The following is a 115,343-nucleotide window of genomic DNA, read 5'->3' as shown; positions in this document are numbered from 1 at the left end:
CCGGATTGGAGCGGCCCGAGGAGCGGGTCGATGTGCTTCCACAGGACGACGGTGGCCGCCCCCGCCACGATCCCGGCCATCGCCCCGGCCCGGGTCATCCGCGGCCAGTAGAGCGACAGCAGGATCACCGGGCCGAAGGCCGCACCGAAGCCCGCCCAGGCATACGCGACGATGTCCAGCACCGCGCCGCCGCTGAGCGCGATGACGTAGGCCACCAGGGCGACCACGACCACCGTCGCGCGGGCCGCCAGCACCATGGACGCGTCCGACGCCTGCCGCTTGACGAACGCCCGGTAGAAGTCCTCGGTGAGGGCCATCGCGGAGACCAGCAGCTGGCTGTCCGCGGTGGACTTGATCGCGGCCAGCACACCGACCAGCAGGATGCCGGCGACCCAGGGATTGACCAACTGGGCGCAGAGCGCGATAAAGACGGTCTCCGGGTTGTCCGGCGTCTGGTCGAGCGCGGCGATTCCCACCAGTCCCACGAGCGAGGCGCCCGCCAGACAGACGACCACCCAGCCCGTGCCGATCCGGCGGGCCCGGGGTATCTCGCTGGTGCTGCGGATGCTCATGAAGCGGGCCAGGATGTGCGGCTGGCCGAAGTAGCCCAGCCCCCAGGCGAGCAGGGAGATGACCGCCACCGCACCGAGCGGTCCACCGGACGTCCACCGGCTGCCGTCGAAGCCGGCCTTCGCCCCCATGTCCAGCAGGGCGGGGCTCTCGCGGGTGAGCGCTCCGCGCAGCGCGCCGAAGCCGCCCAGCGCCGCGATGCCGATCGCGGGGAGTGCCACCGCCGCGCAGAACATCACCGTGGCCTGGATCGAGTGCGTCACACTCACCGCCCGGAAGCCGCCGAGGACGGTGTAGACGACGATCACCACGGCGAAGACGGTGAGCGCGAACTCGAAGCCGCCGCCGAAGATGCCCTCGAACAGCACGCCCCCGGCCAGGAGTCCGCTCGCGACGTAGACGGTGAAGAACACCACGGTGACGGTCGCCGAGACCAGGCGCAGCATTCTGCTGCCGTCCTCGAACCGTTCCTCCAGATACGCCGAGAGCGTCTTCGCGTCGCCGGCCAGCTCGGTGTACGTGCGCAGCCGCGGCGCGACCAGCAGCCAGTTGAGGTAGGTGCCGATGGCCAGGCCGACGGCGATCCAGGAGGCCCCGATCCCGGCCGCGTACACCGCGCCGGGCAGTCCCAGGAACAGCCAGCCGGACATGTCACTCGCGCCCGCGGACAGCGCCGCCAGCGGTGCGCTCAACCGGCGCCCGCCCAGAGCGAAGTCGGAGAAGGTTACGGTGTCCTGATACGTCCAGATGCCCACGGTCACCATGGCGAGCAGGAATATCCCGAATGTGATCATGACGGGTACGATCAGGGGTGTCACCATTGCTCCCTAGCTGCTGGCACTGCCATCCATGGCACGGGCGCCCGGGGGGGGATCCCGCGAGGAGATCCCGGGGCGAGAAGGCTCCGGCGCGAGCAGACGATACGGATCTGCCACCGGGAGCGGCACCCTTTTGACAGATGTCCTTGGCGGCCGCAAGCCCCCGCCGCCCCCGGTCCCGGCAGGCCCGGGGCGGGACCGGCGCCAGGACCTTATCGCGGGGCCGGGGCCCCGGCGGCAGTCAACACCCCTTCTCCGTACGGGACTTGGCGCAATCCGATGGGGTGGGGACCGCTCGCCGGGGTCGGTGCGGCAGGGTCAGGCGGTCCGGCGGCGGAGCTTCACGGTGTTGTCGGTGCGGGGGTCCGGCTTTCCGTCGTGGCCGGTCCGGAAGCTCGGGTGTTCCTCGCAGCGCAGCAGATCCCACCGGCCGTCCGCGAGCCCGAGGCCCGCGATGACTTCCTCCGGAGTGGGCAGGTGCACCTCGCAGTCGGGCTCCCAGGCGGGCAGTCCCGCATGGCCCACGATGAGCAGCACGCCGCCGGGTGCGACCGCGCGGGCGGCCTTCCGCAGGATGTCCTCGCGCGGCATGGCGTCGCTGGGGGAGTGCAGGAACTGGGCGGTGACGAGATCGAAGGTGCCCGCCGGGAACGTCGCGCTGAGGTCGTGCTGTTGCCAGGTGATGCGGTCGGTGACTCCGGCTTCCGCCGCGTGCCCGGCCGCCCGGCCGAGGGCGATCCCGGAGATGTCGACGGCGGTGACCTGCCATCCCCGCTCGGCGAGCCAGATCGCGTCTGCGCCTTCCCCGCACCCCAGGTCCAGTGCGCTGCCCGGGGCGAGCTCGCCGGTCTCCCGCATCAGGGCGGAGTTGGGGCGGCCGCTCCAACTCCGGCCGCTCTGCGCGTAGCGGGCGTCCCAGTACTCCTCGTCCGGGACGGTGACGTCATGGGCCATGAGAGTCCTCCTCGGTCCGTGCTCCTCGGTGAGGTGCGGTAGCGCCGTTTCCGTGGCCTGCCGCCCTTGCCGGGATGGTCCGCCCGAGGCGGCGAAAATGACAAGCTTCGTTGCTGTATCGGCAAATGAGGAAGGTGTCGGGCTGTGGGGCTCGCGGCCGTTTTCGGGAGGCAGCGTCACCCGAACGGCCATAGCGTGAAGTGAGGGCCGAAGACTTCCCCTCGATGGAGTACTGGGGTGATGCGCAATGACCGAGTTCGCAGAGCGCGGGTCGCGGAACACCGGGAGCCTGGGGCGGACGACGATCGCCGATGGTGTGGTCGCGAAGATCGCCTATCTGGCGGCCGGTGATGTGGCCGGAGTCCATGCCCTGGGCAGCGGGCTCTCGCGGTCGGTGGGAGCGCTGCGCAAACGCGTACCCGGGGGCGGCACGACCACCACGCACGGTGTCAAGGTCGAAGTCGGCGAGAAACAGGCGGCGGTGGACCTCGACATCGTCGTCGAGTACGGCGAGGTCATCCCCGATGTGGGACAGGCGGTGCGGGAGAACGTGATCTCCGCGGTGGAGCGGATGACCGGCCTCGAAGTCGTGGAGGTCAATGTCGCGGTCAGCGATGTGCGGCTCCCCGAGGAGGAGGAAGCCGAGGCGGAACGGGTGGTGTAGCCGCACGGGACGGCACGGCACAGTACGGTTCGTGCACGCGGGCGCCGTGCGTCCGGCGGGTCAGCGCGCGGGGGACGCGCCGTCCGGGCCGGGCAACGCGCAGACGGCGATACCGCGTTCCGCGACGCTGCCCAGGGCCAGGAGATGCGCCGTCCGGCAGACACTGGTAACCATCCGGTACGGAGACCGCACGGCGCGCAGGTCCCAGGCCGGGCCGCCGTCGGGGCGGACCGCCAGCACCCGCGCCGTCGGGTGCGGAGGCAGCGAGAGCCGCAGCCGCTTCATCACCTCCCAGGCCGTCCGCCGCGCCCCGCGCGGCATGCCGTGCAGCAACGCCACACCGGCTGACCGCGGTCGTGCCAGGGCCACCCAGAACGCGCCGTCGGGACCGGGGGAGATGTTGTCGGGGTAGCCGGGCAGCCCATCGGCCAGGGTGTCGGCGGTGCCGGCCCGGGGGCCGCTGAGCCAATAGCGGCTGAGGCGGCAGGCCCCGGTCTCTGCCACCACCAGGAAGGACTCGTCCGGGGCCAGGGCCACGCCATTGGCGAACTGGAGCCCGTCCAGCAGGACTTCGGGGGAGCCGCCGGGCCGCAGACGCAGCAGCTGTCCGGTTCCGGTGTGCTCCAGGAAGTCGCCCAGCCACTCGTCGAGGCCGTAGCGACGGCTGGAGACGGTGAAGTAGACCGTGCCGTCCGCCGCGGTGGTGACATTGCTGGCGAACCGCAGGGGCGCGCCGGCCACCTCGTCGGCGAGCACCCGGACGGTTCCGTGCCGTGGGTCGACACACAGCAGACCGCGCCGGGCGTCACAGACCAGCAGCTCACCGCCGGGGAGCGGTTGCAGGCCGAGCGGTCTGCCACCCGTGTGTGCCACGGCCGTTGCCTCCTCCGCCGCGCCCGGCGCCGAGAGGCGCAGCCGCCAGATCGCACCGTCCGCGGCGCCCGCGAAGAGGGTGCCGTCGGCATCGGCCACCACGTCCTCGGGGCCCTCGATCTCGGGCGCGACGATACGGAGCGGCGGCAGTGTCTGCGGGCCGCCCTGTCCGGCGCGGGCCGTGAGCTGCCCGCTCACCGTGTCCCGCGACGCCGGGCGGCCTTGAGGCACCGGGTCATCTCCTCGGCGTACGGCAGCGCCACACACACGGTGAGCCCGAGTCCGATGCCGGCCAAATAGCGGGCCGCCATCATCAGCGCATGCACCGCCGATTCCCGGACACCGCTGGTCCATCTCTCGCCTCCGGAATCCTGTGGTCGACGGCTCGCGGACACCGCCCGTACACGCCGCACGGATGATGCACCGGCCAGCCAAGCAGAACCCTCCGTATCCGGCATCCGGGGAGGGCCGGCCGGCCCGGCTCTCAGGAGGTGCGGCCCACCCGGGCCACTTCGGGGGTTTCGGTGTCCAGCGGCACCGACCAGGAGCGGACCAGTCCCAGCTGGACGGCCTGCCGCGGCAGCACCGCGTCCAGCAGCCAGTCGGTGGCCACCCGGATGCGGTTGCCCGGCATCGCCAGGAGGTGGTAGCCGCGGGTGACCACCCCCGCGAGCGGGCCGGACAGCGGGACGTGCAGCGGGTTCGCGGCGGCCTGGATGCCGCCCAGGTCCACCATGAAGCCCAGGTCACGGTGCTCGTAGGCCCGCGGGGTGCCTTGCCCGCAGGACGCCGCCACGTTGTGCGCCGCGACCTTGCCCTGCCGCTGGGCGTGCTGGGCGGTCATCGGCGTGGTCTCGCCGGGGCGGGTCAGGTCGGGTACGGCCGCGGCGTCACCACACGCGAACACCTCCGGCCGGCCGGGCACTCCCAGGAACTCGTCGACGCACAGCCGCCCCTTGTCGGTGGGCAGCCCGCAGGACTCGACCAGGGGGTCCGGCCGTACGCCCACACACCAGATCAGGGAGCGGCTGCTGACGAACTCGCCGTCGTCGAGCAGGACCCCGTCCGGGGTCGCCTCCTTGACGGAGGTGCGGGTGCGGACCTCGACGCCGCGGGCGCGCAGGACCCGGTCGGCGGTGCGGGACAGCCGCTCGTCGAGCTCGGGCAGCAGCCGGTCGGCGAGGTCCAGCAGCAACCAGCGGGGGCGCGGGCCGTCCCGCAGGCCGGTGTTCTGCCGGACCAGGGAGTCGGTGAACCGCACACCCTGGGCGGTGACTTCGGTCCCGGTGTAGCCGGCGCCCACCACGACGAAGGTGGTCCTGGCGGCCCGCTCGGCGGGGTCCTCGGCCGCGGCGGCCAGCTCCATCTGCCGGGTGATGTGATCGCGCAAGTACAACGCCTCGGGCATCCCGCGGAAGCCGTGGGCGTGCTCGGCGACGCCCGGGATGGGCAACAGTTTGTTGACGCTGCCGACGGTCAGCACCAGCCGGTCGTAGGTCAGCGAGCCATCCCGGTCCTCGGGGTCGGTGTAGGCCACCCGGCGGGCATCGAAGTCCAGGTCATGGACCTCGCCGAGGACGAGCCGGACGCCCGGCAGGGTCCCGGTGAGCGAGACCGAGATCCGGCGGGGCTCCAGGATTCCGGCCGCCACCTCCGGCAGCAGTGGCACATACAGAAAGTAGTCATGGGGGTTGATGAGCACGATCTCGGCGGCCCCCTTGGCCTGCCGGGAGAGCGTGCGGGCACATTCGTAACCGGCGAAGCCGGCTCCGACGATCACGATCCGAGGGCGACGTCGCTTCACGTGGACTCCTGCGGTCGAGGGTGGTGCGGGAGCGCCGGGCCGAACAGGGCCACCGTCCGGTGCGGGCCGACGGCCGGCGCGGGCACACCGTGGTGCCTTGTCCGCCTAACCGGTGTACGGCCGGGTACACATGGGTCCCCTGTCATTCTGCGGGCGGCAGCCACTGGGCGGCACGTTGAGGCGGCACTGGAGGACGGCCATGTCTCCTTCTGGCTCGACGGCAGCAAGCTCCACGGCGGCTATGCGCTGACCCGGTTCCTTACCGGTGAGGGCCCCGGGAAGCGGGAGTCCTGGCAATGACAATTCCTGAAAGCACGGCACTCGGTTTTTCTTTGAAACGCGTTCTTTGAAACGCCGCTGGAATATCCGCCGGGGCAGCCCAGCATCGACACGATCGTGCGCTGTGGCCAGGTGACCGAACAATGCGTGCGCTATTCGGCGCCCGACGCGCATATCCGGAATATGCGAGGGCGCTTGGAATCCTCCTAGCCCTCCCTGTCCCCGTCCCCCGCGTCATCCCGGGCGATATGCACCGCCGCCTCCTCCGCCGACGCGGCGCCGCCGTCGATCCCGACGTCCCGGGCCGCGATGTCATTGCTGCCGCCGCGCCAGAACCCCTCGTCGGAGCCCACCAGCCGGCCGGCCCGCTCGTCGCCGCATTCGAGGTCGGTCGGTTCCCCCACGCCGTCCGGGAGATCGCCGATCCCGTCGCCGTCGGGTGCGCAGACCTCCGGTACCTCCACCGACAGCCGGTGCTCCAGCGATTCACGGTCGTGCAGCTCGCGCGCGGTGGTCCCCTCGTGGTTCACCACGAAGGGCCGCTCGGGCGGCGAATAGCCGGTGTCCAGCGTCTCGTCGAGGTCCGGCTCGTCGAGGGCGTCCTCCATGTCGAGGGCGTTGGGGTTGTCCCGGGGATCGGATCTGGGCGGCTGGTAGACCTCGTCGCCCATCGCGTCGTCGGACATAACCGCCCTCCCTCTTCCCGTCCATCCGCCCGGCCGCGGGGTGCGGCAGGTGCGCTACGACCAATTGTCCGCCTCCTGGTGGCTCCCGGCAGCGCCAGGATGCGCGGACCGGGCCCGGCCTCAGGCGCGCCGGTGTTCCGTCGCGATCCCGACGGCCTCGGCGATGCTCTGCACATTGCCGAACCGCTCGTGTGCGGGCAGCCGCTCGGCCATGGCGATCAGCCGGTCCGGTGCGTTGTTGCGGCGCAGGGTCTCGATGATCGTGTACTTGTCGGCCGGGTACAGGCTGCGCCCGAGGTGCTGGGCGAGTTCGGAGCGCAGTCCCACGTCCTCCTCGGTCATGCCGCTCGGTGTGCCGCCCCGGAATTCGCTCTCGGGTGACCACGCCGCCACCGGCTGGTCCTCGCCCGCCGGCTGGAGTTCATGCTCCTCGTCCGTTCGCAGAGCGCGCTCCGCCGTCAATTGCCCCCGTAGTTGCTTCTTCATCATCTCGTCCCGGGCGGGGCCGGTCTTGTCCGTTCCGTGTTCCATGACCATGGGTGCCTCCGGCTCCACGAGTCATACAGACCCGTCGCGTTACTCCCAGTTTCCCTGGTCCCCCAGCCCTAACAACCCGGCAGCACTGTTTCCACCATGCCCACGGAAATCACGCGGCCAGGTACGGAACGTAACGACAGATGCATATGCCCTGGATGCATACGCCTTTCGGGAACGGGAATTCGTAAGGCAGCCCACCGATGACGGCTCACGTACCACAGGAGAATCCACGGAATCCGAGGAAGCCAAGGAGGCAGCGCCATGCGAATCTCGCTCCTGCAACCGGTCATCGACCGGCCAGGCCCCTGGGCATCCGTCTATGCCGATATCTCGCCCAGCACCGAGGACGCCGCGAAACAGCAAGAGTTGACGGCGAGCGCCACCACGGCGCAGTTGTTCGCGCTCGGCGCGGACGAGGCCACCTGCGGTGCGGTGCACGAAGCACTGCTCACACGGCACGAAGGCGAGTCCGGGGAGCACTCCGGGCGGGTGCTGTTCGCCGCCCATGGTGAGATCGTGCTCGACACCCCGCTTCCCGGGCCTCCTGCCACCCCGTTCGCGGCCTGGGGGCCGGTGCCCAGAGTCACTCCCTTCCTGGCGGCGGTCGGCGACGACCCGGTCTGCCTGGTCGTCCGTCTGGACCGTGCGGGAGCGGACTTCGCCGTCCTCGGCGAACGGGGCACCGAGGACGCCGGTCAGGTCAGCGGCGCCGACTGGCCCCTGCACCGCACCGCCTCGGGCGACTGGTCCGAAGGCCACTTCCGGGCCAAGGTGGAGAACACCTGGGAGCACACCGCGGGAGAGATCGCCGATGCGGTGCGCAAGGCGTTCGAGGAGTGCGCCGCCGAGGCCATCGTCCTGATCGGCGAGGCCCGCGAACGCCACCTGGTGCACGACAAGCTGCCCGAACCGCTGCGCGCCCTCACCTACGAGAGCGAACACGGCGGGCGGGCCCCCGGCGCCGAGAGTACGCTGGTGGACCGGGACATCGCCCAGGTCAGGGCAGTTCAGGAGCGTGAGCACATCGCGCAGGTGGCGGACCGCTTCCGCACCGGTGCGGGGCCGGGAGGCAAGAGCGCCCCGCACGCCGCGGCCGGCATCCCCGCCCTGGTCGAGGCGGCCCGGGAACACCGGATCGACACCCTGCTCGTCAGCCCGCACGGCTCGGACATCGCCCGGCAGGTCTGGGTGGGCTCCGAAGCCGATCAACTCGGCGTACGGGGAACGGAGTTGCCGTACCTCGGCGAGACGCGTCCGGCCGCCGCACGGGCGGACGACGCACTGGTGCGGTCGGCGGCGGCGAGCGGCGCCGACATCGTGGTGGTCCGTGACCCCGAGCGGGCACCGTCCGGCGGGCTCGGCGCCATCCTGCGCTGGACGGAGGACGCGACAACCGGGTGATCTGCCGCCCGGCAGGCGCTCCCGGACCATCGACCCCGGCCCATCGACCCGGCCGGCGGCGGCACTTCAGGTGCGCCGGACGGTCATGACGGAGGTGCACTCATGTTGCATGCGATCGCCGACGTTCTCCGGTCGATCGGTGGTGCCGTCGCCACCGTCGTCACCCTGCCGTTCCGCGCCGTGGCCCGGCTCTTCGGCGGGGCCGCGGACACTGCACGCGGACACCACTGAGTCGGACAGCACTGACGGCGGATACCACTGGCGTCGGATACCACTGGCGGCGGACACCGCAACGGGCCGCCCGCCGACCGGATTTCGCGGTCGGCGGGCGGCCCGTGGTGTCCGGCCTGCGCCTCAGTCCTGCGCTTCAGTCCTGCGCTTCAGTCCTGCGTCTCAGCCCTGTGCTTCGGCCGCCACCGGCTTCGGGATCAGGAAGGACGTCGCGATGGCCGCCGCGAGGATGACCACGCCCGCGATCATGCCGGCGGTGTAGCCGCCGGAGGACGACGGGTCCGCCGGTGACGCGGCGGTCTTGACCGCGTACAGGAGCGCGAAGCTGAGCCCCGCGCCGAGGTTGAAGGCGCCCGCGTTCAGACCCGGCAGGAAGCCCGGGTTCTCGCTGGGGGAGAGGACGATGCCCAGCCCGTTGAGGACGATGTTCGCCACGCCCGCGTAGGCGATGCCCACCAGGACGGACGTCACCAGCAGCAGGATCTGCGACTGGCTGGGCATCGTGAACAGCATCAGCGCCACGGTCGCCACCGACCCGATCAGGCCGCACCGCAGGACCCGGCCGTAGCCGAAGGTGGCGGCCAGGCGGCCGGCCAGCGGGCCCATGGCGAGTCCGGCGAGCGCGTACGGCGACAGCGTCCACCACGCGGACTGTTCGGCGCTCATGCCGAGTCCGGCCTCGGCGTCCTGCGCGAAGGCCGGGATCAGTCCGTTCATGACGGCGAACACCCCGGTCATGGTGAGCACGGTGGTCAGCAGGGTCGCCCAGGTCGCCCGCTGCTTGAGGTGCCGGGTGGCGACCAGGGGGTGCCCGCTGCGGTTCTCGGTCCGCCAGAACAGTGCGAAGGCGGCCGCGGACAGGACCAGCAGGACGGCGATCAGCGGCCAGTTGGCGGCGGCCAGCTTGCCCGCCTCGTTGAGCGCGATCAGCAGCGAGCCGACCGAGACCACGAGCAGCGCGACCCCGGGCCAGTCCATCCGGGTCGCGGCGGGCGCCTTCGACTCGCGGGTCAGGGTGGCGACCAGGACGGCGGCCAGGGCGGCGACGACCGCCATCGCCCAGAACACCGACTGGAAGCCGTGGCTGTCGGCCAGGTAGCCGCCCGCGAGGGAGTCGACACCGGCGATCCCGCCGTTGACGGCGGTGATCACGCCCAGCAGGGTGCCGTACCGCTTCGGCTCCTGCACCTCCACCCGCAGCATGATCAGACACAGCGGGACGACCGGACCGGAGACACCCTGGATGACCCGGCCGGCGAACAGCATCGGCACGCTGGTCGCCAGCGCGGCGACGAGACAGCCGGCGACCATCAGGCCGAGCATTCCGGCCAGCACCCGGCGGCGCCCGAGAACATCGCCGAGCCGCGGGAGGAAGAGCGAGAACAGCGCCGCGGAGGTGAAGAACGCGGTCTGGGTGAGGCCGATCTCCGCGGAGCTGGCGCCGAGGGTGTCCTCGATGTTCTTCAGCGCGGGGCTGAGCATGCTGGCGTTGAGCTGGAAGGCGAAACAGGCCGCGAGCAGCGCGGTGACCAGCACGCCTATACGGACCCCGGATCCGCCGCCGGTCCCCTCGGCGGGGCGCCGGGTGGTGGCGGTGCTCATCGCGGTGACGGTGCTCTTCTCGGTGGCGGTGCTCATCTCGTCGGGAGCGTTCATCTCGGTGGGAGCGTTCATGCCTCGACGTCGCCGATCCGCTCGAGCGCGTCCACGACGAGGTTCCAGAACCGCTCGTGGTCGAGCGTGACCGCGACCTGGGTGGTGCAGTCCTCGGGGGCGGGCGCACGGAAGTCCGTCACGGTCATCCCGACCGTCAGCGCACCGCGCAGCTCGATGTCCACCGGGGCCTTGCGCACGGTCATCACGTCCGGGTCGATCACATACGCCACCGCGCACGGGTCGTGCACCGGCGGGTGGTCGAAGCCCTGGTTCTCGCGGTATGCCTCGCGGAAGAAGTCCAGCAGCTCACCGACGAACTTGGCGGGGCGGGTGCCGACCGCGGCGATCTTCGCATCGACCTCGGGGGTCGCCAGTGCCTGGTGCGTCAGATCCAGGCCGACCATGGTGACCGGCCAGCGCTCGTTGAAGACGATGTGCGCGGCCTCGGGGTCGATGATGATGTTGAACTCGGCGACCGCGCTCCAGTTGCCCTCGTGGTAGCCGCCGCCCATCAGGACGACCTCGCGGACCCGCTCCGCGATCCGCGGCTCCTTGCGCACGGCCAGCGCGATGTTCGTCAGCCCCGCGGTCGGCACGATGGTGATCTCGCCGGGCTCGTGCGACATCACGGTGTCGATGATCAGGTCCACCGCGTGCCGGCGGTCCAGCTCGATGGCCGGCTCGGGCAGCTCCGGGCCGTCCAGACCGGTCTCGCCGTGGATGTCCGGCGCCGTCTCGATGGCCCGGACCAGCGGACGCGGGCAGCCGGCGGCGAAGGGCACGCCCGTGATCCCGGCGATCCGCGCCACGGACAGCGCGTTGCGGGTCACCTTCTCCAGCGTCTGGTTCCCGACCACGGTCGTCACGGCGACCAGCTCGACATCGGGATTGCCATGTGCCAGGAGTATGGCGATCGCATCGTCATGCCCCGGATCGCAGTCGAGGATGATCTTTCTGGCCAACGGAAGAGCCCCTTTGCTCTGCTGCTCGGAAGTGTCGTGCGGAGTGGTGGTGCGGGGCCGGCATGGGCTCCGGTGCACAGCGCGCCCGGCGGTCACCCATGGCGAGCCCGGGCGGGAAGTCAGCCACGAGCGAGCAACACGGGAAAACGTTCTCCGGAAACTTGACCCATGGACTGGCCGGTTGTCAACGGTTCAATCTCTGCTCTACCGGGCGCTATCGGGACAAAGTGCTGCCGGTGTGGCGAGGAGAACCACCTCGCGTGGGACAACGTTTGCCAGGCGGACACGGGAGCGTATGCTCCCCCCGGTTCAAGCGGGCCGAGCGAAGGGAGCCGGGAGACGGTGGCCGAAGTCACGCTGAAAGACGTCGCGCTGGCGTCGGGCTGCTCGATCGCCACGGTTTCCCGTGTGCTGGCCGGCACCCGTCCGGTCGGCGTCGAGACCGCCCGCACGGTACGCGAGGCGGCCGAGCGGCTGGGCTACCGCCCCAACCATGTGGCCCGCGCCCTGCGCAGCCGCTCCACCGGCACCGTCGGTCTCGTCCTGCCGCAGATCACCAACCCGTTCTTCCCCTCCCTCGTCCGGGAGCTGGAGCATGCGCTGCACGCCGAGGGGCGGGCCGTGCTGCTCGCCGACTGCGACGACGACCCGGTCACCGAGGCGGCCCGGATCGGCGCGCTCCTGGGACGGCAGGTCGATGCGCTGCTGCTGATACCCGTCGATGAGCGGCGCAGCCGGGAGGCGGTGGCGAGCGCGGCCGCGCAGGTGCCGCTGGTGCTGCTCGACCGCGGCTGCGGCCCCGGCGTCGCCGACTCCGTCGCCGTCGACAACGCCGCCGGGATGGCCCTCGTACTCGATCACCTGGCCGCCACCGGCCGCCGCCGCCCATGCTTCGTGGGAGCCGCCGGGACCGCGTCGGCCGCGGTCGAACGGCGTGCAGCGTACGAGGCGGGGGCCGCGGCGCTGGACCCCACGGCCCCCGGGCGCGTCGAGCTCGGCGACTTCTCGGTGGAGTGGGGACGGGCCGCCGTCGACCGTGTCTGGCCCTCCCGGCCGGACGCCCTGATCTGCGCCAACGACCTCATCGCCGCCGGTGCCCTTCAGCGTCTGCGCCAGCTCGGCGCGGACGTACCGGGCGAGGTCGCCGTCACCGGCTTCGACGACATCCCGCTCGCCGGCCTCGCCGACCCGGCGCTGACCACCGTCCGCCAGCCGGTCGGCGAACTGGCCGCCGAGGCCGCCCGTCTGCTGAGCCGCCGGCCGTCCGCCGCGGAGCCCGGCCCACGCCGCACGGTCCGGCTGGCACCGCGGCTGGTGGTCCGGGCCTCCAGCGCGCCGGCCGGGGTCGCTGCGGCCCACTGACCAGGGGCGCCTTGCAGTCCTGACGTCACGTCAGGAAGTCTGCAGACAAGGTCAGTTGAGCACCTGAAGGTCCGGCACGTGCCACTTCCCGCACGGCCTGCCGCCGCCCTGGCAACGCAGTGCCGCGCCTCTTGACCGTACGCGGTCAGGGAGTAAAGTCTAGACCAATTGGTGTGCACCTTCGCGTCATTCACCCTCCTCAACGAGGCTTCCCGGGGCGGACGTGCGGCGCCGCGGCGGCGTCGGGTCCGCCGCTCTCGTGTGGCGGCCTCTCTCGCGAAAGGTTTGACATGCGCAGAAAAAGAAAGCTGGCCCTCGCGCTCGGTGCGGGAATCGCCCCGCTGCTCGTCGTCACCCTGCCGGCCGGTCCGGCGAGTGCGCACGGCTATGTGTCCTCGCCGCCCAGCAGGCAGGCGCAGTGCGCCGCGGGCAGTATTGACTGCGGTCCGATCAAGTGGGAGCCGCAGAGCGTCGAGGGCCCGAAGGGGCTGACCAGCTGTAGTGGCGGCAACAGCCGATTCGCCGAGCTCGACGATGACAGCAGGGGCTGGAAGGTCACCCCGATCGGCAGCTCACAGACCTTCAACTGGCGGCTGACCGCCCGGCATTCCACCAGCACCTGGCAGTACTTCGTCGGCGGGAAGAAGGTCGCCGAGTTCAACGACGGCGGGGCGCAGCCACCGGCGACGGTCTCGCACACCGTCAACTTCGGCGGCATCACCGGCAAGCAGAAGATCCTCGCGGTCTGGAACATCTCCGATACCGCGAATGCCTTCTACGCCTGTATCGACGTCACGATCGGCGGCTGAGGGCCGACCCGTCTCCTCCTCCCTCCGGTCCCCGCCGCCCCGTCTCCCTGCGCCGGTCACCTCCGTGAACGGCGGCGAGCAGAGCGACGAGGCCGGCGGGGCACCCGTTACGATCGGCCCATTCATGGCCGTTGTGCGTGGCCGCTGCCGGGAGGAAGAGATGGGCCTGTTCCGCCGAGGACCGAAGCGGGATTCCCGCGACCTGGCACGCGACGGGGAGTTCAGCTTCTTCTCCGAGCGCGAGGGCGGGGTCTTCAGATCACAGGTCCGGCAGGCCTTCGCGGAAAAGGGGCTCGAAGTCACCGCGTACGCGGGCGTGGTCACCGACTCCGCGGGCCGGCAGTTCGGCCTCGGCAACCTCGCCGCGGTGTGTCACCGCGACCGGCGCGGGGAGCGCAGCTGGCCCGCGCTGATCCGGGATCATGTCGGCAAGGTGCTCCGTACGATGGACGGCCCGCAGCCGCTGGAGATCCTCAGCGAGGATGAGATCCGGGCCTGTCTGTACCCCCGTGTGGTCGCCCAGGAGACGCTGCCCGCCTCGGACTCCTTCCGCTACGGCCGCGCGCCGGCGCCGGGGCTGCGGGAGGTGCTCGCCCTCGACCTCCCGGAGGCGGTGCAGATGCTCAGCGAGGACTCGCTGACCGATCTCGGGGACGTGGCCGAGCTGCGGATCCGGGCGATGAACAATCTGCGGGCGCTGCCGGTCGAAGGGCATGAGACGGTGCGGCGCGGTGACGGCTCGGCGTTCGAGGTGCTGCTCGGCGACTCGTTCTTCACCGCGAGCCGGGTGCTGGTCCTGGACGAGCTGGTGCAGCGGCTCATGGGCACCGAGCTCACGCCGGACGGTGCGCTGGTCGCCCTGCCCTTCCGGCACCAGCTGGCGTTCCACCGTATCCACGACGCGCAGGTCATCCCGGCGCTTCAGGCCATGGCGCAGTTCGCGGCGGCCGGTCACGAGGACGCGGCGGGCGCGATCAGCCCCAGGGTGTTCTGGTGGCGCCGGGGTGTAATGACCCCGCTGAGCGAGCCGGACGGGGACGGGCTGCGGGTGGTGGCGGACGCGGACTTCCAGAAGATGCTGGAACGGCTGGTGCAGGGCGAGGCCTGAGGGGCGAGGCGGACCGGCACCGCGCGGTCCGTACAAGATTTTCTCGCGAAATCTTCACCGTGCGGGAACCTGAACCGCCCGCCACCCGTTTCTACAAGTGAGGCCCCACGCTCTCCCCCGTGCGTGGGGCCTCACTCTGTGCCCGCCCGGCGTCTCCCGGCGGCCCGCGAGCGCCCCTTCAGTCGCCGAGACCCGCGCGTTCCTCCTCGGTGAACAACCGCGAGCGGATCAGAAAGCGCACCCCCTCCGGCGCCTCCAGCGAGAACCCACTGCCCCGCCCCGGTACGACGTCCACCGTCAGGTGCGTGTGCTGCCAGCGCGCGAACTGGTCGGCCGACATCCAGAAGTCCACCGGCTCCCGCACGCCCTCCACACCCAGCCGGGCCAGCAGCACATCCGACGATCCCGTACGGAATTCCCCCGCCGGGTAGCACATGGGGGCACTGCCGTCGCAGCAGCCGCCGGACTGGTGGAACATCAGCGGGCCGTGCTCCTTCCGCAGCAGCCGCAGCAGTTCGGTCGCCGCCGCGGTGAGCCCGATCCGCGCCGGGCCCTCCGGGGCCTCGGGGTCCGGAGCGGCCGTCTCGCACCCGTCGCCGCCGGCCATCAGAACCGGCCCGGCTGCGTCGCGGGGCGGCTGACCGGCAGATTCTTGGTCCCCGGTGGGTACATGTGTCGTCCTCTCCTGGGCATTCCGCTCCTGACCGGCGGAAACGGATGTCGAGCGGCGGGCCGGGGCAGCCGCCCGGGCCCGCCTGTGCGTGCCCGGACCGTGCCCGCCGAGCCGTCCCGGCGGCGGTCCAGTTAACTCCGTGCAAGGTTGCGACATGGTTGCACGCGTCGCCGGGATGTAAGGGCAGGTTCCGGCTGTGGGCGGACATCTGGCGACCGGCTCAGGCAACCGCGGTCCTCATCGGAACGTCTCGAAAACAGACGAGAACGACGAGAGTTGAGCAACTGGTGACGTTCGCACATTCCCGTGACGCGTGCGGTGACGACTGGCCGTTGGTGGGGCGCGAACGCGAACTCGCTGCCATGGACGCCGTGGCCGCCGACGTGTTGTCCGGCCGTACTCGCGTCGTACAGCTCGAAGGGTCGGCCGGCATCGGCAAATCGGCCCTGCTGAGCACCTGGTGGGACCGTAACGGGCAGTTCCGAGTGCTGCGGGCCCGCTGCCACCCCTTGGAGCGCGCCTTCGCCTTCGGTGCCGTCCGGCAGCTGTTCAAACCGCTGCTGGCCGCGGTCTCCGACAGCGAGCGGGCACACCTGCTGGCAGGGCCGGCGGCGGCCACGCTGCGGGCCCTGGACGACGCCGCCACGGATCCGCTGCCGGAGAACGCGAATGTGACGGCCTCGACGCTGCGTGAACTGGACGCACTGGTCGCCCGGCTGGCCCGCCGGCAGCCCCTGCTCCTGGCCGTGGACGCCCTCCAGTGGATCGATCAGCCGTCCCTGCGCTGGCTGGTCCACTTCATCGGGCGGGCGGACAGTCACCCCGTGCTGATCGCCGTCACCACCCGTAGCGCCGAGGGCCGACGGCTTGATCCGCTGTTCGCCGAGCTCGTCCGGCCCGCGAACTGCCGCACCCTCGTCGTGGAGCCGCTCGACGTGGACGGCGTCGGGCAGTTGGTGCGGACGCTCTGGGGAGCCGAGGAGCCCGACGCGGCGTTCTGCGCCGCCTGTCACGCCGCCACCGGCGGGCATCCGCTGTTCGTCCGCGCCCTGCTCCACCAGGCACAACGCAGCGGTGTGAAGCCCACGACGGAATTCCGGGACCGGATCCCCACGGTCACCCTCTCCACCCTCGGCGGGGAGATCTCGCACCGGCTCTGCCAGGCGTCCGACGAGGTCGTGGCGCTGGCGCGGGCACTGGCCTTCCTGGGCGACCGCAAGCCCCCGGAACTGCTCGCCGCGCACTGCGGGACCGGGCGGGCCGTGGTGCAGTCCGCCGCCGAGGAACTGCGGTCGCTCGGCCTGCTCCGGGCGGACGGCGACCCCCGCTTCACCCACCCCGTCGTCCGCGACACCGTGCTGGCCACGCTGTCCCCCGAGGAACTCGGCGTCGGGCATGCGCGGGCGGCCCAGGTGTCCTGTCTGAGCGGGCGCCCCGACGAGGAGGTCGCGGCCCATCTGCTGGCGGCCGGCCCCGTCCACGGTTCCTGGGTCCTGCCGGCGCTGCGCCGGGCGGCCACCGAGGCACTGCGCCGCGGGGCACCGGAGACCGCCGTGACCTATCTGCGCTCCGCGCTGCACCAGCCGCTGGACGAGCCCGAGCGCGCCCGGGTGCTCCTGGAACTGGGCACCGCGGCCAGCCATTACGATGCCGCGCTGGCCATCTCCTGCGTCACCGGCGCGCTGGAAGGGCTGACCGACGAGGCGGCCCGCAGCGACGCCCTGGGGGTGCTGGCCTACTCCCTGCTCCTCTCCCGCGGGTCGCGGACGGACCTGTCGAGCGTGGACCGGAAGATCGCGGCATTAAGCGAACGGCTCAGCTCGGGCCCCGGTGCCGCCGACCGCGAGCTGGCACTGCGGATGGGCGCGCTGCGCTCATGGATGGAGTTCGAGCGGCCGTCCGTCACCGGCCCGGCCGCGGCGCCGTCCCCCGGCGGGGACGAGGACCCGGCCGACCGCACCGCGGGCGAACGCCAACTGCTCGCCATCCGCGCCTTCCACGCCCTGCGGGCGGCCCTGCCCGCCCCGTACGTCACCGCTCTCATCGAGCGGGCGTCCGTCAACCTGCCGGCGTTCTCCCATGATCTGTTCCCGCTGCACTACTTCGTCGCCCAGACACTGCTGTACCTCGACGAGCTCGAAACCGCCGACCGGCTCAACCGCCATCTGACCCGGGAGATCTCGGGCCGCGGCATGGAACTGCTGGTCTCCTCCCTGACGGTCTACCGCGCCGTGCTGGCACTGCGCCGCGGAAATATCGCCGAGGCCCTCGCCGCGGCGCAGGACGCCGCCGACCACGCGTCCCCCACCGGGCGGCTGCCGTACGCCCTGACCCTGGACACGATCAGGATCGACGCACTGCTCGCCCAGGGCCGGGTCGAGGCCGCCGAGCGGGTCGCGGTCTCGCATGCCGTGGCGGGGCAGACGGAAGTGGCTTGGGAGCGGCCCCGGTTCCTGATGAGCCTGGCCGCCCTGCGGATCGCCCAGGGCGAGCTGCGGTCCGGGCTCTCCCTGCTCCGCGAGTGCGGTCACCACTGCGAGGCGCTGGGGACGGTCAGCCCGGCGATGTCCCCGTGGCGCTCCCGCGCGGTCCCCGTCCATCTCGCCCTGGGGGAAGCCGAGTCGGCCCAGGCGCTGGCCGAGCAGGAGCTGGACCTCGCCCGGCGCTGCCGGCTCCCGCGGGCCCTGGGGGTGGCGCTGCGGGCGGCGGGCGCGGCGGCCGCGGGCTCCCGGGGGCTCGACATGCTGGCCGAGGCCGTGACCGTCCTCAGACCCACCCCCGCACGCCTCGAACTCGCCCGCGCCTGCCACGATTTCGGTGTCGCTCTGCTCCGCCGGGACGACAAACGCGGCGCCCGCAGAACCTTGCGCGAGGGCCTGGACCTCGCCGTCGGGTGCGGCGCCACGGCGCTCGCCACGCGGCTGGAGGAGGGGCTGCACCTCGCCGGCGGCCGGGTCGCCCGCTCCGGGAGCCAGGGAATCCGGGGGCTGACGGCAGGGGAGGAACGCGTCGGCACCCTGGCCGCCCAGGGATACAGCAACAAGCAGATCGCCGAACTCCTCGTCGTCTCCCTGCGGACGGTGGAAACCCATCTCACCGGCGCCTACCGCAAGCTGGGGATCACCGGGCGCCCACACCTGGCGGCGGCGATGGCCGAAGCGGGCAGGCACCGCGGGGGGAGCGACCCGGCGGACGCCTGAGTGCGGCAGCACGGTCAATGGCCCCGCACCCACAGTCGGAAGCCGCCCCTCCGAAGCCCCTCAGAAGACCTCAGAGGCCCCTCACCTTCCCTCGGGTGAGGGGCTTTCGGTATGGCCGTGGGCGGCCGGCGCTCCCGTGGTCCGCCGGCCGCGGGAACCGTGGTTCCTCGTGGTCCGAAGCCGTGGTTCCCGTCTTCCCGTGGCATTTCTCGTGGTTGCCCCGCAAAGGAATCTCCGGGTACCGAAGTCTTAGCCGGATCCAATTGATTCGGCAGCTCCCTCATGACTTACTCATCGCACGGCGTCGAATTTCCCCGGCGCCCCGGACAGTGCAAGAGGGAGTAACTACCGTGCAGATCAAGCATCGGGCTGTATTCGGTCTTCTCGCGGTGGGGGCCGCGTGCTTCTCCACCGTACTCTCCGCGCCCGCCGCTTACGCGGGTTCCCAGAACTACATCCAGATCACCAACCACGCCGGCATCCTCGCCAATACCTGCTACAAGTGGCGTGATGCCGAGGGCAAGAACTACTGCCACAACGTGCGGCCGGTGAATGACACCTGGAAGGCTTATTTCCCCGAGGAAGCGACCGGCGCAAAGATCGATCTCAGCACCAGCATCGTCGACTACGCCACGGTGGACACCGCCGCGGTGACCGACACCAACAAAAACCACTGCTTCGAGATCACCGGCCTCGTCGACCGGCCGAAGCTCCAGGAAACCGGCTGCTGAACCACCCGGAAATGCAGGAAGCGCCGCCGTCACGCCTTCCTGCACAGCGGAATGACCCAGAACAGAGCGAGGAAACGTTGATCCCCACATCCACCACCGCATCCCGCATGGCGCTCACCCTCGGCGCCGTCGCCGCCGCGCTCGCCCTGGCGGCGCCCGCGGCCTCCGCCGCCCAGGGCTCCGCCCTCCCCGACGTCAATGGCCATACCGACAAGTGGGTGGAGGAAGGCAGCCCCTCCGTCACCTACGATAACGGTTACCAGGTGAATTCCGCGGAAGAGGTCAAGCGCGCACTGGAACAGTGCAATGACAGCAAGGTGTCCTGCTCCTCGACGACCCTGGAATCCAAGCAGGTGACCAAGTGGTTCGACGTGGACAACGCCGGTATGGGCATCGGTCCCATTCAGAACTGTAGTCCCGGCGCCGCGGAAATAAACCAGACGCTCAGCGGCACCCGCACCTTCAGCTGGGGCTGGAATGTCGGTGCCAGCGTCGATATCACCCTGGTCAAGGACAAGCTGGGCGTGGGCGCCTCCGCGCAGTACAGCGAGACCAACACCGAGTCGAAGAGCGGCGACATCAGGATCACCATCAAGCCGGGGCAGAAGGGGATGCTCCTGCTGGGCCATGACATGGAACAGCGGGTCTCCGATGTGACCATCCAGGGCGGCGAGTTCGGCGGCGCGAAGATTTCCGGACTGCGCACCGAAATCCCGCTCAACACCACGGCACGCGCCGACACCGACGTGGTCGCATGCGGCGCCGCCCTCAAGAACGGGCGCTGAGCCGCCGCTCCCACGCGCGTCACTCTCACGAAGGGTCATCCTGTGCGGAACATCAAGAAGTCGGCGGCCTACGGGGTCGCCGCACTGGGGATCGCGCTGGTCGGCGGCGCGATGACAGCACCGCCGGCCGCGGCCGCGGGCTCGGGCAAGTACATCAGTTTCTCCAACAAAGGCTGGTTCATCGCCGAGACCTGCTACCACTGGGCGTCCTCGACCACCCCGGACTCCTGCGACAAGGGGAAGGCCATCGGCACGGACTGGCGGGTGGAAATCCCCGATGACGCCAAGGGCGTCAAGGTCGAGGTGACGGTGGACGGGCAAATAGCGGGTGACAATGTGTCGCCGCAGATCACCGACCTGAGCCGCAGCTACTGCTACGAGCTGAGTGGCTACACCTGGGGTCCGAAGAGAACCGACAAGACCTGCTAGGGCGTGCCCGGACCAATGAAGCGAGAGGTGAACTCCAGCATGCGAAGCAAGAAGCGTTCCCTGGCATACGGTGCTGCCGCCCTGGGCCTCGCCCTGGCCGGCGCGGTACTGACGGCGCCCTCCGCCACTGCCGCCTCGGACAACTACCTCCAGTTCGACCACCAGGCGGCGTCGCTCATCGACACCTGCTATGAGTGGAAGGGCCCGGACGGAATAGAGAAGAAGAACTACTGCCACAACGTCCGGCCGGTGGGCGACAGCTGGAAGGCGTATTTCCCCGCGGAAGCAACCGGGGTCACGGTCCAGGTGCACTGGTCGGGTGGCTCCACGCCGCTGTACATCAACGAGCCCGACAAGAACCACTGTTACCGGATCGAGGGAATACTCCCCAACATCCACGTCCTCGATCTGAAGTGCTGACCGGCTGACCCCGGGGCCCGTCGGTGTCTCCTGCCGGCGGGCCCTGCGCATTCCACCGGGCGGCACTGCCCGGCCGAACTGCTTGCCCGCCTGATACCTGGACAGGCCACCCCCGCCTCCATAAGGTCCTCACCATGGTCCACAAAATCGAACCCGCCGCTGAGCCTCCGGTGACTCTCACCAGCCCCTACGACCTGCTGACCGGCTATCTCGATTTCTACCGGAACACCGTGCTGCGCAAGCTGGAGGGAATGTCCGACGCGGAGCTGAGGGCCAGCCGCCTGCCCACCGGATGGTCGCCCCTAGGATTGTTCAGGCACCTGGCCTGTGTGGAATTGCGGTGGCTGCAATGGGGGTTCGAGGGCGAACACATCGAAGAACCCTGGGCCGACTTCAAGAACGGCTCCGGACCGTGGCATGTGGGCCCCGAAGAATCATTCGAGGACATCAAAGAATTCTTCCAGGAGCAGTGCACCCGCTCCCGCGCCATCGTCGCGGCGGCCCACCTGGAGGACCGGGCAGCCACCCTCGGCGGAACCATCCCGCCCGACGAGGACCGCCCCACCCTGATCTGGATCCTCTTCCACCTCCTCCAGGAGTACGCCCGCCACGCAGGCCACCTCGACATCGCCCGCGAGCTGGCCGATGGGGCGGTGGGGGAGTAGGGGGACGTTTCCCGCGACCACACGACGCCACCCCGGGCGCCCGGCCCGCACCTCGCCGCGCCCGGGTGAGCCGCGTCTCACCCCCGCGGCGCCTCTTGTCTATGCAACTCGTTGCATAGAAGGATCGGGGCATGGCGCTCGAGCACGCGATTCTTGTCTCCCTGCTGGAGAAGCCGGGCTCCGGCTATGAGCTGGCCCGGCGGTTCGAGCGGTCCATCGGATACTTCTGGACCGCTACCCACCAGCAGATCTATCGCGTCCTCAAGCGGATGGAGAGCGACGGCTGGATCGATGTCCGCGAGGTGTCGCAGCAGGCCCGGCCGGACAAGAAGGAGTACTCCGTCGCCGCTCTCGGCCGGACGGCGCTCGCCGAGTGGCTGCACGAGCCGATCGAACCGGAGAGCGTCCGGCACGACCTCGCGGTGAAGATCCGTGGTGCGGCCTTCGACGATCCCGCCGCGCTGATCCGTGAGGTCGAGCGGCACCAGCAGATCCACCGCGAGCGACTCACGCACTATCTGGCGGGGGAGCGCCGCGACTTCACCGGCCCCGAGGCGCCTGCCACGCCCGACGCGGGCCAGGAACTCCAGCACGTCGTACTGCGCGGCGGAATCGCCTACGAGCGCATGACGCTCGACTGGCTGGACGACGTGCTCGCCACCCTCCACCGCCTCCGACCCGAGCGCTGAACCGGCGCCCGGGTGCGCCACACCGCTGCCCGGCCGCCGTGCTCGGGTCCGCCACCGAGCTGTCCCGTCCACCACCCGCACACCACAACCTGAGCCGGAAAGGCGAACCTCCATGGCCGACCCGCTGCTGTTCAACCCCCGCACCTACGACCCGGCGCACTTCGACCCCGAGACCCGCCGGCTGCTGCGCGCCACCGTCGACTGGTTCGAGAACCGCGGCAAGCGCAAGCTGATCGAGGACTACCGCTCCCGCGCCTGGCTGTCGGAGTTCCTTGAGTTCTCCAGCAAGGAAGGGCTGTTCGCGACCTTCCTCACCCCGGCCTCCGCCGCCGACGGCCACCAGGACAAGCGCTGGGACACCGCCCGGATAGCCGCCCTCAACGAGATCTTCGGCTTCTACGGCCTCGACTACTGGTACGCCTGGCAGGTCACCATCCTCGGCCTCGGCCCGGTCTGGCAGAGCGACAACGCCGCCGTCCGCGCCCGCGCCGCCGAACTCCTCTCCCAGGGCGAGGTGTTCGCCTTCGGCCTGTCCGAGAAGGCGCACGGCGCCGACATCTACTCCACCGACATGCTGCTGGAGCCCGACGGTGACCGCGGCTTCCGCGCCAGCGGATCCAAGTACTACATCGGCAACGGCAATGCCGCCGGACTCGTCTCCGTCTTCGGCCGCCGCACCGACGTCGAGGGCCCGGACGGCTATGTCTTCTTCGCCGCCGACAGCCGCCACGAGGCGTACCACGTGGTGAAGAACGTCGTCGACTCCTCGAAGTACGTCAGCGAGTTCCGCCTCGAGGAATACCCGGTCACCGCCGCCGACATCCTGCACACCGGCCGCGCCGCCTTCGACGCCGCCCTCAACACCGTCAACGTCGGCAAGTTCAACCTCTGCACCGGCGCGATCGGCATCTGCGAGCACGCGATGTACGAGGCCGTCACCCATGCGCAGAACCGCATCCTCTACGGCCGCCCCGTCACCGCCTTCCCGCACGTCCGCCGCGAGCTGACCGACGCCTACGTCCGCCTCGTCGGGATGAAGCTGTTCAGCGACCGCGCCGTCGACTACTTCCGCTCGGCCGGCCCCGACGACCGCCGCTACCTCCTCTTCAACCCGATGACGAAGATGAAGGTGACCACCGAGGGCGAGAAGGTCATCGACCTGATGTGGGACGTGATCGCCGCCAAGGGCTTCGAGAAGGACACCTACTTCGCCCAGGCCGCCACCGAGATCCGCGGCCTGCCGAAGCTGGAGGGCACGGTCCACGTCAACCTCGCCCTGATCCTCAAGTTCATGGGCAACCACCTGCTGAACCCGGCCGAGTACGCGCCCGTGCCGACGCGCCTCGACGCGGCCGATGACGCGTTCCTCTTCCGGCAGGGACCGGCCCGCGGTCTGGGCGCCGTACGCTTCCACGACTGGCGCACCGCCTACGACGCCTTCGCCGGGGTGCCGAACGTCGCCCGTTTCCGCGAACAGGCCGACGCCCTCTGCGAGTTCGTCACCACCGCCGCCCCCGACGAGGAGCAGAGCCGCGACCTCGATCTGCTGCTCGCCATCGGCCAGCTGTTCGCGCTGGTCGTCCACGGCCAGCTGATCCTGGAGCAGGCGCAGCTGACCGGCCTCGACGAGGACGTGCTCGACGAGCTGTTCGCCGTCCTCGTCCGGGACTTCTCCGCACACGCCGTCGAGCTGCACGGCAAGGACTCCGCCACCGAGGCGCAGCAGAACTGGGCACTGGGCGCGGTCCGCCGCCCGGTCGTCGACGACGCCCGTTCGACGCGCGTCTGGCAGCGGGTGGAGGCCCTGTCCGGGGCGTACGAGATGGCCCCGTAACCACCCCGCAATCCGCCGCCGGCGCCCCGGTCCGGCAGGCTCAGCCCCGTCCGCCCAGGTCGGCTGAGCCCGCCGCGCCGGGGCGCCGCCGCGCGAGCGGCACGAGGATTCCCCGGCGTCCGCGGCACCTGACCCCGCCGGCTTCACCGGATAGCGGCCGGATACTCACCTTTCGGGCATATCGGATATCTCCGGCTGTGTGGTAAGACGCAGCGACTATGATCCGGACAGGCCCAGCCCGCACCACGACTGGAAGAGATGTGCCTCTGCTCCGCTCCTTGCCTTCCCCGGGGCCGGTACGGATGACGTCGCTCGCACTTGCGGCGACGGGCATTGTGGCGCTGTTGGGCGGCTGCGCGGGGAGCGGGGAGCCGCGGAGCGCCGGCCCTACCTCGGCCGCGTCCGCCCCGGTGCGGCTGTGGCCGGATCGCAGGCCCGCGCCGCAGCCCGAGCGGGGCAGGGGCGAGAACCTCCCCGCCGCCGTTCCCGGGGTGCCCCGGGTGCCGTCCGGGGACATCCGCAAGGCGCCGCTGCTCACCGTCGTCAAGGCACAGATGGACGCGGGCTCCGCCCTCGACGGCGGACCGCAGTTCGACTCCGCCACCGAGAGCCGGATCGATGCCTGCGCCGAGGCACCGGAGCACTGCCCGGTGCGGAAACCGCAGTACCAGGACCTGACCGGTGACGGGAAGCCCGAATTGATCGTGGGCATCGAGGCGCCGGACCGGTCCCTGGCCCTGTGGGTCTTCCGGCTGCGCCACGGGGTGGTGACCCGGATCATGGACGCCGCCGCGACTCCGCTGTCGGTGGAGATCGCGAACGGCGAGCTGATCCTGCGGGAGCCCACGGGCACCCCCGGGTACGCCACCCGCACGGTCTACGAGTGGGACCCCCGGACGCAGGCCATGACGCTGCGGGCCATGGAGTTCGATGAAGCGGACACCGCCACCCCCGCACCGAAGAGGACGCCATGAGCGCCGGCCGGCCTTGTGCGCGGCTGCGGCTGCCCGCATGGACGGCGACGCTGTATTGGAAGTTCGCCGTCTTCGTCATCGTCATGTGCTGTGTGCTCGCCACGGTGGTCGGCGTGCTGGTGCACGTCCTGGTCGGCCGGCAGACCGACGAGCAGGCCCGCAGTGCCGCCCTGGCCGAGCTCGACACCGTCGCGGCGGCGTATGTCGCCGGGGAGCCGCTCGGCCGCAACGCCGCGGTGAACCCCGCCGACCTCCCCGCCCCGCTCCGCGCCATGGCGCGGCAGGGCGAGCGCGGCACCCAGCTCGGCGAACACCGGGGCCGCCCGGTGATGTGGGCCGTCACCCCCGCCGACGGCCGGGCGCTGGCCGTCCACCTCGACCACACCCAGCGGGCGGCCGCGCTCCGCGGGCTGGACCGGGCCATCATCGGCTCCTCGGCCTTCGCGATCGCCCTCACCCTCCTCGTCGGGCTGTTCGCCGTCTCCCGTATCACCCGTCGGCTGCACCGCACGGCCCAGGTCGCCCGCAGGATCAGCACCGGCGATCTCGACGCCCGGGTGGACGATCCCCGGGTCCTGCACCCCGATCAGGCCCAGGACGAGGCCGCCGCGGTGGCGGCCGCACTCGACGCGATGGCCGCCGCACTCCAGGCCAAGCTGAACAGCGAGCAGCGTTTCACCGCCGACGTGGCACATGAGCTGCGCACCCCGCTGACCGGGCTGCGGGTGGCGGCCGAACTGCTGCCGCCCGGCCGTCCGACCGAGATGGTGCAGGACCGGATCGGGACCATGAGCCGGCTGACCGAGGACCTGCTGGAGATCTCCCGTCTCGACGCGGAGGTGGAGCAGGCCGATATCGACCTGCATCAGCTGGGGCCGCTGGCCGAGCGTGCGGTGCGGGCCACCGGGCTGGCGGCCGAGGTCCGCATCGAGCGGGACGCCCTGGTGGAGACCGACCAGCGCAGACTCCAGCGCGTGCTCGGCAACCTCGTCGCCAACTCCCACAAGCACGGCCGCCCGCCGGTGATCCTGACCGTCGACGGCCTGACCATCACCGTGCGGGACCACGGCGACGGCTACCCCGGCCAACTCCTCGACCACGGACCCCAGCGCTTCAGCAGCCACTCCGGAAGCGGCAAAAAAACCGGGCACGGCCTCGGCCTGACCATCGCCGTCGGCCAGGCCCGGGTCCTCGGCGCCACCCTGCACTTCTCCAACGCCCCCGACGGCGGAGCCGTCGCCGAACTCGTCCTCCCCCCATCACCCCCGGACCGGGGCCTCCAACAGCCGATGGGCGGGGACGACTCCTAGGGCGTGTCTGCTGGCACCCGCCATCGCTTCGCGCTCGCCGCCGGCGCCGTGCTCACCTACGCATCGGTGTCATTCCCGGCCCGCCCCGAGTCCGGCGCCCCCTGCGGGACGACCAGCCCACTCCCACCCCCGTCACACCTCCGACCGCAACAGGTCCAGTTCGCTGCCGATGGCCTCCCGCAGGGCATCGTGCTGAGGGCCGAGCCGGAACTGGGTGTCGCTCCACCGGTCGCGTGGATAGAGCCACACCGGCGCACCCACCAGATCGGCCGGTTCCCAGTCGAACCGCGGCCAGACATGCGCATGCAGGAAGGGATCCGTGTTGCCCAGGATCTCCAGATTGACCCGCCGGAAAGCCGGGTCCAGCCGACGGCAGGTCCGCTCGACCGCTTCGCCGAGCCGGTCCATGTCCGACAGGAACGAAAGCCGCTTGCTCTTCGGGAGGTCCGACAGCCGCTGCACCTGCGGTCCGTCCACCAGCAGAACCGAGTACCCCGGCAGAAACTGCACATCACCGATCGCCGCGAACCCGGAATCCAGCCGCCGCAGCACCGTCGGGTTCTCACCCCGCAGCGCCGCCCCGATCCGGTCCGCCCGCCACTCACCAGTCATGGTCAGAACCTATCGGCAGGTGAGCCGGGTGTTCAGCGCGGAGGCCCGGCCGGCAGTCGCAGCTGCCGGCCGGGCCCCGTGCAGCTCGGGCGCGTCACAGGTGTCTTAGAAGAGACCCTGCGTCAACGCGACCGAGTCGGGTACCGCGATCTCCTCGGGGGCGGTCAGGGGCATGATGCCCAGGATCTGATGGATGACGTAGTGGGCCGACATCATGGCGCCTTCCTGCCAGCCGGGCAGGGGGGAGATCTGGTCGCCGGTGACGAAGAAGGCGCCGGTGCCCTCGGGTTGGAGCAGTTGTTTGTATGCCTTCTTGTGGGAGGCCTGTTGTGGTTTCCAGGCCGCCCAGCCGCCCAGTTGGTAGGGCACCTTGTGCCAGGCGATGGAGATGCCCTGCTTGTCGGGGACGAGGTCCTTGTTCTTGAATTCCGGGTGCAGTTGGACGGCGCCTTCGCGGGCCAGTTGCAGGCGTTTCTCCGGGGTGAGCTTGCCGAGGGTCTCGGCCGCGGTCCCGAAGTTGTAGGCGCCGGTCAGGGTTCCCTTGGTGGAGAAGTAGTCGTTGGACGGGTACCACATCTGGGTGATGTTGTGACCGGTCCAGCTGATCCCGCCGTAGATGCCCTCGGTGTCGTCGGTGCCGCCGAGGTCGCCCTCCCAGAAGCGGCGGTTCGCCTGCCAGCCGACCTTGCAGGTCTTCTCGAACTCCACGACGCGGAGCGCCTGCTGGAAGGGGTCCGAGAAGTGGGTGAGTTTGATTTTGCGGAGCACCGGGACGGGGATGTTGCTGACGCAGTAGCGGGCGTCGGCCTGGAGCTCGTCGTCGCCCTTGCGGTATTTGAGGCTGACGCCGAGACCGCGCGGACCGATCTCGATTTCGCGGACCTCGGCGCCGAGCACGATCTTCGCCCCGGCTCGTTTGGCCTCCCGTGCCAGTGCCTTGACGATGTGGTCCATGCCGCCGACCGGCTGGAACATCGTCGCCTGCCACAGATAGTCGACCGGCTGGTAGAAGCGGGTCTTCCAGAAGCCCGAGTGCACCAGATCCTCGAAGGACAGCGGCGGGGCCGGGACCGGCCACTCCGCGATCTCGGGGCTGTCCAGATAGCCGGAGCGGGTCGAGCCCCGGTACTTACCGTTGGCGTCGAGCGCGCCGAACACCCGGAGCAGATCGCGGAGTTCACCCGTGAAGGCGTCGTGGCCCTCCAGTGTCTCGGCGAGCTTGGCCGCGAGGTGGCCACGGGTGTCGTTCGCCACCCGCCGGTTGGGCCAGGTCACCTCGGCATGGGGCGGACGGACCCGGTTCGCCGTGGTCTCCATGACGTACGGCTCCAGGGCCACACCGAAGTCCCGGCAGTACTTGAGCACCCGCCGGTGGTGGTACGGGATACGGCCGGGCCCGAGGTTGAGGTACAGGCCCTCGTCGAACTCGCAGCGGTGGGTCGGGGTGGGGGTGCCGTGCTCATCGAGTTCGTAGAGCTGGTCGCCGTGGCGGGCGGTGCGGTTGCGTCCGCCGATGCGGTCCTGCGCTTCGAGGACGGTGACCTGGTAGCCGAGCATGCTCAGCTCGTACGCCGCTGTCAGGCCCGCCACACCGGCGCCCAGGACCAGCACCTTCGCGCCTGCTCCCGGCTTTCCGGCGGGCCGTACGGTGCCGGTCCACCCGGTCGCCTCCGGCCCGGACAGCCCGCTCATGGCGTGCCGCAGCACCTTCGCCGAGTCGTCCACGGGGGCGTCCGCCGCGGGCCGCCGGGTGCTCCGGCCGGTCATCGCCTGCTCCGTTCCGACGCCGCACCGGCGGGCTGCGGACAGTTCTCGGCGATCTTGTACTGGAGCGCCTCGGGATAGTCGTGCCGGTCCAGCTGTACCCGCACCACGATCGGGCCCTGGTTGATCGCGTCGCTGGGTTCGGCGATCCGCGCCAGCAGGGTGGTGAGTTCGTCGTGCCGGCGGACCGCGAAGCCGTGCATCGGGTGCTTGGTGGAGCCGAAGACGTCCGCGAGCTTCTCGTACCGCCAGGGGTGCAGTTCGTTGTAGAACTCGGCGCCGTCGGAGCGCGGGGTGCCCTCCTGGTAGTAGCAGGGGTGCACCAGCATCTGCTCGATGCCGTAGAACGCCTCGTTGTCCAGGACGAACACCACCGGGCGCAGACCGTGCCGCACATGGGTGGACATCTCCTGGCACGTCTCCTGGAACGAGCCGTCGCCGACGAAGACCATCGGCCGCTTCTTCGCCTGGCTCCGGCCGAGCGCCACCCCGGTGGCCGCGCCGACCGAGTAGCCGATGGACAGCCAGCTGTTCTGCGCCACGTACGAGGCGCGCTCGGCCATCCGCAGATTCATCGAGCCGATCAGCGCGAACGCGGCGTCACACACCACCGTGAACGGGTTGCTGCGCTCCTCCGGCGGCTCGCTGGTCTGCGCTTCGAGGAAGGCGTTGAGGTGTCGGAAGAGGCTGTCGTACGTCAGGTTCTCCGGGTACGGTCCGCCGGTCTGGGAGGCCAGGTAGGCGGCGGTGCTGTCGGGGACCGCGAGGCCCGCCTTGTGGGCACGGGCGAAGTAGTCCGCGGCGAAGGCACCGTCCCCGAACTCGGCCACCAGGCGTTCCCGCAGCGCGGGGAGGAACCCGGCGAGCTGCACATCGGGGAAGTACGAGGCGCCGACATGCACGCCGTCGTGGGCGGCGACCGCCCAGTCGTCCCCGATCGACTGCACCCCGCCGAGGTTCTTCGAGGTCGCCCACGAGCCCAGTCCGATACGGCAGCCCGCGTTGTTGAAGACCTCGGCGACCTTCGGGTTGCTGGCCTTGCCGTTGTAGACGCCGGAGAAGCCCGGGGTGTACTCGGACACCACGGATTTGGCGCCGACGGTGGTGCAGAACGGGATGCGGGTCTCGTGCACCAGCTTCTCGAACTCGTCGGACAGCCGGAAGCGGTCGATCTCCTCGCCGGCCCACAGGATCGGGTTGCCGTACTGCCGGATCAGCTCCACACATGCCTCGACCGCGCGGTCGAGCATCTGCTGCTTCTTCACCGTGACGGGCCGCTCGCGCCGCGTCAGCCGGCCCTGCGGTGCGGGACACCGCGCTCCCCAGACGTCATCCATCACCTCCAGATAGACCGGCCGGCGGTGCGAGAGGCAGGCGGTGATCGCGCTGTCGATCTGGGTGGGGGCCAGCCCCGGGTTGGAGATGGCCTGGGCGTCCACGGTCACCTGGCGGTAGACCTCCAGGTTGCTCTCCGGGCGCTGTGACATGTGCGAGGTGAGCAGGCCGATCGCCTGCTGGTTGAGCCACTGCTCGTAGGAGGGCGCGGCGTTGATCGCGATCAGCGGTACGTACTCGGCGAAGGCCCCGCCGATCGCGTTGAGCAGGTTGAACGCGCCCACGCTGTAGGTGACCGCGACCGCGCCGATGCCCTGCTCGCCGAGCATGATCTCCGCGTCGGCGGACTTCACCCGGGCATAGGCGTCCGCGGCCTGGCCCGCGCCGCCCTCGGTGGGGGTGCCCACCCAGCGGACCGTGGTCTTCTCGTGCAGGGTCGACAGGAACGGGCCCAGGTGGTCGCCCGGAACGCCGAACAGATGGGTGATGCCGAGCTGTTCCAGCCGGCGGGCCAGATACTCGGCCACCGTGCAGGTCGGTGAGCTGGTCATGACGTCAGCACCCCCTCGCGCGGCTGGTCCGACGACCCGGCGGCGGCCCGGCGCTCGCGGGGCGCCGCGGCCCGTGCGCCCATGGCGCTCTCGTCCGCCGCGGGCCCCTCGTTGACGGCGAGGGCGGCCCGTACGGCCGTCTCCACCGCACCCTCGATCCAGGCGTGCTTGAGCGACACATGCTCACCGGCGAAGTGCACCGGCCCCTCGGGCCGCACCACATCGAGGTGGAAGCTGGTCATCTGATGCGGGGTGTACACCGCGGCCTCTCCGCAGGCGTACGGGTCCCGCAGCCAGCTCTGGGTCTGGCCGGCGCCGGTGTAGAAGACCTCGATCCGGCGGCCGTGCACCGACTGGAGGTTGAGCAGGGCGTAGCTGTAGCGCTCGGCGTCCTCGAAGGAGTCCCAGCGCGCGGCGTCGTCCGACCAGGAGTAGCCCGCCAGCACCACGCCGCCCTGACTGCCGGGGACGGGGTGCGAGGGGTAGTACATGAAGCGGTTGGGGTTGTCGGTGGTGGAACCGCCGCCGTAGGCATGGGTGGCCGGGCGGACCCCGCCGCGCAGCGGGGAGTTGCGGTAGTACTCCACCTGCTGTGCGCTGATGTTCTTCTCGTCCACGCTCGGATGGGCGCCGAGCAGCCCCGTGGGCAGGTCCCGCAGACTCTGCGGAACGGCCAGCGCGGCCTCGGCCTCGTCCTCGCCCCGCTGCTGGTAGTAGTCGTACAGCCCCGGCGCGATCGCGTCGAGCTCCCGCTTCCAGTCCTCCTCGGTGAACTCCCACCAGCGGCGGGAGAATTCCAGCAGGACCTTGGTCGCCTGGTCGTAGTGCGTCTCGATGACGGCCCGGCGCTTCTTGTACGAGAACGGCGGGGTCACGGCGGTGAACCGCAGGCTGGAGAACGGGATGGTGACGATCGCCAGGTCCCCGGTCCAGGTCTCGACCGGGCCGGACGGGTCGCCCTCGGGCACGGTCTGGATGGCGACGGCGGGGCCGCCCGGTCCGGCGAGTCCGCCGTGATGGCCGTTGCGGCCCGGATCGTAGTACTCCAGCCGGACCATCCGCTGGCCCATCACGATCTGGTCGCGCAGATCCTTGGCGAGCGCCTCCGGGAGCTTCCGGCTGCCGCCCTCGATCTCCCAGTAGGTGGCGGTGGGGTCGATGTCGCTGCGGCCCAGGAAGCTGTGGAAGAAGGCGAGGTGCAGCCGCGAGGTCATGTTCTCGATCGTGCCGATCGCCTCGATGGCCTCATCGCTGAACCCGGCGTACTCGCGCAGGAAGCGGCCCATGGAGAAGCCGTCGAAGTCGCGGACGACCCCGGCCCAGCCGTCCAGCCACTCCTTGAAGGGCTTGTTGACGCGCTTTCCGTCGCTCTGTAGCACGGAGTAGTAGTCGCGCACCGGCTCCAGCGCCTGGTTGACCATGTCGGACACGGTCAGCCGCGATTCGCAGCCGGTGAGGTGGAAGCCCTCGTTGATCTGGGACGGGTCCTTGGCGTAGTGGGCGCGGCGCACCTGGGCGCGGTTGGTGCGGATCCAGGTCTGGTTGCGCTTGTCCGGCTCCCGGAACTCGGGGCTGGGGTCGCCGTACGTCCAGATCTTGCCGTCCTTGAACGACTTGTAGATCACCGGCGGGACCGGGGCGGTCTGATTGCCCGTCGACGGATCGATGTCGACGTTGAAGAACAGCCGCCGCTTCAGGCCGAGTTTGTCGATCAGCGCCAGGGTCAGCGGGTGGAAGCTGGGCAGGCGCATCGCCCCGGCCTCCGCGTACTGCGCCGGGTCGGTGAAGGGTGGCGGCTCGCCCTTCTTGGCGTGGAAGGTCTTGATGCGGCCGCCGACCCGGTTGGCGTTGGCCTCCAGGATCGTCACATCGTGACCGGCACGGGTCAGCAGATCGCCGGCCACCAGACCGGCGACGCCCGCGCCGACGATCAGGATGCGCTTGGGGACGGCGGGGCGCTCCAGCCCCTTGTCGATCAGTACTTCGAGGTAGCGCAGCTTGAGGTCCTCGTTGGCCGGCTCGGGGCCGACCAGCAGCAGTTCGCGGGCGAGCTGCTGATAGGTCTTCTCGTTGGCGCGCTCGGCTCCGGTGTACTCACGGCGGATGTCATTCATCGGGGGCTCAGCCCTTCCCGTCCAGGGGCTCGTTCGCGGCGAGCCGCCGCAGCGTGCTGATGGACGGGGTGAAGGCGTACACCGCGCCGGTGGTCTGCACGAACCGGTTCATCGAGACGGTGCCTTCCTCGCCGTCGGCCAGCACGATGTGGGCATCCGGGCTGCCCGAACCGCCCTGCCTGATCGTGCCGGTCACCTTGTCGATGCCGTTGGGAGAACCGGGGTCGCCCGGCAGGAAGTTGGGGTTGTTCGACCAGGCGCGCTGGAGGAACTCGAACTGCCGCTCCAGCGAGGTGCCATAGCACACGAACATCAGGCCGCGGTCCGCGTCCGCCTTGCCGGCCGCGTACGCGGGGCCGTAGGGAATGCCGCGGCGCATGACGCGGTGCTTCTGAGTGGCCTCGAAGTGCCGGGGATTCGACCTGCGGATGTGCGCGGCGCACGGGGTCTGCTTCCCCTTGCCGTCGTTCTCGTAGGTGAAGTCGTTGCGCTCCGGACCGACCCCGGTCACCGGGTTCTCGCCCTGCGCGAGCGGTGTGCCGTCCTTCTTACGGCCGACCAGACACGCGCCCAGCAGCTCGGGGGAGATGGCGTGCGGCCGGAACTTGCCCGCTTCACGTTCCACCGCCTCGTTCCAGCCGGGGACGTCCTGCCGCAGTCGGCGCACCACCTGGAGAGAACCGTTGTCCAGCCACTTGGGAGCCTCGGGCGGCGCTCCGCTCTCACTCGTGTGACCGAAGACGAACTCGCCGGGCTCGACCAGGGTCGACCCCGGGCGGTTGTCCCGGGCACCGGGATTCTCCCGGTCCTCACGGTGGAAATCCTTGACGCCGGGCTGCGAAATGGCGTCCTTGTACCCGAAGTGCTCATGCCCCCGCAGATCTCCGGTCAGGGTGCGGCCGTCGTCCTGATGGACCAGGGTCACCCCGTGCGCCGAATCAGCGGCGGCAATATTCCGGAGCTTTTCGTTCAGCGCCTCTTCCGTGTCCGCGGCGACGATCAGCACGGCGTGTACGCCGGTCCGGTCCGAGCCGAAATGCCAGTGCTCGGGCGCGCTGGTCCCGTCGTCGCCGAGGTCCGGAGCCCGTCCGGCCGCACCCTTCACAAACGACTCGAACGGCGCCAGATCCTTCTTCACCTTCTCGGGTTCCCGGGCCACCTGGAGCAGGCCCTGGAACGTCAGGGACACTCCGACCCAGGTCGCGACGAGGAACGGATCCTGGCCGTAAGCCCGGCGGGAAAGCGAGAACTCCTCGTTGAAGTCCTCGACCGTGGCGGTCACCGAGACCGTATTCAGCATGACGGACAGCCAGCCACGGCCACTCGCACCGTCGGGGAAGCGGACATAGCGGAACGCCATATAGTCCTTGTTGAAACCGGAAAGAATGTTGCCCTGGATTTCCATGGATCTGCGCAGCGGCGGCTCCGGAAGCTGTTCGATTTCCGGGGCACCGGTCGGGCGCAACGACGTAGTGGTCACTTCTCTCCTTCGGGCGAGCTGCGGGTGCTCCGGGGGCATCGGGAAATTCGCATGCAGGCGAAGACGGCTCCCGGCACGCAGAGGCGGAGGTCGATACGGAAAGGGCACAAGGGCACACCAAGGAAGCCGGTGCACGGCTTGCGTCGCCAGCCCAGCACCGACCCTGCCACTTCGCAGGACCACCGACGCCAAACGGAGCAACCGGCCACCCGTACCGGTGACGGACCGTGCCCACCGGGGCGCAGCGAATCGGAGAATCTACCCCTCTGGACGGTGCCCTCATCCCCACAGCTGTTCCGCACGGATGCACCGGTCCGCCGGGGCTGCCGCGGGCGGTCGGACCGCGCTCGGGGCGTGCGCCATACAAGGCCGGGGGCACCGCGAATGCGCCCCTCTTCGCGCCCCTGGATCACTACGTTTGCGCTGTTCACCACCCGTACCGAGGGTCGGTGCCGGGCCCGGTTCGGGCGTGGGTGCGGGGCTTCACACCTTCTGTTGAAGGCCCTGATGTGCGGCCTCGGAACGACGGGAATTCAGCAGATCCTGCTCCGTGGTCGGGCGCACTGCGCGCCCACGACGGAAGGACACGGCTATGCGACGCACCATCGTCGGCACCTGCGCTGCTCTCGCGGCACTGGCCTTCGGGCTGGCCGGCCCCGCCACCGCCGCTCCGGTTCCGGTGACGGCGCTCAACTGCGATGGCGACACCTATCAGTGCACGGCCGGCCTCCGCTTCGGTGACAACAATTGGAAGGCGAGCTGGGGCGCGAACATCTTCCACCAGACACCCCGGTCCGCCTCTCTCGCGCCGGTACCGGTGACCGCGCTGAATTGTGACGGCGACACCGGAAAGTGCATCGCCAACCTGCAATTCGGTGACGGATACTGGCGGGCGAGCTGGTCCGCCACCATCTTCCACCAGGGGCTCCGCTCCGCCGACGGCACCCGGCTGGCGGCTCCGGTCCCGGCGAACAGCCTGAACTGTGACGGCAACATCGGCAGGTGTTCCGTCAATCTCCAGTACGGCGACGGCAATTGGAAAGCAAACTGGGCCGCCACCATCTACCACCTGTAAGCGGTCCTCCCCTCGGTGAGGGGGCGAGCAGCAGGATGGGAACGGGCCCGGGACGCGTGCGCTATCCGCCCCCGGGCCCGTGCGCGTACTTCAGCGGGTGGCCGTCCGTAAGGACTGTTCCGTACGCAGCGGCAGCAGCCGTATCCCCGCACGCCCGTCGCCCGCACCCACGGCGTGGAAAAAGGGGCGGCGGAATACCCGCGTACGCCGGACAAAGCTACGGGTGTGACGCTCATCTACGTATCGTAATTTTGATCGCCGAACGCATCATTGCCATCGCTTACACGCCTTCTTCCGATCCGTCGGGAACCCTACCGTCGCAGGCACCCGAACATTCGACGGCGGCAACCTCCGCTCCGCGAGGACCCGTTCACGAATCGACTCGTGAAAGGGGGACGGAGTGGCGGCTGCCCAGGGAGAAGTCATGTCCGACGTCATACAGCAGCAAGGAAATCCGCAGGCCCCGGGCTCCTGGCCCGGGGGGAACGGGGGAGCGGGGGACTGGCCCAGATATCCCAGACTCCACGACGCCATTCCGGACTCCGGACCGGCCGCCGGGGGAAACACCGTCCTGCTGACCGGGTCCGGCCTCCAGGGCACGAGTCTGGTCACCTTCGGCGGCGTCCCCGCCACCATCGTCACCCTGGACCCCTACGGCAACTCGGTCACCGTCCTCGCACCGGCACACCCCGCGGGCACCGTCCAGGTCGTCGCCACCACACCCAGGGGCACCTCCAACCCGGTGAGCTACACCTACACGGTCACCACACCGAGCGGCCCGACGGTCACCTCCCTCGTGCCCAACACCGGGTCCACCGCGGGCGGCACCGCGTTCGCCATCGTCGGCAGCAACCTCACCGGCGCGACGGTCACCTTCAACGGCGTCGCGGCCCTCGGCGTCTCCATCAACGCCGCGGGCACCGTGCTCACCGGCACCACACCGCCCGGCCCGGCCGGCAACGTCCCGGTCGTGGTCACCACACCGGCCGGGACCACCACCGTCGCCGGCGGATTCACCTACACGGCACCGCCGCCCGTCGCCGCATCGCTGTCGCCGTCGTCGGGCAGTGCCGCGGGTGGTACGGCGTTCGTGATCACGGGGAGCAATCTGAGCGGGGCGTCGGTGACGTTCAACGGGGTTGCGGCGACGGGGGTTTCGGTCAATGCGTCGGGTACGGCGCTGGTCGGCTTCACCCCGGCCGGCCCGCTCGGCAACGTCCCTGTCGTGGTCACCACGCCGGCGGGCAGCGCCACGGTCGCGGGCGGGTACACCTACACCCCGCCGCCCCCGCCCGTCGTCACGTCGCTGTTGCCGCCGTCGGGCAGTGCCGCGGGGGGTGCGACGTTCGTGATCACGGGGAGCGATCTGAGCGGGGCGTCGGTGACGTTCAACGGGGTTGCGGCGACGGGGGTTTCGGTCAATGCGTCGGGTACGGCGCTGGTCGGCTTCACCCCGGCCGGCCCGCTCGGCAACGTCCCCGTCGTGGTCACCACCCTGGGCGGCAGCACGCTCGTCGCCGGCGGCTACACCTACGTGTGAGCAGCCGCTTCCCCGGCGACGCCCAGGGAGCACCCGGGGCCCGGGGGAGTCCGCTGCCGCGATGACCCGGCGGGCAGTGCCACCGCGCCCGCGCCTCAGCAGGGATCGTCCCCTTCCGTCCCTGGCGAACCGCGGCCCGGGCGTGTTCCTCCGGCGTGTGGGTGACGGGTGACACGCCCGGGGTGGCACTCCGACGAGGTGAGGGCCTTCTGGCTCGGTGCGGATGACGGCATCCGCACCGGTGCCGGGAGGCCCTTGCGCGTGTGCGGGCGGCCGACGGCGGGCGGCGTGCGGCTGACGGGTGGCCGGCGCAGCTGCCCGCACCACCCGCACCGGAGTGTGATCCGCGCCACTTCCGCCACCGGTAATCCGTCAACGCCGCAGGTCAGAAGCTCAACGTGAGCGGGCGACTGCGGATGGTCATTTTTGGTCCACGGATCTGATTAACAATCACGGCTTCGCGAGCGGTCTAGGGGCAAGAGATGCGGTCTTCTCCGGCGTCATCCGGACGCTGGGGAGTTCACCGCGAACAGCGAAAGGAGAGGCAGTGGACCACCAGTGGCCCTGGGGCACGCCAGCCATGGGCGGCGCGGCCAGGACGATCCCGGCTGTGCTCCGCGCCCGTGCGCGCGAGAGCACCCACACCGCCTCGCGGACCTGCGGCCCGTCGGCCGGCAGCACGTTGTGTGACCCGGACCGTGGAAGCCGGTGCGGTGCGGAACGGGACCTTCAGGCGCAGGTCCACCCTGGTGCCGTCCGCCCGCCCGCGGCGGGACGAGGGATGGCCGCCCGGTGAGCGACTACGGAGACGGACAGCAGTTGCGCCCCGACCCGATGGACGGCCTCCGGGGCGACTTCACCGCCTTCTTCAAGGAGGCGCAGTACGGCTACCTCGGCTATGCGTACCAGCTGCTGCGCCACCGTCAGGACGCCGAGGACGTGGTGCAGATAGCCGGGATGAAGATCCATGCGAAATGGGACGAGTTCCAGTCGCACCCCAACTTCCGGGCCCTGTGCCTGCGCGTCCTGCGGGACGCCATCAAGGACTTCGTCCGCTCGCGTAACCGGGCGACCCGCCGCGAACGGGCCGCCGCCGTGGAAGCCGGGCTCCACCAGTCCTGCGTCGACCAGATTCTGCATCTGGGCACCTATGACGCCCTGGACCGCGCCATGGACGAACTGGCCCGGCGCGAGCCGGTGCAGGCGGACTGCGTCCGGCTCCGCGTGGCGCAGCTGAGCTATGAGGAGATCGCCGAGACCCTCGGCATCACCCCGGGCACGGCGCGCACCTACTACTCCCGCGGCCGCCAGCTCGCCAAGGAACTCGCGGCCTCCTATCTCCGGAACGATCAGGAAGGAGAACCGTCGTGACCATCGAAGACATTCTGCGGGCCGAAGCCGATGAGGTGGGAAGCGTACTGGCCGACCACGACCCGGAAGCCTTCACGCGCAGACTGGCCGAGCGGATCGCCGAGGCCGAGCGGCAGACACCCCCGGCGCGCCCGGTGCCCGAAGGGCGGCACGACCGCGGCCCGGCCCCGGCGCACCCCGGCCGGGCCCGGCCGCTGCCCAGACGTCCGCGGCCCCGGCCCGTCCCGAGCGCCACGGCGGGCCCGGAGGAGCTGCGCCGGCATCTGCACACCCTGTGCGAGTCGGTGCTGCGCGGCGGGCACATGGGGCGGCTGGAGAAGTTCGCCCGGGACTACGACGCGGCCGGCGCCCGTACCTTCGCGTGCCTGCTCTACTCCATCAACCGGCGTGAGGCGGCGGTCTTCTGGTGGCGGTTCGCCGCCGGCGCCGAGGACCAGCTCTCCGCCCACTGCCTGGCGATCCACCACGCGGCCGACGACAACCTCATCGACGCGCGCCTGTGGCGCACCATCGCCACCGCCCTGGGCTACTCACCGCGCCGGCATCTGCCCAACCCGGCCCCCGGCGCCCCGCTCCCGGACCCCGGCTGGCTGCTGTCGCGTTCCGGGCCCGAGCTCCAGCAGTTCGCCGAGCCGCAGGCCCCGCTGTCCGTGGGGTGTGCGGGGCACTGACCAGGCCGGCCGGACGAACCGGGCCCCGGCGGCGCGCCGCTGCCCGGAAGGGGCCGACACGTACCACCCACCACCGATCAAGGAGACGCCCATGAAGGATCATGCGGAGGCGCAGCAACCCCCGCCGCGTGTTCCCGCCGAGCCACCGCGCCCGTGGCTCAGGAAGTACGCCCGCTTCACCGCCGCCCATGCCATCGAGGGGGTGGCCGGGGCCGTCATCTCCGCTCTGCTGTTGTACCTCACCCAGCGGTAGACGGGACCGGACCTGGACGCCGCGTCTGCCGCCGGCCCAAGTGGGGCGGCGGCAGCCGCAGCCGCGGTTAGTGGCCCCGCCGCCGGGGATGGTTCCCCCGTACCCAGTCGTCCCGGGGCAAGGCCACGACGGACAGGAGGGCCGGATGACAACCGAACCGATGGAGACCGTTGAACTGGCGGCAATGGGCGAGGACTTCGTCCGCGACCCCTTCGAGGTGTACGCGCGGCTGCGCGAGCGAGGCCCGGTGCATCGGGTACGCCTCCCGGAGGGCACGGTCGTCTGGCTGGTCGTCGGCTACGAGGAGGTACGCGCGACGCTCAGCGACCCCCGGCTGTCGAAGGAGTGGCGGCATGCCTCGTCCGCGCAGCCGATGCAGCCGGTGTCCAGCGGCGTGTCGATGCTCCGCTCCAACGCGCCGCAACACACCCGGCTGCGCGGCCTGGTGGCCCGTGCCTTCACCGCGCGCCGGGTGGCGTCCCTCGCGCCGCGCGTCCAGGAGCTGACCGATGAACTTCTGACGGCGATGCTCGCCGCCCCCGACGGCCGCGCCGATCTCGTCGAGGCGCTCGCCTTCCCGCTCCCGATCACCGTCATCTGCGAGTTACTGGGTGTGCCCTTCCTGGAGCGGGACACCTTCCGTACCTGGACCGACATCCTGATGGTCGGCGCCCCCACGCAGCGGACCAAGGACGTCCTGACGGCCATGACCGGCTACCTCGACGACCTGGTGGAGACCAAGCGCGCCCACCCCGGCGACGACCTGCTGAGCGATCTGATCGCGGTGAGCGACGAGGGCGACCGGCTCAGCCATGAAGAACTCCTGGGCATGGCCCAGCTGTTACTGATCGCCGGCTACGAGACCACCGGCAATCTCATCGCCAACGGCGTGCTGGCGCTGCTCACCCACCCGGAGCAACTCGCCACGCTACGCGCCGATCTGTCGCTCATCGACGGCGCGGTCGAGGAGATGCTGCGCTACGACGGGCCGCTGGAGACCGCCACCTTCCGCTTCACCCTCGACCCGGTCGACATCGCGGGCACGGTGATCCCCGGCGGTGGCGAGGTCGTGCTCCCCGTGATCGCCGACTCCGGACGCGACCCGCTCCGCTTCGACGACCCCGGCCGGTTCGACATCACCCGCGACGCCCGCGGCCATGTCGCCTTCGGCCATGGCATCCACTTCTGCCTGGGCGCCCCGCTCGCCCGCCTGGAGGCCCGGATCGCGGTGCGCACCCTCCTGGAACGCTGCCCGAAGCTGGAGTTGGACGCCCACCCGGCCGATCTGCGCTGGCGGCTGGGCGCATTGCTCCGCGGCCCACGGCACCTCCCGGTCCGCTGGTCGTGACGGCCCGGCCCGGTCCGTCGACCGGGCCGCGTGTCGCACCCGCCCGACCCGCCGGACCACACCGGGGAGCCTTGGCCTGACAACCGCGGGTCAGGGCTCCGCCACGGCCGGGGAGTCGTGGCCGGGAGCCAAATGGCCCAGCCCCTGATCCGCCGGACGGGCGGCCGTCACCCTCCCGCGAGCCTGACTGCCGTCGTACCGGGGGAAACGCACAAGGTGATCCCGGAGAACCCCTACGGCGCGCTGCCCGCCGGATACCCGATGTTCTCCCGTTCCGTATCACTGACCCGCGTGCGAGGGAGAAACGTATGACCAAGGCTCAGCCCGCAAGGGACGGAACCACGGCGGCCGGGGTGGCCGGTGGCCCGGACCGGATGCGGGAATACCGTCCCGGAGCGACGGCCGACCTTCGGCGTACGGGAATCCATCCGAATTTCTGGTATCCGGTCGCGGTATCCGGAAGCGTGCCGAAGAACAAGACCTTTGCCACCGCGTTCGCGGGGGAGCGGATCGTGCTTTATCGCGGTGCGAGCGGCGCGGTCTTCGCGCTGGAGGACCGGTGCGCGCACCGTCAGGTGCCGCTGAGCCTGGGCGTCGTGGAAGGCGAGACGCTGCGCTGCTGCTATCACGCGTGGGCCTATCGCGGGAACGGCCGGATCTCGCAGATCCCGTACCTTCCCAAGGGGGTCGACCGGCCGCCGCGCGGGGTGCGTTCCTATCCGGTCCGCGAAGTGTACGGCCTGGTGTTCGTCTTCCCGGGCGATCCGGAGAAAGCGGCCACGACCCCGCTGCCCGAGCTGCCGGAATACGATTCCGCGAAGCACAGGACCATGGTGTTCTCGCGCACGGTGCACTGCCACTACTCGTTCATGCACGAAAACCTGCTGGATATGAACCACCAGTTCCTGCACCGCGGTGTCCTCGGCAAGATCCAGCCCAAGCTCCTCGGGTACGACACCGGTCCGGAATTCGTGGAGGCCCGTTATCTGTTCACTTCCGCCGGTGGGAAGAAGGACCGCGGCGCCGGTCTGCTGTCCGGCGAGGGCTTCGGCGGTGGCGAGTCGCCCGACGTGATCACCGTCCGCACCGCGTACCCGTATCAGACCCTCCAAGCGGTTCCCGAGAAGTCCGACCTCCCGTCCTTCTCCCTCTGGGCGGCCTACGTCCCGGAGGACGTGGAGCAGCGCACCAACCACGCCTATGGCCTGCTCATGATCGCCAAGCCGCCGATCCCGGGCGCCCTCCATCTCGCCTGGCCGCTCATCCGGCGCTTCACCGAGCGGGTGTTCGCCGAGGACCGGATGGCGGTCGAGGCCGAGCAGCGGGCCTGGGACGAGCAGGGCGAGGACTGGAACCAGGAGGTCTTCCCGCTGATCCTCGATGTCCGGGACGTGTTGCGCACCAACGGGGTCCCGATCCGTCCCGAGTCCGCCCTCTGCGGCGCCGCCGCCCTGTGCGACGGCTCGCCGCGGACCGGCGCCACCTCGGAGGCCGGCTCGCACCAGCTGGGGTGACCGGCCCGGCTCGTGGTGCCGGTGCGCCGGCTCGCGCAGCTGGCTGTCTGACCGGCATCACCGCAGGTCAGACGGCCCCAGTGGTGACGTTCGGTGGGTGCGCGGGTGCAGCCGGTGGTGGTCCGACGGTGGGCGGGGGATCGTGGCAAGGTGGTGGGTGAGGTGCCTCCCTCGCCCATCCCCCGATCCGATGTGGAGGCTCGCATGGACGACAAGGAGTTCTTCCGGGCAGTGGCGGACCGCGCGAGGCTCTCGCGGCAGGAAGGGGCCGATCTCACCCGCGCCACCCTCGAAACGCTCGCCCTGCGTCTGAGCGACGGCGAAGCCCGCGATCTGGCCCTCGAACTTCCCGAGCCGCTGCGTGTCTCGCTCAAGCGGGAGCGGCGGGAGATGGAGATCTTCGGGCCGGAGGAGTCGATCCGCAGGGTGCGAGCGCGCACCGGCCTGTCCGCGTCGGAGGCCGACCGTGGTGTACGGGCGGTCCTCGGCACGCTCCAAGAGGCCATCTCCCGCAAGGAGTTCGAGCACGCCATGTCGCAACTCGGCAAGGAGTACGCGGAGTTGGTGGGGACCACGCGCTGAGGCGGACGGCCACCCGTTCGGCGCAGCTCTCAAGGGGGTGAACCGGGCCGGTCCGGCCTGGTCCGCCTGCCCCGCCGTTCCGCTTGAAGGTCCTTCGCGCCCACACCTTGTGGCTCACGTCACTGTCTGGCTAAGCTCCGGCACGATTCAGGCACATTTCCTCCGCAAGTTGACCTATTGGTGAGGCGATCTTCACGATCTGCCCACACACGTGAGGTGGCTTCGCATGGAACGGTCAGCGGCATCCCCGGCAGACGGCGCACCGTACGACTTACCGCGCGTTGCCTCCTGGGCCGGGACGGCGGACGGCCCGACACGCGTCCGCACCGGCGGCCGCACGCACCGCCCGGCACGGACCCCGCACGGCGATGCCCACCGCGGCACCGCGAGACCGTCCCCGGGCCGTCCCTGATGACCGGGACCGCGCCGGCGGTGGCAACGGCCGCTCCGCTGCCCCACGTCCGCCGCGACATCCGGCTCTTCTGGTGGGCGGGCACCTGCGACGCCCTGGGCAGCCAGACATCCGGGCTGGTCCTGCCGCTGCTGCTGCTCACCCTCGGCCGGTCACCCGCCGAGGTCGGTGCCCTCGCCGGACTCTCCGCGGTCGCGACGCTGCTGCTCGGCCCGTTCGCCGCCGTCCCCGCCGACCGCGGGGCGCGCAAGCAGCTGATGGTGGGCTCCGCGCTGGTCTCCGCCGCCGCGATGGCCGGCGTCACCGTCGCCGTCGCGGCGGGCCCGGTCCCGCTGGCCGTGCTCATCGCCGCCGTGCTCGTCGAGCGGTGCGCGACCTCCTGTTACGAGGCCGCGGCGCTCGGCACCGTCGCCCTGGTGAGCCCGCCCGCGGAGCACCGGCGCGTCCTGTCCCGATTACAGGCGGGGGAGAGCGGCGCCCTGGTGCTCGGGCCCGCACTGGGCGGGCTCCTCTTTCAGGCCGAACGCTGGCTCCCGTTCCTCGTGGATGCCCTCTCCTACGCCGTCGCGGCAGGTTGTATCGGCGCCATCCGCGCGCCCCTCGCTCCGCCCCGTGAGCAGCAGTCCCCGGCCGCAGCGGTGCGCCCCGACCGGCGGTCCCGGGCCGCCGAAGCCGCAGCCGGACTGGCGCTGATCCGCCGCGAACCCTTCCTGCGGCTGGCGCTCCTGTGGATCTCGGCCGTCAACGCCCTGCTCGTCGCGCTGTATTACACGACGGTGTTCGCCCTTCAGCACGACGGCCGCGGCGCGGCACCGCTGGGCCTGGTCCTCGCGCTCGCCGGGGCGGCCGGCCTGGCCGGAGCGCTCGCCGCACCCCGGATTGCCGGCCGGCGCTCCGCGAGCCGGGTGCTGGTGGCGGTCTCCTGGCTGATGGTGCCGCCCGCCGCGGCCCTGGCGATGGCCCGCGACGCCTGGCACTTCGGCCTGCTCTTCGGTCTGCTGTGTCTGCTGACGCCGGTTGCCACGGTGGCGCTCCAGGCCCGGATCATCCAGGTCACCCCACCCGGACTCCAGGCCCGCACCGGGACCGTGCTGGCCACCGTGTCCGGCGCGACCGCGGCCGTGGCACCCGCCCTGGCCGGGCTGTCGGCCGACCGGGCCGGGGCCGCCGGCACCCTCATGGGCTGCGCCGCGCTGCTGGCCGTACTCGCGCTCCACACCACGTGCGTGGCACCGGCCCGCACCCGCCGCACCGGTTCGGAGCCCGCATGACCACGACCACGGCACACCTCACCGCACAGCCGCCGGCCGGCACCGGCTTCCGGGTCTACCACCCGGCGCTGCCCGAGGTCTGTCCGCGCGATCCGGCGCGGATGGCGCTGGCCGCGGACGCCGACGGCCGCTGCGAGATCTTCACCTGGAACGCCGCCACCGGCACCGCGCGCCAGGTCACCGACAGCCCGCACGGCACCCTGCACTGCGCCCTCGACGCCGACGCCCGGGTGTGGTGGTTCGCGGAGGACCGCCACGGCCAAGGACTGTGGTACTTCCAGGACTTCGAGGGCGGAGCGCGGCAGCCCGGCCTGACCGGCCTGCCGCCGGGCCGCCCGCACGGCCTCGCCGTCAGCGACGCCGGAACCGTGGCCCTCGGCCTCGGGGACGGCAGCGGAATGACCGTCCACGTCGGGAGGCCGGGCGGCCCGGCCCGGCAGGTGTGGACCGTCGACGGGCCTACGCTCCTGACGGGCATCTCGCCGTCGGGAGGGCTGCTGGCCCTGTCCGGGGCGGCCGGCTCCGACCGCGCGGTCACGCTCGTGACCTGCTCCGGGGCGGTGCTCGACCAGCTCTCCGGACACCACGGACGGCTCTGGGCGCTCGGCTTCGCACCGTCCCCGGCAGGCACCGAGCTGCTGCTGGTCCAGGAGCACGACGACCGCTACCGGCTGGCGACCTGGCGCCCCGGCAGCGGACTGCTGCCCCAGGATTGGTGCCGCTTCGACACCGAGATCACCGCGCGCTGGTACCCCGCGGGGCGCCGCGTCCTCATCCGCCAGGACCGCCACGGTCGTTCCACCCTCGCCGCGGCCGACCTCGACCGGCGCACCCTGACCCCGATACCGTCCCCGCCCGGCACCCTGCTCGACGCCGCCCCGCACCCGGGCGGCGATGTGCACTACCTCTGGACCGACAGCGCCACCCCGCCCCGGATGTGCTCCACCGCCGGCACCCGGCTCCCGGAGCTCGCCACCCTGCCCACCCCCGCGCCCGGCCGGCACCGCGAACTGTGGACCCCCGGCCCGGACGGGCCCGTGCACACCCTGCTCAGCGAACCGGAACCGGTCACCGGCCGCCGGCCCCCGCTGGTCTTCCTGGTGCACGGCGGCCCCGCCGACCACGACCGGGACGCCTACGACCCCGAGGTGCACTCCCTGGTCGCCTCCGGGTTCGCCGTCGCCCGGGTCAACTACCGCGGCTCCACCGGCTACGGCCCCCGCTGGCGCGCCGCGTACGGCGCGGGCGTCGGGCTCACTCAGGTCGCCGACCTCGTCGCGGTCCGCGCCGACCTGCTCCGCCGCGGCCTGGCCCGCGCGGACGCGATCGGCCTGTGGGGCACCTCCTGGGGCGGCTACTTGGCCCTGCTCGCCCTCGGCACCCGGCCCGACCTCTGGCAGTCGGGCGTCGCCGTCAAACCCGTCGCCGACTGCGCGGCGGCGTACCGCACCGGCACCCCCGCCCTGCGGGCCCTGGACGAGCGGCTGTTCGGCGGCTCGCCGGACACCGTGCCCGAGCGCTACGCGCGGAGCTCCCCCCTCCACTACGCCGCCGACGTCCGTGCGCCGCTGCTGGTGATCGCCGCCACCCTCGACACCAAATGCCCGCCCGGCCAGGTACGCAGCTACCTCGGCGCACTGCGGCGGGCCGGGGCGGCAGCCGAGTCGATGTGGCTGGAGACCGGCCACGACGGCTACACCGGCGCCCACCACGTGGCCGTACTGCACCGTGCGCTGGGCTTCCTGGACCAGCATCTGCGCCGCGTCCCCGCGGCCCACCGAACCCCCCGTCCCCCGGTGGACGGGGTCTCCGGAGACACCGGCCCGTCCGGGGCCCCCGGAGCGTAAGAACCGTTCCGCAACCGGCAGAAGAGGAGAAGCAGCCATGCAGAAGGACATCATCCACAACGACCCGCTCGCGGGCGACGAGGAGAACCGCAGACCGAGCATCGGCGTCACGGTGACCGTCCCGTTCCGTAACGCCGAGGACACCGAGGAGGACTGACCCTCCCCGGCCGGCCCGGTGGCACACCGGGCCGGCCGGACCGCCGTACCGCACCGGCCGGCCGCCGGCCACCTCCCACCCCACCCGCCGTACGAGGAGCCGCCATGCGCGTCCTGCTGGTCAACATGCCCTGGTCCCCGATCGACCTGCCGTCCCTCGCCCTCGGCATCCTGAGACGAAGCGTCGACGAGCGCACCTCCGGCCGGGCCGATGTCCTGCACGCGAACCTGGAGTTCACCGACTGGATCACCCGGCGGACCGACTTCACCGCGGACGACTACCAGTACTACGCGCTCTCCTCGTACTTCATGGGATGCGGCGACTGGGTGTTCTCCTCGGCCCTGTACGACGACCCCGAGTGGCGGGTGAAGGAGTTCAGCGTCTCGATGCGCGGCAAACTGCGCGAGGAGCGGCTGGAGATGTCCAAGCAACTGCACCGCGTGGTACCGGAGTTCGTACAGGAGATCGCCGAGCGGATCGTCGCGGCCGCCCCCGACGTCGTCGGCTTCACCTCCACCTTCCAGCAGAACACCGCCGCGCTCGCCGCCGCCAAGTACGTCAAACGCCTCGCCCCGCACATCAGAACCGTCATGGGCGGCGCCAACTGCGACGCCGAGCAGGGCCACGCCACCCACCGCAACTTCCCGTTCGTGGACTTCGTGGTCCGCGGCGAGGGCGAGGCCGCCTTCCCCCAGCTGCTCACCGCGCTCGACGAGGGCGGCGACCTCTCCGCCGTCCCCGGGCTGTGCCACCGCGCCGCCGACGGCGAAAGCATCGCGAATCCGATGAGCACCAGACCGCTGCCGCCCGCGACCATCCTGCCGCCCGACTACACCGGCTACTTCGAGCGACTGGCGTCCTCCGTCGCCCGCAACTGGGTGGAGCCCAAACTCGTCGTCGAGGGGGCCCGCGGCTGCTGGTGGGGGGAGAAGCACCACTGCACCTTCTGCGGTCTCAACGGCTCCTTCATGGAGTTCCGCAGCAAGAGCCCCGACACCTTCTACGAAGAGATCACGGAGCTGGCCCGCCGGCACCGGGTGCTGGACATGTACCTCGTCGACAACATCCTCGACATGGGCTACCTCACCACCGTCCTGCCCCGCATCATCGACAGCGGCTACGACCTGCGGATGCACATCGAGATCAAGGCGAACATGCGCCGGCCCCAGCTCCGGCTCCTCGCCGAAGCCGGAATGATCTACGTCCAGCCCGGCATCGAGAGCCTCAACAGCCGGGTGCTCGACCTGATGGACAAGGGCGTCAGCGGCTGCCAGAACGTCCGCATGCTCCGGGACGGAGCCGAGACCGGGCTCTCCGTCTCCTGGAACTACCTCCACGGCTTCCCCGGCGAGAGCGCCGCCGACTACGAGCCCGTCATCGGCCAGATACCGGCCCTGGAACACCTCGACCCGCCCGTCGACCTGTCCGCCCGTATCGCCATCGAACGCTTCAGCCCGTACTTCAACCGGCCCGAACTCGGCTTCACCGGACTGCGCCCCGAGGAGCACTACCGCTTCACCTACGACCTGCCCGAGTCCGAACTCCTCGACATGGCCTATGTCTTCGAGGCCCCGGAACGCGGCATCACCAAGCCCACCGTCACCGCGCTCAACGACGCCCTCGCCGCCTGGAAGAAGCGCCACACGGACAGCAGACTCACCCACGCCGACCTCGGTGACCGCATCGTGCTCGTCAGCCGCCGGCACGCCTTCGACTGGGGAGCCCTGGAACTCACCGCACCCACCGAGATCGCCGCCTTCCGCCTGCTCGACCAGCCGCACGCCCCCGCCGCCCTGACCCGCAAGCTCGCCGCCCGGCTTCCCGGGCACACCGTCGACGAGGCCGCCGTGCACGCCCTCCTCCAGCACTGGGTGACGCTCGGGCTGGTCTTCACCGACGGCGGCCAGTATGTCCACCTGGCACCGGCCGCCGTCAACGAGGACCTGCTGCGCCTCGACTTCATGCGCCACACCCACGCCGCGGCAGCCCCGCCGGAGCGGCCCGACGACACCGCCCGAGCCCTCGCCGCGCACGTCTGACCCCGCCCGGCCCGCCGCAGCACTCTCATGCCCCGCAGGAGAACGCCATGACCACCACCGCCGCCCCCGACTCCCGAGCACTGACCCTCCACGCCTGGCGGGACTACGACGACGCCGCCTGCACCCTGCCGGGCATGAGCCTGGGCGCCGTCGACCTGACCGGCCCGCCGGACGATCAAGCCTCCCAGCTGTGGGAACTCGGGGCCCGCCGGGTGGAGTTCACCGGAGAGATCGACCTGACCGCGGTCGACGACCCCGCCGACGCCGACCGGGCCGTCCGGAGCCTGTGCCTGATCCGCGATCTGACCGCCCGTGCCGTACTGGTGCAGTGGCAGCTGCGGCTGCCCCCGGAGCCCGGCGACGGCTGGCGCGACCTCAGCCACCTCCAGCCGCCCGGCACCCTCACCGGCCCCGTCGACCCCGCGGCCGCGCTGGCCGAGTGGCGGGGCGGGCACTACCTCTGCAAGTGCCTGTGGCGCCAGGGCCCCGGCTTCGTCCAGATCCGCGACCGCCGCTGGGGCGAACTGTGCCGCTTCACCGCCGAGGAGCCCGAATACCAGCAGGCCATCGCCCAGCTCTCCTACGGCGCACCGCTCCGGGACGTCCCCCCGGCCATCGCCGCCGACTTCCTGGCGGAGCGCCTGGTCTCCCGCACCGGCCCGCTGCTGTGGTGGCTCCCGTACCGGGTGAACCGGTGGATCCAGGAGGCCATGGCCGTCTGAGGACCGCGGGGGAGCGCCGGCGCCTGCGAACTGATCCACCGCGACCTCAAACCGGCCAATATCCTCCTCGCCGAGGACGGCCCCCGCGTCATCGACTTCGGCATCGCCCACGCCGCCGACGCCACCACGCTCACCAGCACCCATATCCGCGTCGGCACACCTGCGTTCATGGCCCCCGAACAGATCCGGGGGCGCTCCGCCACCCCGGCCACGGATGTCTTCGCGCTCGGCAACCTCGCGGTGTTCGCCGCCACCGGACGCACCGCCTTCGGCGAGGGCAACCCGGACGCCCTCTTCTACCGGATCCTCAACGAGCCCCCGGAGCTGGACGCTTGTCCGCCCGCGCTGCGCACGATCGTCAAGCGGTGCCTCGCCAGGGACCCCGCGGAACGGCCCGCCGTCAGCGAGATCATGGAGTACGCCAGAAAGCAGACGGCCGGTCAGACGCTGGCCCTCGCCGGCTCCTGGCTCCCCGAGGCCGTGGAGAGGTCCCTGGCCGGGTACGACACCAGGGCGTATGTGCCGCCGCCCCGGACGAAGAAGGCCGGCGGCCTGGGCGCAACGGCACCCCTCACCGCCGAGACCGAGAAGAAGGGCACGGCCGGGGGCACAGCCGGGGACAGGGCCGGTGCCAAGACGGTAGACAGAGCCGGTGCCAAAACCGTGGGCGCGGCCGGGGGGAAGCCACCGGCCGGTGGCGGAGGGAACTCGTCCGGCGGCAGTGGAAGCTCGTCCGGCGGCGCGCTCGCCGTGATCGGGCTGCTCGCCGTGGTGGCGTTCTTCGCCATCGGCCCGGACAAGGTCGTCGGCGCCATCAGCGACGGGCTCAAGGAATCACCGTCCCCCTCATCCACGTACTCCACTCCGTCGTACACCTCGTCGCCGGACGTGAATGCGCAGGGAACCGGCCTGACCGGCGGCAGCGACACCTCGACCCCGGAGCCGACGGAGGAAGCGACCCCCGACGGCTGCGCGCGGGGCAATCAGGTGTTCAGCAGCAACCTCGGCACGTACGACAAGGCAAGCGCCGCCTCCCTGAGCTCGCTGGCCTCCAGCCTTGACTCGGCGGCGAGCGACGCGGGCGACTCGGAGGTGGCCTCCGCGCTCCGCGACCTCGCCGATGACGCGCGGGCGCTGAGTGACGCGGCATCACAGTTCGACGCCGCGCTCAACCGCCGCGACAGCGCGCAGGCCGAGACCTACAAGAACGCGTTCAGCTCGGCGCGCCAGGAGTGGGAGGACGACGCCGAGACCTTCAAGTCCGTGTGTTCGTAGGCAGCTGCGGCTTCAGGAAGGGCCCGCACGACCCGTGCGGGCCCACCTTCTGGATCAGCTGTTGCAGGTCGTGAAGTCCGGGCTGGTCTGCGCCAGATAGATGCTGGACCGGCCCTGGTCATCGCTGCGCAGCGGCACGGTGACGGTGTCCTGCGCCTTCCAGGGGAAGCCGTTCGCGTCGAAGGTCCACTCACCGGTGACCTTCGTCGCCAGCTCCGACAGCGCCACCCAGCCGTACTGATGCGACGGCACGGTGATCACCAGGCTGTTGCCGAGATCCGTCCGCAGATCGTAGGTGACCTGGCCGGAGAGGGTGAGGCTGACGCTGGTCTGCACCGGGCTCGCCATTCCGGTGCCGAGGGTGGAGGTAAAGGAGACCCCGAGCTGGCTCGACCAGCCGGAGGAGGTGTTCAGCGAGAACGTCCAGGGCACCGGCGCCTCGGTGCCGTTGTACCAGACGGGAGAGACGCACTGCTTGGGAAGGGGCTCGGCGGGGGCCTGCGAACCCTTCGTCCATGAGCAGGTCGTGGCGTCCTTCTGGCAGCGCTTCGACGCATAGGTCACCGCGGCCTTGAACGCGGCGCCGGTCGCCGAGGAGGGGATCTTCCACTGCTGCGCCTTGCTGCCGTTGCAGCCGTAAGTCTGGGTCCACGCGTCGTCGTACTGGGCGCCCAGCACGACGTCAACGCAGTTGTTGTCACCGGCGTTGCGGATCATGAAGGTGTCGCGGCTGCCGTTCACCGGCTGGAAGTACCAGCGCAGGCCGGACGATCCGGAGCAGGACTGCTGCTTGAGCGGGTGGCCCGCTCCGACGCACTTGCCCGTGGCGTCATTGACAAGGGTGAACGACCCATCGGCCTGAAGGCCGGCGTTCCACTTCTGGTGGTAGCCAGGCGCGGAGTTGGTGACGATGAAGACACCGTCCCCGGTGTTGCCGTTCTGCACATCCAGGTTCCGGCCGTTGTTGACCGATGTGAACGTCAGGCCGTTGAGGCCCGAGCCGTCATCGGCCTGGGCCGTGCCGGTCTGCGTGCCCAGGCCGAGGGCGACGGCGAGCACGGCGATGAAGACGGTGAGTGTTCTGCGTAAACCGCTGTGTCCGGTCGGTTTCATGCCAGAACAACCCCCTTATCTTTTCGGAGTGTTGGTGGTGCAGTCCACCGTGTTCCGCACGCTATCGCCCCCGATGCCCCGGCGGCAGTGCTCAGCCGGAGGTGCTCAGCCGGCAGTCCGCTGAGCGGCGGACTCCGCCTCCGCCGACCCCTCGGGCCGCGCGCCCGCACGACTCCCTGGTGCCTCCTCCGGAACCGTCGCCTGCGCCTTCCCCTTCCCCCGCATCCGCGACACCGCCACCCCGGACAGACAGAGCAGACCACCCAGCATCGTCAGCCAGCCCGGTATCTCGCCGAGGAACAGCCAGGACAGGAAGACGACCAGCACCGGCACCGCGTACGTCGTGGCACCCATCTTCCCGACGGTCGTACGGGACGCCGCATAGGCCCAGGTGGTGAACGCGAGAGCCGTCGGGAACACCCCCAGGTACACCATCTGCAACGTCGCCGAGACCGGGGCCCGGCTCACCTGCGACACCAGCTGGCCGGCGAACGGCAGACAGGCCACCGCTCCGGCCAGCGCACCGAACGTCGTCACCTGCATCGGTGTGGCGTGCTTCAGGGTCGGCTTCTGAAGCACCACACCCACCGCGTACGCCAGCGCCGCGAACAGACACAGCAGGACGCCGACGAGCGACGACGTGCCACCGCCGGACATGGACAGCCCGACCACCACGGCCCCGGCGAACGACACCGCCATGCCCGCCATCAGCTTCGGCGGGAAGCCCTCCTTCAGCAGCCACCCGCCCAGCAGCGCCATCAGGATCGGCCCGACATTGACGACCAGGGAAGCCGTTCCGGCATCCACATGCCGCTCACCCCAGTTCAACGCGACCATGTACGCGCCGAACCACAGGACTCCGGACGCGAGAATGCCCGGCCAGGCCTCGCGCGGCGGGAATCCACCACGCCGGGCCAGCAGGAGGACACTCATGACGACGGACGCCACCACCAGTCGGCCCAGCGCGAGCGCGCCCGGCCCGAAATCCGCAGCGGAACTACGGATCGCGATGAACGACGACGCCCACAGCACCACGGTGACGGAGGCCGCGGCGACCGCGCGCCCGTCCGCCCGGCGCACGGACCCGCCATCCCCATCCACCACTGTTGCTCCCACCCGCCGGCTCACTCCCGCGTCCCCCCCCAAGATCGTTGCGTACGCCCTGCACCCCTGCACTCGTGCACGCGCACCTGAGCCGCCAGCTTGTAAGAGACCGCACCGCACTGACAAGCGAATAGTGGGGCCGCAGGGCCCGTGCCGAACCACGCGGCCGCCCCGGACTGCCCCAAGGCGTCCCAGCCGCCCTAGCCGGCCTGGTCGTCCTAGGCGTCCTTGGCGTTGCCCGATGGGCGCGGCTCGCGTCGCATCGCCCACAGGGTCGGTCCGCCGCCCGGCAGCTGGAGCTCCTGCTGCACGGTGAACCCGAAGTGCTCGTAGAACGGGAGGTTGGTCCGCTTCGACGACTCCAGGGCGACGGGCAGCCCCGCCGCGTCGGCCTTGGCCAGCCCCGCGCGCAGCAGGGCCGCCCCGTGCCCCTGGCCCTGGGCGGCGGGGTCGGTGCCGAGCACCGCCAGATGCCACTGCGGTTTCTGCGGCGTGTGCTCGGCCGCCGCTTCGACGGCCTCCCGGAACAGGGCAGCCCGGTCGCCAAGGATCTCCTGGAGCTCCGCAACGGTCTCCGCGTCGGGCACGGCCTTGGCCAGCGCCTCCGGTGGCACCCAGAACGCGGCCGCCGCCCCGGTGCGCTCACACACGCCGTGCTGCCCGTACTGCCGGGTGAAAAGGGTGCTGAAGTAACGGACGAGCCCCGCCGGACGGGTGGCACCGTCGGGGAAGAACCAGCGCATCATCGGGTCGTCGTCGAAGGCGTCGGCGAGGATACGGCTGATGAGCGGAGCGTCGTCGATCGCGGCCGTCATCGGGGTATTTGTGGGGTGGTTCCGGTTCGCTATCGGCATACAGGTCATTCTGCACGCCCGATGATCTTGAGCAGCAAGGGGATCCGGGTTCGGCGTGGCCCGTGGGGGAGGGGGCGGAAGGGGGTGGCGAGGCCGTGGGGGTCGGAGTTCGCGTAGGCCGACGTCCGGAGGCCATCAGGAAGGCCCTGACCCGCTACTGGCCTCCGATCGCGGAAACATGCTGGAGGGAGAAGGCCGCTGTATAACCCGCGCCGCTTTCCACGCTCGCCCACGCGACCGAGGCCAGGGCGCTGTACGGGGCGATCTGACGGTACGGCAGACCAAGGACGCCGGCCAGGTGTGGGGCAACGGTCCGCATCACAGGCACGAAGCGGAATACCAGGAGGGTGGGGCCGCCGCGCTTGGCCATGAGGGTTTCGGCTCGCTGCCACGCCGAGGCAGGGATGCGGCGGCCGAGCCTTCCGGTACGCAGGCGCTTGCCCATCAGGTGACCGGTGCGATGGCCAAGAGCGTCCCCGGCCATGACGGCGACGGCGGCGATTGCGATGACCCACAGCAGGTTCAAGCTGCCGGCGCGGGCCAGGGCTCCGGCGGTGAGCATGAAAGCGAGAGTGGGAATGACCGCACCCACCAGCAAAACGGATTCGGCAATGATTGCTGTGCCCAGCACCGTGTAGGCGGCGGTGGGGGGAACCTTGCTGAGCAGACTGGCGAGGGTATTCATCGCGATATGCCCAGCCGGGCATTCGGCGCGCCGGAGAGGTTGACAGCATCGATGGGCCGGCGCAGTTGCCACACCTGCGCGGGTGGCAGATTTCCCCACACGGTCCAACAGCCGGTCGCGTACTGGTGGTGATATTCGTTCAACAGATCTTTGACGCTGCGTTGACGGCGGGCCTCCGACCGGGATGTCAGGAAGGTGCGCACCCAGCGGCTGCCGCAATAGGAGAAGTAGGTGAGCGTGCCCCCGGGGCGCAGGAGATCGAAGTAGCGGCCCATGATGTCCGCGACCTGGCCCGGGGAGAAGTTGGAGAACGGCAGGCCGGAGACGATCACGTCATAGCGGCGGTCAGTGCTGAGCTGTTCGACAAAGGTGTTATGCACGCGGACTTGCTCCTGCTTTTGCAGCAGGTTTGGTTGGCCGCTCACCAGGCGACGCAGATGTGCGGAAAAGTGGGCGTTGGCCTCGACGATGTCCAGTCGGCTTCCCCGAGACATCCGGGGCAAGAGGACTCGTGTGACCGAGCCGGTACCCGCGCCTACTTCCAGGACATTCGAACTCCGCGTCGCTCGTTCCAGCAACGGGTCGGTCAGCAGGTTGGCCAGCGACTTGCTGCTGGGAGCGATGGAACCGACCGTGCGATGATTCCGTATCGATTCAACTAAGAAGGCCCATCCCTCGGTTGCACGCTGAGTCCGGGCATGACTTTGAGCAGTGTTTTCATTCATGAAGAAGAGGCATTCCTGGGAGGGTGCGAAGCGGCTGAGGATTCGATGACCCATCCTCGAACGCACACGTCAGCGCCGTCCTCCCCCACAGGGACCCAAAGCCGGACGGTCCTGAAGTGCCACCACAGCTCCCGGCGTCATCCTCTGGACGGACGGCCACCCGACCTGGGACCTAAGGGCTGTCCCCTAACCCCTGGTGGATCAGCGCACGACGACAGCTGCGGCAACTCCACGGCTAGCGCCGGGAGGTCGAGTACTCCAAGTGGAGTCCGCCGCTCCCAGGACGGACCCGGACACTCCCGGACGAGTTCCGGCCATTGGGCGGCGGAGTCGTCCCGACCGGCCACGGGTGCGGTAGGAAAGGGGCCGGTCCGTGGAAAATTCCCATCCAGGGAGGTTGGGGGAGTTCTCGGTATGTCGCGGACGGATGCGTGGCGTGCCCCGGGTGGTGCGGGGAGGGGAAACCGCTCCGTGCGGCCGTGAGATGGGGTGACGACCGGCCTCCGGCTCTCCCGCGAGCGCACCGAACGAACACTGCACTCCGGCGTTGCCGGGTGTCGTTCACCGGCTCATTCCGGTGCCGACGGGGGCCATTCCCGTGTTCTCGGAAACGGAGACCATGATGCGAAGACCTGTCCGTGCCGCGGTAGCGGTGGTCGCGACCGCGTTCCTCATACCCCTGCTGACGGCGAGTCCGGCGCCTGCCTCGTCGGGGCGGCCCACCGACGGTGCCCGTAAGCCCGCGGACTGCCGGCCCGCCCTCCAGGTCCTGGCCTCGCTGCCGGGTTCGGGCGACAGCCAGGTCAAGGGGCTCGGGCCGAAAGCCCTGGCGGTGGGGGCGTCCCGCGGGCTGCCCGTGTACTGGACGGGGGCCCGGGTCCACCGCGTGCCGCTGCCCGCCGGATTCACCGGCGGTGAGGTCGCGGCCGTCAACGCCAAGGGGCTGATGGCCGGTTCGCTGCACGGCGCGGGCCGTACCGCCGCCTTCAGCTTCCGCGCCGGCGCCCGCGCGGTGACCCTGCTGCCGGAAGGGGCACACGCGGCGGACGTCAACGACCAGGGGCTGATCGTCGGTGACACGGTCAAGGGCGGCGCGCTCGTCGGCCTCGAATGGGAGGGCACGCGGATCCGGCGTCGGCTCGCGCCGCCGGCCGGATACTCGCTGACCTCGGTGACCGCCCTCAACAACGCCGGTCAGATCGCCGGTTCCGGTGAGGCCGTCAAGGACGACGAGTCGTGGTCGGCGGGCCTCGTCTGGCCCGCCAGGAGGGGCGCCGCGGCCGTACCGCTCCAGCGGTTCTGGCCCGCGGGAGTGCCCTACGACTACTGGTACCCCCGCGACATCGACCGCGCCGGACGCATCGTGGGCACCCACGACTTCACCCGCCTCGACACCCGGACTCCCACTCAGTGGCTGCCCCCGTACACGACCGAGAGCGAGCCGGGGCTGCTCGGTGAGCGCACCAGCGGCACCTTCGAAGCCATCAGCCCCACCACCAACGTGAGTGTGGGCACCGCCTCGGACAGCCACATGGTCGGACCCTTCCCGCCGGAGACGGCGCCCCCGGAGCAGGCCCAGATATGGCCGGGCACCGGCCCCCTGCTGGCGCTGCCCCGGCTCTCCCCCGAGGGCGCCTCCCAGGCGTACGCCGTCAGCGACGACCAGCGCGTCGGCGGCTCCGCGGCCGACGCCACATCGACCGTCCGCGCCGTCATCTGGACCTGCGCCTTGCGACAGGCATACCGGCCCTGACGGCGGTGCCGCTCACGACCGTCCGGCGCCGTACGTGCCACCGGGTCGCCCGGCGAGCAAGCCCGACGCCGGGCGACCCGGCCCCTTCAACCACGGCGCGATATCGCGTTCTTGCCCGGCCCGCGCTCTTCGCTGAGCAGCCGGCCGCCGTGTGAGCAGCGCCGGGCCGTGGTGAGCAGCGCCTGGAGCTGGACGCTGAATTGATCGGCGTCGGTGAGCGTCTTGTGGAAGGGCAGTCGTACGTCGTGATGGCCGACCGGGTACTCCACGCGGAGGCTGATGCCGTAGCGATCGATGGCCAGCGGCACCACACGTTCCATGAGTTGCAGGAAGCGGGGCTCCACCAGTCGCAGCAGAAGCGGGATGTAGTGACTGTGCTCCTCGACCAGGTGGGTGAGGATGTCGGCTTCATAGGTGGCCAAGGGGTCGGCGGGCGCGGCCATCAGGTCGTCAAGACCGATGCCGGCCTTGCACGTTGCGGTTTCGAGCACCGCCGTGGCGAACTCCATGCAGTCGCCGGCGGGCGAGGCCGCCTTGTCCCGTGAGGTCAGCCACCCCATCACGGTGACGCGGGCACGCACCCGGTCGCGCACGGGGAGCGGGGCGATATCCGTGAACTTCAGGGTGGCGGGCACCCGTTCACCCGCCCCGGCCGCGCCGGTGAGACCGGCGTCCGCGGGGGACGGGTGGAGGTGGACGTGCTGTGTTGCTCCTGGACCGGTCCCGCGGGACACCTCGATGCTGCGGCCATCGGTCTCCATCGTCATCGAGTGTGCCGAGGCCAGGATCGTCCGGACTCTTTCGGCGCTGGTCGGCTGCTGCTCCGTGCCACCGAAGATACGCATAAAGACTCCCGAGAGTTAGGTAAGGCTTACCTTACCAGCCTCTCGACTCTCCGGCCCTCAAGCGATCTGCTCGGCGAGGGGCCGGGCGAGCGGGTGCAGCGCCGCGTACTCCAGAGGTGCCGACGGGTCGATCGAGACATCGAGCGGCGCGGGTTCGGCGCCCGCCCGGACCAGGAGATCCCCGATGGCGGCGATCATCCCGCCATTGTCGGTGCACAGCTTCAGCGGCGGGACGCGCAGAGTGAGGCCGGCCGCCGCGCACCGTTCCTCCGCCAGTGCCCGGACCCGGGAGTTGGCGGCGACCCCGCCGACCACGACGAGGCTGGAGACGCCGTGTGCGGTGCACGCAGCCACCGCCTTGCGGGTCAGCACATCGGCGACCGCCTCCTGAAGCGCGGCAGCGCCGTCGGCCACCGGCAGGGCCTGCCCTCGATGCCGCTCCGCCCACCGTGCCGCGGCGGTCTTCAGCCCGGAGAACGAGAAGGCGTACGGATCGTCATGTGGCCCGGTGAGCGGCCGGGGGAACGTGACCGCACGGGCGTCGCCCTTGCGCGCCGCCCGGTCGATGGCCGGCCCGCCCGGATAGGGCAGCCCGAAGACCCGTGCCACCTTGTCGAAGCACTCACCCGCCGCGTCGTCGAGCGTGTCGCCGAGGTGCACGATCGGATCGCGGGCCAGATCGCGGACGAGTAGCAGCGAGGTGTGGCCGCCGGAAACGATCAGCACCACGCAGGGGTCGGGCAGCGGCCCGTGCGCCAAGGTGTCGGCGGCGACATGCCCCGCCAAGTGGTGCACGCCGTACAGCGGAACGCCCAGCGCATACGCCAGCCCCTTCGCACCGGCCAGTCCGACCTGAAGCGCACCGGAGAGTCCCGGCCCGGTCGTCACCGCGACCGCCCCGATGTCGGACATCCCCAACCCGGCCTCCGCCAGCGCCCGGTGGACGACCGGAGTGAACGCGTGGACATGGGCACGGGCCGCGATCTCCGGCACCACCCCGCCGAACCGGGCGTGCTCGTCCATGCTCGACGCCACCGCATGCCCCAACAGCCGGCCGCTCCGCACCAGTCCCACGCCGGTCTCGTCACAGGACGACTCGATGCCCAGCACTACGGGCGTTCCCTGCATGCCGTTCCCTTCTCGCGCACCGCGGACCGCGACTAATGTCGCGGTTCAGTTATTGCGAAGGCTACGCAATAAGGGTCTTCCGGGCCCGTGGACCTGGCAGCGCGCGGGGTCCACGGGAATCGGGTCGCCGGGCTGGCCTCGCTCGGTGGCGGAGAGTTGCTGCCGCAGGCCCTGGCTTCGCACCCTGGCCGAGGCCGCGGAACCTGGCCCAATAGGCGTTTCACGGCAGACCTTTCACGAGACGCCGAGACTTCGAGACGCCAAGGCGGCGTCACCTCAATCAGGTGACGCCGCCTCGAGAGCCCCACGGCCCGCCCTCATGCGCTACGGCCGTTTTGCGTGCCCCGGCCCCGGCGGGGTGGCCTCAGACGGACGCCATGGAGCGGGCGTCGTCGGGGGTGCCGGTGGGGGCCGGGTCTTCGACGGGGGTCGGAGCGCTGGTCAGGCCGCGTTCGTGGGCCTTGACCCCGGAGTGGACGGCCCAGAAGTAGAAGAGCGGGGCGGTGACCGCGATCAGGGCGGTGCCGAGTACGCCGGGGAGGACGCCCCGGCCGCCGAACTCCTCGCCGCCCAGCGCGGACACCGCGGCCGTCCACACCAGGAAGGCGATCATCCACCAGGCCGGCGCGAACTGCCGCAGCAGCCGCCGCTCGCCCCGGCGCCACAGCACCACGGCCGCGACCGGTGCGGCCACCAGCGTCAGCACGGTGATCTTTCCGGTCTCCGGCCACTTCGACCAGTACAGCGCGCAGGCGGCGAAGGCGAAGGTGACCGGGCACAGCACCCCGGCGGCCGGCAGCCGGAACGGACGGGGCAGCTCCGGGCGGGTCCGCCGCAGCACCCCCACCGCGATCGGGCCGATCAGATACGAGATGACCATGGCCGCCGACACCACACCGGCGAGCGCCTGCCAGCTGCGGCCGACGGTGAGCAGCAGCACTACGGAGAAGGCGAGGTTGAGCCACATCGCGGGGCGGGCGGTGCCGTAGCGGGGATGCACGGCCGCCAGCTTCCGGGGGAAGAACCCGGTCTCGGCGAGGTTGGTGACCATGTACGCGGCGGAGGCGACGTTGGCGATGTTGGACCCGGCCGGCGAGATGAACGCGCCGAACTGGAGCATGGTGACCACCCAGTGCAGCATCAACAGCCCCGCCAGGTCGGCGAACGGCGAGTTGAGGTTCACGCCCTGCCATCCGCCGGCCCGCTCCAGCAGCTCGGGCGGCACCGACCCCAGGTACGCGACCTGGAGCGCCGAGTAGATCACCAGACCCAGTGCGAGCGCACCGATCAGCGCGACCGGAATGGCCCGGCCCGGGTTCTTCGCGGCCCCGCCGAGGTTGACCACGGCCTGGAAGCCGTTGAAGGCGAAGACCACACCGCAGGTGGTGACGGCGGTGAGCACGGCCGGCCAGCCGTACGGGGCGAAGCCGCCGTGGTCGGTGAAGTTCGAGGTGTGGAAGCCGGATCCGACCAGGGCGGCCACGGCCAGCACCGGGATGGCGAACTTGACCAGGGTGAGCACGGTGTTGGCGCGGGCCAGCAGCTGGACCGACCAGAAGCAGGTCAGCCAGAGCGCGAGGGTCAGGACCAGCGACACCGCCGTGCCGGAGAGGGTCAGCTGGTGGGTGGCCGGATCGACCAGGCCCTTCGCCCAGCCGAAGCTCCAGGACGTCATGTACTGGGTGGCCGCGATCGACTCGATCGGAATCAGCGAGGCGGTCGCGATCCACACCGCCCAGCCGGTGAGGAAGCCGAGGACCGGCCCGTGCGAGAGGTGCCCGTAGCGGGCCATACCGCCGGGGATCGGGTAGGCCGAACCGACCTCCGCGTACGACATCGCGATCATCCCGATGAAGATGACGCCGATCACCCAGGCGACCAGTGCCGCGGGGCCCGCCACCTGGGCAGCGGAGCCGGCCCCGAAGAGCCAGCCGGAGCCGAAGATCGAACCGATGCCGATCATGATGAGGGCGAAGAGGCTGAGCCCCTTGCGCTCGCCGGCGCTCATATCCATGGGAAGTGTTGTCCGTCCTGGTGGTGCACATGCCCCCGCGCCATCGGCGGGGCCGCTCTCGTCTGCCGCCGACCACCTTATTTCCGCCCAACCAGCGAAACCGCCGCTGAGCTGCCGCAACACCACACGCCCCGGCCCCGTCAGCCCCCGCCCACCGACGCCAACAGCCCCGCCCGCACGGCCCGTTCACTCCCTGGCCGCCACTCCTCGGAGGCCGGGGAGATCACCGCATGAGACGCGTCACAGCGGGGGGTGGAGCGGATGCTTGCCCGAGGGGTGCCACCCGTACGGCCACGGAGATCAGTAAACCGAAGTATTTCCCCCACCCCGAATTCCTCATTCCGTAAGCCCTATTCGGCCTCAGTGGCCGAGAAACGCCACTCCAGCCCGTGACGTGGGTCACGTTTGGACGTCAATATGCACTATTTGGGAGATTTTGCCGAGGGTTCAAAGTCGCCCCTACCTCAACAACCCGCCATTTCGGCCATGTCGGGCGGCTCGTGCGGTGAATTCCTGTGTGAATAGAGTCCTGGTGTCCGGCGGGGAGTTCGCCGGTTGTCCTTGGGAACGGAAATTCTGATTCCCCTTCGCGGATTTCTGGATTCCGTTTCAATGGGCCGTTGCGCTACGGCAAGGGGGTGCCATTATGCGTTACGCGTACTGAGGTATATGAGGCGTCGGCCGGGGTCACTGGACCCCGGCCCGCGCGACTTTTGATGGTGCGTCGCCCTCGTGTTCCTCTCACTCGCCCAGGACGGAATGTGTCTGACTACGATCCGCTCGACGCGGCCACGGTGGCTGATCCGTATCCCGTCTATGAGCGGCTGCGGAAGAATTCACCGGTTTTTTGGAGTGAGCGTTTCGGCTCGTGGATCGTGACGCGCTACTTGGATTGTCACCGCGTGCTCAGCGAGGTGGACGTCTTCGCCAGCGACTGGCGCAGGGCCGGGCACGAGGCGCCACCCACCGCGGCCCTGAGCATGCAGGAGCTCGACCCGCCCGACCACACACCGGTCCGCCGGCTGTTCACCACCGCCCTCCGTGACCAGGATCTCGACGGGATAGCGGCCTTCGCGGTCCGGGACACGGCCGCCGTCTTCGAGCAGCTGGCCCACGCGCCCTCCTTTGACTTCACCGCCGAAGTGGCCCGTCCGGTGGCGCTCCAGGCGGTCTGCCGCCTGCTCGGCGTGGAGCCCCCGCCGGTCGCCGCGTTCGCCGAGCTGTCCGACGCGCTCGTCCGCGGCATGGACGCGGGCCTGCTGCCCGAGGTGCTGGAACCGGCGATGGCGGCCCGGGGCCGGATCAACGAGCTCATGAGCGAGTGGTTCACCGCCAGCCGGGGGCCGGGGCTCCTCACCCAGGTCCTCGATGGCGCGGCCGCCGCGGGCGTCACGGAAGACGCGGTGTGGAACAACGTCCGCGTGCTCTTCCTGGCCGGGTTCAGTACCACCGTCGGCGCGGCCGCCAACGTCGTGCTCGCCCTCCTCGGACATCCCGGCGCGCTGGAACGTCTGCGGGACCCGGCGCTGCTGGATTCCGGAGTGGAGGAACTCCTGCGGTACGACGGCCCGGTGCAGGGCACCACCCGCGCCTGCGTCGAGACCACCGAGTTCGACGGCGTCACCGTGGAGCGCGGCCAGCTGGTGCTGGCGCTCTTCGGCGCCGCCAACCGAGACCCCGAACGCTTCGCGTCCCCGGACGAGTTGCTGCTCGACCGGCACCCCAACCGGCATCTCTCCCTGGGCTGGGGTCCGCACGCCTGCTCGGGCGCCCTCCTCGCCCGGATCATCATCAGGGCCCTCGTCCAGCAACTGCTGGCCGCCCCCGCGCCCCCGCGACTCGCCGCCCCGCCCGTCAGGGTGCCGCGCGCCACCCTGCGCTACCCGGACCGGCTGCCCGTCACGTTCCAGAACGCTGAGCCCGAACGCTGAGAGTGAGAGCCATGACCACTGACGCCGCGGTCGAATACCACCCCCTCGACCCGCACACCCTGCTCGACCCCTATCCGGTGTACGCGTCCCTGCGGGCGACCGGCGCACCCGTGTGGAACGAGAAGCTCGACAGCTGGGTGCTCACCTCGTACCGGGACTGCCGCCAAGTCCTCCTGGATCACGAGAACTTCGCGGCGGACTGGAGGCGGGCGGGGGAGACCGTCCCCGACCCCGCGCTGGACGTCCACACCATCGACCCGCCCGACCACACCGCGATCTACGGAGTACTCGCCGACTCTCTGCGGGACATGGCCTCGGACGGCCTCGCCGCCCGCACCAGGGCACACATCGCGGCCGTGCTCGACGAGCGGCCGGCCGGGCCCTTCAACGCGATCACCGAATTCACCGAGCCGCTGGCACGCTGGTTCATTCCCGAGGCCATCGGCGTTCCGCCCTTCGATCTGACCACCGTGCGGCCGATGGCCGAGGCCATCACCCAGGCGATGGACTCCGGCCTCAACCCGGCAGCCAGGGAGCCGGGCGTCGCGGCACAGCGTCAACTGGCCGCCATGATCGAGGACTGGGTGACCGGGATGGACGCGGGCCACCCCATCCGCGTACTGGTGGCCGACGCCATGGCCGCCGGCGTCCCCCGCCATATCGCGATGAACTCACTGCGCACCCTGGTCGTCAACGGATTCACCGCCGTACCGGCCTCCCTCGGCAACGCGCTGAACGTGCTGACCAGGGATGCGAGCCTGCTCGCCGACCAGCTCGGCACTCCCGAGGCGATCGACCGGGCGCCTCATGAGTTCTTCCGGTACGAGGCGCCCATCCAGGGAACCACCCGACTGGCCGTCCGGGACCTCGAATTCAACGGAGTACAGGTGCGCCGCGGCCAGGGCATGCTGATGCTCTTCGCCGCCGCCAACCGCGACCCCGAGCAATTCGAGGCCCCCGATGCGGTACGGCTCAACCGGTGGCCGAATCACCACCTCACCTTCGGCTACGGCGCCCACGCCTGCACCGGATCGCTGCTCGCCCATTTGCTCCTGCGGGAGTTGCTGACCGTACTCGTGGAGCGCGGCATCATCCTCAAGCCGGCCGGGCCCGCCGTACACAAGAAGCTCGCCACCGTCCGCACCCTCGCTGAACTTCCCCTGGAATTCACTCAATGAGCAGGTACCGCACTGCGCTGGGAATACGCGAATTCCGGGCGATTTTCACGGCACATATCGTCTCCATGGTGGGCGCGGTCACCGCGAATTTCGCGCTGGCCCTGCTCGTCTACTCCCGCACCGGCTCGTCACTGCTGTCCGCATTGGTCTTCGCGCTGGTCCTCGCACCGCATCTGATCGCGGGCACCTTGCTGTCCGCGCTCATCGACCGGCTCCCCGCCCGGCGGCTGCTGGTCTGCTGCAATCTGCTCTCCGCCGGGCTCGTGCTCGTCATATCGCTGTCCGGCACCCCGGTGGCCGCCGTACTGGCGCTGGCGTTCGCCCTCGGACTGATCGAGCCGGTGTTCTCCGGCGCCCGCGCGGCCACCCTGCCCGACGTACTCCCTGGCGACGCCTACGTGCCGGGCCGCAGCCTCATGCGACTGGTCGCCCAGGGCGCACAGCTGGGCGGATTCGCGGTCGGCGGCCTGCTGATGGCGGCCTTCTCGCCGCAGGTGATGCTGCTCATCAACGCGGGCTGCTTCCTCTTCTCGGCCCTCGTACTGCGGCTGGGGACCAAGGAACGAAGGTTGCACCCCGACGGCGGGACCGCCGGGCGGACCTCCCTGCTGCGCGACTCCCTCAACGGGATCGGCGCGGTGATGCGGGTTCCGGCCGTACGCCGCATGCTGCTACTCGGCTGGGCGGTCCCCGCACTGGGAGTGATACCGGAAGCGCTGGCGGTGCCGTACACCGCCGGGCTCGGGGGAGGGGCCACCGCCGCGGGACTTCTGCTCACCGCGATCCCGCTGGGAACCGTGGCGGGCGAGGTCCTCACCAACTGGCTGGTCCCGAAGGAACGGCAGATCCGCATGATCGGGCCGGCCGCCCTGCTGGTGTTCGTGCCGATGATCCTCTTCGCGCTCCGCCCGGGCCTGGTGCCCGCGATCGCGGTGCTGTTCGTGTGCGGCCTGGGGTTCAGCACCCAGCTCGGCCAGGACCGGCTGCTGCTCCAGGTGGTGCCCGAAGAACTGCGGGCCAGGGCGCTCAGCCTCCAGACGGCCGGGCTCATGTTCTGGCAGGGGCTCGGCTTCGCCGCGGGTGGCGCGGTGGCTGAGCTGTTCAGTCCGAGCGCCGTGATCTGCGCGGGGGCGGTGGCCGGCCTGTGCGCCGTCGTCCTGCTGCTGCGTGGCGCGGTGTTCGACACCGAGAAATGGAGTCCCAGGAGTGCGGACGGAGTCGTCAGTGGCTGAGAAGTGCGGCGGGGCCGATGAGGAGCGATGGAAGGCACGCATCGGAGTCGCCCATGTGACGGTGCCCCGCTGGGCGCGCGACGCCCCCGACCGCTGTGTCTACCGGTCGAACGCCACCGGCACCTGGGAGTTGTACGAGTGGGACCGGACCGGTGACGCACGACGCCGGCTCACCGACCGCCCCCACGGCACCGCCCTGGGCTTCATCGACCCGGCCGGCGACTGGGTGTGGTGGTTCGCCGATACCGACGGAGACGAGCGTGGCGTCTGGATGCGCCGGCGGTTCGGCGGCGACCAGGAGGAACCCGCCGTGCCCGCTCTGGGCCCCGCGCACCAGGCCGGCCTGGCCCTCGGCGCGAATGGCCTCGCCGTCGTCGGCACCATTACGACCGGCGGCGGCACGATGACCGGCGGTACGACGATGACCGGCGGCACCACCGTCCACGTCTGCCGCCCGGGCACCGCACCCCGGACGCTCTACACCCACCCCTCGGACGCCCACGTGGGGGCCCTGTCCGCTGACGACACCCTCGTCGCGATCGGCCACAGCGAACACGGCGACAGCAGGCACAAGGCGGTGCGGGTACTGAGCCTGGACGGCCGGGTGGTCGCCGACCTGTGGGACGGTGAGGGGCGCGGCCTCGGCGGCATCTGGGACGGTCCGGGCAAGGGCCTCGGCGGTATGGCGTTCTCCCCGGTCCCCGGCGACAACAGGCTGCTCATCGAGCACGAGCGCCACAGCCGGCCCGAGCCCCTGATCCTGGACGTCACCACCGGCGAACAGCACGAGATCGCCCTCGACCTGCCCGGCGAGGTCAGCGCGGCCTGGTACCAGGACGGCTCGGCGCTGCTGATCTGGCACACCCATCACGCCCGTGACGAGCTCTACCGGCTGGACCTCGGCGCCGCGGACGCCGGCGCACTGATCCGCCTGGAAACCCCCAAGGGCGTCATCAGGGGCGCCGGGACACGTCCGGACGGCACCGTGGAGTTCGTCTGGTCGAGCGCCGCACACCCGCCGGTCGTCAGGTCCACCTCGGGCGGGACCGTGCTGGCCCCACCGGGACCGACGGCCCCGCCCTCCGTCCCGGTCACCGACGCCTGGGTGGACGGCCCCGGGGGCCGCATCCACGCGCTGGTCTCCCGGCCCCCGGGGGCCGACGGCCCGCTCCCGTGTGTCTTCGAGGTACACGGCGGTCCGATCGGTTACGACGACGACGCCTTCGACCCCGTGGTCGCCGCCTGGGTCGACCACGGCTTCGCCGTCGTCCAGGTCAACTACCGGGGCTCCACCGGCTACGGCTCCCGATGGCGGGACGCGATCGAGGGACGCCCCGGCCTCACCGAGCTGGAGGACATCGAGGCCGTCCGCGAATGGGCCGTCACCAGTGGCCTCGCCAACCCCAAGCGCCTTGTCCTGTCCGGCCGTTCATGGGGCGGCTACCTCACCCTGCTGGGCCTCGGCACCCGCCCGGAGAACTGGGCCGTCGGCATCAGCACCATGCCCGTCGCGGACTACTTCGCCGCCTACGAGGACGAGATGGAGGCGCTGCGCGCGTACGACCGCTCACTCTTCGGCGGCTCTCCCGACGAAGTCCCCGAGCGGTACCGGGCATCCTCCCCCCTCACCTACGCGGACCGGGTCACCGCACCGGTCCTGGTGATCGCGGGCGAGAACGACCCCCGCTGCCCGATCCGCCAGATCGACAACTACGTCAACCGCCTCGCCGCACTGGGCACACCACACGAGGTATACCGCTACGACGCGGGACACGGCTCACTCGTCGCCGACGAACGCATCAAGCAGATCGGGGCAACGATCGCCTTCGCCTGCGCCCATCTACCCTCCTGATAGCGCCAGGTGGAGCGGACAGGCAGACGGCGCGCCCCGGCAGCCGGACCACCGGCCGATGGCCGGACCGCTCGCGGCGGGGTGCCCGATCACCGTAGCCTGGCTGGCGTTTGCGTTCCTCGTCGACCTCGCGGTGGCCCGGCGCGACCGCCACAGAAGGAGTCCGCAGTGACCCCCGATGAGTCCGATCGCCTCGCCGCCCTGTTCCTGAAGTCCGCACAGGCAACACCGGACCGGGTCGCGGTCCGGGACAGCGGCGGTGCGTGGACCTACGACGAGGTCGCCGCTGCCGCCTCGGACCTGGCCGAACGGCTCACCGCCGCCGGGGTGGCGCCCGGTGACCGGGTCGGGGTCATGGCAGCGCGCCGGGCCGGCGGCCCGGTGGCGATCCTGGCCGTCCTGTGGAGCGGGGCCGCGTACGTGCCGATCACCCCGGGCTGGCCGGCCGCGCGGCGCGCCGCGGTACTGGAGGGTGCACAGGCCCGGCTGGTGCTGGCGGTCGACGCCGAGCAGGACACGCCGGAGGGTGTCCGGCGCATGGACCTGACGACGCCGGAGCTGCTTCAGGCCCGGAGCGCAGCACCGTCCTCCCCGCGCCCCCGCCCGCACCCGGGCGCCGCCTACGTCATCTTCACCTCCGGATCGACCGGTGCGCCCAAGGGCGTTGAGGTCCGGTCCGCCGGCGCGGCCGGCCTGGTCGCATCGGTGGTGTCGCTGACCGGAATGGGCCCGGACTCCGTGTTCGTCGCCCTGTCCGATTTCGCCTTCGACATCTCGGTGTTCGAGATCTTCGCCCCGTGGTCGGTCGGGGGAGAACTGGTCATCGCCGCCGAACTACAGATCCTGGCGAACCAGCTGGGACCGCTGTTGGAAGCGCCGGGCCGGCGACCCTTCCTCCAGACCACGCCGACGGTCCTGGAACGTCTGCTCCAGGCCGGGCTGGAGCTGCCGTCGGACACCGTCCTGCTGCTCGCCGGCGAGCGCCTGCGGAGATCGCTGGTGGCCCAGGTCGCGCACGTCGAGCAGGTGTGGAACCTGTACGGCCCCACCGAAGCCACGATCTACGCGACCGCCCACGCCTGCCTTCCGCCGGCCCCCGACGACGCGGAGCCGGACCTGCCGATCGGGACCCCGGTCAACGGCGCGGTGGCGGAGATCCGGCCGCTGTCGGACGGCTCGTCGGACGGCTCTTCGGGCAGCTCCGAGGAGGTCGGTGAACTCCTCATCGGCGGACCTGGCGTCGCCCTGGGCTACTGCGGCCGGCCGGACCTGACCGCGGAGCGTTTCCTCGACGGCGGAGCGCGGTACGCCACCGGCGACGTGGTCCGGCGCCGCGCCGACGGCCTGCTGGTGCACGCCGGGCGGCTGGACCGCCAGGTGAAGATCCGCGGCAACCGGGTGGAACTGGACGAGGTGGAGGGTGCGCTCGCCGACCTGGCCGGTCACGGCCGGGTCGCGGTCCGGATGGACGTGCACGGCGTGGTGGGCCCGCACCTCGCGGCGTTCGTCGCCGATCCCCACTGCGACGTCCTGGAACTGCGTCGGCGGCTGGCCGACCGGCTCCCCGCCTACATGGTGCCCACCCGGATCTATCAGGTACCGGAGATCCCGACGACCAGCAGCGGGAAGACCGACCACAGCTCCTTGCGGGCCCCGGAGGAGAGCGGAGCCTGGGACGACGCGGTGTTCGCGACGCTCTCGAAACTGTGGGAGCGCCATCTGGGCACGCCGGCGGCGCCCGACGGCAACTTCTACGTGCTCGGCGGCCACGAGTCCACCGCCTCGCAGATCGCGACCGGACTGGCAGCTGCTCATGACATCGAGGTCGACATCACGGTGATCCTGCGGAACCCGGCGCTGTCCGACCTCGCCGCCGCGGTGACCGAGCTGGTGCGAACGCAGGCGATGGTTCGAACGCCGACGACGCATGACTGAGGGCTGTCCCCGCAGACGACGCCTGGGCCTCCCAACTCCCGCCGGAGGCCCAGGCGTTACCTGAGGCTGCGGCCTGGCCAGGACATCACACCTCGTCCTCGTGTGGACCCGCCGTCACCCCGTTGCCTTCATGGTTTCGGCGATGACCGGACCCGTCTGTCGCACCACCGAGGCCGTCATGACGTCCTCATGCGTGCACACCAGTTGGTGGGTCTCGACGCCCCGGCCGGCGAGATCGGCCCAGCCGACCCCGACCTGGTCGCGTTCCGGGCGGGTCTCCTCGGTCTCGAAACTCACCGCCCGTCCGCCGAACTCCCGTGAGTCGTGGTCCCACAAGAGGTGCAGGAAGTGGGTCGCGACCTCCGACAGTTCGCGGAACACCGACTCCGTCAGTTCGCCGGACGCACCGCCGCCCGAGCCATGAATCGACTCCACGATGGCCTCGAGTGTTTCCTCGGACAGGTCCCCGCTGTCCGCCGACGCCCTGCGAACCGCTGGTACGGCGTCCAGTAGCACCAGGTTGCGGACCTCGCTCCCGGAAGCCTCCGACAGCACGGCGATCTCCTGCGCGACGACGCCGCCGAACGACCACCCCATGAGCGAGTAGGGGCGGCCCTCCGGACACACTCCCCGGATCAGTTCGAGATACGTCTCGGCCAGCTCGCGGACCGACTTCGGCCGGTCGGCGTCCCCGGCGAACGTGGTGGCCTGCAAGCCGTATACCGGGTGTCCCTTCGGTATGTACGGCAGGAATCTCGCATAGGACCAGCTCAGCCCTCCGATGGGCGGCAGAAAGAAGACCGGGGCGCGGGCCCCTTCCGCTCTCAGCGGCAGGAGAGCCGCCAGTGAATCGGTCGTTCCGTCCTCCAGCTGTGGGGCCAGACCCGCCACCGTCGGAGACTCGAACAACAAATGAATGGCCAGTTCCACCCCCAGAACCGCCCGGACCCGCGACGCCAGGCGTCCGGCCAGCAGTGAGTGTCCGCCCAGATCAAAGAACCCGTCATCGATCCCGACGGCCTCAAGTCCCAGCACCTCGGCGAACAACCCGCACAGGACCTCCTCTCGGGCATTGCGCGGCGACCGCCCCGAGCCCGGCCGGCCAAGCCCCTGCCCCGGCAGGGCCGGCCGGTCGGGCATCACCCGCACTTCGATGAGGTCGTCGGTACGGCCAGGAGACTCCTGCCCGCCCGGCCCGTTCGACTCGGCGCCACCCGGCGGCAGCAACTCGCCCAGCTCCACATCCGGATCCGCGACGACCAGGGCCAGAACCGTCGCGAAGTCCTCCGCGAGCGACTCGATCGTCAACCGGTCGAAGAGCGTGGTGCGGAAACTGATCTCCCCTTCGAAACCGCCGCCGACCGAAACCATCGAGACCATCAAGTCGAATTTGGCCGTGGTCCCCACGGTTTCCACGGACCCGACTTCGAGACCGGGCCACTCGTCCTGATCCGAGGAGCCGTATTCCCAGGTGAAAACGGTCTCGAACAGTCCCGACCGGGCCCCGTCACGTCCACCGAGGTGTGCCATCAGCTGCGCGAAGGGGTATTCCTGGTTCTCGTACGCGTCCAGCAACACGTCCTGTACCCGCCGCAACAGGTCCCGGAAAGTGCGGTCTCCCGCTGAATCGACCCGCAGCGCCACCATGTTCACGAAATAACCGACGGCATCCCGCAGCGGCAGTTCGCGGCGGTTTGCCATCGGACTGCCCACGACGACATCCTGCTGCCCCGTCGCCCGGGCAAGCACCAAGTGGTGAACTGCGAGCAGGAACATGAACGGGGTGACCCGCTCCTTGACCAACAGGCCGTCCAGGCCGGCGGTCACCTCCTCGGCCACCGTGAACCGGACCGCGTCGCCGGCACTCGACGGAACCGCCGAACGGGGCCGGTCGGTCGGCAGATTCAGCGGCTCGGCCCCGTCCAGGGTTCGGCGCCAGAACTCCAGCTGCTCCTGGCACTCGGCGCTCTCCAACCACTCCCGCTCGGATACCGCAAAGTCCGCATACTGAGCCACCGACGGCTCCACCTCCGCCGCACGGTCGCCCACCGCCGCCGCGTAGAACTCCCGCAGCTCATCCATCAGGACATCGAGGGAAGAGCCATCGAAGACCGCATGGTGCACCGCGAGTGCCAGCACATGATCACGCTGCGCCAACCTCAGCAGACCGGCCCTGAACAACGGTCCCGTCGCGAGGTCAAATCCGCGGTCCTCCTCTTCGGCCAACCACTGTTGCACCGCGTCGTCCCCTGCCGGCGCCTCTTCGACGGTCAATTGCACGAGCAGTTCATCGGCAATCCGCTGTAGTGGCTTTCCGTCCGGCGACTCCACGAAGGTCGTGCGCAATGCCCCATGGCGAGCCACGACCTGATGTATCGCCGACTCCAGCGCGGGCACCACCAGATCTCCGCGGAGGCGGTAGGCGAACACCATCGAATACTGCGTCGACCCGCCGTCCAGCCGATCGACGAACCACAGCCCCTCCTGCCCGACCGACGTCGGCACCAGTCCCGTCGCCACGACCGGCTCCGCCGAGGGCTGCTTCCGGGCATCGTCGAAGTCAGTACCAGGAGTCATCGAGTTACCCTGCATTCGTCAGTAGTCGTACGTCGTACAAGGAACCGGCTGAATTCACCGCCGCCATCAACTCTCGTGTCTGAAGCACCGGAAGAAGTCGGCGGAAAAGGCCGACATGCCGCAGGTTCACGGCTTGGACGCCGGGGCCGTCGCGACCGCTCCCTGCACCCCGTCGGCAGCGGCAGGCAGAGACCGGTAGAGCCTTCCCATCCCGCCGAGCATGCCGTCGAGGCGGGGGAGCGCCGCGTACACCGGGTCGCGTCGCAGGATCGCGTCGACCTCGCGCAGCCGCCACATCGGTGTCCGCGGGAACAGGTGGTGCACCAGATGGAACCCCTCACCGTCCGCCTCCCCGAGCAGGAAGCGGGTCCCCAGGCCGTACACCCGGTTCCAGGACATATAGATGTCCATGCGGGGCGCGGTCTCGATCAGCGGGAAGTGTTCCATCAGCTCAGCTACGGCGCCGATCCAGACCTGCGTGGTGACCAGCGGCACGAACCAGAGCAGCACAAGCCAGGTCCACCAGCCGCCGAGCACCGCCCATGCCAGCACCATGGCGAGGAGGGCGACCCGCAGCCACCGCTCCGCCGGTCGCTCACCCTTGGCCACGATCCGGTGCCGCAGCAGGTAGAGGACGTACGAGGCGGTGGCGCGTGGGCTGACGGCCGTCAGAAAGTACCGGCGCAGCGCCGCCCGGCCGAGGTTGTCGCCGCACAGCCCGTTGTCCTGGTACTGCCGGTAGTCGGGATCGCGCTCCGGATCGCCCAGCCGGCCGTGGTGCTCGCCGAGATGTGAGGCCCGGTAGCCGGTGAAGCTCTGAAGCACCGGGTATCCGCCGAGCACCGCCCCGATGATGTTGCCGGTGCGGTGGTGCGCCATGAACGCGCGGTGGGTGGCCATGTGCAGCACCCCGGCAATGGCCCGCTGGCGCCCGCCGATGAAGAAGGCCGCGACAATGTAGACCGGGATCGCGGCCCAGAGCGGGGCATGCTGGAACGTGAGCACCGACGCCGCGCACCATGCCGCGATCCAGAGCCAGTGTGCGCACACTTCGAGCGGTCCGTGCCAGTTGTCGGGACGCGATGCGGCACGGACCGCCGCGAGGATGTCCGGTGAGAACCGGTACCGATCGATGCGATCAGTGCTGGACACAGTCATATCCCCCTCCACTGCGAAAACCTGGACGCGGAGCCTGGCAGCAGCACGACGCCATGGCTCAGGTCTCGGCGATGCGCTTGCTGTCCCACCGGAGATGGGCAGTCGCTCCACAATGCCGGCGGCCGGCCCCGCTTCGTGCTCCAGTGGAAAGAAAGGGGCGTTGTCGAAGCGCCGGCGGTTTGGGTAGGAGGCAATAGCGTTGAGCCCGGGAGGGCTGGAGCCTCCGACCTCTTTCCTCATCAAGGATAACTGGCAGCATTCTGCACTGAGTTGTAAACTGTCAAGAGGAACTGGCCTGTTCCCGATGCCCTTTCGAAGGTCACTGACTCTGCGCCGGGCATCACGGCCTGCGCTCCGGTCCGGCTTCGTGCAGCAGGGGCCGGCGCCGGTCGAGGAACCCGACGATGGCAGGTACCGGGCTGACGATACGGGGCTGCGCTTCGAGCCTCGCCCGCTGGCGTTCTTTGACCTCTGGCATCTGAGACCAGTGGGTGCCGGGGCTGAGATGGTGCTCTTGGTGATAACCGTCGTTGAACGTAAGGAAGTTGTACACGCGGTTGTAGTGGCTCACCGAGTCCGTCGCGCGATCCTCCGGGTTGGCGCCGTAGTGCCGAAAGTAGTTCTGCACGTTGACAAGAGACAGCGCAATGAAGAACGCGGGGAGGTAGCAGAAGACCGTCCACTGCCAGGAAAGCGCGGCGAACGCGACCAGGGAAAGGCAGTGCGCGGCGCGGTCGGCTTGAATCTGACGGAGTTCGCGGACCCTCCGTTTCTCTCTGCGTGATGCCAGGGACAGCAGCCCCTCCTCGCCTCGCCCGACCTTCCAGAGGCGCACGGTCGAAGCCATATCCGTGATGCGGCCGACGAGGGAGTCCACGGCGCCGCCGAGGACATAGGACAGCAGCGGCTCGTGCTGCCCGTTCTTCCCCTTGCGGTACGTGGACGAGGTGTCGCGGGTGGTGCCGTCAGGGCCTACCCGGTCGTTGTTGAAGCGGTGGTGATTCCGCACGTGGGTCAGCTGGTACGCCTGGACCGACTGGCCGATGTTGACGGAGTTGACCACTGAGACCACGGCGTTCAGACGGTTGCTTGCGAACCACGGCACATGGGTGAAGAGATGGGAGATGACGATGATGTTGTACGTCGTCATCAGGGTGAGCAGCGCCCCTCCCGCGATCCTGGTCGGCAGTGCGGCCGTGTCCCAGGTGGTCGCCAGTAGCGGGGTCACGGCGAACTGCGTCAGGCTCGCTCCCACCAGGAGCGCGTCTTTGGGGGTGTTCTTCCACATCTTCACCAATTGTCCATCTTTCTGGAGAGAAGATCGACTAAAACCGCGCAGATGGATCTACCCCTGGAGCTGCTGATCCGAACGCACCATAGGCGCGAACACCCCCTGGGGCGAAGGGATTTGCCGAGGACCGGGTCGTCGACCGCGCTGCGGGAAGATCGGTTCGGCCGTCGCACTCGTCGACTCTCCGGGGTAGTGCGCCCGCAATGTCGATCTGTATTCTCGGCACCTGGTGCACCTGCCTGTTCGTCATCTGCTCGCCGCTTGGGACGATGCGGGATCTGCCCGCGGAAGAAGGGTGATCCCGTGTCCGTGAAGACCCTGCACTCGTGGTTCACCGACAGCGTCCGCCGAGATCCTGACCAGGCCGCGCTGGTGGTCGCGGGACAGCGGCTGAGTTACGCCGAACTGGACGCCGTATCCAAGGAGTTAGCCGCCCGCGTGACGGCGGCGACCGGGCCGCGGCCGGGGCGGGTCGGGCTGCTCGCCGCGGGCAGTGTGGCCGCCTACGCCGGCTACCTCGGCGTGCTGCGCGGCGGCGGCACCGTGGTCCCGCTGAGCGAGGACTATCCGGCCGGCCGGAACCGGCAGATCCTCGAACTCGCCGCGCTCGACGCCGTGTTGGCAGACGAAGGCCAGGACACCTCACTCGCGGACGGCACCGGCGTGCCGGTGATCACGATCGGCGCGGACGAGGTGAAGCGTGCCCTGCACGCCCCGCCCGCCGCTCGGGCCGACGACGCCCTGGACCCGGAGCGGATCGCGTACATCCTCTTCACCTCGGGGTCCACCGGTGTTCCGAAGGGCGTGCCGATCCGGCACCGGAACCTGGACGCCTTCCTGAGCCACCAACTGGCCCGGTACCGGGTCGGGCCCGGCAGCCGGATGTCCCAGACCTTCGGCCTGACCTTCGACCCGTCCGTCTTCGACATGTTCGTCGCCTGGGGCGGCGGAGCGACGCTCGTGGTGCCCACGCGCAGCGAACTGGTCGACCCGGTCGGCTTTGTGAACGACCACGCACTCACCCACTGGTACTCCGTGCCCTCGATCGTCTCCATGGTGCGCACCGCCGGCGCTCTCGCCCCCGGCAGCCTGCCCACGCTGCGACACAGCCTGTTCGCCGGCGAGCAGCTGACGCTGGAACAGGCGGAGGCATGGTCCGCCGCCGCGCCGGGGAGCACGGTGGAGAACCTGTACGGGCCCACCGAACTCTGCGTCACCGTGACCGCCTACCGGCTCCCCGCCGACCGCTCCGCGTGGCCGCAGACCTCCAACGGCACGGTCCCGATCGGCCGCGTCTACCCGCACCTCGACCACCGGATCGACGAGCGGACCGGCGAGCTCCAGATCCGCGGGCCGCAGCGGTTCGGCGGCTACCTCGATCCGGCGGACAACCAGGGACGCTTCTGCGAACCCGGGCAGCACTCCGGACCGGCTCCCAGCGCGGGGGCCTGGTACCGGACCGGCGACCGAGTGGCGCTCGAGGACGGTGACCTCGTGCACCTCGGCCGACTCGATCAGCAAGTGAAGATCATGGGCCGGAGGCTCGAGCTGGGGGATGTGGAATCCGCGGTCCGGCAATGGGGCGGTGTCGACGACGTGGTGGTCATCGCCGCCCCGGGGCCACGCGGCGAACACCGGCTCACCGCGGTCTACAGCGGCACCCAGGCCGCGCCCGCCGATCTCCGCAGCAGGCTGCGTCCCCATCTGCCCCCGCACATGCTCCCGGCGCGCTTCGTGCATCTGGACGCCCTGCCACTCAATGCGAACGGCAAGGTGGACCGCCAGGCGTGCGGCCTGCTCTGACCACCTGATCGAACCGACCGCCCGCCCGAGACCGGTGGCCGAGTCGCCGTCGACTGCCGGTCAGCAGCCGCCGACGAGAACCCGGCCACGTACGAAGGGAACCTGCCGAGCGGACCGATCACCCTGCCACTGAGCCGGCACCAGCACGGCCTCGGATGCGGATTGGGAAGGAATGGCAATGAGGACACACGCGGACGGACCCCGCGGCGAGCTCGTCTGGCACGTAGCTCCGGGCAAGCCGGCCACCACCCAGGTCGACGGTCTGCACGACATCGATGAAGCCTGCCGTCAGCTGACCGAGCGTCGACCGCAAATCATCGAGGCCCTCCACGAACACGGCGCCCTGTATATCCGAGGCTTCCCCGTGACGGGTGTGGGCGACTTCGCCAAAGTGCGCGATGTGCTCATCCCGAGCCGCACTCCGTACCGGGAAAAGGCAACACCGCGCAGCGACTACGGGGACGGCGTCTTCTCCTCCACAGATCTTCCGCCGTCGCAATCCATCAGCATGCACAACGAGAACAGCTACACGCTGCACTTTCCGGGACTGCTGCTGTTCGCCTGTCTCGTTGCGCCACCGGCCGGTGGGGCAACTCCGGTCGCTGACTGCCGGAAGGTGCTGAGCGCCCTTCCCGCGCCTCTCGTGGCCAAAATGCGGTCCGTCGGCTGGCAGCTGAAGAGGTCGTACTCCGACCACATTTCCACCGACTGGCGCACCGCCTTCGCGTCGGAGAACACGGAGGACGTGGAGCGGTATTGCGACGAAAACCTCATCGCCTATGAGTGGCAGCAGGACGGAAATCTCCGTACCAGCCAACTGCGCCCCGGCGTCATCCAGCATCCCTCCACGGGCGCCGAGGTCTGGTTCAATCACCTGGCCTTCTGGAATGAATGGTCACTGGACGACGAGCTCCGGGAAGCGCTGCTGGACGAGTTCGGGGCGGACGGGCTGCCTTTCAACTCGGCCTTCGGGGATGGCGAACCACTGACGAAGGAGGACCTTCGTACCATCCAGGCGGCCTACGAATCGGCTACCGTGCGCGAGCCCTGGCAGGTGGGTGACCTGCTGCTGGTCGACAACATCTTGACCGCCCACGGACGTGACCCTTTCCGAGGAGACCGGAAGATCGTCGTGGCCATGGGGAACCCCGTAGACATCAATGATTGCCGGCCAAGTACCCAACCTGCCGCGAAGTTCGCCTAGGCGGACAGGGAAGACGGAAGACAGACGGTTGTGTCCCACCCCGCAGACGGAAGGAGCCCGTTCCATGGTCGCTGCGATGAGTCCGCCGCTCGATCCGCTGAGCCGTTTCCTGGAAGCAGGTCGTGCACACCCCGATCGGATCGCCGTACGGGGAAGCGATGAAGAATTTACCTTCGGTGAACTGGACCGCCGTACGGCCCGACTGGCCCATTGGCTTTCCTCACGGGGCATCGGTCCCGGTGACCGGGTCGGTGTGCAGCTCAAGCGCGGCGCCGGACTCATCACCGCTTTCCTGGGAGTGTGGCGCGCGGGGGCGGCATACGTTCCACTGGATCCCGGATATCCGTCCCAGCGGCTTGCCTTCATGGTCGACGACTCAGGTGTCAGGATCCTGCTGACCGAGAGCGATGCCGAGTTCGTGCCCGCCGGGGTGGAGGCGGTTATCCCTGCGCAGCTGGTGGACTCGCCCGCCGACTCACACGCCGACTCGACCACCGCGCAGGACGAGGTGCCGGGAGGCACTGCTGCCTACCTCATCTACACCTCCGGCTCGACCGGCGTCCCCAAGGGCGTCGTAGCGACCCGGGAGGGTGTCGCCCAGCTCATCTCCTCGCTTGAGCAGGCAGGTATCTACGAGGACGAGCGGACGGTGGTGGCCTGGAACGCCAGCGCCTCCTTCGACGCGTCCGTCCAGCAGTGGGTACGCGTCTGCCGCGGTGACACCGTGGTCGTCCTGGACGACGAACAGCGCCGTGATCCGGACCGGCTCGCCACGGTCCTTGAGGAGCACCGGGTGTCGGTGCTGGATGCGACCCCCTCGCACTGGGAGATGCTGCGCGGCCGTCTGCTGTCGCCTCGTCCCGACGGGCGCCGGCTCAGGCTGCTTCTCGGCGGCGAACCGGTGCCAGAGCGTACGTGGCGGGAACTGTCCGAGGCGGCAGCCGGGAACGGCCCGCAGGCCGTCAATCTCTACGGACCGACGGAATGCACCGTGGACTCGACCGCCGGGTGGATCACCGGTGACAGCCCACACTTGGGAACGGCACTGCCGGGGACCGAACTGCACATTCTCGACGACGCGTTGCGGCCGGCCCCGCAAGGAACCGTGGGAGAGCTGTTCATCGCCGGCCCCGGACTGGCGCACGGGTATGTGAACCAGCCGTCCCTGACGGCGTCGTGTTTCGTTCCCAACCCGTTCGGCGCACCCGGCACCCGTATGTATCGCACGGGCGACCTGGCGCGATGGGGATCCGGCGGCGTGCTGGAGTTCGCCGGCCGAGCCGACCGGCAGATCAAACTCCGGGGCTTCCGCGTCGAACTCGGGGAGATCGAGGCGGTGTTGAGCACTCACCCTGGGGTGGATCGCGCAGTAGTGGTCAGCCAAGAGGGCGACTCCAGCCGGCACGTTGTCGCCTACTACCTCCCGGCCGGAGCAGACGCCCCGTCCCCCGAGCGGCTCAGGAAGCATGCCGCGCAGACGCTGCCGGACTACATGGTTCCGTCCCTGTGCGTGGAGTTGGCGACGCTTCCGCTCACACCCAACGGCAAGCTCGACATCGAAGCACTGCCGAAGCCGCTGAACGTGGTGAGCCATCAGGAGATCTCCGGCCCCGCGCCGGAGGGCGAGCTGGAAGAGCTCATCGCTCAGGTGTTCTCAGAAGTCCTCGGCCGGGACGGGATCGGCGCGGACGACGACTTCTTCGCCCTCGGCGGGCACTCGCACATGGCCTTGCGCGTCATCGCTCGTTTGAAGAAGCAGCTGCGACTGGTGGTGTCGGTCAAGGTGGTGTACCAGCACCCGCGGGTCCGGGACCTTGCCCAGTACGTCGAGGGGCTGACCGAAGCCGCGGCACAGTCGCCCGAGCACAGCCGAGAACCCGACGGATCTACAGATGAGGGAGTGCGGGCATGAAGGACACGACGGTAGTGCGCCCGCGGCGGGATCCGAGTGCCACCAAGCGCTTCATTTGCCTGGGGTTCTGTGGCGGAGGCGCCGGCTCTTATGTGAAGTGGGCCGACGCCATGCCGCCGGGCGTGGAATTTGCCGCCATTTGCTACCCCGGTCGCGAAGGCCGTTTCGTCGAGGACTTCGCCGGCGACTGGGATGAGCTGGTCGACGATGCGCTCGACGCGGTGGTCTCCGCGGCCGGCCTTCCGTACGTACTGTTCGGCCACAGTATGGGGGGCTGGGTGGCCTTCGACGTCGCGGCACAGATCGAGGAGCACGGTGGCCCCGCTCCCGAGGCCCTGGTGGTGTCGTCGGCGAACGCTCCGAGCCGTGGTCTGACAGTGGCGGACATGTTCCCGTCACAGCAGGACAGCGACGAGCAACTCATCGCCTGGGTAAAGAAATTCGGACTGATGCCGGAGCACCTGCTCAACAGCCCCGATCTCCAGGAGATGGCAGTGGAGCTCATGCGCGCCGACATCCGGGTTCGCGACTCCTTCCATTACCGGGAAGGTGCCGCGGTGAGCGCGTCTGTGCAGTTACTCACCGGTGACGGCGATGAGGTCATCGATGCCCATTCCAAGGAGCAATGGCGCAAGCTGGCGCGCGGCGCATTCCAGCACACCGCTCTTCCGGGAGGGCACTTCTACACTCCGGAAATCTGGAACACCCTGCCCTCACACATCACCTCGATCAATGAGCGGACCGCATTGTGATCGGTGTGGGGCAGTGAAGCGATGTACGACGGCCGCGCCGGGCGGTCAACGACGCTTCGGGGGGACGGCCGCGGCCAACGGGGTGGTGGGCCGGCCCCCCGGCCGGCTACGAGTGGCGCCTCACAGCCAGCTGGACCAGAGCCGGGCATAGGCACCGTTCTGCACGATCAGGTCCTGATGTGACCCGACCTCGACGATGCGACCGTCTTCCACGACGGCGATGCGGTCCGCGTCGTAGGCCGTGTGCAGCCGGTGCGCGATCGAGATCACGGTCCGGCCCTCCAGCACTGCCGCGAGCGACCGCTCAAGTTGCCGGGCCGAACCCGGATCCATCTGGGAGGTCGCTTCGTCGAGGATCAGCACCCGCGGATCCGCCAGAAGCAGACGGGCCAGCGCGATCTGCTGGGCCTGGGCATCGGTCACTTCTTCGCCGCCGGTGCCTACCGCGGTGTCCAGCTTCTCCGGGAGAGCGGCTGCCCATTCACCCGCGCCGACCGTCTCCAGAGCTCTCCAGAGTGCGGCGTCATCGACCTCCGCCGGTGCGTCCCGCACCAGGCTGGAGGCGGACAGTTCGAGATTCTCCCGAAGCGTGCCGCCGAAGATGTACTGGTCCTGGCTCACCAGTACGACGTGCTTGCGCAGGTCATGAGGGGAGAGCTCATGAATCGGGGTGCCGGCCAGCTTGACGTCGCCCTCGCGCGGAGGGTGGATCCCGGACAGCAGCCGGGCCAGCGTCGATTTGCCGCTTCCGGTCGGCCCGACGATGGCGATCCGCTCGCCGGGACGCACCCCGAGGTCGATCCCGTGCAGGACGTCGGGTCCACCGTCGTAGGCGAACCGGACATCGTTGGCTGAGAGGTCCGCGGAAGCGAGGGTGTCGTGCCCGGCGGCCTTCTGCCCGGAACGGGTGTCCGACTGCTCGGACCGGGTGTCCGTGACGCCGAGCAAGCGGGCCAGCGACGCGCTGCCCTGCTGGAGTGTTCCCACCCAGTCGAGCAGTGTTTCCAGGGGGAACATCAACTGAAGGATGTAGAGGGTCGCGGCGGTTACCTGGCCCAGGTTGACCCAGCCTTGGGTGTAGGCGTATCCGCCGAGCAACAGGGCGACGGCCAGCGGCAGGGTGAAGAGGAACTCTTCGACCGAGTAGAGGACGGTCCGAAGCCGCAAGGTGTACCCGACCGAGTCGTACCAGGTCTGGGTGTCGTGCTCCGCGCGGCGGACACGATCAGCCTCCAGGCCGAATGCCTCGACGGTGGCCGCACCCTGGATGGTCGCGTCCAGGCCCTCGGTGATGCCGGAGGAGGCCGCGGCTTCGCGCAGGAAGCCGGAGCGGGCCCGGGCCAGGTACCACCGGTTCACCACCACCAGGGGCGGCAGGATGATCAGGAGGGCGAGCGACAGCACCGGCGACACCAGCAGGAGGGCGCCGAGGCTGAGGACGATCCACACCAAGGACTCGACGACCTGGGGTACGGCCAGCTGCATGGCACTGCGCAGCGTGTCCGTGTCCTTGGAGGCACGCGTCACCAGGTCGCCGTCGTCGGCCCTTTCCACGACGGCCAGCGGAAGCGCCAGCACATCATCGACGAACTTCTCGCGGATCTCGGCCTGGACCGTCGCGGCAAGTCGCCCCGCTGCTCGAAAGGCGACCCGAGTGAGGAATGCCTGCACCAGGATGAATGCGGTCAGCACGGCCGCGATGGCCGTCACGCGGCCCGTGGTCGTGCCGTTTCGCACGTCCTCGACCAAGTCGCCGAGCAAGCGGGGGCCGACCAGCCCGCTGCATACGGCTATGCCGTACAGAGCCAGCATGCGTGCCAGCTCTTTCTTGTGGTGGCGCGCCACTTGCCAGAGAAAACGGCGGACGAATTTCGCGTCGGCGACCGGGAGTGTGCGGACCTTCATGTCCCAACCTGTGAGGAATCGTCACGCGCCACCAATATGCGGTATGCCGGGTGACTCTCGAGTAGTTCGTCATGGGTCCCAGCGGCGACCACGCGGCCATCCTCCACGTATGCGACCTGCTGCGCTCGCTGGAGCAATAGCGGACTCACGGTGAACACGACAGTGCCTCGCCCCTCCGGGAGAGTTTCGTGGAACTGAGCGAGATTCTCTGCCACTCGGTGCTCGGTGTAGGCATCGACGGCATTGGTCGGCTCCACGAGTACTGTGAATTCGCTGTCCGCCAGCAGCGCCCTGGTGAGTCTCAGACGCTGGAGCTGACCGCCGGAGAAGGTCCTGCCGCGACCCGTCATCCGGGTATCGAGACCTTGGGGGAGGGCGTCGACGATGTCCGTCGCGCAGGCGAGGCGAAGGGCAGCGGTGATCTCCTCCACGTCGGCTGTTCCGGCCGGGGCGATCTCCTCTCGCACCGTACCCGCGAAGAACCGGTCACTGTTCAGGCCCAGCAGGACCCGTGACCGCACCACGGATATCGGCAGCGACGACAAGGGTGTGCCGTCCAAGGCGGGATCGCCGGAGTCCTCGAAGCGACTCAACCGACGGGCCAGGGCCTCGGCTTCGGCGGCGTCGGCACAGGCGACTGCCATGAACGTCGACGGTGGGACGGTCAGTCCTGAGGCGCTGTCGACCAGGTGCGCTTTGCCGCGGGGGTTCGGAACGGGGGCCGTCACACCGGTCGTTTCGCTGTCCCGGGGATCGAGATTCAGCAAGGTGGTCACCCGGCGGGCGGCCACCAGCGCCCGGGTGATCTGACTCGTGCCCTCCATGAAGTCGTTGAGCGGCATGGCGAGGAACGTCGCGTACCCGTAGAACGCGATCACCTGGCCGATGGTCAGGCGCTGATCGAGTGCGAAGAGCGCCGCCGTGTACGTGACGATCGCGGTGACCAGACCCGGCACGAGGACCCGCGATCCCTCCAGGTCCGCTTCGGCGCGCGCTACATGCACATCCGCGACCCGCAACTGTGCCGAATCGACGCGAAAGCGCGCCGCGAACTGCCTTTCGCCGCCCACTCCCCGGAGCACGCGCAGCCCCGAAGCGATATCGACGGCGCGTCCCGCCAGCCGTCCCTGAAGAGACCGGTAGTCGTCCTGGTGCCGGTGCAGAGGGCGCAGGAGAAGGCTGCTGAGCCCGCTGAGGACCGGGACGGTCACGAGAACCAGGAGTCCGAGGGGGACCGAAACCGTCAACATGGCCACGGTGACCGCTGTGACGGCTGCGACGGCACCCAAGACCCGGCCGGCGTAGAGCAGGCCGACGCCGATGGCGGTGACATCCGATGTGCTGGTCGCTATCAGATCGTCGGTGTCCTGTCGTCGCGACAGCGATGCACCGAGCCGCGTGACGTGTCGCGTCACCATCCGCATGGTCAAGCAGCCCGACACTGTGCGGGTGATGATCGAATGCCGGTAGAACGCGATGCCGGACGCCGCCCTCAATACGCCGAGCAGAAGGACGGCCAGCGACCACCGGACCAGTTCGCCACTGTCATCGCGGGCGATGCCCTGGTCGATCGCCCGGCCGATCGCGGCCGGAATCAGGGCCTGCGTGGTCATCCATAACGCGGAGGTCAGCGCACCCCAGAGCGTGGCGGCCTTCTGCTTGCCGATGAGCGCGAGAATGAACCTGGCAGCCGACCGATGTTGGAGTCCTTCAGGGCCAAGCGCGGGAATCCGTTGCATGATCGAGGGCTTGATCCCTTCGGGGGCCGATGCGGAGCACTCATGAGACGTTCTCGGACGGCGCCGGTCAGGGTATCGACTGATCGTCCGGCCCCGCAATGAGTTGGTAACTACTCAGGACTGTTATCAGGACTGTTGAGCGCCTTTCGTCGGTGACGGGCGCCGGGTTCGCTGCGCCGGTGGTGCGACCGACGGCGGTGTGCGCCCGCACGCGCACCACCCCTTCGGTGCACACCGCGCTGACGTGGTGACTCTCAACTGCCTATTGACACCCGTAACTTGACCTTGATGAAGTAGTCCGGCTGTAGGTGGCGGTACCGGGTCACATCGGGCAGTTCAGAACGACCAGAACGCCCACCGCTGAATTCGGTCATCCGCCATCAACACTCACGGGGAGCGGGGGCAGATCTTGACACGCTGCGATAAGCCTTGCACGGAAGTGCCGTCCCCCGACCTCGGTGTCGAACGCTTCACGTTCTTCCATGGACAGCCGATCCGTCGGCCCACCGCATACGGCGAGGCCACCACACCGCACATGATCCTCGTCGGCATGGGCGACGAAACCGACCGGCAGGCGGTCGCCGTCGCGTGACGGACTGAACCGCTCGTCGCCATCCAGGTGAGCTGAACCGACGACGGAAGGCAGCCATGTCAGAGACCGACGACCGCTATGTCATCGTGCGCAATCACGAAGACCAGTACTCGATCTGGCGTGCGGGCCGGGAGATCCCCGCGGGCTGGGAGCCGGTCGGTGAGCCGGACACGCGGTCCGCCTGCCTGGACCGCGTCGGCGAGCTGTGGACCGACATGCGTCCGGCAAGCCTGCGAGCCCTCATGGACCAAGGGGCCTGAAGTGCCTGGGGTGACCTCTGAGCGCTTCTGCGACCAGACACGCGGCGATCCGGACCGTACGGGCTCAGAGCCGAACACCACCGCGTAAGGGCGCGCGCCCATGCGCATCCGACTGCATCTCATTCCGACTGCATCTCCTTCACCCAGCCAACGGAGGATCGATATGCGTGAATCAGAGGTCCCGACCGAGTCTGCGAGCCCGGTCAGCGCCTACAACGAGTGGGATCCGCTGGAGGAGGTGATCGTCGGCATCGTTGACCATGCGCACTTCCCGCCGTGGCACGTTGCGGTCGGTGCACCCCTTTCACCGGAACAGCGGGCCGTATTCCAGGAACGTGCCGGGCAGCCGTTCCCCGCCGACCAGATCGCCGCCGCGCGTGACGAACTCGACCAACTTGTCGACGTGCTGGAAGGCGAAGGAGTCACCGTCCGCCGGCCCGAGCCGCAGGACCACGGCCGCTCGTACGGTGCGCCAGGCTGGTCGAGCGCCGGCCTGTACGACGCGATGCCCCGGGATGTGCTGCTGGTCGTCGGCGAGGAGGTCATAGAGGCGCCGATGGCCTGGCGTTCGCGCTACCACGCGGCGTCGGCGTACCGGCCGCTCCTCAAGGAGTACTTCCGGCAGGGAGCCCGGTGGAGCTCCCCGCCCAAGCCTGATCTTCCCGACGAGCTGTATGTGGCCGACTGGACCGATCAACCGGAAGGGGAGCCGTTCCGCTCGGTGATCACCGAGTTCGAACCCACCTTTGACGCGGCCGACTTCATCCGGTGCGGCCGCGACATCTTCGCCCAGCGCAGCCACGTCACCAACAGGTTGGGCATCGAGTGGGTCCGCCGGCATCTCGGCGCGGAGTACCAGGTGCACGAGCTGGAACTGGCCGACGACCACCCCATGCACATCGACGCCAGCCTGATGCCGCTGGCCGAAGGCAAGTTGCTCATCCACCCGGACCGCGTGCCGGAGGTGCCGAAGATCTTCAAGGACTGGGAAGTACGCACGGCGCCGAAGCCGGTGATCCCGGACGGGCATCCGCTGTACATGACCAGCAAGTGGATCAACATGAATGTGCTCATGATCGACGAGGAGCGGATGATCGTGGAGGCGCAGGACGAGCCGATGCGCCGCCTCGCCGAGAGCTGGGGGATGGCCGCGATCCCGTGCCCGTTCCGGAATTTCAACAGCTTCGGTGGCTCCTTCCATTGCGCAACTGCCGATATACGGCGGCGCGGTGGCCTCCGCTCCCATTTCTGAGTCCGGAGACCGGGCGTCGATGACGGAGTTCTCCGGGGCTTGCCGGATACCTCAGGTCCTCGGCGGCTGACCACGTTTCACTTGACTTGCCGTATGCGTGAAAGACGCGTCTTTGTGTGTGCTTCCCTCAGCCGGACGGTCTCCTGCCCTTCCCCTGCCAGGCCGTCGTCCCTTGTGCATGCCCCCCACCAGCATCCTTGATCCAGAGGTAGGAGATTGATGCCCGGTCCCTGCGTTCCTCACCTGGTCGAAGCGCAGGCTTCGCTGACACCGGATGCCGTTGCGGTCGTCTGGGACGGCGGCACCCTGACGTACCGCGAACTCGACGAGCGGGCCAGCCAACTCGCCAACCTGCTGGCCGCCAGCGGTGTCCGGCCGGAGCGTCTGGTCGGCGTCACCATGAAGCCGTCGCCGCAGCTGTTGGTCACGATGCTGGCGGTGTGGAAGGCCGGCGGCGTGTATGTGCCCGTCGATCCGTCACTGCCCCGCGGCGTCGCCGAAGCGATGCTGGCTGACGCCGGAGTCACCCTCCTCGTCCGGAACGGGCCGGCCACCGTGAACATTGCGGACGTACCCGTGCTGGACTTGGACGGGCTCGACCTGTCCGGTCAGCCGAAGAACGGTCCGGCGCCCGCCCTCGATCCGGCCAACCTCGCCTACTGCGTCTTCACCTCGGGCTCCACCGGCAAGCCCAAGCCGGTCGCCGTCACCCACGCCAGCATCGCCAACCACGCCGTGTCCCTCCGGGACGAACTGAAACTGGCGCCCAAGGACCGGGTTCTCCAATTCACCTCGATCGCCATCGATGCCGCGCTGGAGGAGATCCTGCCCGCGTGGGCCGCCGGGGCCGCTGTTGTCGTGCCCGACAAACGCCGGTTCACGAGCCTGGAGTTCACCGGTCTGATCGACCGGCATGCCGTGACGGTGGTGAGCCTGCCCAGTGCCTACTGGCACCAGTGGGTGGACGACCTGACCGCCGGATTGGTCCGTCTGCCTGCCTGTGTGCGCATCGTGTTCATCGGTGGCGACAAGATTCTCGTCGACAAGCTCGCCGCCTGGTTACGGATCCCTGGAACGGAGTCGGTCGACTGGATCTCCGACTACGGGCCGACCGAAACCACGATCAGCGTGACGCTGCACCGCCCGGACGGCGTCGAGATGTCCGGCCCCGACCGCTCCGACCACGCGCTGGTGCCCCTGGGCCACCCCTTCGCGAACTCCGTGATCTACCTCTTGGACAGCGATCTGCGCCCGGTGCCGGACGGCACACCGGGGGACATCTGGATCGGCGGCCCGCCGCTCGCCCGCGGGTATCTCGCCGCCCCCGCTGCCACCGCCGACCGCTTTCTGCCCGATCCCCAGGGCCCTCCCGGTGCGCGTATGTACCGCACCGGCGATCGCGGCAGCCGCCGGAGCGACGGGACCCTGGTCTTCCTCGGACGCTCCGACCGCCAGGTCAAGATCCGCGGGCACCGCGTCGAACCCGGCCAGGTGGAGAGCGCCGTACTTCGCTGCGCAGGGGTCAAGGACGCGGTCGTGGTCGCCACAGAGGACCCGCCGGCCGGATCCCGCCTCGTCGCCTACGTCGAGGCCGAGGCCGGGGTGTCCGAGGCGGCGATCCGCGCCGACCTCACCGGCCGCCTGTCCGACGTCATGGTGCCGCACACCATCGTGCTGCTGGACCGCATCCCGCGTTCGCCGCTGAACGGCAAAGTGGCCCCCTCCGCGCTTCCACCGGTCGCGCCGACGCGGGCCGACCGCACCGACGGAGCCGGGATGACGACGCTGGAGCGCGCCCTCGCCTCCCTCGTCGGCGATGTGCTCGACAGCCCGCCCAGCCACAGCGACGAGGACTTCTTCGCGGCCGGAGGCGACTCGCTGCGGGCTTTGCAGCTGCTCAGCCGGGTCACCGAGGTGACCGGCGTCGCGCTGACCTTCGAACAGTTGCGGGTGGCCCCGACCGTCGCCGGGATCGCGGCCCTGGTGAAGCGGGAACACGGTCGCAGCGCCTCGGACGGCACGATCGTGCGCAGGGACGACCACGGCGACCGACTCCCCGCCTCGCGCGGGCAGCAGGCCCTGTGGTTCCTGGACCGAGTGCACCGAGGCGCGCCGGCCTACGCGATTCCGGTCTGCTACCGGATCCGGGGGCCGCTCGACGTTGCTCGCCTGGACGCCGCGCTGACCGCGATCGTGGCCCGTCATCAGGCGCTGCGCACCGTGTTCGAGGAACAGGACGGCAAGGTCTGGCAGCGGATCCGGCCCGCAGGCCCGGTACGTACCGAGACGGCTGTCGTGACCGACCTTGACGAGGCGTCCCGCAGGGCGGCGGAGGAGGCGGGGCGCCCGTTCGATCTGAGCACCGGCCCGCTGCTGCGGTCGGCCTGCTTCCGCGTCGGCGCCGAGGAGCACCTGTGGCTGCTCAATGTGCACCACGCGGTGTTCGACGCCTGGTCGCTCGCAGTGTTCTGGCGTGAATTCGCCGCGCTGTACACCGGTCGGCCGGTGCCCGAGCCGACCACCCAGTACGCCGACTACTCCGCCTGGCAGGAGCGTTGGCTGGGTGGCGCGGAAGCGGACGAGCAGCGGGCCTACTGGCGCGCACGGCTCGCCGGGGACCGGCCGGCGATCGAACTGGGCTCCCGACGCGGAGCCGGGGGACGCGCCGGTACCGAGGGATTCGCCGTGGAGCTGCCGTCCGACGCCGTCGATCCGGCCGCTGTCGAGCGCATCGCCCGCGGGTGCGGGACCACGGCCTTCGCCGTGCTGCTCGCGGCCTTCTTCGCGACGCTGCGCCGGACGACCGGCGTCGACGAGGCGGTGATCGGCGTACCGGTGGCGTGCCGCAACCGGCCGGGCACCGAGGCCCTGATCGGGTATCTGGTCAACACGGTCCCGCTGCGGATGGGCTTCAGCGCGGGCATGCGCTTCCGCGAGCTGATCGCGCGCACCGATGAGGCGCTGGCGGAGGCGCTGACCAACCAGGAGCTGCCGTTCGCCGAGGTGGTGGACCAGGCACGGCGCGGCGGGGCCGGGCACAGCCCCATGTTCCAGGCGATGTTCTCGCTGCAATCCACCCCGTTGTACGACTGCGGCGACATCGAGGGCCTCGACATCACCGAGCAATTCGTCCACTCGCGTACCGCGAAGGTCGCGCTGACATGGACCATGCGGCAGACCGCCGCCGGACTGACCGGCGAAGTCGAATACGCCGCCAACCGCTTCGACCAGACCTCGGCACATCGCTGGCAGGACGACCTGCTGACGCTGCTCACCGCCGGGCTGGCCGAGCCCGGTGCACTGATCGACAAGTTGCCGCTGTCGACCGCCGACGAGTCCGCCGAGCTCGCGGCGGTCGGTGACGCCGGGCCCGAGCGGCCTTCGCCGACGACTTCGGGAGGTTCGTAAGCATGCCGGTCGAGGGATCCTTCGGTGCAGGCGGCGACGAGACAGCTGTCGTCTACGACGTCGTGATCAACCACGAGGAGCAGTACTCGATCTGGCCCGTGGGCCGGCCCCTTCCGGCGGGATGGACGGCAGTGGGGTTCCGTGGCTCGAAGTCCCAGGCGCTCGACCACATCGAGAAGGTGTGGACCGATATCACTCCCTTGAGTGCCCGCCAGGCGACCGCCAGGACCCGGAAGCAAGAGTGGCCGTCCGCTTGAGCGTCATCGTGTGCCTCGGAAGGGATGCATGAACGCCGGCCGCGGTCCCGCGCACCGAATCACTTCAGCCCCGTCTGGTGCGAGAACAGTCCGGCCACCGCCGCCCGGTCAAGTTTGCCCGACGGTGTCAGGGGCAACCGATCGACCGCCCTGTACATGCGAGGCACCATGTAGGCGGGGAGCGAAGTTGTCAACAGTTCCTTGAGCGACGGGGCGAGTGCCTCGGAAGTGGAATCCGCGCACACCATGCAGGCGGCCAGTGCCGGACCCAGAGCGGTGTCCACCACACAGACCGCGACGTCGAGTACATCGGGGTGCGAGCCGAGGACGGTTTCGATCTCCCGCAGCTCGATACGGAATCCGCGGATCTTGACCTGGTCGTCGTCGCGGCGCACATATTCGAGCTCGCCGTCGGGTAGCCGCCGCACGATGTCTCCCGTGCGGTAACAGCGCACCATTCCGGAGCCCGGCCCGACCGGCAACTCGGCGAACCGCTCTTCAGTGAGGTCGTCGCGGTGGAGGTATCCGCTGGTCAGACCCGCACCGGACAGCCACAGCTCCCCGGGTGTGCCGTCCGGTACCGGCTTCCGCCCGGCGGTGAGCAGATGGACGCCGACGTGGGGGAGCGGTTGCCCGATGGGCGAGGCAGCGCCCGATCCGAGAGTCCCGGCGTCGAGTGCCTTGAACGTGGAGTGCACCGTGTTCTCGGTGATCCCATACATGTTGACCATCTCCGGGCCGCCCGGGCCGGCGCCGTCCAGGAAATCCCTGACGTCGTCGAGGTTCACGCTTTCGCCGCCGAAGATGACGTAGCGCAGGGGGAGTGGCGGATGACCGCTTTCGGCGTGCGCTTGCACGGTGTAACGGAAGACCGAGGGCACTTGGTTGAGGACGGTGATCTGTTGCTCCTGAACGAAGTCGATGAGCTCATCGGACAGCAGGACCGTCCGCGACGGGACGATGACCGCCGTCGCGCCCGTCGCCAGAGCTCCCCAGAGTTCCCAGACCGAGAAGTCGAAGCAGAGCGAGTGGAAGACCGCCCATCGGTCGTCGGCCGTGAACGCGAAGTGGGGCAACGCGCCCTCCAGCAACGCGAGGACGTTGCCGTGCGTGATCACACATCCCTTGGGCTTTCCGGTGGAGCCGCTCGTGTAAATGACGTACGCCGCGCTGTCGGCAGTGGGCACGGGTACGGTCCCACGGCTGACCACGGACACGGGATCGGCCGCCGGCTCCGCCGGGTCGATGAGGCGCCGGTCCGCCAGCCCGAGGCGCTCGGCGGTGGACCGCGCTCCGACGATGACCGAGAGCCGGGAGTCCTCGGCGATGAACCGGATCCTGTCCTGCGGATAGCCGGGGTCCAAGGGGACGTAGGCGGCACCGTGCTTGAGGATCGCAAGCAGCCAGATGACCGTCTCCGCGTCGCGTTCGACCAGCAATCCGGTCAGGTCGCCCGGGCGTACTCCGGCGCCGGCGAGACGGTCGGCCGCCAGGTCAGCAGCACGGTCCAGGTCGGCATAGCTCAGCTCCACACCGTCCGAGAGCAGGGCGGTCGCGTCGGGTGTATCGGACACCCGCGAGCGGAGGAGTTCGACGAGAGATTGCATGGCCCACCTGTCGACTTTTCGGAATCGGGTTCGGTCCCCGACGGCGAGGGGAACAACGGGGTCTCTCTCACGGTCGGCGCAGTTCTTCGAGCAGCCGGGCGGGAGCGGAGAGGACGTGCTCCAGTCGTTCCGCCAGCTGGGGCGCCACGGGTGCGAGGTCGCTGAACTCGGAGATCTCGGAGATCAGTGCCAACCTGTCGCGGTGTTCCTCGACGGTCACGCTCGCCGGCCACGGCATGGTCTCGCGCGGCAACATCATGGACGAGGCGGCGGCGCCGAACATCGTTCCAAGGTCTTGGTCCTCGTAGTTGAACGCGGTGAGGGCGGCCGGCAGTCGGCGGTACCGCTTGTTCTGGAGCACGCGGTACAGGCCGGAGGTGACCTCCGAGCTGCCCAGGATCTGCGCCTGGACTGCTTTCGCCACGTCGACCAGCGTGCTGTCGTCGGAGAGTTCGACGATCACCGGCAGCAGGTCCACGCCGAAGCCCATGAGGGGCTTGCGGGTGTGGCGGGGCTGTCCGGTCTGATGGGCCATCATGACGACCTGTGTGCTGCCGGTGAGCAGCGAAGACGCCACCGCCAGCGCTGACAGGGCCGCAGTGTGCATCGTGCATCCGCTGGACCGCGCCAGGTCGCGCAGGCCCGCGAGACTCTCCGGCGGGAGGGAATCCACCCGCGTGACGGGCTTCCAGGGTCCCGCGCCGTCGAGCAGCCGGGCCGATTCCCACGCCGCACCGAGCCGAGACCGCCAGAGGGCGTCATTCGCCTCGATCCGTGCGTCCTCGTCGTCGCGCTTCCACCGCGCGTACGCGAGGAAACTGGCGGGCTCGGGCAGGGCGTTGCCCGCCTCACCGCCCGTATAGCAAGCCGACAGCTCCGACCACAGGACGTTGAACGACCAGCCGTCGACGATCGCGTGCGGCGCGGTGGCCTGGAGGTACGCGGCTTCGCTCGTCTGGACGAGGTGGAAGCGGAACAGCGTGGGCGCGGACAGCTCCGTCGGCCGCATGACGAACCGGTGGAGAAGTGCCTCGACGTCGCCCGGCGACCCGTCGCTCAGGCTGCTGACGGTCAGTGCCGGAACGGCGCTCGCGGCGCAGTTCTGGGACACCCCGTCCTCATCGAAACCGGTCCTCATCGCCTCATGCCGCTGGGCGACCCGCTCGACAGCGCGCCGAAGCCGCTCCGGATCCAGTGTGCCCTCGATGCGCAGCACTTCGGACATCTGATACGACGCCCCCAGCTCACCACCAAGCTCACTGGCCATCCACAACAGCTTCTGGCCGTCGGTCAACGGGGCCTCGCCGACGACTGCCGAGGGCAACCTGCCGACGACTGCCGAGGGCGAGCTCTCGCCAACGACCGCCGAGGGCCGGCGCGCGGGAGCCGGCACGCTCGCCGTGCGGGCCTGGTCCCAAAGGCCCCGCGAGGCGACTTCCGCGGCGGTCTCGGCCACGGCGTCCACGATGCGTGCACAGTCCGCCTCGGTGTGCGCGGCGCTGAGGAAGCAGGTGCGCCCCTCCCACACGTAAATGCCGCGGTTGAGGAGGCCGAGAAAGAACATGTCCTCCGCCAGCGGGGAGCCGCCGACATTGATACGGAAGAGGGAGGTGAAGTGCTCGACGTCGAGAGGGAATCCATTGGCGGATGCGTGGGCGTTGATCCTTCCGGCCAGGTCGGCGGTCCGGTCGGACAGCGTCGCTTGCAGGCGGGGCGACTCCTTCTTGAGATGCCAGATCATCTGCTGCGCCACGGTCATGGTCAGCGGGTGTTTGCTGAACGTTCCGGCGAACACCATGCTCGGCCGTTGCGGGAACCCGGCATCGCCCTCCCGCCAGCGCCCACCGTCGATGGGTGCCATGAACTCCGCGTCGCCCGCGATGACCCCGATGGGCATGCCTCCGCCGAGGACCTTGCCGTAGGTGACGAGGTCCGGACGGACGCCGAAGTATGCGGCCGCGCCGCCGGGATGGCACCGGAAGCCGGTGATGATCTCGTCGAAGATGAGGGCGGCGCCTTGTGCCGTGGTGAGTGCGCGCAGGCGGTGCAGCAGTTCGACAGGTTGATACCCGGGGCGTCGGCTCTGGACCGGCTCGACCAGCACCGCGGCCAGTCGTTCGCCATAGGACTCCAGGACGGGGATCGCGGAGTCGTCGTACGGCAGGACGATGACGTCCTGGACCATCGACGCCGGCGTGCCCCGGCCGAGGCGTGTCGTCTCGCCCCGCTCACCGCCCGCCCGGGGCGCGACCAGCACGCCGTCGAACGTACCGTGGTAAGACCCCGAGAACAGGGCGATGACATCTCTCCCGGTCTTCGCGCGTGCCGCGCGCACGGCGCCCATGACCGCCTCGGTCCCCGAGGAGGTGAAGGCGACGCGGTCCGCTCCGACCAGCGACGCGATACCGCGGGCGACATCACCGGCGGTGGACGACTGAGGGCCGATCAGCAAGTCGGACGGCTCGAACGTGCGCAGGGCCGCCGTGAGCGGCTCCGACGCGTGCCCCAGCATGAGGACGCCGAAGCCCATGCAGAGGTCGAGGAACTCCTGGCCGTCGACATCGACGAAACGGGCGCCATCGCCGCGCACCCCGACCACCGGATAGCTCACCTCGCGGCGTCCGCTGCGGGAGGCCATCAGATTCCGCTGGTCCGCCAGTGCGAACCGGTCCTCCTCGGTGATGCGCTTCGACAACGGGGTCCGCCGGGCCCACTCGATCTCCGCCTGGAGCGGATCGGCGCCGTCGGCGGAGACGACCTGCCCGGACTGCCGGGGGACAGGGGTGGGGAGGGGCGCAGGACGCGGCTCCGGCACGGCGCTGGGGACGGGTGGGGCTGTCCGCGAGGGCCCCGGATCCACGGCGGCGGCAACCGACCGGCCGCTCGGTGGAACGACGCCCTTGAGGTGCTCGCTGACGCCGTCACACGAATCCAGGTCGACGAACAGCAGCCGTACGTCGATGTCGGTCCGGAACTCCGCCGACAGGGCGTCCGCGAGTTGAATGAGCAGGAAGGAGTCGTATCCGAGCTCCATGAAGGAGGTGCTGGGATCCAACTGCTCCGGCGTACACCCCACGAGCTTCGCGACAACTTGCCGAACCCCGCCCTCGATCCTCGCCACGTCGGCGTGCGACAGGTTGGGCACCGGAGCTTCCGCCGGAGTCTGATCCGTCAGAGTCTGAGACGCGGGAGTCTGATCCGCCGGAGTCTGAGACGCGGGAGTCCGATCCGCCGGTGCCGGGCTCGGCCGCCCGGAATCGGGAGTCGGCTCTGCTGCGTTCTGCATGGGCGGCTGCTCCTTCTGGGAACTTCGGTCGAACGCGTAGGTGGGAGCGTGGACGAGCACCGTGGGCGCCTCGGAGCCGCTGCCACGGCCGGTCCCGTCGGCTGTCACCGGGACGGGGTCCTGTCCGGCCGACCATGCCGCCGCCAGCCACCGGGCTCGGGAGACCGCGTCGTAGCCCGCCTGCTTGCCGGTGGTCATGGCCAGCGCGTCGGCGCCGAACGCCTCCCTGACGAAGGGCGTGACACCCGCATCCGAGTCCAGGACATAGGCGAGATCCGTACCGCTGACACGGAGCTTGGCCACGGCGTCGCCGAAACGGACCGTCCGGACCAGCTGGCTCGCCCAGAAGCCGGGATCGCGGGCCGTCTCCTCGTCCAGCCAGTCGCCGGTTGTCGGGGACATCAGCCGGAGGCTCGGCGACCGTAGGCCGACCTGGGACCAGGCCGCTGCGTACTCCGCGACGGAGTCCTTCAGGGCCACGCTGTGAAACGGGTGCGCGACGGGGACCCGGACGCAGGCGACGCGGTCGGCCCGGAGTCGGGCGGCGAGCGCGTCGAGGGCGGCCGTCTCACCGCTGAGCATGCAGTCCCGGCCGCCGGGCGCGATCGCCAGCGACACATCGGTGCCGAGGTACGGCGCGACGGATGCCTCGGCGAGCCGAACCCGGATCATCCCGCCCGCCGGAGCGCCCGCCAGTATCCGGGCCCGCTCCGAGAGCATCCCGGCGGCCTCGGTCAGGTCGAACACGCCGCCGACGACGCCTGCGGCGATCTCGCCCAGGCTGAAACCACACAGCGACTGCGGCCGCACGCCGTCGGCCAGCAGCGATCTCGCGATCGTCACGGACCGGACGAGTACCGCGAGTTCGGTGATGAGTGGTGCGGACGGGGCGTCGGAAGTGGTGCCGGACGCCCCTGTGAGGAGTGCTCGCACCAGGGGCCGGTCTTCGGCCGGCAGACACTGAAGCGCCTCCGAGAGCAGGTCTCGGAATCCGTCGATTTCGGATACGGCCGCCGTCAGGTCTCCCACCTGCCCCCCTTGGCCCGGGAAGACGAGGGCGCTGTCGTGGTTCCGCTTCGCGAGCCGGCTCCCGGTGCGCCATGTGGCGAAACCGTCGCCCCGCCTGGCGACCACGATCGCCTCTCGGTGGGGAAGGACCCGCCGGCCCACCCTCATCGTGTGGGCGAGGCTGCGCAGACGGTGCGGATTCTCAGCGGCGAACTCCGCCACGCGGTTCGCGGTCTCCTCGACGCTGCGCTTCGAGGCGGCGGTGACCGGCAGGACGCAGACCTGTTCGCGCGGTTCGTCGGGTGTCTCGGGGACCGGCGCCTGCTCCAGTACGACGTGCGCGTTGGTTCCGCCGATACCCATCGAACTCACCCCGGCCCGCCGTGGCTTCCCGTCGTCTGCCCACTCTCTGGGCCCATTGGGCACGAAGAGCCGGGCGCCTGCCGGTTTGATCCGAGGATTGAGTTCCACGAAGTTCGCCACCGGGGGGATGCGCCCGTGGGCCAGGACGAGTGCCGCTTTGATGAGGCCGAGGATGCCCGCGGCGGCGCCGAGATGGCCGAGGTTCGCCTTGGTCGCGCCGATTCCGCACGGCACACCTTCCGCGCCCAGGGCACGTTCGATAGCAGTCCACTCGACGACGTCGCCGATGGCGGTCCCGGTACCGTGCGCCTCCACATAGCCGATGTCGCGCTTGTCCACCTCCGCGGCGGCCAGCGCCGCACCGATGACCAGACTCTGCTGATGCACACTCGGCGCGGTGAACCCCATCTTGCGATTGCCGTCGTTGTTGATCGCACTGCCGCGGATGACGGCGTGCACGGCGTCACCGTCGGCCAGCGCCTGGTCCAGGCGCTTGATCACGACCGCACCCGCACCGCTTCCGGTGATGGTGCCGCCGGCGGCCCGGTCGAACGGCCGGCAATGGCCGTCGGCGGACCAGACGCTCCCCTCCTGGTGGTAGTAGCCCACCCGGTGCGGGAGTTCGATGTTCACCCCGCCGGCCACGGCCATATCGCACTCGCCGGAAAGCACGCTCTGGCCCGCTAGGTGCAAGGCGACGAGAGAGCTGGAACACGCGGTCTGGACCGTCAGGCACGGGCCACGCAGGTCGAGCGGATAGGCGATCCGAGTGGTCAGGAAGTCGTTGTCGAGAAGAGCCGTCCAGTTGATTGCCTCTGACAGCTTGAGCGGCCTCGCGGCGTCCCCGTACCGAGCGTCATCCAGGCGCTGTAAGACCGAAATCGGCGATGCACCACCGCCAGCGGCGAACAGCCCGATGTTCCCGGGATACCGCAGGGGATCGCAGCCGGCGTCCTCCAGCGCCTGGAGCACGACTTCCATCATGACGCGGTGGTTGAGGTTGAGCCCCTTGGCCTCACCGGCACTTATCCCGAACGCGGCGCTGTCGAACTCGTCGTATCCGTCCAGTGGAGCGGCCATGGGGACGTAGGTGTTCCGGACGGTCGGGTCCAGGCGGACGCCCTCCCGTCGGCGATCCTGCTCCCCGACCTCCACCATGCCCGTCGCACCCGCCTCGACGTTGGCCCACAGTGAGCGGTAGTCGGCTGCGCCCGGAACTCTGCATGCCATGCCCACAATGGCCAACGGCTCCCGCATCTGCCTCTCCTCACATGAATCGTCGTCGCCCCGCCCGGAAGCTCCGCTGTCAGGGATCGCCACTACGGGGTCAGGCCGTCCCGGCCGACCGCGGCAAGCGGGAATCCTCGCGGGCGTTGGACGCGCGGCCGGGATCGGCTCCGACGTCCAGCAGGGAACAGAAGTCGCGCAGCTGCGGGTGGCCGAAGAGCAGTCGTAGCGTCGCGGTGCGCGAGACCCGCTTGCGCACCAGCGCGACCACGTCGCCCGCCATCATCGAGTGACCGCCCAGTTCGAAGAAGTCGTCGTGCGGCGAATGGACGGGTACCCCGATCACCTCGCTCCAGATGCCCGCGACGACTCCCTCCACCGAGGTGAGCAGACCGTCCGCAGGCGGGTCCGGCTCCGCGGCGGGGGACAGGGCGCCGGGGGAGGGCGCGTCGCTTCGAGGGGACGGGGCGACCCGGGCCAGAATCCCGGTCAGGCCGAGGGAGTCCATTGCCGCGTCGGGCCGGTGCAGCAACGCTGCCAGGATCTCCAGGTACGCGGCGCAGTAGCCGTCCGCGGCTTCGCGCGAGTAGGTGCGCAGCGCGTACTCCCAGTCGAGAGCGATCCCGGAGGGAGCCATATCGCAGTCCACGACCAGGTCGAAAGGCCCCTCCACGGTGCGCGCCACGACCTCCGACAGCCTTCCCTCGCCGAGTTTCAGGGCGCCGTTGGCCCCTGCGGAGAACACCGTTCGTACGACGTCGGCGCCGGGTTGGAGTCCGGCGTCGTGCAAGTCGGCGACCATCCGGCTGAACGGCAGGTCCTGGTGATCGATGGCGTCCATGAGATCCAGCGACAGTTCTTCGAGCGTGTCGGCGAATGTGCGGGACATATCGATGCGCGACCGGGCCACGACCATGTTCGCGAGCATGCCCACCGTGCGGGCGAACGTGGGCGTGCGGCCGCTCGTGGCCGTACCGACGGCCTGGTCACCGTCACCGGTGGCGGCGGCGATCACGACCTGCATCGCGCAGAGCAGGATGGCGAAGGGCGTCGACCTGGCGCGGCGGGCATACGCCGAGAGCGCTTCGGTCAGCCCGTCGTCGAGCGGTGTGGACACCACGTAGGTGTTCAGCGCCCCTGGCATGCGGGTGGCGGGGTGGTCGGCTCCCGGCAGAGCACTGCCGGTGACTCCGGCGAGCCGGTCCCGCCAGTAGGCCGACTCTTCTTTCAGCGCGCCGTCGGCGAGTGCGGAAAGTTGCCGTTTCGCGAAGGTGCTGTATCCCGGTGCGATCGGCTGGAGGTCGGGCGGGGTTCCCCGGCGCGCCGATCGGTAGAGCTCACCGAACTCGTCGAGGACGATGGTCATTGATGTGCCGTCACACACGATGTGATGGGCGACCAGAACCAGTGCGGTCCGGCTCTCGGACACCTGGATGGCGGTGAGCCTGATCGCCGGCTCGGCCGTCAGATCGAACGGCAGGTTCGCCGCGGCATCGAGGGCAGATTGCATTCGCTCGGTCCGCACAGCCGGCGACAACCCGCGCAGGTCCACCACCTTGACCGGGACAGGCTCCGGATCACGGTCGATGACCTGTACGACGCCGGAGTCCGTTTCGTGGAACGTCGTACGCAGGGCCTCATGGCGGCGTATGACCTCGTTGAAGGCGAACTCCGCAGCCTCGGTGTCGAAGTCGCCGTCGAAGTGGAAGACCTCCGGCATGCTATAGGCGGGGCTCGTCGGATTCAGCTGCCAGAACAGCCAAATACCCTCCTGGAGCGGGCCGATCGGAAGGGTGTCCGTCAGCGAATCCATGCTGTTGGTTCTCAACCCACGTCTCCGATCAGGTTGCGTAGTTCTCGTAGGGTGCGGGTCCGGAAGAACTCACGGAGCCGCACCCGAACCCCGAATTCCTCGCGAACGCGTGCGAGGAAATCGAGCGCGTCGAGGGAGCCGCCGCCGAGCGCGAAGAAATTGTCTTCGAGCGTGCAGGGAGCGCCCAATGTCTCGCGCACGATGGCGATCAGCCGCAGCTCGACATCGTCACGGGCGATATCGCCCGGCTGCGCTTCGGCGTCGTCGGCTTCCCCGCATTCCACCGCTCCCCTCGCCGTGATCGCCGTCTCTTTGGGGCCGTGCTGCACCATGACGGTGCATTTATCGGTGGTCAGCTCCTGCACCACACCGTCGGGCACCGGCTCACCACCGACAAAGGCGAGCTGCACGCTGGAGTCGCGTGGCCGGTATCCCGCGCCGAGCAGACCGGAATACCAGGAAGGCACTGCGCTGAGGACGGTGATTCCGTTGGCAAGGATGCATTCGATCTGCTCCTGCCAGGACCCGTCCTTCAGATCCGGAGCGACGATCAGCGTCGCGCCTGCGGCCAGCAGGAGGACCGGCCGGAGCGAAGCATCGAAGCGCGGGTCCGTGGACAGCAGCACCCGCATATCGCCGTCGGTGCGGTCGGCCGACTGCTTGACAAGATCGTGAAGCTCGTTTCCGTAGGTGTCCATCGCGTCGAATTCGACGCCGACTGCTGCGGGCGCGCCCGTCGGTCCGGAGGTATGGCGGACATAGGCGAGCTCCAGCGCGCCCGAGCTGGGATTCTGTGGGCGACTTCGGCTGCTCTCCGCTCGTCTGAGCCGCAGACCTGTCTCACCCGGCATGAGGACTTCCGCATCGTCCTCGACCGACTCCTCCACCACGTATGTGGCCGACTCGGCAAGCACGAGGTCGAGCCTTCGCTCGCCCCATTGGGTATCCGTGGGCAGATACGCCGCTCCAGACATCCAGATTCCGAGTATCGCGATGACCTCATTGCCGCCGCGTGGCAAGACAGTGGCCACCACGTCTTCGGGACCGACCCCGTGGGCGTTCAGGAGATCGCCGAGACGGGTCGCGCTCTCGACCAACTCGCCGTAGCCGATCGATCGGCCGTTGGCGCGCAGCGCGGGCCGGCCCGGCTCGCGCACCGCGATATCGCGGATCCGGTCGAGTGCCACTAATTTGCCCATGAACGCCAATCCTTCTCATGCCGGGCGGGCCACGTCCTCGTCACGAGGTCGCAGCCCGGACATCTCACTGTGATCGGATCAGTTCTCTGGCCACATCGGCGCCCTGCCCGCGAGGCAGCAGACAGGGAAGGCGTCACTCCGGCAGGATGCCGTGCGGGGGCCGGCCGAATCTGAGGGATGGGCGGCCCGGCAATACTCCAAGAGCTCTGCTCGCTCGTGCACTTAAGGCAACCTGCCCCGGGATTTCCACTGTCCGCCGGGAATCCCCCCTCGTCAGCGGTTACCGTCGACGAGCGCTTCCATGCTATTCCAATGAGAAGTAAACGCCGCCACTGTCGGATACTCCATCAACATGATGACGTCTGTGTCGATGCCCAATTGCCGGTTGAGTCGACTGGCAAGTTCCATCAGCAGGAGTGAATGACCGCCGAGGTCATAGAAGTTGGTATCGAAGTCCGCTTCAGGAATCCCGATCACGTCCGCCCAGACTCGGGAGACTTCCTGCTCTTGCACCGGCATGGTTGACAACCTTCCGTGCTTCTCGGCGGACCGCTGAGTCGGCGCAATCGTACGCAAGCTGTTCTGTGCTGCACAAGACCCACTTCGGCAGCGGAAGTTGAGCGGTCAGGTGCCGAAGTGTGGGGCGGACGAGGCCCAACGCGACGGCAGCGGGCCTGTGTTGGAGGTGAGTCGCGTCCAACCCCTCCTCCGTATCCGACCCGCTCCCGGCACCGCTCGGGCATAAATGGAATACACGGCTCCAAGAGCCGCACGAGGAGTGGCGGAAGTCCCAGGACCGGATGAAGGGGAATTCGCTGCCTGCGCTCTCCGGTGCGCCGGGATTTAGTTAGCGACGGTCCGGCGTCCGGGGCGCCGGCGAAGTCATGCACGGGCCGGGCGACGAGCATCGTGAACAGGCGCTGGATCCCGTTGCAGGTGAGCGGGATCAGCCCTGGAATGTCCGGCCGGCTCGGATCACGGTGCGGATGTCGAGCAGAGTGTCCAGACGGTGCAGGGGATTGCCCGGTACCGCGATGAGGTCGGCGTCGTAGCCGGCGGCGATCCTTCCTTTGCGGTCGGCCAGACCACATGCCTCCGCGGCAAGGGAGGTGGCCGAAGCCAGGGCTTCGGCGTTGGTGAGGCCGAGCGAGCCGAAGTGAATGATCCCGTACGGAAGCACGCCATGCGGCTTGCGGGGACCGGCGCCGGCATCGGAGCAGCAGACCAGCCGTGCTCCTTCGCGGTGCATCCGGGCGAAATTCGCACCGCGCTGCTCCACGCGCTCGGCCATGTGCGGCGCGACCATCGTGCCCGTCGGAAGCCATGCCTCGGTGGCGCCTATGAAGATGCCGGCCTCCACCACGGCCTCCACGGTCTTCCAGTCGGGCTCGACACCGTCCTCGGTGAAGAAGGAGGCATGCTCGATGCCGTCGACGCCGGCTGCGACGGCATCGGCCATCCCCTGCCGGCCGTGCGCATGCGCGGTGACCGGCCTGCCGTGCGCATGGGCGACCCGGGTCACCGCGGCCAGTTCCTCGCGGGTGTACTGCGACTGATGCGGCCCCCATCCAGGCGTGGTCACACCACCGGTCGCCATGACCTTGACCACGTCGACGCCGCGAGCGACGCGCTCCTCGACCGCGGCCTCCAGCGCCGTGCTGCCGTCGGCTTCGCCGCCCAAGTACCAGCAGTGTCCGCGAGTTCGCGTGAGGGGAGGCCCGGCGGCAACCACCTCCGGGCCCCGCTCCGTGCCCGCCGTGTAGCGGTCACGGAGCGACAGGGCGAGAAAGCGACGATCACCGAGGTCCCGTACGGTCGTGACGCCCGCCCGCAGTTGCTGCCCGGCGTTGTGGCGCATGCGTGTCAGGGTGGTCTGGTCCGCTTCCTCCGCCATCGCCTGCTTCGACCTGTCGTCGGGGTCGAAGGCGAGGTGCACATGGGAGTCGATGAGCCCGGGCAACAGCGTGGCGTCGCCGAGATCCAGAACGCGCAGGTCCGCAGAGGGGGCCGCGCCCGTCATATCGACACCGGCGATGCGCGAGCCCTCGATGAGCACCAGCGGGCGCCCCTCGCGTAATGCGTACCCGTCGAACAGCCGCGCCGCGCGGACCGCCCAGATCCGCCGGCCCGGTATGTGTTGTTGTCCGCCGCCGGCAACCATTCGGCTGTTTCTCCTCACCACTCACCGACCAGATCCATGACCTCGCCGTCCGACCCTGCTCGCGGAACGCTACGCCCCGCAGCTGCTCATCGTGGTGGGCGTCGGCCCGAACACGGCCGTCACGCTGCTGAGTCCGTCCCGGCCCTGGTGGCGGAAGCCGACCGCGGGGTGCGCCGTTTGACGGCCCGGTAGCCGATGGTGAGTGCGGTGAACCACACGGCCCATACGTACAGGCCGAGCCGGGTGTCACTGGAGGTGGCCATCAGGACGACGACGAAGGCGAGTGCGGCGAGGGCGATCCAGTTGGTGACCGGGGCGCCGGGCAGCCGGAAGCCGACGGTGGGCAGCAGCCCGGCGCGCACCTTGGCCCGATAGCGCAGGTGCGCGGCGAGAATCATGCCCCAGGTCCACAGTCCCGCGCAGGCGCTGACCGAGGTGATGTAGACGAATGCCTTGTCCGGGGAGAAGACGTTGATGACCACGCCTGCGCCCATGACCAGGATGGACAGCATCACCGCGGGGACCGGAAGCTGGCGGCCGCTGAGTTTCCGCATGGCTTTCGGGGCCTCGCCGTTGACTGCCAGGCCGCGGATCATCCGGCCTGCGGAGTAGATTCCGGAATTGCAGGCGGACAGGGCGGCGGTGAGAACGACGAAGTTCATGAGGCCGGCGGCTCCCGGGATGCCCACGCCGGCGAAGACCTGGACGAAGGGGCTGACGCCGGGGGTGTACTTGGTCCAGCTGAGAACGGACAGCAGGATGATCAGTGCGCCGATGTAGAAGACGGCGATCCGGATGGGCAGCGTGTTGATCGCCTTGCGGAGGGTCTGCTGGGGATTCTTGGCCTCGCCGGCGGTGAGGCCGACGAGTTCGACGCCCAGATAGGCGAAGACGACCCCCTGCATGGCGAGCATGGACTGCCAGGCGCCGTGCGGTGCGAACCCCCCGTCGGCCCACAGGTGCTGGACGGAGGCGGTGTGCCCGAGGGAGGAGAAGCCGAAGGTCAGTACGCCGATGCCGATGACGATCATCGCGGTGATCGCGACGACTTTGATGGTGGAGAACCAGAACTCCAGCTCGCCGAAGACCTTGACGGACACCAGGTTCGCGGCGAGCAGCACGGCCAGGGCCACCGCGGCCGTGGCCCAGACCGGGACAGCGGGCCACCAGTAGGCGATGTAGTGGCCGGCGGCGGTCACCTCGGCCATGCAGGAAGCGACCCAGGCGGCCCAGTACGACCAGCCGGTGACGAAGCCTGCGAACGGGCCGCAGAACTCCCGCGCGTAGTCGGCGAAACTCCCTGAGGTGGGGCGGTAGGTGAGGAGCTCACCCAACGCCCGCATCACGAAGAAGATGACGATGCCTGCGGCGGCGTAACACGCGATCAGGCTCGGCCCGACCATGGCGATGCCCGTGCTGGAGCCGTAGAAGAGCCCGGTGCCGATGGCGCCTCCGATGGCCATCATCTGAATCTGACGAGCACTCAGCCCGCGTCGGTACCCTTCCTTCGGCGCGGTTTCCGCGGCCTCGTCGCCGCATCGGCCTTGCTCAACCTCCGTTGAGGTCATGGCGGTGTCCCTTTCGCTGCGTGTCCGACCGGGCCTTGGGCGCGGATCGGGTGTCTGGTCCCCGGGGATGGGCTGCTGTCGTGTGAGCGCTATTGGGTGCCGACGGTGCGCAGCACCGCGAGTACGAGGGTGCGGGCCACAGCCGCGATCTCCGGGATGGCGACCTGCTCCCGTGTGCTGTGGGCCAGCCGCACGTCACCGGGCCCGAACTGGAGGGTCGGGATGCCGGCCCCGGCGTAGAGCCTCAGGTCGCTTCCGTACGGTGCGCCGCGTTCGCGCACCTGCGGCCCGCCGACCGCGTCCGCGTGCGCGTCCCGGACCAGAGCCCCGAGCGGATGGCCCGCGGGCAGGCGGCCACTCGCGAACCGGCCGCCGGGCCAGGTCACGACCGCCGGATGATCGCGCAGCCAGGGATCCTGTGCGCACGCCTCGGTCACACAGGTCTCGAACTCAGCGACCGCTTCGGCCGGGTCCTCGCCCAGGGCAACGCCCAGCCGGCCCTCGGCGACGAGGCGGTCCGGCACGCTGCTTGCCCAGTCACCTGCGCGGATCGCGCCGACGGAGAGTGCGTACGGGGTGGTGTACTCCGTCATCAGCGGGTCGGCAGCCGTGTTGCGCCGGGCTTCCAGGCGGGCGAGCGCCTGGTGGATGGGCAGGTAGGCGTCGATGGCGCTGACTCCCGCGTCGCGGGTGCTCGCATGGGTGGCCTGGCCGGGGACCTCGATGCGGAAGGTCAGCGCGCCGGCGTTCGCGGTCACCAGCGTGCCGCCGGTCGGCTCGCTGATGAGGCACGCATCACCGGTGTGCCCGCGCTGGAGGGTGGCGAAGGCTCCGAGCCCGCCGTCCTCCTCGCCGACGACGAAGTGGGCCGCCACCCGACCGCGCAGCCGGGCGCGGCTGGTGCGGATCGCTGCCAGGGCGGCGAGGTTGGCGACGAGTCCGGCCTTCATGTCGCAGGCACCGCGGCCATGGACGACGTCGCCGACCACTCTCGGGACGAAGGGGTCGCCGTCCCATTTCCGGAGGTCGCCGGGCGGGACGACATCGACGTGCCCCTGAAGGATCATGGTGGGCCCGTCATCGCCGCCCGGTGTGATCCCCGCGAGCCCCCACGCCTCATCGCGCGGTGCCTCGGCCCCCGGGAAGCCGGGGTGTGCGCGCAGGGCGGGCAGGTCCACGGGCCACAGGTCGACATCGAGGCCGAGCCGGTCCAGTTGTCCGGCCAGCCGGTGCTGCATCTCGCTCTCGGCGGCACTGCCGGTCACGCTCGGGATTTCGAGCAGCTCCATCAGCGTCCGGGCGATGGCCGTCTCGTCGACCGCCTCCAGAGCGGCGCGCTCCTCGGCACTGAGCACTGCTGTCATGTGGTCACTTCCGTCCTTGCGGCTCAGCGAATGACCACGGATGCTATGTTCGCGCCATGGCGCAAACAATCTCCATCTCTTCCCTTGCGGCATCGATTTCTTGCTTATTTCAGGCCGCTGTAGAGATTCTTTTCGCCCCGTAGGGGTCGTCTCTCCCGAGGAGGTGGCAGCGTGGACGCTGTCGACGAAGAGATCATCCGTTGCGTTCTGCGGAATGCCCGGAGCACCTATGCCGAGATCGGTGAGGTGGCCGGGCTTTCCGCGCCCGCCGCCAAGCGCCGACTCGACCGCCTCGTCGCCACGGGCGCAATCCGCGGGTTCACCGCGCTCATCGACCCCCAGGCGCTGGGGTGGCGGACCGAGGCGTTCGTCGAGGTGTATTGCAGGGGCAACCCCTCTCCTGTCGAACTGCGACGGAATCTGAACGAGATCCCGGAAGTCGTCGAGGCGTGCACGGTCTCCGGCGCTGCGGACGCGATGCTGCACATGCTCGCCGCCGACATCGCGCACTTGGAGCAGGCCATCCAGCGGGTCCGTGAGGCGCCCGTCATCGAGCGCACCGAGAGCGTGATCGTGCTTTCCCGCCTGATCAACCGGCCGCGGGTGTAGGCGACTTGTTCCTGGCGATGATCTCGGCACGGTCCGTAACCAGTCGGCACCAGGTGGTGGTCGGTGGGGGAGTGCAGGCGAGCCCCGCAAACTGTGTCATGAGTCACAGCGGATCGGTGTCGCGGTCCGTCAACCGGGCCAGGCGCTGTCCCGCACAACCCGTCTGGGCTGCTCTTTCTTCTTCCCCGACGGCGTCCGTTCCACAGTTCGGACGCGCGGGCGCCCAGGCATTTTCCAGATCTCCGCACCTCTTTCTCAGCCAATTCCTGTTATCTGGCGATCGCCCTCACGTCTCCTAGGTGTCGGACGTTGACCAGCGACGTCGACGCTTTGGGCACAGGAAGAGGGTGCTGAGCGTGAACAGTGAGGTCGGGGTGTGGCTCGTCGAAGCCGCTCGGACCGGGGACACCGGCGCGCAGGATCAGCTCGTCGCCGCGTATCTGCCGCTGGTCTACAACATCGTGGGCCGCGCCCTGAAGGGGCACGCGGACGTCGACGACGTGGTCCAGGAGACCATGCTGCGCGCGCTCAACGGTCTGGAGGGGCTGCGCGACCCGGCCCGCTTTCGCTCCTGGCTCGTTTCGATCGCGATGAACCAGATACGCCATCACTGGCAGCGCGAACGCCGTGACGCGCCCATCGGTGGCCTGGGGGAGGTCCACGAAGTCGCGCCCCCCGAGCCCGACTTCGTCGATGTGACGATCGTGCGGCTGGACCTGGAGGGCCAGCGCAAGGAGGTCGTCGAGGCGACCCGCTGGCTCGACGACGATCAGCGGAACGTGCTGTCCCTGTGGTGGCTGGAGGTCGCCGGCGAGCTGACCCGCGCCGAGGTCTCCGATGCCCTGGAGCTCTCCCCGCAGCACACCGCCGTACGCGTACGGCGCATCACGGAGCAGCTGGAGATCGCCCGAGTCGTGGTCCGCGCCCTCGCCACGGTGCCCCGCTGCGCCGAACTGGAGCGTGTGATCGCTCTCTGGGACGGGGTCCCCTCGGCCCTCTGGCGCAAGCGGATGGCCCGGCACGCCATGGGCTGCGTCTACTGCGCCAGCCACTGCTCCACGCTGGTCCCGGCCGAGGGACTGCTGGCCGTGCTGGGGCTCGTCCCCCTCGCCGGAGCCCTGTTGTGGTGGCGGGCGAGCGACGCCGTGGCCACCGGCGTCGTCCCTGCGGGATGCCCGGCCGATACTGCCGGCGCCCCGCCCGCGGATTCCGTCGTCGCCCCTGCCAAGGCGCGCGTGAACACCGGCCGGCACCGTGCGCACCGCACGCACCGCCGTCCGCGTTCGGGCGGCAAGGTCGCCGCCGCCGCGGCCCTCGTCCTGGCCATGGGAGGAACGACGTTCCTCCTCAACGTCCCCAGGAACGAGGGCAAGCGTACGGAGGGCGCCACGCGCTCCGAGCCGCTCACTGACACGCTGCCCTCCGTGGCCCCGCCCGCCCCTGAGCGGAAGACCACCGAGTCCGCCGGCCATTCCGGCCCGGGCACCAGGGCACCGCACACGGCGGACCCCTCCCCACGCTCCACGAAGACCGCACCGGCCACGGTCTCGGCCCGCCCCACGCCGAGCGCGACTCCCCAGGCGACCCGCCTCGCGGGCTCTCGCGCGCGCCTCGTATGGCAGGTGACGACTCTGGTCAAAGCCGGGCGGGCAACGGCCAGCTGCGTGCTGACCCGCTCCAGCGGCCAACTGACCACCGCGACCTCGCAGATGCCGGACGACACGGCGGCGACCGCCCAGTGCGTCGACTCCAGCCAGCCGACCACCGGGCCCGGCGAGCCGAGCACCGCCGCATATCCGTGAGGTGACCTACGGCGAGAAACCTCGCCGCGGGCCGACAGGGCCCGCAGACCGTTCCGGCGTCCTGAAGGAACGCCCCGGACGCCGCCAGAACCTCCTCCACCGCGAGTTGACCGAGCCCGGAGTCGGTGTTGTCGACCTCGACTCAGACGGTCCCCTGTGGCCAGGTCCCCGTGGCCAGGTCTTCGCCCTCTCCCGCTGAGCAGCCGGCCCGACCGCCCGCCCTCTCCCGTATCCGCCACCGGCCGCGCCCTGCTCCAACCCGCTGCGTGCCAGGCGCTCGTCCTGGCACCACCTCAGCCATTTCTCCTCCCCTCCCTCTCATCCCCCTACGAGTACAGACGGGAATCCGCTCATGAAAACAAGACGCTCGACCCACCGGCACCGGCCGGTCAAGCGCCGTCTGGCGCTGATGACCGCGGCGACCGCGGCCGCCGCCGGTCTCATCGCCGGCATGGTCAGCATCGGATCGGCCGACACCGGCACCAGCGACCGGACGAGCGCCGCGGCCCGGCAGACGGCCGTCGTGAATCCGGTCCACGAGACGCCGCCGAAGCCGCTCACCGACGTACCCAAGAGCGACGTTCGGCGCGGCATGGTCTACCGGGGGCTCAAGCCGGCTCCGAAGGGCGACCGCTGCGCCGGTGTCTTCGCCGTGTCAGGGACCAAGGCGAAGCTGTGCACGCACGGCCCGGACGCCCCGCCGAAGGGCGTCGACATCACCAAGGACGTCGCGCCCGCGGTGCGGCGGACCGCCCCGGCCGCGAAGTTGAACGGCGGCCAGAGCAGCGCCCCGTCTGCCTCCCACGCCCGGCCCGGTGGCCTGCCCGCGCTCAACGCGCGTACCGGTAAGGCGGAGCAGCCCGCTCCGGCGGCCTCCGACTCGGCCACCGGCGCCGCGGCCGATGACGATGCCAAGGTGGTCTGCGACGGCGACGGCTCTTCGGGCAACCGCGTCCAGGTGCTGTATGTGCACGCGCCCGGAAACGACCGGTTCGCGGAGTACGTGGCCTCGTTCAAGAAGTGGGCGGCCGAGGCCGACGTCATCTACAACGAGAGCGCCAAGGAGACCGGCGGCAAACGCCACATACGGTTCGTCACCGAAGCCGACTGCACCACCAACGTCCTCAACGTCGAGCTCTCGGCCGCCGATGTGAGCGAGTTCGGCTCGACCAACAAGGCGCTGGCCGCGAAGGGCTACGACCGCAGCGACCGCAAGTACATGATGTTCGCGGACGCCAACGTCTACTGCGGCATCGGCACCTTCAACGGCGACGAGCAGCCCGGGAAGGAGAACCTCAGCAACTTCGGTCCCTCCTACGGACGTACGGACGCGGGCTGCTGGAACGGCGCCACGCCCGCCCACGAACTGGGCCACAACCTCGGCGCGGTCAACAACAGCGCCCCGCACACCAGCGGCGGCGGACACTGCGTCGACGAGTGGGACATCATGTGCTACTCGGACTCGCCGAACTACCCGAAGATGCAGATCCTGTGCCCCGAGCGCAGCGGTGACGAGCGGCTGGACTGCGGCCACGACGACTACTTCAACACCGACCCCAAGCCCGACAGCTACCTGGCCACCCACTGGAACATCGCCAACAACCGCTTCCTCATAGCCGGCGGCGGTGACGGCACCGACCCCGACCCGAACCCGACCGGCACGCCTACCCCGACGTCCACCCCGACGCCCACCCCGACACCCACCCCGACGTCCACGCCCGGCCCGTCCACCGGTCCCGCCGTCAAGGTCACCCAGATCACCGCGAACTCCGCCGTGGTCAGCTGGACCGAGGTGCCCTCCGCCTCGGGCTACACCGTCTTCCTCAACGGCAGGAAACTCGCCGACGTCGAGGGCATCGCGAACCGCCTCGTCGGGCTGACCCCCGACACCTCCTACCAGATCGCCGTCGCCACCCGGGAAGCCGGCGGCAAGACCTCTCGGCCGGGCCCCGTCAGCACCTTCCGCACCCTCGCCGCCGACGGCGACGGCGGCGGTGACCAGCCCACCCGGCCGGGGACGAAGTACGTGATGGTCAACGCCCTCACCGGACTGGCCGCCGACATCTGGGGAGGCTCCACGCAGAGTGGCGCGCCCGCCATCGCCGGCCAGCGCAACGGATACGCCAACCAGCAGTGGACCTTCAAAGACGCCGGCGACGGCGCCGTAACCGTCACCTCCGCGGTGTCCGGGAAGTGCCTACAGTTCCACATCGCCGTCCCGGGCCAGTTCGTCACCCAGCAGTCGTGCAGCGGCGCCGCGACCCAGAAGTGGCGGCTGCGCAGCGCCGGAGACGGCAGCTACGTGCTCCAGCCGCAGGGCTCCGAACTCGCCCTGGGCATCGGCAATCGCCCCTTCTACGGCGGCTCGCTGCTCGAACTCCAGCGGCGGAACAACGGGGGCTACCAGAAGTGGACACTCCAGCGCGCCTCCTGAGCAGTGCGCGGCGGTCTCCCGACCGCTGACGCCCGATTGACCGGGCCGGCGGCTGACCCCCCCCAGCAGCCGCCGGCCCTCCCATCGCCCCTCGCCCCGCAACGCCCTAGCCGGCCGTCAACACCCCTCGCGCCGCCCCCGCCCTTCCCAGCCTTCATCCCCTCGCTCTCCCAAGCCAGGAGCACACATGCGACATCCGCGTTCCTCGCGTCTCACCCCAGTCGTCGCCCTGGCCGCACTGCTGGCCGCCGGGCCGGCCTCGCCGGCCGCCGCGCACGGCGACACCATCAACTTCGGCATCGTCACCACACAGCCTGACGACGGCCGGGTGCGCACCGTCGCAACCTGGGAGAACGACAAGGACCCGGTGACCGAATCCATATCGGGGACCCTCTCCGCCATCGATGTGAACGGGCGCTCCCTCGGCCCCTGGAAGCTCATCCCTGTCCCCGGCGCGAAGGCTTCCTACACCACCCGCCAGGCGCTGCCCCCCGGCCGCTGGAAGGTGACCGTGGACTGCGGCTTCCCCGACCTGGGCCACGGCGAGGCCACCGTCGACGTGCCCGCCGCCGGCACCAAGCCCACCGACCCCCCGACCAGAGCCCCCGCAGACCCTCCGAAATCCCGCCCGGCCGCCGAGACGTCGGCCCAGTCCGCCGACGCTCACCGGCCCACCGACTCATCACCCGTCCCCCTCTGGGCGGGCGCGGCAGCCGCCACCGCGCTCATCGGCGGGGCCGCGTTCCTGGTCACCCGGCGCCGCCGCGCGGGGCGCTGATCAGCGGGGTGGGGTGGGGGCCGGAAGGCTGCGGGTTATGGCTGTACCGAGGCAAGGAAGTCCCGGACCGCGTTACTGAAGCCGACCGGGTCGTTGGCGTACAAGAAGTGGTCCGTGTCCAGTTCGACGAGACGGGTGCCGGGCCGCCGAGCGGCCATCCGCGCTGCCTGCTCCGCCGACAGCACTCCGCCTTTGGCGCCGCGTATCAGCAGCGCCGGGCAGGCGGAGCCGGTCCAGTCGGCCCAGTGGTCGCCGTGGACCTGCTCCTCGGATGCGTAGATGTCCCTGGGGTGGAAGTGCAGGCCCCACGTTCCGTCCGGCCGCTCGCGAACGGCGGATTCGAGGAAGGGGGCGAACGGGCCCAGCCGCGCCACGAACGCCTCCCGGCTGGGGCAAGTGCCCTCCGGAAGGTTCAGCACGAACGCCAGCGGGTTGCTGCCGTCCAAGCCGAGCTCGGCACAGCCCTCGCCGTTGACCAGCGCGGTCACGCGCTCGGGATGGCGGGCGGCGAACTGGTAGGCGTTGATCGCGCCGAGCGAGTGGCCGAGAAGGACGGCACGGTCCAGTCCCAGATGGTCCATGAGGGCTTCCAGGTCGGCGAGGTAGCCCTCCCGGCTGTAGTCGGCCGCGCGGTCGGAGTCGCCGTGGCCGCGCTGGTCGGGCGCTATGACCCGCCATTCCGGGGCGAGTCGGGCGGCGACATCGGCGTACGACATGCCCTCGGACATATGGCCGTGCAGGGCGACCAGCGGGCGGCCCGGTCCGCCGAAGTCCACGAAGGACAGGGTGCGGCCGTCGACGGTGAGCGCCGAACGCTCGGCGTTGTCGGTGTTCATGGGTTCACCGTAGACGGCATCTATACGCGCGTACAAGACGTACGTACAAGACGCTTGTGTAGGGCGCTCACGTCATGGGCATGACTTCGGGCAGGGTGAGGGCCGAATGGGCCGGTCGTCCCTCTGCGGAGGGCATGGCGCTGAGATTGCGCAGCATGTCGTTGCGCTGCTCCAGGGCCCGGGCGGTGGTCGGGAAGAGTGCGGCATCGCCCTTGCCGACCTGCTCCTGGTTCACGGTCACAAACTCACGGGTGCTGTGTTCGTAGGCAGCGAAGCCCGCGGCGTGGTCGCGGTCGGCCAGGGAACCGGCGAGCATGTACGCGCCGACGAGCGCGAGGCTGGTGCCCTGTCCGGTAAGGAACGAGGGCGCGTACGCGGCATCGCCCACCAGCGCGACCCTGCCGCTGGACCAGCGGGGCATGCGGATCTGGCTGACCCCGTCGAAGAACAGGTCATCCGCGTCGCGCATGGCAGCGAGCATCCCCGGGACCTCCCATCCCGCGTCGGCGAAGACCGAGGCGACCAGGGCCCGTTGGGCTTCCGGGTTCCGGAACGCGTCGAACGGCGGTTCCGGGTGGGCGAAGTTCAGGAAGGCGTGCACGTCGTCGTTGTCCCCCACGGCGTAGAGTGCGGCGGCTCTGCCCGGGGTGTTCCACATCATGGTCTCGCGGGAGAGCCCGAAGGTGTTGCGCATGGTGAATACGGCGAAGCAGTAGCCGAGGTACCGGTGGAACTGTTCTTCCGGGCCGAACAGGAACTCGCGGGTGCGTGAGTGGATACCGTCCGCACCGACGACCATGTCGAACCTGCGGCTGCTGCCCCCACGGAAGGTGACGTCGACCCCGTGACCGGACGACTGGTCGAGGGTGTCGATGGAGTCGTTGAACAGGAACTCCACGTCGTCACGGACCGCCGTGTGGAGAGCGCTGGTCAGATCACCGCGCCGCACCTCCAGGTCCCGGCCCGTGACCCCGCCGGTGACGGTGTGCGGCTCGACCGAGGCCACCTCGCTGCCGTCCCCGTCGAGGAAGGTCAGCCGGCGCAGGTCGATGTGCGCGTCCTGCAATTCCGGCAGGATTCCCATCCTCCGGACGACCTCAAGTGCGGTGCCGCGCACGTCGATGGGATAGCCACCGCTACGTATCGTGCCCGCCTTCTCGACCACCGTGACCTCGAATCCATGGCGGTTCAGCCAGAACGCGAGCGCGGGCCCCGCGACGCTGGCCCCGGATATCAGGACCGTGCGCCTCGGTGTGGCATGGCTGCCCCTCAACAGATCAGTGCGGGTCATTCCTTGACTCCTTTGCTCATGGTGCGGGCGACAAGCAGCGACAGCGCCGTGACGGCGCCGGCTATGACGAAGCCGGTGACGAAGGCCGATTCGGCCGGGACATCCGACCCGGAAGGGGTCCCGGCGGTGAGGATCGCACCACTGACCTGCGCACCCACGGCGTAGCCGAGCACGCGCGTCACCAGGACCAGGCTGGTGGCGATGCCGGTGTCACTTCGATCGACGGATGTGGCGGTACTGGTCACCATCGCCGTGACGCACAGGCCGTTGGCGAGGGCGATCAACGCCTTGCCGGTGACGAGGTGCCAGACCTCGGTGTGCACGGCTGCCAGGGCGATCAGGGCGGTGACCATGATGACGATCCCGGCGGTGACCACGGCACGCGAGCCGAAACGCCGCGCTCCGATCCCACTGACCGGCCCGGCCAGCGACGCGGCCACGGCCCCGGGCAGCAGAAAGAAGCCGATCTCGGTGGCGCCGGCCCCGAATCCGTACGCGCCGGCGGGCACCGCGAACAGCTGAGGGACGAGATAGACCGCCACCGAGGTGCCGACACACATCACGAACGTCAGCGCACAGGACTTCCACACCGCAGGCCGTGCCAGCATGCGCAGATCGACCATCGGCGAGGCCGCACGACGCTCCACGGCTATCCATCCGGTCACGAAGGCAGCCAGAACCACGAGGAGGGCGCCGAGCACGAGTGGCTGCGAGCCGATGTCGGGCGCCAACGCGAGTGCGAGCATGAGCGTGACCAGCGTCCCGCTCAGGAGAACCAGGCCGGGCCAGTCGACCCCGGCGTCGTCCGACCGGCCCGGCGGATCAGGCGGCATCAGCCTGTTCACGAGCACGGTGGCCCCGATGACCGCGATCGTCGGCAGCGCGAACATCCAGTGCCGGGACAGCCCTTCCGCCACGGGCCCGGCCGACAGCGTTCCCGCCATCCCGCCGCCCACGAACAAGCCGCTGACCACCCCGATGGCCACCTTCGACTCGCCCGCGGGAAGGTGTGCGCGCACCAGGATGAACGACAGGGGCAGCGCGCCCACCATCGCCCCCTGTAATACCTGACCGAGCAGCAGCACCGGCAGGTCCGGCGCCAGGGCGGACACCAGACCACCGGCGCAGACCACCACCATCAGCCGGATCAGCACCCGTTTTCCGCCGTAGCGGTCGCCTAACTTGCCTGCGACCGGTGTGACGAGCGCGCCGGTGATGAGCAGCACGATGCTGAGTAACGCCCCTTCGGCGGGACTCATCGCCAGTTCGCGTTGCAGGAGCGGGAGCGTCGGCGTCACCACCGACTCCAGGGCACCGGTGGCGACTGCCAGCATGCCGAGGGCCCCGACAGCGGCCTTCCCGATGTGGGCCGGGGGAGCCAGAGTTGCGGTCATGGACGTCCTTTCCTAACCGAGTTGGCGCATGCACGGCTCCGCCGGGCGGAGCGGACGTACCCGTGCGGCACGCGCCGTGAAGCCGGCACTACACTACACCGTGCAGTGTAGAACGGTTAAGATTGCCCCCATGCCGACCACGAAGACACTGCGCGAGGGGTCCACGCGGAAGCGGGCCGCCATCCTCTCGGCGGCCCGCGAACTGTTCCTCTCCGACGGCTTCGACCGGACCAGCGTCGACGCGGTCGCCGCCCGGGCCGAAGTGTCCAAGCGGACGGTCTACGACTACTTCGGCGACAAGCAGACGCTGCTGAAAGCGGTCGTCGACGCCGTCGGCCAGTCACTGATCACCACGATCCGGCGCACCCTCGACGACACCCTCACCGACCGCACCGAGGCCGCCGGCCTCGAGGACGCCCTGGTCACGTTCTCGATGAGCATCGCGACCGACATGCTCGGCTCGGCGGAGTACGCCACGCTGCAACGACTGGTCCGCGCGGAATCCGGCCACCTGCCGCACCGGGACTACAACGCGATGGCCGACACCCCCGACGAGGCGATTGCCGAGCGGTTGGCCGCTCTCGCCGCGGCCGGGCTGCTCGACGTCCCCGACCCCCGACTCGCGGCCGACCAGTTCATCGCGCTGACCTTCGGCGTCGCGCTGGACCGGCTCGGTTCCGCGAACGCCGCGGAGGACCCGCGCGTCCGCCCACTCGTCGTTGAGGGAGTACGGACCTTCCTCCGGGCATACCGAACCGCGTAGGGCCGGGGCAGCCGGCCACATTCGTGCAACCAGGGAGAACGCTGCCGCCGCCTCACCCTTCCAGCAGGTGGGTGAATCGACCGCGCGCTTCCGCCACCCAGTCACCGAAGGTCCGCATTCCTGGGTGCAAGGTCCGTGCGTGAGCTACATCGGTGGGGGTGACGTCGGGGTGGCGGCGGGTGAACTCCAGCATGTCCGCGAGGGCGTGGGCGTGCGGCATCGGCAGTTCCCGGTACGTCTCGTAGGGCACGTCCCGGAAGGCCACGGGGACGCCGAGTACCCGGGTGAGGTCGGCTGCGTAAGCGGCGGCCGGGCGCAGGTCGCCGACCACTTTGACCACTTCCCCGTGCAACGTGCGTCCGGCGGACAACACCGCGGCCACGACCGGGCCGAGGTCGGCGACCGAAACCGCGGGTAGTGGGGTGTCCCCGTGCGGCAGCGCGAAGGCCAGCGAGCCGTCCGGCTCTCTGCGCAGCCGGCGAGCGGGCCAGTTCTCGTAGTACGTGGACAGGTGGACCGTGACGACCGGCGCGCCGCGCCCACGCAGCTCCTCCTCCAGGCGGGCCTTGCCGTCGTGGTGCGGCAGGGACAGCGCGCCGCCGCTGCGCCGATGTGCCTCGGGAAGGCTGCTGTGCACCAACGTCTCGGCACCGGCGGCCAGTACGGCGTCGGCCGTCGTGCGGGCAGCCTCGTACTCGCGCTCCTTCAGGGACCAGTAGTCGGTCACCAGAAATGCGGCTCGGACGCCGGTCGCGGCCTGTCGCACCTGTCGGCCGTTGGTCAGGTCGCAGGCCACGACTTCGGCCCCCAGGGCGGCCAGGGCGCCGGCGGGCGCCGAATGCGGGTCACGGGTAACGGCTCGCACCGCCCAGCGGCCGGACCGCAGCAGGTGCCGGGCGACGGAGCCGCCCTGGGCTCCGGTGGCTCCGGTGACCAGGACGAGAGGTCGGTCGGTCATCGTTCCTCCGCTACAAGTCGGTCCACTGGGCGCGGGGGGGGGGGGGGTGGGGGGGGGAAAAGAGGG

88 protein-coding genes and 1 pseudogene (1 of these 89 running past the window's edge) are annotated in these 115,343 nt (G+C 69.9%); 50 read left to right on the top strand and 39 right to left on the bottom strand.

Features of this window, described 5'->3' with window-relative positions; all coding sequences use genetic code 11:
• Together putP and AC3EUV_RS20180 are read right to left on the bottom strand one after the other, a co-directional pair.
• Positions 1-1,364: the 5' portion of a sodium/proline symporter PutP gene (gene putP / locus AC3EUV_RS20185; RefSeq protein WP_432142900.1), read on the bottom strand. It extends 139 nt beyond the left edge of the window; the window shows 1,364 of its 1,503 coding nt (coding positions 1-1,364); the start codon lies at positions 1,362-1,364; the stop codon falls past the left edge of the window.
• Between the two features lie 342 nt (positions 1,365-1,706).
• Entirely contained in the window at positions 1,707-2,342 is a 636-nt protein-coding gene (locus AC3EUV_RS20180) for a class I SAM-dependent methyltransferase (protein ID WP_435603500.1), read from the bottom strand.
• A gap of 247 nt (positions 2,343-2,589) precedes the next feature.
• On the opposite strand from AC3EUV_RS20180, the gene AC3EUV_RS20175 reads away from it, so the two are divergent.
• Positions 2,590-3,006 (top strand): Asp23/Gls24 family envelope stress response protein, encoded by a 417-nt coding sequence (locus AC3EUV_RS20175; protein WP_387236604.1) that lies wholly within the window; start codon positions 2,590-2,592, stop codon positions 3,004-3,006.
• 60 nt (positions 3,007-3,066) lie between these two features.
• Here the strand turns inward: AC3EUV_RS20175 and AC3EUV_RS20170 are convergent, their stop codons facing one another.
• Both AC3EUV_RS20170 and AC3EUV_RS20165 read right to left on the bottom strand, forming a co-directional pair.
• Positions 3,067-4,110, bottom strand: coding sequence for an SMP-30/gluconolactonase/LRE family protein (locus AC3EUV_RS20170; RefSeq protein ID WP_435603499.1), 1,044 nt, complete (start codon positions 4,108-4,110; stop codon positions 3,067-3,069).
• A 253-nt stretch (positions 4,111-4,363) separates the two neighbouring features.
• Positions 4,364-5,659, bottom strand: a complete 1,296-nt coding sequence (locus AC3EUV_RS20165) for an NAD(P)/FAD-dependent oxidoreductase (protein ID WP_432142982.1) — start codon at positions 5,657-5,659, stop codon at positions 4,364-4,366.
• A gap of 366 nt (positions 5,660-6,025) precedes the next feature.
• On the opposite strand from AC3EUV_RS20165, the pseudogene AC3EUV_RS20160 reads away from it, so the two are divergent.
• Positions 6,026-6,148, top strand: a pseudogene (locus tag AC3EUV_RS20160) (cysteine hydrolase); the annotation flags it as partial.
• 20 nt (positions 6,149-6,168) lie between these two features.
• On the opposite strand, the gene AC3EUV_RS20155 reads toward AC3EUV_RS20160, so the two are convergent.
• Positions 6,169-6,648: a DUF5709 domain-containing protein gene (locus tag AC3EUV_RS20155; protein ID WP_432142904.1), complete on the bottom strand. Its 480-nt coding sequence runs from the start codon at positions 6,646-6,648 to the stop codon at positions 6,169-6,171.
• Positions 6,649-6,768: 120 nt separating this feature from the next.
• A complete protein-coding gene (locus tag AC3EUV_RS20150; protein ID WP_435603498.1) occupies positions 6,769-7,185 on the bottom strand; it encodes a DUF2795 domain-containing protein in 417 nt (138 codons plus the stop codon).
• 261 nt (positions 7,186-7,446) lie between these two features.
• On the opposite strand from AC3EUV_RS20150, the gene AC3EUV_RS20145 reads away from it, so the two are divergent.
• Positions 7,447-8,586, top strand: coding sequence for a baeRF2 domain-containing protein (locus AC3EUV_RS20145; RefSeq protein ID WP_432142906.1), 1,140 nt, complete (start codon positions 7,447-7,449; stop codon positions 8,584-8,586).
• 102 nt (positions 8,587-8,688) lie between these two features.
• Complete coding sequence (locus tag AC3EUV_RS20140) at positions 8,689-8,817, top strand: LPFR motif small protein (protein WP_387236620.1); 129 nt, start codon at positions 8,689-8,691, stop codon at positions 8,815-8,817.
• A 162-nt stretch (positions 8,818-8,979) separates the two neighbouring features.
• On the opposite strand, the gene uriT is transcribed toward AC3EUV_RS20140, so the two are convergent.
• Together uriT and uriH are read right to left on the bottom strand one after the other, a co-directional pair.
• Positions 8,980-10,419: a uridine transporter UriT gene (gene uriT / locus AC3EUV_RS20135; protein ID WP_432142983.1), complete on the bottom strand. Its 1,440-nt coding sequence runs from the start codon at positions 10,417-10,419 to the stop codon at positions 8,980-8,982.
• Between the two features lie 68 nt (positions 10,420-10,487).
• Positions 10,488-11,435, bottom strand: a complete 948-nt coding sequence (gene uriH, locus AC3EUV_RS20130) for a uridine-preferring nucleoside hydrolase UriH (RefSeq protein WP_432142907.1) — start codon at positions 11,433-11,435, stop codon at positions 10,488-10,490.
• Between the two features lie 342 nt (positions 11,436-11,777).
• On the opposite strand from uriH, the gene AC3EUV_RS20125 reads away from it, so the two are divergent.
• From AC3EUV_RS20125 to AC3EUV_RS20115, 3 genes are all read left to right on the top strand, one after another.
• Positions 11,778-12,797: a LacI family DNA-binding transcriptional regulator gene (locus tag AC3EUV_RS20125; protein ID WP_432142908.1), complete on the top strand. Its 1,020-nt coding sequence runs from the start codon at positions 11,778-11,780 to the stop codon at positions 12,795-12,797.
• A 290-nt stretch (positions 12,798-13,087) separates the two neighbouring features.
• Positions 13,088-13,606, top strand: coding sequence for a lytic polysaccharide monooxygenase auxiliary activity family 9 protein (locus AC3EUV_RS20120; RefSeq protein WP_435603497.1), 519 nt, complete (start codon positions 13,088-13,090; stop codon positions 13,604-13,606).
• Between the two features lie 160 nt (positions 13,607-13,766).
• The gene (locus tag AC3EUV_RS20115; protein WP_435603526.1) at positions 13,767-14,714 is read left to right on the top strand and encodes a hypothetical protein; all 948 of its coding nucleotides are present in this window, start codon (positions 13,767-13,769) and stop codon (positions 14,712-14,714) included.
• A 178-nt stretch (positions 14,715-14,892) separates the two neighbouring features.
• Here the strand turns inward: AC3EUV_RS20115 and AC3EUV_RS20110 are convergent, their stop codons facing one another.
• On the bottom strand, positions 14,893-15,321 hold the full coding sequence (locus AC3EUV_RS20110) for a DUF779 domain-containing protein (protein ID WP_435603496.1): 429 nt from the start codon (positions 15,319-15,321) through the stop codon (positions 14,893-14,895).
• A gap of 353 nt (positions 15,322-15,674) precedes the next feature.
• Here AC3EUV_RS20110 and AC3EUV_RS20105 point away from each other — a divergent pair, with 353 nt between their 5' ends.
• From AC3EUV_RS20105 to AC3EUV_RS20060, 10 genes are all read left to right on the top strand, one after another.
• Positions 15,675-18,587 (top strand): helix-turn-helix transcriptional regulator, encoded by a 2,913-nt coding sequence (locus tag AC3EUV_RS20105; protein ID WP_435603495.1) that lies wholly within the window; start codon positions 15,675-15,677, stop codon positions 18,585-18,587.
• 350 nt (positions 18,588-18,937) lie between these two features.
• Positions 18,938-19,318: a hypothetical protein gene (locus tag AC3EUV_RS20100; protein WP_432142912.1), complete on the top strand. Its 381-nt coding sequence runs from the start codon at positions 18,938-18,940 to the stop codon at positions 19,316-19,318.
• A gap of 107 nt (positions 19,319-19,425) precedes the next feature.
• A complete protein-coding gene (locus tag AC3EUV_RS20095) occupies positions 19,426-20,103 on the top strand; it encodes a hypothetical protein (RefSeq protein WP_432142913.1) in 678 nt (225 codons plus the stop codon).
• Positions 20,104-20,145: 42 nt separating this feature from the next.
• The gene (locus AC3EUV_RS20090) at positions 20,146-20,532 is read left to right on the top strand and encodes a hypothetical protein (protein ID WP_432142914.1); all 387 of its coding nucleotides are present in this window, start codon (positions 20,146-20,148) and stop codon (positions 20,530-20,532) included.
• 39 nt (positions 20,533-20,571) lie between these two features.
• The gene (locus tag AC3EUV_RS20085; RefSeq protein ID WP_432142915.1) at positions 20,572-20,952 is read left to right on the top strand and encodes a hypothetical protein; all 381 of its coding nucleotides are present in this window, start codon (positions 20,572-20,574) and stop codon (positions 20,950-20,952) included.
• A gap of 134 nt (positions 20,953-21,086) precedes the next feature.
• Positions 21,087-21,617, top strand: a complete 531-nt coding sequence (locus tag AC3EUV_RS20080) for a DinB family protein (protein WP_435603494.1) — start codon at positions 21,087-21,089, stop codon at positions 21,615-21,617.
• A 131-nt stretch (positions 21,618-21,748) separates the two neighbouring features.
• Positions 21,749-22,306 (top strand): PadR family transcriptional regulator, encoded by a 558-nt coding sequence (locus AC3EUV_RS20075; protein ID WP_432142917.1) that lies wholly within the window; start codon positions 21,749-21,751, stop codon positions 22,304-22,306.
• A gap of 112 nt (positions 22,307-22,418) precedes the next feature.
• Positions 22,419-24,140 (top strand): acyl-CoA dehydrogenase family protein, encoded by a 1,722-nt coding sequence (locus tag AC3EUV_RS20070; RefSeq protein WP_432142918.1) that lies wholly within the window; start codon positions 22,419-22,421, stop codon positions 24,138-24,140.
• A 302-nt stretch (positions 24,141-24,442) separates the two neighbouring features.
• Positions 24,443-25,114: a hypothetical protein gene (locus AC3EUV_RS20065; RefSeq protein ID WP_432142919.1), complete on the top strand. Its 672-nt coding sequence runs from the start codon at positions 24,443-24,445 to the stop codon at positions 25,112-25,114.
• Positions 25,111-26,424: a sensor histidine kinase gene (locus tag AC3EUV_RS20060; protein WP_435603493.1), complete on the top strand. Its 1,314-nt coding sequence runs from the start codon at positions 25,111-25,113 to the stop codon at positions 26,422-26,424. Before AC3EUV_RS20065 ends, AC3EUV_RS20060 begins: the two co-directional genes overlap by 4 nt.
• Positions 26,425-26,556: 132 nt before the next feature.
• Here AC3EUV_RS20060 and AC3EUV_RS20055 read toward each other — a convergent pair whose 3' ends face one another.
• The 5 genes from AC3EUV_RS20055 to AC3EUV_RS20035 form a co-directional block, all read right to left on the bottom strand.
• Entirely contained in the window at positions 26,557-27,036 is a 480-nt protein-coding gene (locus AC3EUV_RS20055; protein ID WP_435603492.1) for an HIT family protein, read from the bottom strand.
• A gap of 105 nt (positions 27,037-27,141) precedes the next feature.
• On the bottom strand, positions 27,142-28,803 hold the full coding sequence (locus tag AC3EUV_RS20050; RefSeq protein ID WP_435603491.1) for a flavin monoamine oxidase family protein: 1,662 nt from the start codon (positions 28,801-28,803) through the stop codon (positions 27,142-27,144).
• The gene (locus AC3EUV_RS20045) at positions 28,800-30,686 is read right to left on the bottom strand and encodes an alpha-keto acid decarboxylase family protein (protein WP_435603490.1); all 1,887 of its coding nucleotides are present in this window, start codon (positions 30,684-30,686) and stop codon (positions 28,800-28,802) included. The genes AC3EUV_RS20050 and AC3EUV_RS20045 overlap by 4 nt, the downstream gene beginning before the upstream one ends.
• Positions 30,683-32,800, bottom strand: coding sequence for a flavin monoamine oxidase family protein (locus tag AC3EUV_RS20040; protein ID WP_435603489.1), 2,118 nt, complete (start codon positions 32,798-32,800; stop codon positions 30,683-30,685). The genes AC3EUV_RS20045 and AC3EUV_RS20040 overlap by 4 nt, the downstream gene beginning before the upstream one ends.
• A gap of 7 nt (positions 32,801-32,807) precedes the next feature.
• A complete protein-coding gene (locus tag AC3EUV_RS20035; protein WP_432142925.1) occupies positions 32,808-34,280 on the bottom strand; it encodes a Dyp-type peroxidase in 1,473 nt (490 codons plus the stop codon).
• A gap of 592 nt (positions 34,281-34,872) precedes the next feature.
• On the opposite strand from AC3EUV_RS20035, the gene AC3EUV_RS20030 reads away from it, so the two are divergent.
• The 13 genes from AC3EUV_RS20030 to AC3EUV_RS19970 all read left to right on the top strand — a co-directional run bounded on the left by AC3EUV_RS20030 (position 34,873) and on the right by AC3EUV_RS19970 (position 50,357).
• Positions 34,873-35,355, top strand: a complete 483-nt coding sequence (locus AC3EUV_RS20030) for a hypothetical protein (RefSeq protein ID WP_432142926.1) — start codon at positions 34,873-34,875, stop codon at positions 35,353-35,355.
• A gap of 424 nt (positions 35,356-35,779) precedes the next feature.
• A complete protein-coding gene (locus AC3EUV_RS20025; RefSeq protein WP_435603488.1) occupies positions 35,780-36,895 on the top strand; it encodes an IPT/TIG domain-containing protein in 1,116 nt (371 codons plus the stop codon).
• A gap of 792 nt (positions 36,896-37,687) precedes the next feature.
• Entirely contained in the window at positions 37,688-38,266 is a 579-nt protein-coding gene (locus tag AC3EUV_RS20020) for an RNA polymerase sigma factor (RefSeq protein WP_435603487.1), read from the top strand.
• Positions 38,263-38,937 (top strand): hypothetical protein, encoded by a 675-nt coding sequence (locus AC3EUV_RS20015; protein WP_435603486.1) that lies wholly within the window; start codon positions 38,263-38,265, stop codon positions 38,935-38,937. The genes AC3EUV_RS20020 and AC3EUV_RS20015 overlap by 4 nt, the downstream gene beginning before the upstream one ends.
• Before the next feature lie 91 nt (positions 38,938-39,028).
• Positions 39,029-39,190: a hypothetical protein gene (locus tag AC3EUV_RS20010; RefSeq protein ID WP_432142930.1), complete on the top strand. Its 162-nt coding sequence runs from the start codon at positions 39,029-39,031 to the stop codon at positions 39,188-39,190.
• A gap of 160 nt (positions 39,191-39,350) precedes the next feature.
• Positions 39,351-40,538, top strand: coding sequence for a cytochrome P450 family protein (locus AC3EUV_RS20005; RefSeq protein ID WP_435603525.1), 1,188 nt, complete (start codon positions 39,351-39,353; stop codon positions 40,536-40,538).
• Between the two features lie 308 nt (positions 40,539-40,846).
• On the top strand, positions 40,847-42,052 hold the full coding sequence (locus AC3EUV_RS20000) for a Rieske 2Fe-2S domain-containing protein (RefSeq protein WP_435603485.1): 1,206 nt from the start codon (positions 40,847-40,849) through the stop codon (positions 42,050-42,052).
• A gap of 204 nt (positions 42,053-42,256) precedes the next feature.
• Entirely contained in the window at positions 42,257-42,634 is a 378-nt protein-coding gene (locus AC3EUV_RS19995) for a DUF2267 domain-containing protein (protein WP_432142932.1), read from the top strand.
• Between the two features lie 411 nt (positions 42,635-43,045).
• Positions 43,046-44,317, top strand: coding sequence for an MFS transporter (locus AC3EUV_RS19990; RefSeq protein WP_435603484.1), 1,272 nt, complete (start codon positions 43,046-43,048; stop codon positions 44,315-44,317).
• On the top strand, positions 44,314-46,164 hold the full coding sequence (locus tag AC3EUV_RS19985; protein WP_435603483.1) for a S9 family peptidase: 1,851 nt from the start codon (positions 44,314-44,316) through the stop codon (positions 46,162-46,164). Before AC3EUV_RS19990 ends, AC3EUV_RS19985 begins: the two co-directional genes overlap by 4 nt.
• A 261-nt stretch (positions 46,165-46,425) precedes the next feature.
• Positions 46,426-48,360, top strand: a complete 1,935-nt coding sequence (locus AC3EUV_RS19980) for a RiPP maturation radical SAM C-methyltransferase (RefSeq protein ID WP_432142935.1) — start codon at positions 46,426-46,428, stop codon at positions 48,358-48,360.
• Positions 48,361-48,407: 47 nt separating this feature from the next.
• A complete protein-coding gene (locus AC3EUV_RS19975; protein WP_435603482.1) occupies positions 48,408-49,082 on the top strand; it encodes a DUF5825 family protein in 675 nt (224 codons plus the stop codon).
• A gap of 30 nt (positions 49,083-49,112) precedes the next feature.
• On the top strand, positions 49,113-50,357 hold the full coding sequence (locus AC3EUV_RS19970) for a protein kinase domain-containing protein (protein WP_435603524.1): 1,245 nt from the start codon (positions 49,113-49,115) through the stop codon (positions 50,355-50,357).
• A gap of 54 nt (positions 50,358-50,411) precedes the next feature.
• Here the strand turns inward: AC3EUV_RS19970 and AC3EUV_RS19965 are convergent, their stop codons facing one another.
• The 5 genes from AC3EUV_RS19965 to AC3EUV_RS19945 form a co-directional block, all read right to left on the bottom strand.
• Positions 50,412-51,470, bottom strand: coding sequence for an RICIN domain-containing protein (locus tag AC3EUV_RS19965; RefSeq protein WP_435603481.1), 1,059 nt, complete (start codon positions 51,468-51,470; stop codon positions 50,412-50,414).
• A gap of 105 nt (positions 51,471-51,575) precedes the next feature.
• Positions 51,576-52,574, bottom strand: a complete 999-nt coding sequence (locus AC3EUV_RS19960; protein WP_435603480.1) for a DMT family transporter — start codon at positions 52,572-52,574, stop codon at positions 51,576-51,578.
• Between the two features lie 218 nt (positions 52,575-52,792).
• Positions 52,793-53,428, bottom strand: a complete 636-nt coding sequence (locus tag AC3EUV_RS19955) for a GNAT family N-acetyltransferase (RefSeq protein WP_435603479.1) — start codon at positions 53,426-53,428, stop codon at positions 52,793-52,795.
• A 154-nt stretch (positions 53,429-53,582) separates the two neighbouring features.
• Entirely contained in the window at positions 53,583-54,113 is a 531-nt protein-coding gene (locus tag AC3EUV_RS19950; protein ID WP_432142941.1) for a DedA family protein, read from the bottom strand.
• Positions 54,110-54,838 (bottom strand): class I SAM-dependent methyltransferase, encoded by a 729-nt coding sequence (locus AC3EUV_RS19945; protein WP_432142942.1) that lies wholly within the window; start codon positions 54,836-54,838, stop codon positions 54,110-54,112. The genes AC3EUV_RS19950 and AC3EUV_RS19945 overlap by 4 nt, the downstream gene beginning before the upstream one ends.
• A 622-nt stretch (positions 54,839-55,460) precedes the next feature.
• Between AC3EUV_RS19945 and AC3EUV_RS19940 the strand changes: the two genes are divergently transcribed.
• A complete protein-coding gene (locus AC3EUV_RS19940; RefSeq protein ID WP_432142943.1) occupies positions 55,461-56,591 on the top strand; it encodes a hypothetical protein in 1,131 nt (376 codons plus the stop codon).
• Between the two features lie 86 nt (positions 56,592-56,677).
• On the opposite strand, the gene AC3EUV_RS19935 is transcribed toward AC3EUV_RS19940, so the two are convergent.
• The 3 genes from AC3EUV_RS19935 to AC3EUV_RS19925 all read right to left on the bottom strand — a co-directional run bounded on the left by AC3EUV_RS19935 (position 56,678) and on the right by AC3EUV_RS19925 (position 60,578).
• Positions 56,678-57,436 (bottom strand): DUF2470 domain-containing protein, encoded by a 759-nt coding sequence (locus tag AC3EUV_RS19935; protein ID WP_432142944.1) that lies wholly within the window; start codon positions 57,434-57,436, stop codon positions 56,678-56,680.
• Between the two features lie 57 nt (positions 57,437-57,493).
• Positions 57,494-58,564: a tRNA (adenosine(37)-N6)-threonylcarbamoyltransferase complex transferase subunit TsaD gene (gene tsaD, locus AC3EUV_RS19930; RefSeq protein ID WP_435603478.1), complete on the bottom strand. Its 1,071-nt coding sequence runs from the start codon at positions 58,562-58,564 to the stop codon at positions 57,494-57,496.
• A 364-nt stretch (positions 58,565-58,928) separates the two neighbouring features.
• Positions 58,929-60,578: an APC family permease gene (locus AC3EUV_RS19925; RefSeq protein WP_432142946.1), complete on the bottom strand. Its 1,650-nt coding sequence runs from the start codon at positions 60,576-60,578 to the stop codon at positions 58,929-58,931.
• A 761-nt stretch (positions 60,579-61,339) separates the two neighbouring features.
• On the opposite strand from AC3EUV_RS19925, the gene AC3EUV_RS19920 reads away from it, so the two are divergent.
• The 5 genes from AC3EUV_RS19920 (at position 61,340) to AC3EUV_RS19900 (ending at position 68,706) form a co-directional block, all read left to right on the top strand.
• Positions 61,340-62,509 carry a cytochrome P450 gene (locus AC3EUV_RS19920; protein ID WP_488187980.1) on the top strand — a complete coding sequence of 390 codons (1,170 nt, stop codon included), beginning with the start codon at positions 61,340-61,342 and terminating at the stop codon, positions 62,507-62,509.
• 11 nt (positions 62,510-62,520) lie between these two features.
• Positions 62,521-63,687, top strand: coding sequence for a cytochrome P450 (locus AC3EUV_RS19915; protein ID WP_432142948.1), 1,167 nt, complete (start codon positions 62,521-62,523; stop codon positions 63,685-63,687).
• Positions 63,684-64,919: an MFS transporter gene (locus AC3EUV_RS19910; protein WP_435603476.1), complete on the top strand. Its 1,236-nt coding sequence runs from the start codon at positions 63,684-63,686 to the stop codon at positions 64,917-64,919. Before AC3EUV_RS19915 ends, AC3EUV_RS19910 begins: the two co-directional genes overlap by 4 nt.
• Positions 64,912-66,771, top strand: a complete 1,860-nt coding sequence (locus AC3EUV_RS19905) for a S9 family peptidase (protein WP_435603475.1) — start codon at positions 64,912-64,914, stop codon at positions 66,769-66,771. Before AC3EUV_RS19910 ends, AC3EUV_RS19905 begins: the two co-directional genes overlap by 8 nt.
• 168 nt (positions 66,772-66,939) lie before the next feature.
• Entirely contained in the window at positions 66,940-68,706 is a 1,767-nt protein-coding gene (locus AC3EUV_RS19900; protein ID WP_435603474.1) for an amino acid adenylation domain-containing protein, read from the top strand.
• A 114-nt stretch (positions 68,707-68,820) separates the two neighbouring features.
• Here AC3EUV_RS19900 and AC3EUV_RS19895 read toward each other — a convergent pair whose 3' ends face one another.
• The 3 genes from AC3EUV_RS19895 to AC3EUV_RS19885 form a co-directional block, all read right to left on the bottom strand.
• On the bottom strand, positions 68,821-71,283 hold the full coding sequence (locus AC3EUV_RS19895; RefSeq protein ID WP_435603473.1) for an alpha/beta fold hydrolase: 2,463 nt from the start codon (positions 71,281-71,283) through the stop codon (positions 68,821-68,823).
• Positions 71,284-71,409: 126 nt separating this feature from the next.
• Positions 71,410-72,435 carry a fatty acid desaturase family protein gene (locus AC3EUV_RS19890; protein ID WP_435603472.1) on the bottom strand — a complete coding sequence of 342 codons (1,026 nt, stop codon included), beginning with the start codon at positions 72,433-72,435 and terminating at the stop codon, positions 71,410-71,412.
• A 346-nt stretch (positions 72,436-72,781) separates the two neighbouring features.
• A complete protein-coding gene (locus tag AC3EUV_RS19885) occupies positions 72,782-73,729 on the bottom strand; it encodes a fatty acid desaturase family protein (RefSeq protein WP_432142953.1) in 948 nt (315 codons plus the stop codon).
• A gap of 306 nt (positions 73,730-74,035) precedes the next feature.
• Between AC3EUV_RS19885 and AC3EUV_RS19880 the strand changes: the two genes are divergently transcribed.
• From AC3EUV_RS19880 to AC3EUV_RS19865, 4 genes are all read left to right on the top strand, one after another.
• Entirely contained in the window at positions 74,036-75,535 is a 1,500-nt protein-coding gene (locus AC3EUV_RS19880) for an AMP-binding protein (protein ID WP_435603471.1), read from the top strand.
• Between the two features lie 178 nt (positions 75,536-75,713).
• Positions 75,714-76,739 (top strand): TauD/TfdA family dioxygenase, encoded by a 1,026-nt coding sequence (locus AC3EUV_RS19875; RefSeq protein ID WP_435603470.1) that lies wholly within the window; start codon positions 75,714-75,716, stop codon positions 76,737-76,739.
• Between the two features lie 64 nt (positions 76,740-76,803).
• The gene (locus AC3EUV_RS19870) at positions 76,804-78,651 is read left to right on the top strand and encodes a non-ribosomal peptide synthetase (RefSeq protein ID WP_435603469.1); all 1,848 of its coding nucleotides are present in this window, start codon (positions 76,804-76,806) and stop codon (positions 78,649-78,651) included.
• A complete protein-coding gene (locus AC3EUV_RS19865) occupies positions 78,648-79,403 on the top strand; it encodes a thioesterase II family protein (protein ID WP_435603468.1) in 756 nt (251 codons plus the stop codon). The genes AC3EUV_RS19870 and AC3EUV_RS19865 overlap by 4 nt, the downstream gene beginning before the upstream one ends.
• A 120-nt stretch (positions 79,404-79,523) precedes the next feature.
• Here the strand turns inward: AC3EUV_RS19865 and AC3EUV_RS19860 are convergent, their stop codons facing one another.
• Both AC3EUV_RS19860 and AC3EUV_RS19855 read right to left on the bottom strand, forming a co-directional pair.
• The gene (locus AC3EUV_RS19860; RefSeq protein ID WP_435603467.1) at positions 79,524-81,308 is read right to left on the bottom strand and encodes an ABC transporter ATP-binding protein; all 1,785 of its coding nucleotides are present in this window, start codon (positions 81,306-81,308) and stop codon (positions 79,524-79,526) included.
• On the bottom strand, positions 81,305-83,047 hold the full coding sequence (locus AC3EUV_RS19855) for an ABC transporter transmembrane domain-containing protein (RefSeq protein WP_435603466.1): 1,743 nt from the start codon (positions 83,045-83,047) through the stop codon (positions 81,305-81,307). Before AC3EUV_RS19855 ends, AC3EUV_RS19860 begins: the two co-directional genes overlap by 4 nt.
• A gap of 439 nt (positions 83,048-83,486) precedes the next feature.
• Between AC3EUV_RS19855 and AC3EUV_RS19850 the strand changes: the two genes are divergently transcribed.
• The 5 genes from AC3EUV_RS19850 (at position 83,487) to AC3EUV_RS19830 (ending at position 88,816) form a co-directional block, all read left to right on the top strand.
• Positions 83,487-83,639: a hypothetical protein gene (locus tag AC3EUV_RS19850; protein WP_432142960.1), complete on the top strand. Its 153-nt coding sequence runs from the start codon at positions 83,487-83,489 to the stop codon at positions 83,637-83,639.
• Between the two features lie 56 nt (positions 83,640-83,695).
• Positions 83,696-83,899 (top strand): MbtH family protein, encoded by a 204-nt coding sequence (locus tag AC3EUV_RS19845; RefSeq protein WP_432142961.1) that lies wholly within the window; start codon positions 83,696-83,698, stop codon positions 83,897-83,899.
• A gap of 163 nt (positions 83,900-84,062) precedes the next feature.
• Positions 84,063-85,151: an amidinotransferase gene (locus tag AC3EUV_RS19840; RefSeq protein ID WP_488187979.1), complete on the top strand. Its 1,089-nt coding sequence runs from the start codon at positions 84,063-84,065 to the stop codon at positions 85,149-85,151.
• Positions 85,152-85,370: 219 nt separating this feature from the next.
• Positions 85,371-88,559, top strand: a complete 3,189-nt coding sequence (locus AC3EUV_RS19835) for an amino acid adenylation domain-containing protein (RefSeq protein ID WP_435603464.1) — start codon at positions 85,371-85,373, stop codon at positions 88,557-88,559.
• 2 nt (positions 88,560-88,561) lie between these two features.
• Positions 88,562-88,816, top strand: a complete 255-nt coding sequence (locus AC3EUV_RS19830; protein WP_435603463.1) for an MbtH family protein — start codon at positions 88,562-88,564, stop codon at positions 88,814-88,816.
• A gap of 59 nt (positions 88,817-88,875) precedes the next feature.
• On the opposite strand, the gene AC3EUV_RS19825 is transcribed toward AC3EUV_RS19830, so the two are convergent.
• The 8 genes from AC3EUV_RS19825 to AC3EUV_RS19790 all read right to left on the bottom strand — a co-directional run bounded on the left by AC3EUV_RS19825 (position 88,876) and on the right by AC3EUV_RS19790 (position 104,412).
• On the bottom strand, positions 88,876-90,423 hold the full coding sequence (locus AC3EUV_RS19825; RefSeq protein WP_435603462.1) for an amino acid adenylation domain-containing protein: 1,548 nt from the start codon (positions 90,421-90,423) through the stop codon (positions 88,876-88,878).
• A 67-nt stretch (positions 90,424-90,490) separates the two neighbouring features.
• A complete protein-coding gene (locus tag AC3EUV_RS19820) occupies positions 90,491-96,337 on the bottom strand; it encodes an aminotransferase class III-fold pyridoxal phosphate-dependent enzyme (RefSeq protein WP_435603461.1) in 5,847 nt (1,948 codons plus the stop codon).
• 70 nt (positions 96,338-96,407) lie between these two features.
• Positions 96,408-98,120 (bottom strand): condensation domain-containing protein, encoded by a 1,713-nt coding sequence (locus AC3EUV_RS19815; protein ID WP_435603460.1) that lies wholly within the window; start codon positions 98,118-98,120, stop codon positions 96,408-96,410.
• 11 nt (positions 98,121-98,131) lie between these two features.
• Entirely contained in the window at positions 98,132-99,319 is a 1,188-nt protein-coding gene (locus AC3EUV_RS19810; RefSeq protein WP_435603459.1) for a non-ribosomal peptide synthetase, read from the bottom strand.
• 273 nt (positions 99,320-99,592) lie between these two features.
• Positions 99,593-99,838 carry an acyl carrier protein gene (locus tag AC3EUV_RS19805; protein ID WP_432142969.1) on the bottom strand — a complete coding sequence of 82 codons (246 nt, stop codon included), beginning with the start codon at positions 99,836-99,838 and terminating at the stop codon, positions 99,593-99,595.
• 427 nt (positions 99,839-100,265) lie between these two features.
• Positions 100,266-101,480, bottom strand: coding sequence for a metal-dependent hydrolase family protein (locus AC3EUV_RS19800; protein ID WP_435603458.1), 1,215 nt, complete (start codon positions 101,478-101,480; stop codon positions 100,266-100,268).
• A gap of 119 nt (positions 101,481-101,599) precedes the next feature.
• Positions 101,600-103,048, bottom strand: a complete 1,449-nt coding sequence (locus tag AC3EUV_RS19795; RefSeq protein WP_435603457.1) for an amino acid permease — start codon at positions 103,046-103,048, stop codon at positions 101,600-101,602.
• Between the two features lie 89 nt (positions 103,049-103,137).
• A complete protein-coding gene (locus AC3EUV_RS19790; protein ID WP_435603456.1) occupies positions 103,138-104,412 on the bottom strand; it encodes an ArgE/DapE family deacylase in 1,275 nt (424 codons plus the stop codon).
• A gap of 171 nt (positions 104,413-104,583) precedes the next feature.
• On the opposite strand from AC3EUV_RS19790, the gene AC3EUV_RS19785 reads away from it, so the two are divergent.
• The 4 genes from AC3EUV_RS19785 to AC3EUV_RS19770 all read left to right on the top strand — a co-directional run bounded on the left by AC3EUV_RS19785 (position 104,584) and on the right by AC3EUV_RS19770 (position 110,035).
• A complete protein-coding gene (locus tag AC3EUV_RS19785) occupies positions 104,584-105,021 on the top strand; it encodes an Lrp/AsnC family transcriptional regulator (RefSeq protein WP_432142972.1) in 438 nt (145 codons plus the stop codon).
• Positions 105,022-105,377: 356 nt separating this feature from the next.
• Positions 105,378-106,823: an RNA polymerase sigma factor gene (locus tag AC3EUV_RS19780; protein ID WP_435603455.1), complete on the top strand. Its 1,446-nt coding sequence runs from the start codon at positions 105,378-105,380 to the stop codon at positions 106,821-106,823.
• A 352-nt stretch (positions 106,824-107,175) separates the two neighbouring features.
• Positions 107,176-109,257 (top strand): RICIN domain-containing protein, encoded by a 2,082-nt coding sequence (locus AC3EUV_RS19775; RefSeq protein ID WP_432142974.1) that lies wholly within the window; start codon positions 107,176-107,178, stop codon positions 109,255-109,257.
• Between the two features lie 187 nt (positions 109,258-109,444).
• Complete coding sequence (locus tag AC3EUV_RS19770; RefSeq protein WP_432142975.1) at positions 109,445-110,035, top strand: hypothetical protein; 591 nt, start codon at positions 109,445-109,447, stop codon at positions 110,033-110,035.
• A 35-nt stretch (positions 110,036-110,070) separates the two neighbouring features.
• On the opposite strand, the gene AC3EUV_RS19765 is transcribed toward AC3EUV_RS19770, so the two are convergent.
• From AC3EUV_RS19765 to AC3EUV_RS19755, 3 genes are all read right to left on the bottom strand, one after another.
• Positions 110,071-110,871: an alpha/beta fold hydrolase gene (locus tag AC3EUV_RS19765; RefSeq protein WP_435603454.1), complete on the bottom strand. Its 801-nt coding sequence runs from the start codon at positions 110,869-110,871 to the stop codon at positions 110,071-110,073.
• Between the two features lie 67 nt (positions 110,872-110,938).
• Positions 110,939-112,162: an FAD-dependent monooxygenase gene (locus AC3EUV_RS19760; RefSeq protein ID WP_435603453.1), complete on the bottom strand. Its 1,224-nt coding sequence runs from the start codon at positions 112,160-112,162 to the stop codon at positions 110,939-110,941.
• Positions 112,159-113,556 carry an MFS transporter gene (locus AC3EUV_RS19755; RefSeq protein ID WP_435603452.1) on the bottom strand — a complete coding sequence of 466 codons (1,398 nt, stop codon included), beginning with the start codon at positions 113,554-113,556 and terminating at the stop codon, positions 112,159-112,161. Before AC3EUV_RS19755 ends, AC3EUV_RS19760 begins: the two co-directional genes overlap by 4 nt.
• Positions 113,557-113,686: 130 nt before the next feature.
• On the opposite strand from AC3EUV_RS19755, the gene AC3EUV_RS19750 reads away from it, so the two are divergent.
• A complete protein-coding gene (locus AC3EUV_RS19750) occupies positions 113,687-114,319 on the top strand; it encodes a TetR/AcrR family transcriptional regulator (RefSeq protein WP_432142979.1) in 633 nt (210 codons plus the stop codon).
• Positions 114,320-114,371: 52 nt separating this feature from the next.
• Here AC3EUV_RS19750 and AC3EUV_RS19745 read toward each other — a convergent pair whose 3' ends face one another.
• Positions 114,372-115,277 carry an NmrA/HSCARG family protein gene (locus AC3EUV_RS19745; RefSeq protein ID WP_435603451.1) on the bottom strand — a complete coding sequence of 302 codons (906 nt, stop codon included), beginning with the start codon at positions 115,275-115,277 and terminating at the stop codon, positions 114,372-114,374.
• Positions 115,278-115,343: the final 66 nt, after the last annotated feature.

Source organism: Streptomyces sp. bgisy130 (assembly GCF_057708345.1).
This window is presented reverse-complemented; position numbering and strand designations above follow the sequence as displayed.

Bases quoted from the DNA above. Each gene is read 5' to 3' on its own strand.
- AC3EUV_RS20180 (WP_435603500.1), bottom strand. From the start codon at position 2,342: ATGGCCCATGACGTCACCGTCCCGGACGAGGAGTACTGGGACGCCCGC.
- AC3EUV_RS20175 (WP_387236604.1), top strand. From the start codon at position 2,590: ATGACCGAGTTCGCAGAGCGCGGGTCGCGGAACACCGGGAGCCTGGGG.
- AC3EUV_RS20155 (WP_432142904.1), bottom strand. From the start codon at position 6,648: ATGTCCGACGACGCGATGGGCGACGAGGTCTACCAGCCGCCCAGATCC.
- AC3EUV_RS20150 (WP_435603498.1), bottom strand. From the start codon at position 7,185: ATGGTCATGGAACACGGAACGGACAAGACCGGCCCCGCCCGGGACGAG.
- AC3EUV_RS20145 (WP_432142906.1), top strand. From the start codon at position 7,447: ATGCGAATCTCGCTCCTGCAACCGGTCATCGACCGGCCAGGCCCCTGG.
- AC3EUV_RS20140 (WP_387236620.1), top strand. From the start codon at position 8,689: ATGTTGCATGCGATCGCCGACGTTCTCCGGTCGATCGGTGGTGCCGTC.
- uriT (WP_432142983.1), bottom strand. From the start codon at position 10,419: ATGAGCACCGCCACCACCCGGCGCCCCGCCGAGGGGACCGGCGGCGGA.
- AC3EUV_RS20120 (WP_435603497.1), top strand. From the start codon at position 13,088: ATGCGCAGAAAAAGAAAGCTGGCCCTCGCGCTCGGTGCGGGAATCGCC.
- AC3EUV_RS20115 (WP_435603526.1), top strand. From the start codon at position 13,767: ATGGGCCTGTTCCGCCGAGGACCGAAGCGGGATTCCCGCGACCTGGCA.
- AC3EUV_RS20110 (WP_435603496.1), bottom strand. From the start codon at position 15,321: ATGGCCGGCGGCGACGGGTGCGAGACGGCCGCTCCGGACCCCGAGGCC.
- AC3EUV_RS20095 (WP_432142913.1), top strand. From the start codon at position 19,426: ATGGCGCTCACCCTCGGCGCCGTCGCCGCCGCGCTCGCCCTGGCGGCG.
- AC3EUV_RS20085 (WP_432142915.1), top strand. From the start codon at position 20,572: ATGCGAAGCAAGAAGCGTTCCCTGGCATACGGTGCTGCCGCCCTGGGC.
- AC3EUV_RS20080 (WP_435603494.1), top strand. From the start codon at position 21,087: ATGGTCCACAAAATCGAACCCGCCGCTGAGCCTCCGGTGACTCTCACC.
- AC3EUV_RS20075 (WP_432142917.1), top strand. From the start codon at position 21,749: ATGGCGCTCGAGCACGCGATTCTTGTCTCCCTGCTGGAGAAGCCGGGC.
- AC3EUV_RS20070 (WP_432142918.1), top strand. From the start codon at position 22,419: ATGGCCGACCCGCTGCTGTTCAACCCCCGCACCTACGACCCGGCGCAC.
- AC3EUV_RS20065 (WP_432142919.1), top strand. From the start codon at position 24,443: ATGACGTCGCTCGCACTTGCGGCGACGGGCATTGTGGCGCTGTTGGGC.
- AC3EUV_RS20060 (WP_435603493.1), top strand. From the start codon at position 25,111: ATGAGCGCCGGCCGGCCTTGTGCGCGGCTGCGGCTGCCCGCATGGACG.
- AC3EUV_RS20055 (WP_435603492.1), bottom strand. From the start codon at position 27,036: ATGACTGGTGAGTGGCGGGCGGACCGGATCGGGGCGGCGCTGCGGGGT.
- AC3EUV_RS20050 (WP_435603491.1), bottom strand. From the start codon at position 28,803: ATGACCGGCCGGAGCACCCGGCGGCCCGCGGCGGACGCCCCCGTGGAC.
- AC3EUV_RS20045 (WP_435603490.1), bottom strand. From the start codon at position 30,686: ATGACCAGCTCACCGACCTGCACGGTGGCCGAGTATCTGGCCCGCCGG.
- AC3EUV_RS20040 (WP_435603489.1), bottom strand. From the start codon at position 32,800: ATGAATGACATCCGCCGTGAGTACACCGGAGCCGAGCGCGCCAACGAG.
- AC3EUV_RS20030 (WP_432142926.1), top strand. From the start codon at position 34,873: ATGCGACGCACCATCGTCGGCACCTGCGCTGCTCTCGCGGCACTGGCC.
- AC3EUV_RS20025 (WP_435603488.1), top strand. From the start codon at position 35,780: ATGTCCGACGTCATACAGCAGCAAGGAAATCCGCAGGCCCCGGGCTCC.
- AC3EUV_RS20010 (WP_432142930.1), top strand. From the start codon at position 39,029: ATGAAGGATCATGCGGAGGCGCAGCAACCCCCGCCGCGTGTTCCCGCC.
- AC3EUV_RS20005 (WP_435603525.1), top strand. From the start codon at position 39,351: ATGGAGACCGTTGAACTGGCGGCAATGGGCGAGGACTTCGTCCGCGAC.
- AC3EUV_RS20000 (WP_435603485.1), top strand. From the start codon at position 40,847: ATGACCAAGGCTCAGCCCGCAAGGGACGGAACCACGGCGGCCGGGGTG.
- AC3EUV_RS19995 (WP_432142932.1), top strand. From the start codon at position 42,257: ATGGACGACAAGGAGTTCTTCCGGGCAGTGGCGGACCGCGCGAGGCTC.
- AC3EUV_RS19990 (WP_435603484.1), top strand. From the start codon at position 43,046: ATGACCGGGACCGCGCCGGCGGTGGCAACGGCCGCTCCGCTGCCCCAC.
- AC3EUV_RS19985 (WP_435603483.1), top strand. From the start codon at position 44,314: ATGACCACGACCACGGCACACCTCACCGCACAGCCGCCGGCCGGCACC.
- AC3EUV_RS19980 (WP_432142935.1), top strand. From the start codon at position 46,426: ATGCGCGTCCTGCTGGTCAACATGCCCTGGTCCCCGATCGACCTGCCG.
- AC3EUV_RS19975 (WP_435603482.1), top strand. From the start codon at position 48,408: ATGACCACCACCGCCGCCCCCGACTCCCGAGCACTGACCCTCCACGCC.
- AC3EUV_RS19965 (WP_435603481.1), bottom strand. From the start codon at position 51,470: ATGAAACCGACCGGACACAGCGGTTTACGCAGAACACTCACCGTCTTC.
- AC3EUV_RS19955 (WP_435603479.1), bottom strand. From the start codon at position 53,428: ATGCCGATAGCGAACCGGAACCACCCCACAAATACCCCGATGACGGCC.
- AC3EUV_RS19950 (WP_432142941.1), bottom strand. From the start codon at position 54,113: ATGAATACCCTCGCCAGTCTGCTCAGCAAGGTTCCCCCCACCGCCGCC.
- AC3EUV_RS19945 (WP_432142942.1), bottom strand. From the start codon at position 54,838: ATGAATGAAAACACTGCTCAAAGTCATGCCCGGACTCAGCGTGCAACC.
- AC3EUV_RS19940 (WP_432142943.1), top strand. From the start codon at position 55,461: ATGCGAAGACCTGTCCGTGCCGCGGTAGCGGTGGTCGCGACCGCGTTC.
- AC3EUV_RS19935 (WP_432142944.1), bottom strand. From the start codon at position 57,436: ATGCGTATCTTCGGTGGCACGGAGCAGCAGCCGACCAGCGCCGAAAGA.
- tsaD (WP_435603478.1), bottom strand. From the start codon at position 58,564: ATGCAGGGAACGCCCGTAGTGCTGGGCATCGAGTCGTCCTGTGACGAG.
- AC3EUV_RS19925 (WP_432142946.1), bottom strand. From the start codon at position 60,578: ATGGATATGAGCGCCGGCGAGCGCAAGGGGCTCAGCCTCTTCGCCCTC.
- AC3EUV_RS19915 (WP_432142948.1), top strand. From the start codon at position 62,521: ATGACCACTGACGCCGCGGTCGAATACCACCCCCTCGACCCGCACACC.
- AC3EUV_RS19910 (WP_435603476.1), top strand. From the start codon at position 63,684: ATGAGCAGGTACCGCACTGCGCTGGGAATACGCGAATTCCGGGCGATT.
- AC3EUV_RS19895 (WP_435603473.1), bottom strand. From the start codon at position 71,283: ATGACTCCTGGTACTGACTTCGACGATGCCCGGAAGCAGCCCTCGGCG.
- AC3EUV_RS19885 (WP_432142953.1), bottom strand. From the start codon at position 73,729: ATGTGGAAGAACACCCCCAAAGACGCGCTCCTGGTGGGAGCGAGCCTG.
- AC3EUV_RS19875 (WP_435603470.1), top strand. From the start codon at position 75,714: ATGAGGACACACGCGGACGGACCCCGCGGCGAGCTCGTCTGGCACGTA.
- AC3EUV_RS19870 (WP_435603469.1), top strand. From the start codon at position 76,804: ATGGTCGCTGCGATGAGTCCGCCGCTCGATCCGCTGAGCCGTTTCCTG.
- AC3EUV_RS19865 (WP_435603468.1), top strand. From the start codon at position 78,648: ATGAAGGACACGACGGTAGTGCGCCCGCGGCGGGATCCGAGTGCCACC.
- AC3EUV_RS19860 (WP_435603467.1), bottom strand. From the start codon at position 81,308: ATGAAGGTCCGCACACTCCCGGTCGCCGACGCGAAATTCGTCCGCCGT.
- AC3EUV_RS19855 (WP_435603466.1), bottom strand. From the start codon at position 83,047: ATGCAACGGATTCCCGCGCTTGGCCCTGAAGGACTCCAACATCGGTCG.
- AC3EUV_RS19845 (WP_432142961.1), top strand. From the start codon at position 83,696: ATGTCAGAGACCGACGACCGCTATGTCATCGTGCGCAATCACGAAGAC.
- AC3EUV_RS19840 (WP_488187979.1), top strand. From the start codon at position 84,063: ATGCGTGAATCAGAGGTCCCGACCGAGTCTGCGAGCCCGGTCAGCGCC.
- AC3EUV_RS19835 (WP_435603464.1), top strand. From the start codon at position 85,371: ATGCCCGGTCCCTGCGTTCCTCACCTGGTCGAAGCGCAGGCTTCGCTG.
- AC3EUV_RS19830 (WP_435603463.1), top strand. From the start codon at position 88,562: ATGCCGGTCGAGGGATCCTTCGGTGCAGGCGGCGACGAGACAGCTGTC.
- AC3EUV_RS19825 (WP_435603462.1), bottom strand. From the start codon at position 90,423: ATGCAATCTCTCGTCGAACTCCTCCGCTCGCGGGTGTCCGATACACCC.
- AC3EUV_RS19820 (WP_435603461.1), bottom strand. From the start codon at position 96,337: ATGCGGGAGCCGTTGGCCATTGTGGGCATGGCATGCAGAGTTCCGGGC.
- AC3EUV_RS19815 (WP_435603460.1), bottom strand. From the start codon at position 98,120: ATGGATTCGCTGACGGACACCCTTCCGATCGGCCCGCTCCAGGAGGGT.
- AC3EUV_RS19810 (WP_435603459.1), bottom strand. From the start codon at position 99,319: ATGGGCAAATTAGTGGCACTCGACCGGATCCGCGATATCGCGGTGCGC.
- AC3EUV_RS19805 (WP_432142969.1), bottom strand. From the start codon at position 99,838: ATGCCGGTGCAAGAGCAGGAAGTCTCCCGAGTCTGGGCGGACGTGATC.
- AC3EUV_RS19800 (WP_435603458.1), bottom strand. From the start codon at position 101,480: ATGGTTGCCGGCGGCGGACAACAACACATACCGGGCCGGCGGATCTGG.
- AC3EUV_RS19795 (WP_435603457.1), bottom strand. From the start codon at position 103,048: ATGACCTCAACGGAGGTTGAGCAAGGCCGATGCGGCGACGAGGCCGCG.
- AC3EUV_RS19790 (WP_435603456.1), bottom strand. From the start codon at position 104,412: ATGACAGCAGTGCTCAGTGCCGAGGAGCGCGCCGCTCTGGAGGCGGTC.
- AC3EUV_RS19775 (WP_432142974.1), top strand. From the start codon at position 107,176: ATGAAAACAAGACGCTCGACCCACCGGCACCGGCCGGTCAAGCGCCGT.
- AC3EUV_RS19770 (WP_432142975.1), top strand. From the start codon at position 109,445: ATGCGACATCCGCGTTCCTCGCGTCTCACCCCAGTCGTCGCCCTGGCC.
- AC3EUV_RS19765 (WP_435603454.1), bottom strand. From the start codon at position 110,871: ATGAACACCGACAACGCCGAGCGTTCGGCGCTCACCGTCGACGGCCGC.
- AC3EUV_RS19760 (WP_435603453.1), bottom strand. From the start codon at position 112,162: ATGACCCGCACTGATCTGTTGAGGGGCAGCCATGCCACACCGAGGCGC.
- AC3EUV_RS19755 (WP_435603452.1), bottom strand. From the start codon at position 113,556: ATGACCGCAACTCTGGCTCCCCCGGCCCACATCGGGAAGGCCGCTGTC.
- AC3EUV_RS19750 (WP_432142979.1), top strand. From the start codon at position 113,687: ATGCCGACCACGAAGACACTGCGCGAGGGGTCCACGCGGAAGCGGGCC.
- AC3EUV_RS19745 (WP_435603451.1), bottom strand. From the start codon at position 115,277: ATGACCGACCGACCTCTCGTCCTGGTCACCGGAGCCACCGGAGCCCAG.